This is a genomic window from Actinomadura sp. 3N508, assembly GCF_044326375.1.
Classification (GTDB): domain Bacteria; phylum Actinomycetota; class Actinomycetes; order Streptosporangiales; family Streptosporangiaceae; genus Spirillospora.
In genome coordinates this window covers 504861-616975 of the sequence record NZ_JBIRAX010000005.1, presented here as the reverse complement: position 1 = coordinate 616975, position 112115 = coordinate 504861, and the positions used below count along the sequence as shown (strand labels likewise).

The 112115-nt window shown below is 73.0% G+C and carries 108 protein-coding genes, 1 tRNA gene and 1 riboswitch (1 of these 110 only partly in view); of the genes, 51 read left to right on the top strand and 58 right to left on the bottom strand.

Going from position 1 to position 112115, the window contains the following annotated elements; translation table 11 throughout:
- A protein-coding gene (locus ACH34S_RS21600; RefSeq protein WP_395954499.1) for an FAD-dependent oxidoreductase crosses the window boundary here: on the top strand, positions 1-1207 show its 3' portion. The gene continues 110 nt to the left of window position 1, outside the view; only the last 1207 of its 1317 coding nucleotides appear in the window; its start codon lies beyond the left edge, outside the window; its stop codon occupies positions 1205-1207.
- A gap of 1 nt (position 1208) precedes the next feature.
- Here ACH34S_RS21600 and ACH34S_RS21595 read toward each other — a convergent pair whose 3' ends face one another.
- Complete coding sequence (locus ACH34S_RS21595; protein ID WP_395954498.1) at positions 1209-2642, bottom strand: DHA2 family efflux MFS transporter permease subunit; 1434 nt, start codon at positions 2640-2642, stop codon at positions 1209-1211.
- 106 nt (positions 2643-2748) lie between these two features.
- On the opposite strand from ACH34S_RS21595, the gene ACH34S_RS21590 reads away from it, so the two are divergent.
- Positions 2749-2994 carry a hypothetical protein gene (locus tag ACH34S_RS21590; RefSeq protein WP_395954497.1) on the top strand — a complete coding sequence of 82 codons (246 nt, stop codon included), beginning with the start codon at positions 2749-2751 and terminating at the stop codon, positions 2992-2994.
- Here the strand turns inward: ACH34S_RS21590 and ACH34S_RS21585 are convergent.
- From ACH34S_RS21585 to moaA, 3 genes are read right to left on the bottom strand one after another with little or no spacing between them, the layout of a single operon-like run.
- Positions 2991-3287, bottom strand: coding sequence for a DUF6457 domain-containing protein (locus tag ACH34S_RS21585; protein WP_395954495.1), 297 nt, complete (start codon positions 3285-3287; stop codon positions 2991-2993). The genes ACH34S_RS21590 and ACH34S_RS21585 overlap by 4 nt on opposite strands.
- A gap of 49 nt (positions 3288-3336) precedes the next feature.
- The gene (locus tag ACH34S_RS21580; RefSeq protein WP_395954494.1) at positions 3337-3891 is read right to left on the bottom strand and encodes a molybdenum cofactor guanylyltransferase; all 555 of its coding nucleotides are present in this window, start codon (positions 3889-3891) and stop codon (positions 3337-3339) included.
- A gap of 7 nt (positions 3892-3898) precedes the next feature.
- Positions 3899-4888: a GTP 3',8-cyclase MoaA gene (gene moaA, locus ACH34S_RS21575; protein WP_395954493.1), complete on the bottom strand. Its 990-nt coding sequence runs from the start codon at positions 4886-4888 to the stop codon at positions 3899-3901.
- Between the two features lie 109 nt (positions 4889-4997).
- Here moaA and ACH34S_RS21570 point away from each other — a divergent pair, with 109 nt between their 5' ends.
- The gene (locus ACH34S_RS21570) at positions 4998-5804 is read left to right on the top strand and encodes a lysophospholipase (protein WP_395954492.1); all 807 of its coding nucleotides are present in this window, start codon (positions 4998-5000) and stop codon (positions 5802-5804) included.
- Positions 5805-5922: 118 nt separating this feature from the next.
- On the top strand, positions 5923-6699 hold the full coding sequence (locus ACH34S_RS21565; protein WP_395954491.1) for a PIG-L deacetylase family protein: 777 nt from the start codon (positions 5923-5925) through the stop codon (positions 6697-6699).
- Positions 6700-6702: 3 nt separating this feature from the next.
- On the opposite strand, the gene ACH34S_RS21560 is transcribed toward ACH34S_RS21565, so the two are convergent.
- The 3 genes from ACH34S_RS21560 to ACH34S_RS21550 all read right to left on the bottom strand — a co-directional run bounded on the left by ACH34S_RS21560 (position 6703) and on the right by ACH34S_RS21550 (position 10371).
- Positions 6703-7896: an RtcB family protein gene (locus tag ACH34S_RS21560; RefSeq protein ID WP_395954490.1), complete on the bottom strand. Its 1194-nt coding sequence runs from the start codon at positions 7894-7896 to the stop codon at positions 6703-6705.
- Between the two features lie 89 nt (positions 7897-7985).
- Positions 7986-9710 carry a SelB C-terminal domain-containing protein gene (locus tag ACH34S_RS21555; protein ID WP_395954489.1) on the bottom strand — a complete coding sequence of 575 codons (1725 nt, stop codon included), beginning with the start codon at positions 9708-9710 and terminating at the stop codon, positions 7986-7988.
- A gap of 139 nt (positions 9711-9849) precedes the next feature.
- A complete protein-coding gene (locus ACH34S_RS21550) occupies positions 9850-10371 on the bottom strand; it encodes a MarR family winged helix-turn-helix transcriptional regulator (RefSeq protein ID WP_395954488.1) in 522 nt (173 codons plus the stop codon).
- A 58-nt stretch (positions 10372-10429) separates the two neighbouring features.
- Between ACH34S_RS21550 and ACH34S_RS21545 the strand changes: the two genes are divergently transcribed.
- Complete coding sequence (locus tag ACH34S_RS21545; protein ID WP_395954487.1) at positions 10430-11860, top strand: MFS transporter; 1431 nt, start codon at positions 10430-10432, stop codon at positions 11858-11860.
- A gap of 179 nt (positions 11861-12039) precedes the next feature.
- Positions 12040-13923, top strand: coding sequence for a propionyl-CoA synthetase (locus tag ACH34S_RS21540; protein ID WP_395954486.1), 1884 nt, complete (start codon positions 12040-12042; stop codon positions 13921-13923).
- Between the two features lies 1 nt (position 13924).
- Here the strand turns inward: ACH34S_RS21540 and ACH34S_RS21535 are convergent, their stop codons facing one another.
- Together ACH34S_RS21535 and selD are read right to left on the bottom strand one after the other, a co-directional pair.
- Complete coding sequence (locus ACH34S_RS21535; protein ID WP_395954485.1) at positions 13925-14227, bottom strand: GlsB/YeaQ/YmgE family stress response membrane protein; 303 nt, start codon at positions 14225-14227, stop codon at positions 13925-13927.
- 159 nt (positions 14228-14386) lie between these two features.
- Entirely contained in the window at positions 14387-15379 is a 993-nt protein-coding gene (gene selD, locus ACH34S_RS21530; RefSeq protein ID WP_395954484.1) for a selenide, water dikinase SelD, read from the bottom strand.
- Between the two features lie 176 nt (positions 15380-15555).
- On the opposite strand from selD, the gene ACH34S_RS21525 reads away from it, so the two are divergent.
- The 7 genes from ACH34S_RS21525 (at position 15556) to ACH34S_RS21495 (ending at position 21846) form a co-directional block, all read left to right on the top strand.
- Entirely contained in the window at positions 15556-17451 is a 1896-nt protein-coding gene (locus ACH34S_RS21525) for an AMP-dependent synthetase/ligase (protein ID WP_395954483.1), read from the top strand.
- A gap of 10 nt (positions 17452-17461) precedes the next feature.
- A tRNA-Sec gene (locus tag ACH34S_RS21520) sits at positions 17462-17554 on the top strand.
- Between the two features lie 45 nt (positions 17555-17599).
- Positions 17600-17779 carry a DUF3099 domain-containing protein gene (locus ACH34S_RS21515; protein WP_395954482.1) on the top strand — a complete coding sequence of 60 codons (180 nt, stop codon included), beginning with the start codon at positions 17600-17602 and terminating at the stop codon, positions 17777-17779.
- 32 nt (positions 17780-17811) lie between these two features.
- Entirely contained in the window at positions 17812-18624 is an 813-nt protein-coding gene (gene fdhD, locus ACH34S_RS21510) for a formate dehydrogenase accessory sulfurtransferase FdhD (RefSeq protein WP_395954481.1), read from the top strand.
- A gap of 68 nt (positions 18625-18692) precedes the next feature.
- Positions 18693-19529, top strand: a complete 837-nt coding sequence (locus ACH34S_RS21505; protein ID WP_395954480.1) for a M24 family metallopeptidase — start codon at positions 18693-18695, stop codon at positions 19527-19529.
- A complete protein-coding gene (locus ACH34S_RS21500; RefSeq protein WP_395954479.1) occupies positions 19526-21286 on the top strand; it encodes an SDR family oxidoreductase in 1761 nt (586 codons plus the stop codon). Before ACH34S_RS21505 ends, ACH34S_RS21500 begins: the two co-directional genes overlap by 4 nt.
- 125 nt (positions 21287-21411) lie before the next feature.
- Positions 21412-21846 (top strand): CBS domain-containing protein, encoded by a 435-nt coding sequence (locus ACH34S_RS21495; RefSeq protein ID WP_395954478.1) that lies wholly within the window; start codon positions 21412-21414, stop codon positions 21844-21846.
- A 63-nt stretch (positions 21847-21909) separates the two neighbouring features.
- On the opposite strand, the gene ACH34S_RS21490 is transcribed toward ACH34S_RS21495, so the two are convergent.
- Positions 21910-23394 carry a PLP-dependent aminotransferase family protein gene (locus ACH34S_RS21490; RefSeq protein WP_395954477.1) on the bottom strand — a complete coding sequence of 495 codons (1485 nt, stop codon included), beginning with the start codon at positions 23392-23394 and terminating at the stop codon, positions 21910-21912.
- 94 nt (positions 23395-23488) lie between these two features.
- On the opposite strand from ACH34S_RS21490, the gene ACH34S_RS21485 reads away from it, so the two are divergent.
- The gene (locus tag ACH34S_RS21485) at positions 23489-24130 is read left to right on the top strand and encodes a YitT family protein (protein WP_395954476.1); all 642 of its coding nucleotides are present in this window, start codon (positions 23489-23491) and stop codon (positions 24128-24130) included.
- Positions 24131-24184: 54 nt separating this feature from the next.
- On the opposite strand, the gene ACH34S_RS21480 is transcribed toward ACH34S_RS21485, so the two are convergent.
- The 3 genes from ACH34S_RS21480 to ACH34S_RS21470 all read right to left on the bottom strand — a co-directional run bounded on the left by ACH34S_RS21480 (position 24185) and on the right by ACH34S_RS21470 (position 27081).
- Positions 24185-25075: a hypothetical protein gene (locus ACH34S_RS21480; RefSeq protein ID WP_395954475.1), complete on the bottom strand. Its 891-nt coding sequence runs from the start codon at positions 25073-25075 to the stop codon at positions 24185-24187.
- Positions 25072-26205: an LD-carboxypeptidase gene (locus ACH34S_RS21475; RefSeq protein ID WP_395954474.1), complete on the bottom strand. Its 1134-nt coding sequence runs from the start codon at positions 26203-26205 to the stop codon at positions 25072-25074. Before ACH34S_RS21475 ends, ACH34S_RS21480 begins: the two co-directional genes overlap by 4 nt.
- A gap of 99 nt (positions 26206-26304) precedes the next feature.
- A complete protein-coding gene (locus ACH34S_RS21470) occupies positions 26305-27081 on the bottom strand; it encodes an SIR2 family NAD-dependent protein deacylase (protein ID WP_395954473.1) in 777 nt (258 codons plus the stop codon).
- 84 nt (positions 27082-27165) lie between these two features.
- On the opposite strand from ACH34S_RS21470, the gene ACH34S_RS21465 reads away from it, so the two are divergent.
- Complete coding sequence (locus ACH34S_RS21465; RefSeq protein WP_395954472.1) at positions 27166-28128, top strand: sulfotransferase family protein; 963 nt, start codon at positions 27166-27168, stop codon at positions 28126-28128.
- Between the two features lie 10 nt (positions 28129-28138).
- Here ACH34S_RS21465 and ACH34S_RS21460 read toward each other — a convergent pair whose 3' ends face one another.
- Positions 28139-30121, bottom strand: a complete 1983-nt coding sequence (locus tag ACH34S_RS21460; RefSeq protein ID WP_395954471.1) for an ABC transporter ATP-binding protein — start codon at positions 30119-30121, stop codon at positions 28139-28141.
- A gap of 278 nt (positions 30122-30399) precedes the next feature.
- On the opposite strand from ACH34S_RS21460, the gene ACH34S_RS21455 reads away from it, so the two are divergent.
- Positions 30400-32343: a Xaa-Pro dipeptidyl-peptidase gene (locus tag ACH34S_RS21455; RefSeq protein ID WP_395954470.1), complete on the top strand. Its 1944-nt coding sequence runs from the start codon at positions 30400-30402 to the stop codon at positions 32341-32343.
- A gap of 96 nt (positions 32344-32439) precedes the next feature.
- On the opposite strand, the gene ACH34S_RS21450 is transcribed toward ACH34S_RS21455, so the two are convergent.
- The 3 genes from ACH34S_RS21450 to ACH34S_RS21440 all read right to left on the bottom strand — a co-directional run bounded on the left by ACH34S_RS21450 (position 32440) and on the right by ACH34S_RS21440 (position 35334).
- Positions 32440-33261, bottom strand: coding sequence for an enoyl-CoA hydratase/isomerase family protein (locus ACH34S_RS21450; protein WP_395954469.1), 822 nt, complete (start codon positions 33259-33261; stop codon positions 32440-32442).
- Positions 33262-33406: 145 nt separating this feature from the next.
- Positions 33407-33619: a helix-turn-helix domain-containing protein gene (locus ACH34S_RS21445; protein WP_021596738.1), complete on the bottom strand. Its 213-nt coding sequence runs from the start codon at positions 33617-33619 to the stop codon at positions 33407-33409.
- A 116-nt stretch (positions 33620-33735) separates the two neighbouring features.
- Positions 33736-35334 (bottom strand): ABC-F family ATP-binding cassette domain-containing protein, encoded by a 1599-nt coding sequence (locus ACH34S_RS21440; RefSeq protein ID WP_395954468.1) that lies wholly within the window; start codon positions 35332-35334, stop codon positions 33736-33738.
- Positions 35335-35660: 326 nt separating this feature from the next.
- On the opposite strand from ACH34S_RS21440, the gene ACH34S_RS21435 reads away from it, so the two are divergent.
- Complete coding sequence (locus ACH34S_RS21435) at positions 35661-36464, top strand: VOC family protein (protein WP_395954467.1); 804 nt, start codon at positions 35661-35663, stop codon at positions 36462-36464.
- A gap of 45 nt (positions 36465-36509) precedes the next feature.
- Here the strand turns inward: ACH34S_RS21435 and ACH34S_RS21430 are convergent, their stop codons facing one another.
- Genes ACH34S_RS21430 through ACH34S_RS21420 form a run of 3 tightly spaced genes read right to left on the bottom strand, consistent with a single transcriptional unit; the run spans position 36510 to position 38568 of the window.
- A complete protein-coding gene (locus tag ACH34S_RS21430; RefSeq protein WP_395954466.1) occupies positions 36510-37274 on the bottom strand; it encodes an AIM24 family protein in 765 nt (254 codons plus the stop codon).
- Positions 37275-37276: 2 nt separating this feature from the next.
- Positions 37277-37930: an AIM24 family protein gene (locus ACH34S_RS21425; protein ID WP_395954465.1), complete on the bottom strand. Its 654-nt coding sequence runs from the start codon at positions 37928-37930 to the stop codon at positions 37277-37279.
- The gene (locus tag ACH34S_RS21420; RefSeq protein WP_395954464.1) at positions 37930-38568 is read right to left on the bottom strand and encodes an AIM24 family protein; all 639 of its coding nucleotides are present in this window, start codon (positions 38566-38568) and stop codon (positions 37930-37932) included. The genes ACH34S_RS21425 and ACH34S_RS21420 overlap by 1 nt, the downstream gene beginning before the upstream one ends.
- Positions 38569-38728: 160 nt before the next feature.
- Here ACH34S_RS21420 and ACH34S_RS21415 point away from each other — a divergent pair, with 160 nt between their 5' ends.
- Positions 38729-39124 (top strand): ABC transporter permease, encoded by a 396-nt coding sequence (locus tag ACH34S_RS21415; RefSeq protein WP_395954463.1) that lies wholly within the window; start codon positions 38729-38731, stop codon positions 39122-39124.
- A gap of 201 nt (positions 39125-39325) precedes the next feature.
- Positions 39326-40465, top strand: coding sequence for an EAL domain-containing protein (locus ACH34S_RS21410; RefSeq protein ID WP_395954462.1), 1140 nt, complete (start codon positions 39326-39328; stop codon positions 40463-40465).
- A gap of 16 nt (positions 40466-40481) precedes the next feature.
- On the opposite strand, the gene ACH34S_RS21405 is transcribed toward ACH34S_RS21410, so the two are convergent.
- A complete protein-coding gene (locus tag ACH34S_RS21405; RefSeq protein ID WP_395954461.1) occupies positions 40482-41159 on the bottom strand; it encodes a response regulator in 678 nt (225 codons plus the stop codon).
- On the bottom strand, positions 41156-42337 hold the full coding sequence (locus ACH34S_RS21400; protein ID WP_395954460.1) for a sensor histidine kinase: 1182 nt from the start codon (positions 42335-42337) through the stop codon (positions 41156-41158). The genes ACH34S_RS21405 and ACH34S_RS21400 overlap by 4 nt, the downstream gene beginning before the upstream one ends.
- Positions 42338-42487: 150 nt before the next feature.
- Between ACH34S_RS21400 and ACH34S_RS21395 the strand changes: the two genes are divergently transcribed.
- Positions 42488-43096 carry a hypothetical protein gene (locus ACH34S_RS21395; protein WP_395954459.1) on the top strand — a complete coding sequence of 203 codons (609 nt, stop codon included), beginning with the start codon at positions 42488-42490 and terminating at the stop codon, positions 43094-43096.
- A 45-nt stretch (positions 43097-43141) separates the two neighbouring features.
- Here the strand turns inward: ACH34S_RS21395 and ACH34S_RS21390 are convergent, their stop codons facing one another.
- The 13 genes from ACH34S_RS21390 to ACH34S_RS21330 form a co-directional block, all read right to left on the bottom strand.
- Entirely contained in the window at positions 43142-43468 is a 327-nt protein-coding gene (locus ACH34S_RS21390) for a metal-sulfur cluster assembly factor (protein WP_395954458.1), read from the bottom strand.
- A gap of 73 nt (positions 43469-43541) precedes the next feature.
- Positions 43542-44000, bottom strand: coding sequence for a Fe-S cluster assembly sulfur transfer protein SufU (gene sufU / locus ACH34S_RS21385; protein WP_395954457.1), 459 nt, complete (start codon positions 43998-44000; stop codon positions 43542-43544).
- 54 nt (positions 44001-44054) lie between these two features.
- The gene (locus ACH34S_RS21380; protein ID WP_395954456.1) at positions 44055-45317 is read right to left on the bottom strand and encodes a cysteine desulfurase; all 1263 of its coding nucleotides are present in this window, start codon (positions 45315-45317) and stop codon (positions 44055-44057) included.
- Positions 45314-46078 (bottom strand): Fe-S cluster assembly ATPase SufC, encoded by a 765-nt coding sequence (gene sufC, locus ACH34S_RS21375; RefSeq protein ID WP_395954455.1) that lies wholly within the window; start codon positions 46076-46078, stop codon positions 45314-45316. The genes ACH34S_RS21380 and sufC overlap by 4 nt, the downstream gene beginning before the upstream one ends.
- 30 nt (positions 46079-46108) lie before the next feature.
- On the bottom strand, positions 46109-46426 hold the full coding sequence (locus ACH34S_RS21370) for a non-heme iron oxygenase ferredoxin subunit (RefSeq protein WP_395954454.1): 318 nt from the start codon (positions 46424-46426) through the stop codon (positions 46109-46111).
- Positions 46423-47556: a Fe-S cluster assembly protein SufD gene (sufD, locus tag ACH34S_RS21365; RefSeq protein WP_395954453.1), complete on the bottom strand. Its 1134-nt coding sequence runs from the start codon at positions 47554-47556 to the stop codon at positions 46423-46425. The genes ACH34S_RS21370 and sufD overlap by 4 nt, the downstream gene beginning before the upstream one ends.
- Entirely contained in the window at positions 47556-48968 is a 1413-nt protein-coding gene (gene sufB, locus ACH34S_RS21360; protein WP_395954452.1) for a Fe-S cluster assembly protein SufB, read from the bottom strand. Before sufB ends, sufD begins: the two co-directional genes overlap by 1 nt.
- Positions 48965-49753, bottom strand: coding sequence for a helix-turn-helix transcriptional regulator (locus tag ACH34S_RS21355; RefSeq protein WP_395954451.1), 789 nt, complete (start codon positions 49751-49753; stop codon positions 48965-48967). The genes sufB and ACH34S_RS21355 overlap by 4 nt, the downstream gene beginning before the upstream one ends.
- A gap of 84 nt (positions 49754-49837) precedes the next feature.
- Entirely contained in the window at positions 49838-50749 is a 912-nt protein-coding gene (locus ACH34S_RS21350; RefSeq protein ID WP_395954450.1) for a universal stress protein, read from the bottom strand.
- Positions 50746-52206, bottom strand: a complete 1461-nt coding sequence (locus tag ACH34S_RS21345) for an amino acid permease (protein ID WP_395954449.1) — start codon at positions 52204-52206, stop codon at positions 50746-50748. Before ACH34S_RS21345 ends, ACH34S_RS21350 begins: the two co-directional genes overlap by 4 nt.
- Positions 52203-53138 (bottom strand): carbamate kinase, encoded by a 936-nt coding sequence (arcC, locus tag ACH34S_RS21340; RefSeq protein ID WP_395954448.1) that lies wholly within the window; start codon positions 53136-53138, stop codon positions 52203-52205. The genes ACH34S_RS21345 and arcC overlap by 4 nt, the downstream gene beginning before the upstream one ends.
- 41 nt (positions 53139-53179) lie before the next feature.
- Entirely contained in the window at positions 53180-54181 is a 1002-nt protein-coding gene (gene argF, locus ACH34S_RS21335; RefSeq protein ID WP_395954447.1) for an ornithine carbamoyltransferase, read from the bottom strand.
- Between the two features lie 24 nt (positions 54182-54205).
- Positions 54206-55450 carry an arginine deiminase gene (locus tag ACH34S_RS21330; RefSeq protein WP_395954446.1) on the bottom strand — a complete coding sequence of 415 codons (1245 nt, stop codon included), beginning with the start codon at positions 55448-55450 and terminating at the stop codon, positions 54206-54208.
- A gap of 334 nt (positions 55451-55784) precedes the next feature.
- Between ACH34S_RS21330 and ACH34S_RS21325 the strand changes: the two genes are divergently transcribed.
- The 5 genes from ACH34S_RS21325 (at position 55785) to polX (ending at position 61159) form a co-directional block, all read left to right on the top strand.
- Entirely contained in the window at positions 55785-56723 is a 939-nt protein-coding gene (locus ACH34S_RS21325) for an ABC transporter ATP-binding protein (protein WP_395954445.1), read from the top strand.
- A 2-nt stretch (positions 56724-56725) separates the two neighbouring features.
- On the top strand, positions 56726-57484 hold the full coding sequence (locus tag ACH34S_RS21320; protein WP_395954551.1) for an ABC transporter permease: 759 nt from the start codon (positions 56726-56728) through the stop codon (positions 57482-57484).
- 3 nt (positions 57485-57487) lie between these two features.
- On the top strand, positions 57488-58426 hold the full coding sequence (locus tag ACH34S_RS21315; RefSeq protein ID WP_395954444.1) for an EamA family transporter: 939 nt from the start codon (positions 57488-57490) through the stop codon (positions 58424-58426).
- Between the two features lie 119 nt (positions 58427-58545).
- Positions 58546-59382: a proteasome subunit beta gene (gene prcB / locus ACH34S_RS21310; protein WP_395954443.1), complete on the top strand. Its 837-nt coding sequence runs from the start codon at positions 58546-58548 to the stop codon at positions 59380-59382.
- Between the two features lie 49 nt (positions 59383-59431).
- Positions 59432-61159, top strand: coding sequence for a DNA polymerase/3'-5' exonuclease PolX (polX, locus tag ACH34S_RS21305; RefSeq protein WP_395954442.1), 1728 nt, complete (start codon positions 59432-59434; stop codon positions 61157-61159).
- Here polX and ACH34S_RS21300 read toward each other — a convergent pair.
- The 3 genes from ACH34S_RS21300 to ACH34S_RS21290 all read right to left on the bottom strand — a co-directional run bounded on the left by ACH34S_RS21300 (position 61147) and on the right by ACH34S_RS21290 (position 64521).
- The gene (locus tag ACH34S_RS21300; RefSeq protein ID WP_395954441.1) at positions 61147-62142 is read right to left on the bottom strand and encodes a heme A synthase; all 996 of its coding nucleotides are present in this window, start codon (positions 62140-62142) and stop codon (positions 61147-61149) included. The genes polX and ACH34S_RS21300 overlap by 13 nt on opposite strands.
- 48 nt (positions 62143-62190) lie before the next feature.
- Entirely contained in the window at positions 62191-63435 is a 1245-nt protein-coding gene (locus tag ACH34S_RS21295; RefSeq protein WP_395954440.1) for a PrsW family intramembrane metalloprotease, read from the bottom strand.
- Positions 63436-63507: 72 nt separating this feature from the next.
- On the bottom strand, positions 63508-64521 hold the full coding sequence (locus ACH34S_RS21290; RefSeq protein WP_395954439.1) for a heme o synthase: 1014 nt from the start codon (positions 64519-64521) through the stop codon (positions 63508-63510).
- Positions 64522-65009: 488 nt separating this feature from the next.
- Here ACH34S_RS21290 and tkt point away from each other — a divergent pair, with 488 nt between their 5' ends.
- The 10 genes from tkt to ACH34S_RS21240 all read left to right on the top strand — a co-directional run bounded on the left by tkt (position 65010) and on the right by ACH34S_RS21240 (position 78554).
- The gene (gene tkt / locus ACH34S_RS21285; RefSeq protein ID WP_395954550.1) at positions 65010-67061 is read left to right on the top strand and encodes a transketolase; all 2052 of its coding nucleotides are present in this window, start codon (positions 65010-65012) and stop codon (positions 67059-67061) included.
- A gap of 86 nt (positions 67062-67147) precedes the next feature.
- Positions 67148-68263 (top strand): transaldolase, encoded by a 1116-nt coding sequence (tal, locus tag ACH34S_RS21280; RefSeq protein WP_395954438.1) that lies wholly within the window; start codon positions 67148-67150, stop codon positions 68261-68263.
- Positions 68260-69927 (top strand): glucose-6-phosphate isomerase, encoded by a 1668-nt coding sequence (locus tag ACH34S_RS21275; protein WP_395954437.1) that lies wholly within the window; start codon positions 68260-68262, stop codon positions 69925-69927. Before tal ends, ACH34S_RS21275 begins: the two co-directional genes overlap by 4 nt.
- Positions 69928-70073: 146 nt before the next feature.
- On the top strand, positions 70074-71759 hold the full coding sequence (locus tag ACH34S_RS21270; RefSeq protein ID WP_395954436.1) for a phosphoheptose isomerase: 1686 nt from the start codon (positions 70074-70076) through the stop codon (positions 71757-71759).
- Positions 71756-73393, top strand: coding sequence for a glucose-6-phosphate isomerase (locus ACH34S_RS21265; protein ID WP_395954435.1), 1638 nt, complete (start codon positions 71756-71758; stop codon positions 73391-73393). Before ACH34S_RS21270 ends, ACH34S_RS21265 begins: the two co-directional genes overlap by 4 nt.
- A 33-nt stretch (positions 73394-73426) precedes the next feature.
- Complete coding sequence (gene zwf, locus ACH34S_RS21260) at positions 73427-74965, top strand: glucose-6-phosphate dehydrogenase (RefSeq protein WP_395954434.1); 1539 nt, start codon at positions 73427-73429, stop codon at positions 74963-74965.
- 88 nt (positions 74966-75053) lie between these two features.
- Entirely contained in the window at positions 75054-76085 is a 1032-nt protein-coding gene (locus ACH34S_RS21255; protein WP_395954433.1) for a glucose-6-phosphate dehydrogenase assembly protein OpcA, read from the top strand.
- Complete coding sequence (gene pgl / locus ACH34S_RS21250) at positions 76082-76861, top strand: 6-phosphogluconolactonase (protein WP_395954432.1); 780 nt, start codon at positions 76082-76084, stop codon at positions 76859-76861. Before ACH34S_RS21255 ends, pgl begins: the two co-directional genes overlap by 4 nt.
- Positions 76862-76975: 114 nt before the next feature.
- Positions 76976-78175 (top strand): Ig-like domain-containing protein, encoded by a 1200-nt coding sequence (locus ACH34S_RS21245; RefSeq protein WP_395954431.1) that lies wholly within the window; start codon positions 76976-76978, stop codon positions 78173-78175.
- A 43-nt stretch (positions 78176-78218) separates the two neighbouring features.
- Positions 78219-78554, top strand: coding sequence for a cupin domain-containing protein (locus ACH34S_RS21240; protein ID WP_395954430.1), 336 nt, complete (start codon positions 78219-78221; stop codon positions 78552-78554).
- A 2-nt stretch (positions 78555-78556) separates the two neighbouring features.
- Here ACH34S_RS21240 and ACH34S_RS21235 read toward each other — a convergent pair whose 3' ends face one another.
- Both ACH34S_RS21235 and ACH34S_RS21230 read right to left on the bottom strand, forming a co-directional pair.
- Positions 78557-79198, bottom strand: a complete 642-nt coding sequence (locus ACH34S_RS21235; protein ID WP_395954429.1) for a helix-turn-helix transcriptional regulator — start codon at positions 79196-79198, stop codon at positions 78557-78559.
- Between the two features lie 5 nt (positions 79199-79203).
- Complete coding sequence (locus ACH34S_RS21230) at positions 79204-79326, bottom strand: hypothetical protein (RefSeq protein ID WP_395954428.1); 123 nt, start codon at positions 79324-79326, stop codon at positions 79204-79206.
- Positions 79327-79401: 75 nt separating this feature from the next.
- On the opposite strand from ACH34S_RS21230, the gene ACH34S_RS21225 reads away from it, so the two are divergent.
- The 4 genes from ACH34S_RS21225 (at position 79402) to ACH34S_RS21210 (ending at position 82498) form a co-directional block, all read left to right on the top strand.
- Positions 79402-80079, top strand: coding sequence for a DUF2249 domain-containing protein (locus ACH34S_RS21225; RefSeq protein WP_395954427.1), 678 nt, complete (start codon positions 79402-79404; stop codon positions 80077-80079).
- Positions 80080-80174: 95 nt separating this feature from the next.
- Positions 80175-81338, top strand: a complete 1164-nt coding sequence (locus ACH34S_RS21220) for a sensor histidine kinase (protein WP_395954426.1) — start codon at positions 80175-80177, stop codon at positions 81336-81338.
- Positions 81339-81378: 40 nt separating this feature from the next.
- On the top strand, positions 81379-81807 hold the full coding sequence (locus ACH34S_RS21215; RefSeq protein WP_395954425.1) for a pyridoxamine 5'-phosphate oxidase family protein: 429 nt from the start codon (positions 81379-81381) through the stop codon (positions 81805-81807).
- A gap of 25 nt (positions 81808-81832) precedes the next feature.
- Positions 81833-82498, top strand: a complete 666-nt coding sequence (locus ACH34S_RS21210; RefSeq protein ID WP_395954424.1) for a response regulator — start codon at positions 81833-81835, stop codon at positions 82496-82498.
- Here the strand turns inward: ACH34S_RS21210 and ACH34S_RS21205 are convergent.
- Positions 82495-83997, bottom strand: coding sequence for an MDR family MFS transporter (locus ACH34S_RS21205; protein WP_395954423.1), 1503 nt, complete (start codon positions 83995-83997; stop codon positions 82495-82497). The two genes, ACH34S_RS21210 and ACH34S_RS21205, sit on opposite strands and share 4 nt — an antisense overlap.
- Before the next feature lie 83 nt (positions 83998-84080).
- Between ACH34S_RS21205 and ACH34S_RS21200 the strand changes: the two genes are divergently transcribed.
- The 3 genes from ACH34S_RS21200 (at position 84081) to ACH34S_RS21190 (ending at position 86214) form a co-directional block, all read left to right on the top strand.
- Positions 84081-84536 carry a MarR family winged helix-turn-helix transcriptional regulator gene (locus ACH34S_RS21200; protein WP_395954422.1) on the top strand — a complete coding sequence of 152 codons (456 nt, stop codon included), beginning with the start codon at positions 84081-84083 and terminating at the stop codon, positions 84534-84536.
- Between the two features lie 32 nt (positions 84537-84568).
- Complete coding sequence (locus tag ACH34S_RS21195; protein WP_395954421.1) at positions 84569-85570, top strand: sigma-70 family RNA polymerase sigma factor; 1002 nt, start codon at positions 84569-84571, stop codon at positions 85568-85570.
- Positions 85571-85635: 65 nt separating this feature from the next.
- The gene (locus tag ACH34S_RS21190) at positions 85636-86214 is read left to right on the top strand and encodes a dihydrofolate reductase family protein (RefSeq protein ID WP_395954420.1); all 579 of its coding nucleotides are present in this window, start codon (positions 85636-85638) and stop codon (positions 86212-86214) included.
- Positions 86215-86228: 14 nt separating this feature from the next.
- Here the strand turns inward: ACH34S_RS21190 and ACH34S_RS21185 are convergent, their stop codons facing one another.
- Positions 86229-86600 carry a VOC family protein gene (locus ACH34S_RS21185; RefSeq protein ID WP_395954419.1) on the bottom strand — a complete coding sequence of 124 codons (372 nt, stop codon included), beginning with the start codon at positions 86598-86600 and terminating at the stop codon, positions 86229-86231.
- A gap of 101 nt (positions 86601-86701) precedes the next feature.
- Between ACH34S_RS21185 and ACH34S_RS21180 the strand changes: the two genes are divergently transcribed.
- From ACH34S_RS21180 to ACH34S_RS21165, 4 genes are all read left to right on the top strand, one after another.
- Positions 86702-87496: an SDR family NAD(P)-dependent oxidoreductase gene (locus tag ACH34S_RS21180; RefSeq protein WP_395954418.1), complete on the top strand. Its 795-nt coding sequence runs from the start codon at positions 86702-86704 to the stop codon at positions 87494-87496.
- Positions 87497-87533: 37 nt separating this feature from the next.
- Positions 87534-88340, top strand: a complete 807-nt coding sequence (locus tag ACH34S_RS21175; protein ID WP_395954417.1) for a class I SAM-dependent methyltransferase — start codon at positions 87534-87536, stop codon at positions 88338-88340.
- Between the two features lie 62 nt (positions 88341-88402).
- Complete coding sequence (locus tag ACH34S_RS21170) at positions 88403-89158, top strand: aspartate/glutamate racemase family protein (RefSeq protein WP_395954416.1); 756 nt, start codon at positions 88403-88405, stop codon at positions 89156-89158.
- A 27-nt stretch (positions 89159-89185) separates the two neighbouring features.
- On the top strand, positions 89186-89944 hold the full coding sequence (locus ACH34S_RS21165; RefSeq protein WP_395954415.1) for an isocitrate lyase/phosphoenolpyruvate mutase family protein: 759 nt from the start codon (positions 89186-89188) through the stop codon (positions 89942-89944).
- Here ACH34S_RS21165 and ACH34S_RS21160 read toward each other — a convergent pair.
- Positions 89941-90543 (bottom strand): GNAT family N-acetyltransferase, encoded by a 603-nt coding sequence (locus ACH34S_RS21160; protein ID WP_395954414.1) that lies wholly within the window; start codon positions 90541-90543, stop codon positions 89941-89943. The two genes, ACH34S_RS21165 and ACH34S_RS21160, sit on opposite strands and share 4 nt — an antisense overlap.
- On the bottom strand, positions 90536-91285 hold the full coding sequence (locus ACH34S_RS21155; RefSeq protein ID WP_395954413.1) for a carboxymuconolactone decarboxylase family protein: 750 nt from the start codon (positions 91283-91285) through the stop codon (positions 90536-90538). Before ACH34S_RS21155 ends, ACH34S_RS21160 begins: the two co-directional genes overlap by 8 nt.
- 131 nt (positions 91286-91416) lie before the next feature.
- On the opposite strand from ACH34S_RS21155, the gene ACH34S_RS21150 reads away from it, so the two are divergent.
- Positions 91417-92199, top strand: a complete 783-nt coding sequence (locus ACH34S_RS21150; RefSeq protein WP_395954412.1) for a class I SAM-dependent methyltransferase — start codon at positions 91417-91419, stop codon at positions 92197-92199.
- A 12-nt stretch (positions 92200-92211) separates the two neighbouring features.
- On the opposite strand, the gene glyA is transcribed toward ACH34S_RS21150, so the two are convergent.
- The 7 genes from glyA to gap all read right to left on the bottom strand — a co-directional run bounded on the left by glyA (position 92212) and on the right by gap (position 97877).
- Positions 92212-93483, bottom strand: coding sequence for a serine hydroxymethyltransferase (gene glyA, locus ACH34S_RS21145; RefSeq protein ID WP_395954411.1), 1272 nt, complete (start codon positions 93481-93483; stop codon positions 92212-92214).
- Positions 93484-93536: 53 nt separating this feature from the next.
- Positions 93537-93622: riboswitch (ZMP/ZTP riboswitch) on the bottom strand.
- A gap of 51 nt (positions 93623-93673) precedes the next feature.
- The gene (locus ACH34S_RS21140) at positions 93674-93823 is read right to left on the bottom strand and encodes a hypothetical protein (protein ID WP_395954410.1); all 150 of its coding nucleotides are present in this window, start codon (positions 93821-93823) and stop codon (positions 93674-93676) included.
- A gap of 111 nt (positions 93824-93934) precedes the next feature.
- Positions 93935-94306, bottom strand: a complete 372-nt coding sequence (locus ACH34S_RS21135) for an RNA polymerase-binding protein RbpA (protein WP_132170676.1) — start codon at positions 94304-94306, stop codon at positions 93935-93937.
- An 82-nt stretch (positions 94307-94388) separates the two neighbouring features.
- Positions 94389-94625 (bottom strand): preprotein translocase subunit SecG, encoded by a 237-nt coding sequence (secG, locus tag ACH34S_RS21130; protein WP_138643046.1) that lies wholly within the window; start codon positions 94623-94625, stop codon positions 94389-94391.
- Positions 94626-94773: 148 nt separating this feature from the next.
- Complete coding sequence (tpiA, locus tag ACH34S_RS21125) at positions 94774-95586, bottom strand: triose-phosphate isomerase (protein ID WP_395954409.1); 813 nt, start codon at positions 95584-95586, stop codon at positions 94774-94776.
- A gap of 3 nt (positions 95587-95589) precedes the next feature.
- The gene (locus ACH34S_RS21120; RefSeq protein ID WP_395954408.1) at positions 95590-96777 is read right to left on the bottom strand and encodes a phosphoglycerate kinase; all 1188 of its coding nucleotides are present in this window, start codon (positions 96775-96777) and stop codon (positions 95590-95592) included.
- Between the two features lie 95 nt (positions 96778-96872).
- Positions 96873-97877, bottom strand: a complete 1005-nt coding sequence (gene gap / locus ACH34S_RS21115; RefSeq protein WP_395954407.1) for a type I glyceraldehyde-3-phosphate dehydrogenase — start codon at positions 97875-97877, stop codon at positions 96873-96875.
- Between the two features lie 178 nt (positions 97878-98055).
- Between gap and ACH34S_RS21110 the strand changes: the two genes are divergently transcribed.
- The 3 genes from ACH34S_RS21110 to ACH34S_RS21100 are packed head-to-tail and all read left to right on the top strand — an operon-like array spanning position 98056 to position 101301.
- The gene (locus ACH34S_RS21110) at positions 98056-98823 is read left to right on the top strand and encodes a hypothetical protein (protein WP_395954406.1); all 768 of its coding nucleotides are present in this window, start codon (positions 98056-98058) and stop codon (positions 98821-98823) included.
- Positions 98820-100088 (top strand): hypothetical protein, encoded by a 1269-nt coding sequence (locus ACH34S_RS21105; protein WP_395954405.1) that lies wholly within the window; start codon positions 98820-98822, stop codon positions 100086-100088. The genes ACH34S_RS21110 and ACH34S_RS21105 overlap by 4 nt, the downstream gene beginning before the upstream one ends.
- Positions 100078-101301 (top strand): hypothetical protein, encoded by a 1224-nt coding sequence (locus ACH34S_RS21100; RefSeq protein ID WP_395954404.1) that lies wholly within the window; start codon positions 100078-100080, stop codon positions 101299-101301. The genes ACH34S_RS21105 and ACH34S_RS21100 overlap by 11 nt, the downstream gene beginning before the upstream one ends.
- A 16-nt stretch (positions 101302-101317) precedes the next feature.
- Here the strand turns inward: ACH34S_RS21100 and whiA are convergent, their stop codons facing one another.
- The 4 genes from whiA to uvrC form a co-directional block, all read right to left on the bottom strand.
- Positions 101318-102298, bottom strand: coding sequence for a DNA-binding protein WhiA (whiA, locus tag ACH34S_RS21095; RefSeq protein WP_395954403.1), 981 nt, complete (start codon positions 102296-102298; stop codon positions 101318-101320).
- A gap of 63 nt (positions 102299-102361) precedes the next feature.
- Positions 102362-103315 carry a uridine diphosphate-N-acetylglucosamine-binding protein YvcK gene (gene yvcK, locus ACH34S_RS21090; RefSeq protein ID WP_395954402.1) on the bottom strand — a complete coding sequence of 318 codons (954 nt, stop codon included), beginning with the start codon at positions 103313-103315 and terminating at the stop codon, positions 102362-102364.
- Positions 103316-103416: 101 nt separating this feature from the next.
- The gene (gene rapZ / locus ACH34S_RS21085) at positions 103417-104295 is read right to left on the bottom strand and encodes an RNase adapter RapZ (RefSeq protein WP_395954401.1); all 879 of its coding nucleotides are present in this window, start codon (positions 104293-104295) and stop codon (positions 103417-103419) included.
- Positions 104292-106292, bottom strand: a complete 2001-nt coding sequence (gene uvrC, locus ACH34S_RS21080; RefSeq protein ID WP_395954400.1) for an excinuclease ABC subunit UvrC — start codon at positions 106290-106292, stop codon at positions 104292-104294. The genes rapZ and uvrC overlap by 4 nt, the downstream gene beginning before the upstream one ends.
- A gap of 171 nt (positions 106293-106463) precedes the next feature.
- On the opposite strand from uvrC, the gene ACH34S_RS21075 reads away from it, so the two are divergent.
- Positions 106464-107657, top strand: a complete 1194-nt coding sequence (locus ACH34S_RS21075; RefSeq protein WP_395954399.1) for a mechanosensitive ion channel family protein — start codon at positions 106464-106466, stop codon at positions 107655-107657.
- Here ACH34S_RS21075 and ACH34S_RS21070 read toward each other — a convergent pair.
- The 3 genes from ACH34S_RS21070 to uvrA all read right to left on the bottom strand — a co-directional run bounded on the left by ACH34S_RS21070 (position 107644) and on the right by uvrA (position 111987).
- Positions 107644-108171, bottom strand: a complete 528-nt coding sequence (locus ACH34S_RS21070) for a Rieske (2Fe-2S) protein (RefSeq protein ID WP_395954398.1) — start codon at positions 108169-108171, stop codon at positions 107644-107646. The two genes, ACH34S_RS21075 and ACH34S_RS21070, sit on opposite strands and share 14 nt — an antisense overlap.
- Before the next feature lie 102 nt (positions 108172-108273).
- On the bottom strand, positions 108274-108678 hold the full coding sequence (locus ACH34S_RS21065) for a Rieske (2Fe-2S) protein (protein WP_395954397.1): 405 nt from the start codon (positions 108676-108678) through the stop codon (positions 108274-108276).
- A gap of 471 nt (positions 108679-109149) precedes the next feature.
- Positions 109150-111987: an excinuclease ABC subunit UvrA gene (uvrA, locus tag ACH34S_RS21060; protein WP_395954396.1), complete on the bottom strand. Its 2838-nt coding sequence runs from the start codon at positions 111985-111987 to the stop codon at positions 109150-109152.
- Positions 111988-112115: the final 128 nt, after the last annotated feature.

Below are 112115 nucleotides of genomic sequence, written 5' to 3'. Positions count from 1 at the left end.
CGAGCGGCGTCCCGACCCGCGCGTCGCGGGCGCCGAACGCGGACGCTCGATCAACCTGGCGATCTCCGCGCGCGGCCTTGCGGCGCTGGAGCAGGTGGGGCTGCGCGACCAGTCGCTCAAGCAGGCGCTGCCCATGCACGGCCGGATGGTGCACCCGCTGGCGGGCGGCCAGAACTTCCAGCCGTACAGCGCGGACGGCGAGCGCGCGATCAACTCCGTCAGCCGGGCCGAGCTGAACCGGTCGCTGCTGGACACCGCCGAGGCCACGCCCGGCGTCACGCTGCGGTTCTCCCAGCGCGTCACCGGCGTGGACGCCGACGCCGGGACGATCCTCCTGGAGGACGCCGGCGCCGAGCCCGCCGACGTCGTCCTCGCCGGGGACGGCGCCTACAGCGCGGTCCGCAAATCACTGGCGCTGGACGGCGACGACGCCGACTTCCTGGAGCACGGCTACAAGGAGCTGACCGTCCCGCCGAAGGACGGCGGGTTCGCGCTCGACCCGGACGCGCTGCACATCTGGCCGCGCGGCACCTCCATGATGATCGCGCTGCCGAACCTCGACCGGTCGTTCACCTGCACGCTGTTCTGGCCCAAGGACGACTTCGCCGCGCTCGACACCCCGGAGAAGGTCACCGCCTACTTCGAGCGCCACTATCCGGACGTCGCGGGCCTCATGCCCGACCTGGCGGACGACTACGCGCACAACCCGGTCGGGTCGCTGGTGACCGTCCGGTGCTGGCCGTGGACGCGGTACGGCGACGGCGCGGTCGTGGCGCTGCTCGGCGACGCGGCGCACGCGATCGTCCCGTTCTTCGGGCAGGGCGCCAACTGCGCGTTCGAGGACTGCATCGAGATCGACCGGTGCCTGACCGAGACGGGCGGCGACTGGGGCCGCGCGCTGTCGCTCTACCAGGAGCGCCGCAAGGCCAACACCGACGCGATCGCCGAGATGGCCCTCGACAACTTCATCGAGATGCGCGACCGCGTGTCGTCGCCGGTCTACCGGGCGAAGCAGGCGGCGACGCACGCGCTGGAGCGGCGGCTGGCGGGACGCTACGTGTCCCGCTACGAGCTGGTGTCGTTCTCGACGATGCCGTACGCGGAGATCCCGGCCCGGATCAGGCGCCAGAACCGCGTCCTGGCCGCGTCCGTGCTCGGCGGCCTGGCCGCCGCGGCTGTGGCGGCCCGAGCCCTCCGCCGCCGGTAGCTCAGCCGGAGCGGCGGACGGCGCGGCGGCCCGCGGCGAGGTCGGCGGCGGCCGCCGCCAGCGCCGCCAGCACGAGCGCCAGGATGACGATCAGGCCGTGCCGGAACGCGGCCGCCCAGTCCCCGCCCGTCCCGGTGACGGTGGCGAAGAACACCGACCCGGTGGCGGCGATGCCCGTCGCGGTCCCGACCCGCTGGCCCGTCTGCAGGACGCCCGCCGCGCTGCCGCCCTCGGTGTGCCGCACCTGCGACAGGGTGATCGTCTGGTTCGGCGCGATGACCAGGCCGCTGCCGAGGCCCGCGATCAGCAGCGGCAGCGCCGTCCACCAGGCCACCCCGGAGCCCGGGTGCACCTCGACCGCCACCCACGCCGCGCCGAGGCCCGCCAGGACGACGCCGAGCCCGGCGGCGACGAGCATGCGCCCGTACCGCGCCACGACCTGGCCGCCCGCGGCGGAGGCGATGCCCGACCCGAGCGCGAACGGGGTGATCGCGAGCCCCGCGCCGAGCGCGCTGTAGCCGAGACCGTTCTGCAGGTACAGCGTGAAGATGAAGAAGATCGCCGTGAACCCGGCGAAGTACAGCAGCGCGATCGCCGAGCCCAGCGCGTACGAGCGGAGCCGGAACAGGCCGAGGTCCACCATCGGCGTCCCCGCGCGGCGCTCCCACGCGGTGAACGCGGCGATCAGCGCCGCGCCCGCGAGCACGAGGAGCCATTTCAGGTCGCTCTTCCACTGCTGCGCCTGGACGAGCGGCAGCAGCACGCACACGACGCCCACGCCGAGCAGCAGGACGCCGAGCGGGTCCAGGCCCTGCCGCTCCCCGTAGATCGGCGCGGGCAGGAGCCGCCACGCGAGCACCAGCGCCACCACGCCGACCGGGACGTTGACGTAGAACACCCAGCGCCAGCCCTCGTCCGGCCCGGCGATCGCGATCAGCCCGCCGCCGAGCAGCGGCCCGACGGCCGTGGCGATGCCGATGACGGCGCCGAGCGCGCCGAACGCGCGGCCCCGCTCCGCGCCCTGGAACAGCTGCTGGATCAGCCCGGCGACCTGCGGGTTCAGGATGCCGCCCGCGACGCCCTGCACGAGCCGCGCCACGACGAGGAACATGATCGTCGGCGCGATCCCGGCGGCGGCGCTCGCCAGCGTGAACAGCGCGAGCCCGGACAGGAACACGGCGCGGCGGCTGCGGGCGTCGCCGAGCCGCCCGGCCGGGACGAGCACGAGCCCGAACGTCAGCGCGTACCCCGACAGGATCCACTGCAGCTCCGCCTCGGACGCGGCGAGCCCCTCCCGGATCGACGGCAGCGCCACGTTGACGATGCTGACGTCCAGCAGCGTCATGAACGCCGCGACGAGGCAGACCGAGAGCGCCTTCCAGCGGCGCCGCCGCTCCGCCGCCCGCTCGCCGGCGTCCGTGGGCTCCGTCCGCACGGCAGGGTCCTATCCGGAGATCACCGGGCGAAACGCGGGCCCGCCCCGGAAGGCGAAGGGGCAGGCGGGCGGCGGCGGGTGCGGCGGGCTGTGCCAGAGTTGCCGGATGACCGACTCCGCTCCGGGATCCGGCCCCGACGAACTGCAGTGCTCCGCCAAGGGCTGCCGCGCCGACGCCGTGTGGGCGCTGCGCTGGAACAACCCCAAGATCCACACCCCGGACCGGCGGAAGATCTGGTTCGCGTGCGACGAGCACCGCGAGAGCCTGTCGGCGTTCCTCGACCGCCGCGACTTCCTGAAGGACGTCGTCCCCGTCGCCGACCGCGACGCGCCCCCGGAGAACGCGGGCTAGGCGTCGTCGAGGACGGTCTCGCCCGCCTGCTCCGGAACATCCGACGCGGACGCGGGGGCCTCGCCGGTTTTCCAGTTCTCGGCCATCTCGGTGAGGCGGGCGGCGGCGTCCCGCGCGGGCGCGCCGCGCCCGACCGCGAGGCCGAGCAGGTACGCCGTGACCGGCGCGCCGGGCCGCGCGACGCCGTGCGCGACGTCGCGGGCGAGGTCCAGGACCAGGCCCTGGTCGATCTCGCAGCGTTCCAGGCCCAGTTCGCGGCAGGCCGCGTCGATCCAGTCCTCCAGCACCGGCATGGGTCCCCCTTCTGGCGTCGTCCAGCCGAACCTGCCCACTCTCACACGATCAAAGCAGGTGCTCGGCGGCGGCCAGATCTTCGGGGGTGTCGCAGTCGTACCAGGCCGGACGCGTGCCGGCGGGCAGCGTGACCAGGACGGGGTCGAGGGGGCCGAGGAGACCGCGCAGCGACGCGCCCGTGTAGGCGGTGAGGGCGTCCCGCAGTGCCGCGGCCCGCCAGCAGCCGGCGAGCCATTGCTCGCGGCCCTCGTCGTCGAGCAGCACCGCTCCGGCGCGCTCCCCCGCCGCGTCCAGCAGCCGGGCGACGTGGCCTGGACGCAGGAACGGCAGATCGGCCGCCAGCAGCGCCAGCCACGGCGACCGCACCCGCGCCAGCCCGGCCCGCAGCGCCGGGACCGGCCCCGCGCCCGGCGGGTCCTCCCGGACGACGACCGCCCCAGGCAGGACGTCCCGCGGCGGCCCCACCACGATCAGCCGGGACGCCCCGGACGCGGCGCCCGCCGCCCATTCCAGCAGCGTCCGGCCGCCCAGGGCCGCGGCGGGCTTGTCGGCGCCGAACCGCCGGGCCCGGCCCCCCGCCAGCAGCACCGCGTCGAAGGGCACGGGACGCTCAGCCGCCGATGGCCGACATCGGCCGGGCGGGCTGCAGGAAGGAGGGGTCGTCGATGCCGTGCCCGGCGCGCTTGGCCCGGACCGCCGCGCGCCACCGCTCGGCCAGCTCGGCGTCATCGGCCCCGGCGCGCAGCGCGTCCCGCAGGTTGGACTCCTCGGTGGCGAACAGGCAGTTGCGGACCTGCCCGTCGGCGGTGAGCCGGACCCGGTCGCAGGCGCCGCAGAACGGCCTGGACACCGAGCCGATCACGCCGACCGTGTCCGGGCCGCCGTCGACGGTGAACGACTCGGCGGGGGCGCTGCCGCGGTCGTGCTTCACGTCCGGGGCGATGGCGAACGCCGCGGACAGCCGCTCCAGGATCTCGTCGGCGGTGATCATGTCGTGGCGGGTCCAGCCGTGCTGGGCGTCCAGGGGCATCTGCTCGATGAACCGGAGCCGGTAGCCGTGTTCAAGGCAGTACCGCAGCAGCGGGACGGCCTCGTGGTCGTTGATCCCCCGCATCAGCACGGCGTTGATCTTGACGGGTTCCAGGCCCGCCGCCTGCGCCGCCGCGAGCCCGGCCAGGACGTCGTCCAGCCGGTCGCGGTGCGCGAGCCGCTTGAACGTCTCCGGGTCGAGGGTGTCGAGGGAGACGTTCACCCGGTCGAGGCCGGCCTCGGCCAGCGGCCCCGCGAGCCGGTCGAGCCCGATGCCGTTCGTCGTCAGCGAGATCTGCGGCCGCGGCGCCAGCTCCGCGGTGCGCCGCACGATCTCGGGCAGCCCGCGCCGGAGCAGCGGCTCGCCGCCGGTGTAGCGGACCTCGGTGACGCCCAGGTCCCGGACGGCGAGCCCGACCAGGCGCACGACCTCGTCGTCGGTGAGCAGCTCCGGCTTGGGCAGCCAGTCCAGGCCCTCGGGCGGCATGCAGTACGAGCAGCGCAGGTTGCATCGGTCGGTGAGGGAGACCCGCAGGTCCGTCGCGGTTCGGCCGAAGGTGTCGACCAGCACGGGCGCCCCTTCCTGCTGATTACGGTCGATCTAACCAGCCTATTGCGGTGGTTGACGATCCGGCCCCCACGAGAGACGGTAACCATCCGTCCGGCATCTGGGAGGCTGCGTGACCACGGTACGGAACTGGGAGTTCGCGGGGACGCGGGGCTCCGTCACGGCCAGAATCTGGGCGGACGGAGACCCCTGGTACATCGCCGTCCTCGTGCACGGATACGGCGAGCATCTCGGCCGCTACGACCATGTCGCGGAGGTCCTCGCCCGGCACGGCGCCGCCGTCTGCGGCCCCGACCACATGGGCCACGGCCGCTCGGCCGGCGAGCGCGCGCTGGTCGAGGACTACGACGAGGTGGTCGCCGACCTGCACACGGTCGTCGAGGCGGCGCGCGGCGACCATCCGGGGCTGCCCGTCGTCATGATCGGGCACTCGATGGGCGGGCTGATCGCGTCCCGGTACGCCCAGCTGCACGGCGGCGTGCTCGCCGCGCTGGTGCTGTCCGGGCCGGTGCTCGGCCGCTGGCACGTCGTGGACGAGCTGCTCCCCCTCGACGAGATGCCCGACGAGCCGATCGACACCTCCACGCTGTCGCGCGACCCGGCCGTCGGGAAGGCCTACACCGAGGACCCGCTCGTCTGGCACGGCCCGTTCAGGAAGGCCACCGTCCGGGCCCTCGACACCGCGCTCCGGCGCGTCAACGAGCACGGCGGCCTCGGCGACCTGCCGATCTTCTACATGCACGGCGCCGCGGACGAGCTCGTCCGGCCGCGCGACACGCGGACCGGGATCGACGCCGTCCGCGGCACCGACTTCACCGAGCGCCTCTACCCCGGCGCCCGGCACGAGATCTTCAACGAGACCAACCAGGAGGAGGTGCTCGCCGACGTCACGGCCTTCATCGACGGCGTCCTCACCTGACCGGCCCCGACGCTCCCGGCTCCCGCCCCCCCCGCGCCAACGCCCGCCAGTGCCCGCCGCCGCGCGCCGCGCGCCGCCGCGTGCGATCGTCACCGTCCGGCCCCCCGAAGGGACGCCCATGCCCACCGACCCCGTACCCGCGAACCCCACCGGCAGGCCCATCGTCTTCTACGCCCCCCACCAGGACGACGAGACCTTATGGATGGGACAGGTGATCGCGCGCCATGCCCTCGCCGGACGGGCGGTGCACGTCGTCCTGGTGTCCAACGGGGCCTCGTCGGGGGCGCGGGCGATGATCAACGGGGACGCGGACAGCGGCTGGTGGGGCGGCTACCACTACCCGCCGCGCGAGGGATACGTCCCGCTGAGCCTCGGGGATTTCACCGCGGCCCGCACCCGCGAGCTCGTCGCGGCGTGCGCGCAGCTCGGCGTGCCCGCCGAGCGCGTCCACCTGGGCAGGGCCGACGCGCCCGCCCCGACGACGGCGGACCTGCCGGGCACCGTCACCACCGCCTGGGCGACCCAGGTGCTGCAGTCGTGGGCGGCGCGCTTCGCCCCGCAGTGGCCGGGCGCCGGGCACTACACGACCTGGTGGGGCGACGATCACTCCGACCACGCGGCGCTCGGGACCGCGCTGCGGACCCTCAACACGCAGTCCCCGGCCGCGTTCGGCGATGCGCGGTGGCTGGTCAAGCCCGAGCAGAGAACCGCCGCCGGTGCCGGCGCCTACGGGCTGCCGCCCGCCTCGGCCGCCGCGATCGTGCAGATGGCCCGGCGCGCCGGGTGGTGCTACCGGGCGTGGCAGCCCCGCGCCGGGTGCTACGCGATCGGGTACCACTCGGTGTCGTTCGCCGGGCCGGAGGGCGGCACCCCGAACTACATCGTGGGCGGGTGACCCTCAGCCCTTGACGCAGATGAGCTGGCGGAGGTGGGCGACGACCTCGACGAGGTCGGACTGCTCCTCCATGACCGCCTCCAGGTCCTTGTAGGCGCCGGGGATCTCGTCGATGACGCCGGTGTCCTTGCGGCACTCGACGCCCCGCGTCTGCTCGATCAGGTCGTCCACGGTGAAGTTCTTGCGGGCCTTGTTGCGGCTCATCTTGCGGCCCGCGCCGTGCGAGGCGGAGTTGAACGCGGTCTCGTTGCCGAGGCCGCGGACGATGTAGGTGCCGGTCGCCATCGAGCCCGGGATGATCCCGAGGTCGCCGGCGCCCGCGCGGATCGCGCCCTTGCGGGTGACGAGCAGCTCCACGCCGCCGTACTCCTCCTCCGCCACGTAGTTGTGGTGGCAGGAGATGGCCTGGTCCCACCTGCAGCGCTGCTCGCCGAACCGCTTGGTCACGACGTCCTGCGCGAGCGCCATCATGACGGCGCGATTGCGGCGCGCGTAGTCCTGCGCCCAGAAGAGGTCGTGGCGGTAGGCGTCCATCTTGGCGGTGCCGGTGAGGAACACGGCGAGGTCGTTGTCCGGCAGGTCCTGGTTGTGCGGCAGCCTGCGGGCGGCCTCGATGTGCTGCTCGGCCAGCTCGTTGCCGATGTTGCGCGACCCCGAGTGCAGGACGAGCCAGATCGCGCCGCCGTCGTCCGCGCACAGCTCCAGGAAGTGGTTGCCGCCGCCGAGCGTGCCCATCTGCTGGCGGGCGCGGCCGAAGCGGGACCGCACCGCCGGGTGCAGGTCGTCGAAGGCCTGCCAGAAGTCGTACCAGCCGCGCTCCTTGAGGTTCGGGAGCCCGGACGGGTCGACGGCCTGCCTGTGCGCGCCGCGGCCGACCGGGATCGCCTTCTCCAGCTTCGAGCGCAGCCCGGCCAGGTCGTCGGGCATGTCCTCGACGGTGAGGGACGACTTCGCGGCGGTCATCCCGCAGCCGATGTCGACGCCGACGGCCGCCGGGGACACCGCGTCCTTCATCGCGATGACCGAGCCGACGGTGGCGCCCTTGCCGTAGTGGACGTCGGGCATCACCGCGAGGCCCTCCACCCACGGCAGCGCGGACACGTTGCGGAGCTGGTCGAGGGCGAGGTCCTCGACGGCGCTGGGATCGGTCCACATCCGGATGGGAACGCGGCCGCCCTTGATGGTCTGGTACGGCATTCCTTCTCCTTGCTCGACGGGAACCGAACCATGATCTATAAGGCCAGAGCAGGGGCCTGCGGTTCAAACGGTTTTCCCCGCGTGGAGCGTCAGGAACGGCGGCGCTCGGTGAATCCGAGGCCGTCGAGGTGGCGCAGCAGCGCGACGGCGACGCGGCGGCTCGTGCCGAGCGCGTCGCCGGCCTGGCCCGGCGTGAACGGCTGCGGCAGCCCGGACAGGACGTGCAGCGCCTCCCGGTCGGCGCCCGGCAGCAGGACGATCTCGTCGCCGTCCCCGTCTCCGTCGGCGGTGATGCGCACGACGGCGCCCGCGCGTTCGGCGGCGGCGAGCGCGTCGCCGGTGAGGCCCAGCTCGGCCAGCCGGTCCGCGGCGGGCGCGGCGAACGGGGCGCCCGCCAGCTCCGCCTTGAGGCGTTCGACGGCCGCGGCCCAGACCGGCCGCGCGGCGGCGGGGCCGTAGACGCGTCCGTTCTCCACCCGCAGCGGCGGGCGGACAAGCGCCTCCACGAGCTGCCGGGCGGGCAGCCCCAGCCGCAGCCGGACGGTCTCCAGCAGGATGCCCGGCGCGTGCGGGTTCTCGGCCGCGTGCCGCTTCGTCTCCTCGGCGAGCCGCTCGAACAGCGACTCCCAGTGCGCCGGGTCGGCGAGCCATTCGCCGTCCAGCGCGACCGCGCCGTCCGGCGGGGCGCAGCCCATCACCGACAGTTCGGCGCGGCGGAGCACGCCGTGGCGGCGCAGCACGATCGCGCCGTCCGGCCGGTCGGGCCAGGACGCCAGCTCCCGCGCGCGGGCCGCGCCCGCACCGCGCCGGACGAGGGTCGGCGGCCGCAGGTCCAGGACGCTCACCCCGGCGATCGACCGGCGTTCCGGGTCGCGCAGGATCCCGGTGTCGCCGAGATGCAGCGCGAGCCGGCTGTTCAGGGTGAGGCGGGCGGTGTCGGGGCCGAGCGGGCGCAGCCGCACCGGGACGGCCGCGGACCCGAGGTGCAGCGTCATCCGCCGCGCCAGCCGCCCGGACGCCTCCCCGAAGCGGGTGCGGACGTCGACGCAGGTCGTGTGGGTCCAGGCCCCGGCGGCGACGAGCGCCATCCCGGCGCCGACGCGGCCGGCCTCGCGCAGGGTCAGCACGACGCGGGAGACGCCGCCGACGGTCTCGTGCGGCTCGCCCGCGCAGCCGATCGTCCGGACGCGGACGCGCTCGCCCGCGGGCATCAGCAGCAGCTCGTCGCCGACCGTGATGGTCCCGGCGGTGAGGGTGCCGGTGACGACGCTCTGCCGGCCCGCGGTGAAGGCGTGGTCGATCCAGAGCCGCACGGGCGCGTCCGGGTCGGGGACTGGCAGCCGCCCGGCGAGCCGGTCCAGCGCGGCGGCGAGCTCGTCCATCCCCGCGCCGGTGCGGGCGCTGACGGCGACGGTCTCGACGCCGCGCAGCGGGGTGCCCGCGAGCCGCTCGCGGGCCTGCCGGAGCGCGAGCTTGGGGGCGGCGACGTCGGAGCGGGTGACGGCGAGGACGCCGAACCGGACGCCGAGCGCGCCGAGGGCGTCCAGGTGCTCCTGCGACTGCGGCATCCAGCCCTCGTCGGCGGCGACCGACAGCAGCACGGCGGGGGCGGGCGCGGCGCCGGCGAGCATCGCCGGGACGTCGCGTTCGCCGCCGGGGACGTCCACGAACGCGACGCGCCGCCCCGAGGGCAGCTCCGTCCAAGCGCCGGGCTCTTCCGGTTTCTTGGCGCTGCCGGCGTCCCCGCCGGTGAGGGCGCGCACGAGCGCGGACTTGCCGTGCCCACCGTGGCCGGCGGTGGTGACGACCTGCATCAGCGGCCTTTCCAGGCACGGGCGCAGGGCACCGTGCGGGGGAAATCAACGCGGGGGTAGTGCAGACGAAGGTCCACGGAAGGCAACCTTATGGACGCCCGGGGCCTCCGCAAAACCAGATCCCGCACAGAGGGCGGATTCAGCTCCCAGCGGCCTCCGCATGGCCGGGATCCGCGTGGCCGGAATGGGCCTCGAAGTCGTCCATCATGCGGTGCACGAGCCCGGCGAGCCGCTCGCGGTCGCCGGGCGACCAGGCCGCGAGGGCCTCGGAGATCCAGCGGCGCCCGGACGCGCGGATCGACTCGACCGCGCGCAGCCCGGGGCCGCTGAGCCCGACCCGCCGGCAGCGGCCGTCGTCGGGGTCGGGCAGCAGCTCGACGTAGCCGGCCCGCTCGAGCCGCTGAACCTGCCGGGTGACGTGCGGCGCCTCGACGGCGAGCCGTGCGGCCAGCTCGCCCGGCCGCATCGGGCCGTGCTCGGCGAGGGCGCGCAGCAGCGGGACGGCGGCGCGGTCGACCGGGACGCCCGCGGCGATCACCGTGCGGTCGTGCTGCCGGAACCGGGTGAGCAGGTGCGCGACCCGGCTCAGCGCCCGCTCGATCTCCGCGACGTCGTCCGGCTCCGCGGCGTCCGTGATGTCCTGCGGGACCGGTGCCGACATGCCGCTCACCCTACCCCTCTACAATTCATTAACTTAGTTAAGCAAACAGGAGGTTGGCATGACGGGGGTCCGGGCCACGGCGCGCGAGACGGCAGGAAGTCCCGCCGCCGATCCGCCGCGGACCGGCCGCACGCTGCTCGCGCTGGCGGCCGCCGGGATGGTCGTGTCGGTGCAGCAGACCCTGGTGCTCCCGCTGCTGCCCCAGCTCGGCCGCACGTTCGACGCGCCGATCACCGACGTGACGTGGGTGTTCACCGCGTCGCTGCTGGCCGGGGCGGTCGCCACGCCGCTGCTGACGCGGTTCGGCGACATGTACGGCAAGAAGCGGATGATCCTGCTCGCGCTGAGCCTGCTGCTGCTCGGCTCGGTGATCTGCGCGCTGTCGGGGTCGCTGCCCGTGCTCATCGCCGGGCGCGCCGTGCAGGGCGTCTCGTCGTCGCTGATCCCGCTGGCCATCGGCATGATCAGGGACACCTTCCCGCGCGAGCGGATCATCACCGCGATCGGGATCGTCAGCGCCACCATGGGCGTGGGCGGCAGCGCCGGGATGATCGTGACCGGGCTGATCGCCGACCGGACCGCCAGCCACCATCCGGTGTTCTGGATCGCCGCCGCGATCGCCGGCGCCGCGCTGGTGCTGGTGGCCGTGGCGGCCAGGGACGTCGGCGGCCGGAGCGGCGGGCGGCCCGACTACGCGGGCGCGGCGCTGCTCGCCGGGATGCTGTTCTGCCTGCTGCTCGCCATCAGCGAGGGCAACGCGTGGGGCTGGACGTCGGGCGGCGTCCTCGGCCTGTTCGCGGTGGCGGCGGCGCTGTGCGCGGCGTGGGTGGCGACCGAGCTGCGGGTCCGGGCGCCGCTGGTGCGGCTGGCGCTGCTGGTCGGGCCGCGGTCGCTGTCGGCCAACCTCGTGTCCGCGCTGCTCGGCTTCTCCATGTTCGCCGCGTTCACCCTGATCTCGGGCTTCGTGCAGGCGCGGCCGGGCGTCGTCGGGTACGGCCTGGACGGGTCGGTGCTGGACGTCGGCCTCTACATGCTCCCGAACACGGTCACGATGCTGATCTGCTCCACGATGGCGGGCCGGGTCGCCGCCCGGCTCGGCCCCGCCTTCACCCTCGCGCTCGGGGCCGGGTTCGTCGCGCTGTGCTACGTCTGGCTGGCCGTGTCGAACTCGCACGTGTACGACGTCCTCGCGTTCAGCTCCCTGCAGGGCGCCGGGTTCGGGATCGCGTACGCGGCCCTCGGGACGCTCGCCGTCCAGCACGTCCCGATGGACCAGAGCGGCATCGCCAGCGGGATCAACTCGCTCGTCCGCGTCGCGGGCGGCAGCATCGCGGGCGCGATCACCGCGTCGATCCTGGCCGGGCAGGTCATTCCCGGCACTGTGGAGCCCACGCTCGGCGCCTACGAGCTGTGCTTCTGGGTCGTCGCCGCGGGCGCCGTCCTGGCCGCCGCCATCGCCTTCGTGCACGGCCTGCGCCACCCCGACTGAGGCGCCGCGTAGGCCCGGCGCGGAGGGCTCCTCCGCCGGACGCGGGGCGGCGCGGGGCCTTGACGAACCGGGCCCGCGCCATGCCCTATAGGGGTGCGGCCCGGATCGGAGCACGGGGCCGATCGCCGGACAGGGCCGAACCGCCGAGCGGGGCCAGGGACCCGCACCGGGAGGACGACATGGGCGCCTACGCGGCCGCGTACGAACGCAGCATCGCCGATCCGACCCGCTTCTGGGGCCTGGCGGCGCGGGACGTCCGCTGGCTCGTCCCGCCGGACCGGGTGCTGGACGACGGCGCGCCCCCGTTCTACCGCTGGTTCACCGGCGGCGAGCTGAACACCTGCGACAACGCGCTCGACCGGCATGTCGAGGAGGGCCGCGGCGACCAGCCCGCGCTGATCTACGACAGCCCCGTCACCGGCACCGTCCGCACCTACACCTACCGCGAGCTGACCGACCTCGTCGCCCGGTTCGCCGGGGCGCTGCGCGCGCAGGGCGTCGACCGCAGCGACCGTGTCGTGATCTACCTGCCGATGATCCCCGAGGCGGTCATCGCGATGCTCGCCTGCGCGCGGCTCGGCGCGGTGCACTCGGTCGTGTTCGGCGGGTTCGCGGCGCGGGAGCTGGCCGTCCGCATCGACGACGCCCGGCCCAAGGCGGTCGTGTCGGCGTCCTGCGGCATCGAGGGCGGGCGCGTCGTCCCCTACAAGCCGCTGCTGGACCGGGCGCTCGACCTCGCCAAGCACAAGGTGGAGCGGTGCGTGATCCGGCAGCGCGAGCAGTTGCACGCCGACCTCGCCCGGCCGCGCGACGTCGAGTGGGACGAGGCCGTCGCCACCGCCGCGCCCGCCGAGTGCGTGCCCGTCGCCGCCACCGACCCGCTCTACATCCTGTACACGTCGGGGACGACGGGGCGGCCGAAGGGCGTCGTCCGCGACAACGGCGGGCACGCGGTGGCGCTGCGCTGGTCGATGGAGAACGTGTTCGGCGTCGGGCCCGGTGACGTGTTCTGGGCGGCGTCCGACGTCGGCTGGGTCGTCGGGCACTCCTACATCGTGTACGCGCCGCTGCTGACCGGCTGCACGACCGTCCTGTACGAGGGCAAGCCCGTCGGGACGCCGGACGCGGGCGCGTTCTGGCGCGTCGCCGCGCAGCACCGGGTGAAGGCCCTGTTCACCGCGCCGACCGCGATCCGCGCGATCAAGAAGGAGGACCCGGAGGGCGCGCTGCTCGCCGGGCACGACCTGTCGGCGCTCGACACGCTGTTCCTGGCCGGGGAGCGCCTTGACCCCGACACCTACCGGTGGGCGTCGCGCGTCCTGGACCGTCCGGTCATCGACCACTGGTGGCAGACCGAGACGGGCTGGCCGATCGTGGCGAACCTGCGCGGCCTGGAGCCGATGCCGGTCAAGCCCGGTTCCCCGTCCGTGCCGGTCCCCGGCTACGACGTGCGCGTCCTCGGCCCGGACGGCGTGACGGTCCCGGACGGCGAGGACGGCGACATCGCCATCCGCCTCCCCCTGCCGCCCGGCACGCTTCCCACCCTCTGGCAGGACGACGAGCGCTTCGTGGAGTCGTACCTGACCACCTACCCGGGGCACTACCTCACCGGCGACGGCGGCCACGTCGACGAGGACGGCTACGTCTGGGTGATGGGCCGCACCGACGACGTGATCAACGTGGCCGGGCACCGGCTGTCGACCGGGACGATGGAGGAGGTCATCGCCGCCCACCCGGCCGTCGCGGAGTGCGCGGTCATCGGCGTCCACGACGCCCTCAAGGGCCAGGTGCCGCGCGGGCTGGTCGTGCTGAAGAGCGGCGTCCTCGCCGAGCCCGGCGAGGTGTGCGCGGAGCTGGTCGCCATGGTCCGCGACCAGATCGGGCCGGTCGCCGCACTCAAGGAGATCACGGTCGTCGCCGCGCTGCCCAAGACCCGCTCGGGCAAGATCCTGCGGGGCGTGATGCGCGGCCTGGCGGACGGCCGGGAGGTCTCCGTCCCCTCCACGATCGAGGACCCGGACGTCCTGGACGACCTGCGGCCCGTCCTGCGCAAGGCCCCCTGACTCAGGGCGGTTTCGGCCGGCCGGGCGGCTTGGGCCGGTGGACGATCCGCTTGGGCCAGCACACCGCCACCAGGAACACGCCCAGCACGGCGATCGAGATCTGGAAGACCGTCCCCCAGAGGCTCCAGGCCCCCGACACCACGCCGAACAGGTTGGCGAGGGCCGTCCCCGCGAACGCCGCGACGATGCCGACCGAGATCGTGCACCACACCGGCATGCTCTCCCTGCCGGGCGCGACCAGCCGTCCCAGCACCCCGACGACCGCGCCCAGGACAACGGCCGCGGCAAGGCCCCCGAAAGTCATAGCCCCCGTCCTCCAGCCCCACCCGCCGCCGTTCCAACGACGAGCTAAGCTCGACCCCCCTTGTGCCAGGCCCTGGCGAAGGCCCGGTCACGCGGGGCCCTACCCGAACCAAGGACGCCGACACGAAACCCCCGAAACCGCCAGCTCGCGGCAACCTGGTCAGCGGACGACGAGCGTGCGGCGGCCGCGGGCGACCAGCTCGCCGATGACCGTGCCGCCGGGGATCTCCCCCGCGACCAGCAGGCCGCCGGAGATCTGCGCGTCCGCCAGCAGCAGCCGCTCCTCCTCGGCGATCCGGCGGAACTCGGTGTGCGGCGACACCCAGGACAGGTTGCGGCGCGTCCCGCCGGGGACGAACCCGTGCCGCACCGCGGACCGGGCGCCGTCCAGGTACCGGACGGCGGATGCGTCCACGACGGCCGTGACGCCGCTCGCCCGCGCGAGCTTGTAGAGGTGCCCGAGGAGCCCGAACCCGGTGACGTCCGTCGCGCAGGAGATGCCGCGTTCCAAAGCGGCGAGGCCCGCCTCCGCGTTCAGCGCCGTCATCGTCTCGACGGCCTGCGGGAACACCTGCCCGGTCGCCTTGTGGCGGGCGTTGAGGACGCCGACGCCCAGCGGCTTGGTCAGCGACAGCGGGACGCCGGGGCGGCCGGTGTCCAGCCGCAGCAGCCGGTCCGGGTCGGCGATGCCGGTCACGGCCATCCCGTACTTCGGCTCGGGGTCGTCGACGCTGTGCCCGCCGGCGATCGCGCAGCCCGCGAGCGCGGCCACGTCCCGCCCGCCGCGCAGCACCTCGCGGGCCAGCTCGGCGGGCAGCAGGTCGCGGGGCCAGCCGAGCAGGTTGAGCGCCATCAGCGGCTCCCCGCCGATCGCGTAGACGTCGGAGAGCGCGTTGGCGGCGGCGATGCGTCCCCAGTCGTAGGCGTCGTCGACGACGGGGGTGGAGAAGTCGGCGGTGGACACCACGGCGCGGCCGCCGTCGATCCGCAGCACGGCGGCGTCGTCGCCGTCCGCTCCCCCGGCGAGGAGGTCCTCGCCGCCGCCGGTGAGGCCGGCCACGACCCGCTCCAGCTCGGCGGGCGGGATCTTGCTCGCGCAGCCGCCGCCGTGTGCGTACTGCGTGAGGCGGGCGACGGGGGCGAGGCGTGTCACTGGAAGATTTAACGCACAACTACCGCATATGATCAACAAACGGACAGTGCGGGTACGGTCACCGAGGGCGGAGATCCCCGCCCGACCTGCACGGAAATGCGCACACCCCTTGTCCGGACACGGCCTGGCATGATGCGATTCCCTTCTGCAAGTCATCACTTACTTCAAGGGGCGACATGGGGATCCAGGAAGAGAGCGCCGAGCGGAGCTCGTCATCTGATTGGCGGCGGGTGGGGGCTGGAGGACGGGGTTCCGACCTCGATCGGGCGGTCGCCGGGCAGACGATCTGCACGAGCCTCGCCGAGACCGCGGAGCGGCACGGCGCCAGGCCCGCCTACTCCGACCGGGTCGACGGCGAATGGACCACCCTCACCTGGGCGGACACGCGCACCCGTGCGCTGGAGATCGCCGCCGGGTTCGCCGCCCTCGGCCTGGCGCCCGGCGACGTCGTCGCGCTGATGATGCCGAACCGCTCCGAGCACGTCCTGGCCGACCTCGGCGCCGTCCACGCAGGCGGAACCCCCACCACCGTGTACGCGACGCTGGCGCCCGACCAGATCGCGTTCGTCGCCGGGCACTGCGCCGCGAAGTACGCCGTCCTGGACGGCAAGGACCAGCTCGACCGCTGGCTGCCCGTCCTGGACCGCCTCCCCGCCCTCCGCACGATCATCGTCGTGGACGCCGCCGCCTGCCCGCCCGGCGACCGCTTCCTCACCTGGGACGCCTTCACCGGGCTCGGCCGCGCCGAGCTGGCCGCCGACCCCGCCGAGATCGACCGCCGCTGGCAGACCGTGTCACCGGACGACACCGTCACGCTCCTCTACACCTCCGGCACGACCGGGGACCCGAAGGGCGTCCTGATCACGCACTCGATGGTGCTGCACGAGGCGGAGATGCTGCAGCGCAGCTCGGCCCGCACCGAGCACCCGGCCGGGATCTCCTACCTGCCGTTCGCGCACATCGCCGACCGCGTCCTCAGCTGCTACCTGCCCATCCGGCTCGCCGCCCACATCCACTTCTGCCCGGACCCGGCCCAGCTCGCCGGCATGCTCGGCCAGGTACGGCCGCACTCGTTCTTCGGCGTCCCCCGGGTCTGGGAGAAGATCATGGCCGGCATCCAGGCGGTGCTGGCCGCCGAACAGGACGAGACCAGGAAGCAGGCCGTCGCCAACGCCCTCGAAGCCGGCCGCGCCTACGTGACGGCCCAGGAGTACGGCAACACCCCCACCCCCGAGATCACCGCCGCCTTCGAGGCGGCCGACGCGGCCGTCCTGACTCCCATGCGCGCCCTCCTCGGCCTGGACCGCGTCACTTCCGCGTCCAGCGCCGCCGCCCCGCTGCCCCTGGAGGTCGCCCGCTTCTTCGCGGGGCTCGGCATGAAGATCTTCGACGCCTACGGGATGACCGAGACCACCGGCGCGATCACCGCCAACCTCTCCGACTGCTTCAAGCTCGGCACCGTCGGCCGCCCCCTCGAAGGCGTCGAACTCCGCCTCGCCGACGACGGCGAGATCCTCGTCCGCGGCGCGACGTGCACCCCCGGCTACCTGAGCCGCCCGGACGCGACCGCCGACCTCATCGACCCCGACGGGTGGATCCGCACCGGCGACGTCGGCCGCCTGGACGCCGACGGCTTCCTCACGGTCATCGACCGCAAGAAAGAACTGATCATCACCGCCGGCGGCGAGAACATCGCCCCGTCCCTGATCGAGAACCACCTCAAAGAGCACCCGCTCATAGGCCAGGCCCTCGCCTACGGCGACCGCCGCCCCCACGTAGTCGCGCTGATCACCCTGGACGGCGAGGTGGCCCCCGCCTGGGCGGCCACCCGGGGCATCGAAGCCACCGACCTGGCCGCACTGGCCGGACACCCCACCATCCTGGAAGAGATCACCAAGGCCGTCGAGGCCGCCAACGCCCGCCTGGCCCGCGTCCAGCAGGTCAAGACATGGCGCCTGCTCCCCGCCGAATGGACCGCCGAGAGCGAGGAGCTGACCCCGACCCTCAAGCTGAAGCGCCGCGTGGTCCACACCAAGTACGCCTCCGCCATCGCCGCCCTGTACACCCACTAAGATCACCGGCGGAGGCGTGTGAGCGCCTGGTGGCCTCCCCGGCCTTCAAAGCCGACGGTCCCGAGCACCTCGGGACGGCGGGTTCGATTCCCGTACGCCTCCGCTCTCCTCCCCCGGCCCCTGCGGGCGGGGCGCGTAGCGTGGGTGCATGAGGCGCCGCAGGGTGGTCTACGGGATCATGATGGGGACGTGCCTCGCGCTGTTCGTGCTGGCCTGGGCGGTGGTCCGGGTGTACTCGACGCCCGCCGCGGTCGCGATGTCGGTGGTGGCGATGGTGATCCCGCCGTTCGCGGCGATGGTGGCGAACTGGAACATCGACCGCCGCTGACCCGGCGGGGTTCGGCGGGTACGGTGACCGTTATGGGGCGGATCACCGTGCGCAGGCCCGTGTTGCGGCTGAGCACGTCCGGGACGCGGGGGCGCAGGCCCGACACGCTGGCGGTGGAGGAGCCGCTGGAGATCCGTGTCGCGGGCAAGCCGCTGACGATCACGATGCGGACGCCGGGGCACGACTTCGATCTCGTCGCCGGGTTCCTCGCCGCCGAGGGCGTGATCTCGGGCGCGGATGATCTGGCGACGATGCGGTACTGCGCCGACACCGAGGAGCAGAACACTCTGGACGTGGTCCTCGCACCCGGCGTCGCGCCGCCGGACGACTCGATGACCAGGGCGTTCACGACGACGAGCGCCTGCGGGGTGTGCGGGAAGTCGAGCATCGAGGCGCTGCGCGCCGACCGGCCCTACGAGGTGGCCGGCGACCCGCTGCGGATCACGCCGGGCCTGCTCGCGGAGCTGCCGGGACGGCTGCGGGAGGCGCAGCGGGTCTTCGACCGGACGGGCGGCCTGCATGCGGCCGGGCTGTTCGACGCGGGCGGCGGGCTGCTCGCGCTGCGGGAGGACGTCGGGCGGCACAACGCGGTCGACAAGGTGATCGGCTGGGCGCTGCGCCAGGGGCGGCTGCCGCTCACCGGGACCGTGCTGATGGTGAGCGGGCGCGCGTCGTTCGAGCTGACGCAGAAGGCGATGACCGCCGGTGTGCCGGTGCTGGCGGCCGTTTCGGCGCCATCGTCGCTGGCGGTGGAGCTGGCCGAGGACGCGGGCATGACGCTCGTCGGGTTCCTGCGGGGAGAGACCATGAACGTCTACACGGGAGCCGAGCGCTTCGACCTGTGAGCGGCCAGGTGGCCGGCCTCACGCCCGGGCCTCTTGACCTGGCTCCCGTTCGGCGCTTTATTAACTCTGTGTCCAATAATGTGGCGCTCGCCCGCGTGCACGACGCCGCGGAGCTCGAGCGATTCCGTGCCGTCCAGCGCCTGTGCTACCGGTGCGCCGACGAGATCGCCGCGACGCTCGAACCGGGCGTGACCGAGCGGGAGGCGTGCCGGCGGATGCGGCGGTGGCTGCGCGAGCGCGGCGTGGACGACTGGCTGCACACCCCGTTCGCCTGGTTCGGCGACCGGACGGCGTTCCGCGGCTTCAAGCTCCCGACGCAGTTCCTCCCCAGCCGGACGCGGCTGGAGGAGGGGATGCCCTACATCCTCGACATGGCCCCGGTGCGAGGCGGCTACTCCGCCGACATCGGGTACGGCGGCGTCCTCGGCGAGAACCGGATCTGGGAGCGCCTGGACGCCGATCTCGCCGCCTACCGGACGCTCATCCTCGAGCTTGTCCGCGAGCGCCGCACGTTCGCCGAGATCTACGCCGAGGTGGACGCGCTCATCGACCGGCAGGGCTACCAGAACCGGCACCGCAAGTACCCGGGACGGGTCATCGGCCACCAGGTCGGGATCATCGGCGGGATCCTTCCGAAGCGCGTCGGGTTCCCGTTCGGCGTGCGGTTCCTGCAGACCATCGGGCGCGAGCTCGTCAAGGAGCGTCTCGAAGGGCGCTCGCCGCTGTGGAACGGGGCCGCGCAGTCGCAGCATCCGCCGACGCCTGGCCTGTGGGCGGTGGAGCCGCATATCGGGTTCCGGGGCGTGGGCGTGAAGTTCGAGGAGATCCTCGTGGTCACCGAGGACGACGCGTACTGGCTCGACGAGGACCTCCCGCACGTGCGCCGCTGGGAGGCGCTGTCATGACGGGCGTCAGCGGGCGGCGCGTGCGCGGTGACGGGGTTGATCTGGCCGTCTACGAGCAGGGCGACCGGGCGCGGCCCACCGTGCTGCTCGTGCATGGGTATCCGGACACGCACGCCGTCTGGGACGAAGTGGCCGGACGGCTCGCCGAGCGGTTCCACGTCGTCCGGTACGACGTGCGCGGCGCGGGTGCGTCGTCCAGGCCGTTCGGGCGCAGGCACTACGCGTTCGAGCACCTGATGGCCGACATGCGGGCCGTGCTGGACGCCACCGCGCAAGGCCGCCCGGTGCATCTCGTGGGGCACGACTGGGGGTCGATCCAGTCGTGGGAGGCGGTCTGCACGATGCCGGAGCGCTTCGCGTCCTTCACCTCGATCTCCGGGCCGTGCCTGGACCACGTCGCGCACTGGACGCGGCGGACGCTGGCCCGCCCGACGCCGTCCAACCTGAAGCGGGCGGCGGGGCAGGCCGTGCGGTCCTGGTACATCTACTTCTTCCAGACGCCGGTGCTGCCGGAGCTGGTGTGGCTCGCCGGGATGTCCCGGCCGTTCACGCGGGCGCTGGAGGCGGGCGAGGGCGTCGCGGCGCGGGACGGGCATCCGGCCCGGACGATGGGGCGCGACGGCGCGGCAGGCGTCGGGCTGTACCGGGCGAACATGGTGCGGCGGCTGACGCGGCCGCGCGACCGGCGCACGGACGTGCCGACGCAGGTCATCGTCCCGACCAGGGACCTGTTCGTCTCGCCGCATCTGGTCGGCGGGCTGGCGGGGCGCGTCCCGAACCTGTCGCTGCGGCCGGTCGCCGCCGGGCACTGGGTGCCGCGCAGCCACCCGGACGCCGTCGCCCGCTGGATCGCCGAGCACGTCACCGGCGTCGAGGGCGGGCCCCTGACCGCCACCGAGTCGCGTGGGCTGCGGCGCGCTAGGGTCGTGCCGGGCAGGCGCCCGTTCGACGGGTCGCTCGTGGTCGTGACCGGCGCGGGCAGCGGGATCGGGCGGGCCACCGCGCTGGCGTTCGCCGAGCGAGGCGCCGAGGTGATCGCCGCCGATCTCGACCTGGCCACCGCCCAGCGGACCGCGGAACTCGCCGGTCTGCTGGGCCCGGAGGGCCACGCGTTCAAGGTGGACGTGTCCGACCCCGCGGCGATGGAGGACTTCGCCAAGTCCGTCCTGCACGACCACGGGGTGCCGGACGTCGTCGTCAACAACGCCGGGATCGGCATGGCCGGATCGTTCCTCGACCACACCGCCGACGACTGGCGGAAGGTCCTGGACGTCAACCTGTGGGGCGTCATCCACGGATCGCGGCTCTTCGCCGAGCAGATGGTGGAGCGCGGGCAGGGCGGCCACATCGTGAACACCTCGTCGGCGGCGGCGTTCACACCGTCCCGGGCCCTGTCCGCCTACGCGACGAGCAAGGCGGCCGTGCTGATGCTGTCGGAGTGCCTGCGCGCCGAGCTGAAGGGCAAGGGCATCGGGGTCAGCGCCGTCTGCCCCGGCATCGTCGACACCAACATCACCCGGACGTCCCGGTTCGTCGGCCAGGACGGGGAAGGCGAGGCGCGCAGCCAGGAGCGGGCCGCGCGGGCCTACGCACGGCGGAACTTCGGCCCGGACGGCGTGGCTGAGGAGATCGTCGCGGCCGTCCTGCGGGACAGGGCCGTCGTCCCGGTCACGCCGGAGGCACGCCTCGGCTACGCGGCGTCGCGCGCGGCCCCCGGCCTCATGCGCCTTCTGGCCCGGCTCGACGTGGGCCGATGAACGGTTTACCCGCGCGGGGTTCCCCCAAGGTCCGGAACATGCGACCTTGGCAGGACAGGCCCAGCGGCCCCGCCCCGTTGCGACAGGGGTCCGCACGGGCCCGGAACGGCACCGGAGCGTGAGGCATGCGGATTCGCGACATCCTGCGGAGGAAGGGAGACGCGGTGGCCACGGTTCGTCCCGAGGCCACCGTGCGGCAGCTGCTCGCCGTCCTGGCGGAGCACAACATCGGGGCGGTGGTGGTCTCGCCGGACGGCGCGTCCATCGCCGGGATCGTGTCCGAACGAGACGTGGTACGGCGGATGCACGAGCGCGGCGCGGTGCTGCTCGACCGTCCCGTCTCCGACATCATGACCTCGGAGGTCCGCAGCTGCGGCCCCGCCGACAAGGTCGAGGACCTGCGCCGCACCATGACCGAGCACCGGATCCGGCACGTGCCCGTCGTCGAGGACGGGCGGCTGGCCGGGATCGTCAGCATCGGCGACGTGGTCAAGAGCGCCATCGACGAGCTGGAGAGCGAGCGGGAGCACCTGGTCGGCTACATCCAGAACGTGCAGTAGCCCATCGGGCGCGGCGGGCCGCCGGACGGATCGTCCGGCGGCCCGTTCACACGTGGCCGGCCTTCACACGTAGGCGGGCAGCTGGCGCGCGGCGGGGGCCGCCTCCGCCTCGCGGAAGGCCAGCGCGAGCCGCTCCACGGCCGGGCGCAGCGTCTCCGGCGGCAGGACGAACGGCAGCCGGACGTAGTCCTCCAGGACGCCGTCCACGCCGAACACCGGGCCGCCGACGACCCGGACGCCGAGCCGCTCGGCCGCCTCCGCCAGCCGCGTCGCGACCGGCGCGCCGATCCGCGCCCACAGCGACATGCCGCCCGCGGGCAGCCCGAACTCCCACCCGGGCAGCAGCTCGCGCAGCGCCGCGGCGAGCGCGTCCCGGTTCCGGCACAGGCTCTCCGCGCGCTCGGCCCGGACCTCCTCCACCCGCAGCAGCAGTTCCCGGACGATCAGCTGCTCCAGCACCGGGCTCGCCATGTCCGACGGCTCGCGGGCGATGGTCAGCCGGCGGGCCAGCGGCGCGGTGGTGCGGATCCAGCCGATGCGCAGCCCGCCCCACATCAGCTTGGACGCCGACCCGATCGTGACGACCCGGCCGCCGGAGTCGTAGGCGGCGAGCGGCGGCTCGCGCGGCGCGTCCACGTCGAGGGCGAGGTCGGCGAACGTCTCGTCGGTGACGAGGAACGCGTCGGCGCGGCGCGCGGCGTCGACGAGCGCGGCGCGCTCGGCGGCGGGCATGAGGTGCCCGGTCGGGTTCTGGAAGTCGGGGATCGTGTAGGCCATCCGGACGGCGGCCTGCCGCATCGCGCCCGCGATGAGCTCGACGTCCCAGCCCTCGTTGACGCCGACCGGGACGAGCCGCGTCCCGCGGGCCCGCAGCGCGCCGAGCGCGTGCGGGTAGGTCGGGCGCTCCACCATCACGGCGTCGCCGGGCTCGGCCAGGACCTGCGCGAGCAGGGTGAACGCGTGCTGGGCCCCGGTGGTGACGACGATCTGGTCCGGGCGGGTCGGGACGCCGCGCGCCGCGTAGCCGTCCGCGATGACCTGCCGCAGGCCCGCCAGGCCCGCGGGCTCGTAGCCGGGGCCCGAGCTGTAGCGGGGCAGCTCGTCGACGGCGGCGGCGACGGCCTCGTCGAAGATCGCCGGGGCGCCGGGGGTGGCGCAGCCGAGGTCGATGAACGACGGGTCGTCGGGCACCGGATCGGCCATCCCGAACCGGCCGCCGCGCCGGGCGCCGTCCGCCGCCGCCGCGACGTGCGGCTCGGCCGAGGTCATCCGGACCGGGGGCAGGACCGTCCAGGTGCCCGCGCCCTGCCGGCTCTCGACGTAGCCCTCGTCGCGGAGCCGGTCGTAGGCGGCGGTGACGGTGGTGCGGCTGAGGCCGAGCGCGGCGGCGAGGTCGCGTTCCGCCGGGAGCCTGGTGCGCAGGGCGAGCCGCCCGTCCAGGACGAGGCCGCGCACCGACCGGGCGAGCGCCGCGTAGACGGGCCGCTCCCCCGAGACGCCGCCCAGCAGCCGGGCCAGGTGCGGGCCGCTCACATACCGTGTGTTCACACAAGCCACTTTCCCATATTGGCCCTGTAAGTACCAGGCCACTCTGCGCCAGAGTGGTCGAGACGATGCCACTGATGGGTTTTGGAGCGGGGTAATGGCCTTGATGGTGCGCCGGTTGGTGCAGCTGTACGTCGGATTGGCCTTGTACGGGCTGGGGATCGCCCTACAGGTGTCGTCCGGTCTCGGGAACGACCCGTGGGACGTCTTCCACCAGGGCCTGTCCCGGCGCTTCGGCCTGTCGATCGGCGTCTGGATCATCATCGTGGGCGTGGTGGTCATGCTCGCGTGGATCCCGCTGCGGCAGCGGCCCGGCATCGGGACGATCAGCAACGTCGTCCTGGTCGGCGTGTTCGCGGACCTGTTCCTGTGGCTGCTGCCCGAGCCGGGCGCGCTCGCCGCGCGCTGGGCGTACCTGGTCACCGCCGTGCTGGTCGGCGGGTTCGCGACCGGCTGCTACATCGGCGCGGGACTCGGCCCCGGCCCGCGCGACGGGCTGATGACCGGGATCGCCGCGCGCGGCCGGTCCATCCGCGTGGTGCGGACGGCGATCGAGCTGACCGTGCTCGCCGCCGGCTGGCTGCTCGGCGGTACCGTCGGCATCGGGACGCTCCTCTACGCGCTGGCGATTGGCCCGCTGACGCACGTGTTCCTGCCCGCCCTGACGATCAGGCAGCCCGCCCGGGACGCGGACCCGGCCGCGGAGCCCGATCCGAAGCCTGAACCCGCCCGCGCCTAGCGGCAGTAAGGCCGCTCTTGGGCGAGCCGGGGGTGATCACAAGCCGCGGGCGGCTCAGCGTTCGGCGGCGAGTGTGGCCAGGACGGTGGAGAACTCCTGGGGCAGGACCAGCTGGTCGCCCTCGTAGCGGGTTTCGAGGTAGGTCATCTCACCGGTGCGCCACCAGTACAGGTGCGGGCTGAGCGAGCCCGGCCCCTCCTCGTAGGCGCGGTGGGCCTGGGCCTGCAGTTCCGTCGCGGCGGCCACGGCCGTGTTGTAGCGGGCCCTCGGGTGGCCTTCGGCGAGGCGGAGCGGGTAGGTGACGATGAGGCTGCGGTTGGGGGCGATGACCAGCGCGCCGTGCGGGCCGATCTGCAGGTACTCCTCCAGCCACGCCAGGTGGGTGGCGACGTAGAACGTCCAGCCGTGCAGGACGGAGACGCGGACGCCGCCGAGGTCCTGCTCGTCGACCTGGAGCGGTCCGTCGCCGCGGACGTTCGCCCGGCCGAGCATGAACAGCGCGTCGCCGGACACCGGCCAGCCGTTCATCTCGTCCTTGCTGAGCGTCCGGACGGACGTCGGCGTGTCGACGACCACGACCTCGATCAGGCCAGGCGCGAACGGGCGGGCGGCCAGCCCGCCGTTGTCGGCCTCGTCCGGGTAGATGCGGGTGCGCAGCAGATGCTGGGCGAGGTCGAAGTCGCTGAGGTCGAGCGGCTCCTCCATCGAGGTGACGATGGTGGTGACGTAGTCGGACACGACGGCCGGCCAGTCCGTGCGGGGCACGAGCCGGGCGAGCTGCCGCACGTCCCGCATGTTGACGGGCAGGCGCGTCGGGCCCTCCAGCATCATGATCTCGCCGGGGCCTGGGCGGCAGCTGTAGCCGAGGCTCTCGGCGACGAGTACGAGCAGCGAGTTGAGGGTGCCGTCGTCCCATGGACGGGAACGTGCGTGGCGGCCGCTCATCGCGCACCTCCTGGGGGCGCTACAAGGGTGAGCGCGCCGGCATGCGGCACGGCGGGGTCCGGACCTGGATCAAGAGAACTGGTGTCGTGCAGGGTGGTATCGAGCAAGGCGGGGGCACCGAGCTCCAGGGTACGCTGCCGCGGGCCGTGGCCCGCCGCGACGCCCGCGAGGACGGGGACGCCGAGCGGCCCGAGCCGCGCGGCGAACACCGAGTCGAGCTCGGCGGGGTCGCCGCAGTCGCGCCAGGAGCCGAGCGCGATCCCGGCGGCGCCGTCGAACCAGCCCGCCTGGAGGAGCTGGACGAGCATCCGGTCGACCCGGTAGGGCGCCTCGGTGACGTCCTCCAGGAAGACGATGCGCCCGGCGGCGGGCGGCGGCGCGTACGGGGTGCCGAGCAGGGCGGTCAGGAGCGACAGGGTGCCGCCGGTCAGCGGGCCCTCCGCGCGTCCGGGACGCAGCGCGTGCGTGCCGGACAGCGTGACGGGGCCGCCGAACAGGGCGGCGCGGAGGCCGTCGAGCGTTTCGTCGGGCATGCCCTCCGATACGGCCGGGGCGAGGTCCGCGATCAGTCCGGCGGGCATGGGGCCGAAGGAGGTCGTGACGCCGAGGCGCGTCCCGAAGGCGGCGTGCAGGGCGGTGACGTCGCTGGAGCCGTGCAGGATCTTCGGCCCGCGGCCGCCCGCGGCGGACGCCTCCGTCGCGGCGGCGAGGGCGTCCCAGTCGAGATGGTCCAGGACGCGGGTGGCGCCGTAGCCGCCCCGGGCGCAGATCACCGCGCGGACGCGCAAATCGCACCAGGCGTGCTGGAGGTCGGCGGCCCGGTCGGCGTCACTCCCGGCCAAACAGTGCCAACCATCTCGGAGCGGTCCATAATCACCCAAGTTGACACGGTCGAGGGCATGCTTGCCCACCACCGCGTCAAGACCGAGATCGCGGAGCGCCGCGCAGCCCGCCTCCAGGCGGGCGGGGTCGGCGGGGCCGCTGGGCGCGATCACGACGACCCGGTCACCGGGCCGCAATCGCCCGTACCTGCGGGTCTTCCGGGACCGGGCCGGGCCGCCCGGCAGGCCGGCGCCGGGCGCGTCCGACGGCTCCGCGGCCGCCTCCGCGCGGGCACCCCCGCTGTTCAACCCGATCCCTCCTCGCACCGCGACGGATAGAGCTTGTCAGGATCCGGACGCCGGTGGAAGAGGCGACCGGTCACGACCCCCCAACAGATCATCTCCCGGTCATCTTCCCGTACCGAGCGCGATTCGGGCGAGGCGTGGGAGCGACTCGCCGATCGGCTGCCGCAGCACCGCGTCGGCCAGGTCATCGTAGGGCGTCTCCTCCGCGTTGATGATCACCAGCCGGGCGCCGTGGTCGACCGCCTCCAGGCACAGCCCGGCGGCGGGCTGGACGGTCAGCGACGTGCCGACCGCCAGGAACAGGTCGCAGGACCGGGCCGCGGTGATCGCCGCGTCGAGGACGTCCCGGTCGAGCGGCTGCCCGAAGGAGATCGTCGCGGACTTCTGGATGCCGCCGCAGGCGGCGCAGGGCGGATCGTCCTCGCCGGCGTCGATGCGCGCGAGGATCTCGGGCATCGGGGTGCGCAGGTCGCAGGACAGGCAGACGGCCTCGCGCATGGAGCCGTGGATCTCGATGATCTTGCCGGCGGAGGTGCCGGCGCGCTGGTGCAGCCCGTCGATGTTCTGGGTGATCAGGGCGCGGAGGCGGCCGGCCCGCTCCAGCTCGACGAGGGCGGCGTGGGCGGCGTTGGGCTCGGAGTCCCAGACCGGGCTGTCGCGGCGGGAGCGCCACGTGCGGCGGCGCACCTCCCGGACGGTGACGTAGGCGTCGATCGTGGCCGTCTCCGCCGCCTCCGGGTCCATCGTCCAGACGCCCTGGGGGCCCCGGAAGTCGGGGATCCCGCTGTCGGTCGAGATTCCGGCGCCGGTCAGCACGGTGATCGCCGCGGCGCCGGGAAGAAACTCGGCGAGCGTCTGGGGAGCGTCCACCCGCAACATGTTAGGCCCCGAACGGATATCCGCCGAGCTCACGGAGCGTCACGGACGGACCGGTCTTCAAAAGGTGACAAACTTGGGCCTGGTATGAGGTCGACACCGCACATCCTGGTGGTCAACGGCACCAAGGTCCGCCGCCCGGTGTTCATCCTGGGCGCTCCGCACTCCGGTGCGGAGCTGCTGGCGCGTGCGGTGAAACGCTCGCCCGGGTTCCATCTGACCACCGGCCGTCATGGCGTGCTGCGCGTCACGTACGCGTTCGCGCGGCAGCCGTCGATCGCGACCGAGCGCGGGAAGGGCGCGGCACGGGTCCTGCGCGACGCGTGCGCCGAGGCGTGGCTCGTGTCGGCCCGGGCCTGCGCGCAGTGCCCGGACGAGTGCCGCGCGCTGGCCGGCCTCGCGCCACGGCGGCCGGGGCGGTCCGGACCCGCCGAGCGTCCCGGCGGCGAACAGGCGGAGCCGTGCGTGGAGCCGTCGGGGATCGTGCGGTTCGCCGACGCCTCGCCCGATCTGATCTACAGCGCCGACGTGCTGCTCGACGCCTTCCCGGACGCGCAGCTCGTGCAGCTCATCCGGGACGGCCGCGACGTGGTCGCCGAAATGCTCGACGACGAGCGCTGCCTGGCCTGGTTCAAGCCCGGCCTCGCGAACCTCGACACCGTGTTCCCGAACCCGTTCTTCGGCGTCGAGGACCACACCGAGCGGAGCCGGTGGCCGCGCGCCGCGCTCGCCGTCAAGTGCGCGCTGCGCTGGCGCGGGTCGGTGCGGCTCAGCGCGCGGCTGCGGCAGCAGGTCCCGGAGGAGCAGCTGCTGACCGTCCGGTACGAGGAACTGGCGGCCAGGCCACGCCGCGTCGGCGCGGCCCTGTCGGAGTACCTGGACGCGCCGATCTCCAGGACGGCCCTGTCCGGCCTGGTCCGCCCCGGGGACGACGACGCCGGGGTCGGGTCGTGGCGGGAGCGGCTGACGGCGCGGCAGGCCGCCCAGGTCGAGAAGGTCGCCGGGACGGAGCTGCGGCGGCTCGGCTACCGCCTCGGCTCGGACCTCTGAACCCGAACCGTCACTCGGCGCCGAGCGGCTCGGTCTGGCGCTCCTCGTCGCGCTGGTGGGAGAACTGCGTGCGGTACAGCTCGGCGTACAGGCCGCCCTGGAGCAGCAGTTCCTCGTGCCGACCGCGCTCGGCGACGCGGCCGTCGTCGATCACCAGGATCTGGTCGGCCTCCCGGATCGTGGACAGCCGGTGCGCGATCACCAGGGACGTCCGCCCGGCGAGGGCCGTCCGCAGCGCCCGCTGGACGGCCGCCTCGGACTCGGAGTCCAGGTGCGCGGTCGCCTCGTCCAGGACGACCACCGACGGCGCCTTGAGCAGCAGCCGCGCGATCGCGAGCCGCTGCTTCTCCCCGCCCGACAGCCGGTAGCCGCGGTCGCCGACGACGGTGTCGAGGCCCTCGGACATCGCGGCGACGAGCCCGCCGATCTGCGCGGCGTCCAGCGCGGCGAGGATCTCGGTGTCGGTCGCCTCCGGCCGGGCGTAGCGCATGTTCTCGCGGATCGTGTCGTGGAACAGGTGCGCGTCCTGGCTGACCACGCCGATCTCGGCGCGCAGCGATTCGAGGGTGACGTCGCGGACGTCCACGCCCCCGATCCGCACCGCGCCCGCGGACACGTCGTACAGCCGCGACACCAGGTGCGTGATCGTCGACTTCCCGGCGCCGGACGGCCCGACCAGCGCGACGAGCCGTCCGGGCGCGGCGGTGAAGTCGATGTCGTGCAGGACCTCGCGGCCGGGCGCGGTGTCGGTGCGGGCGATCGACTCCAGCGACGCCAGCGACACCTCCTCCGCCGACGGGTAGGCGAACCCGACGTGGTCGAACTCGATCGACGGCGCCTCGTGGGCCTTCACCAGCGACGCGCCCTTCACCAGCGACGGCCCCTTCACCAGCGATGGGGCAGCGGCGGGCTTGCGGGCATCGCCGAGGGGGCGGGCGTCGTCGCGGTCGCGGATCAGCGGCTTGAGGTCGAGGACCTCGAACACGCGGTCGAAGCTGACGAGCGCGGTCATCACGTCCACGTGGACGTTCGACAGCGCGGTGAGCGGCCCGTACATGCGGGTCAGCAGGGTGGCGAGCGCGACGAGCGTGCCGATCTCGAAGGTGCCGTCCACGACCAGGAAGCCGCCGACCCCGTAGACCATCGCGGTGGCGAGGGCCGCGACGAGCGTCAGCGCGGTGAAGAACACCCGCCCGTACATGGCCGCGACGACGCCGACGTCGCGGACGCGCGCGGCGCGCCCGCGGAAGTTCTCCTCCTCCTCGGAGGGACGCCCGTACAGCTTGGCCAGCATCGCGCCCGCGACGTTGAACCGCTCGGTCATCAGCGAGCCCATCTCGGCGTCCAGCACCATCTGCTCGCGGCTGACGCGCTGCAGCCGCTTGCCGACCCACTTGGCCGGCAGGATGAAGATCGGGAGCAGCAGCAGCGCGATCAGCGTGACCTGCCACGACAGGATCATCATGGTCACCAGCACCATGAGCAGGCTGAGCACGTTGGACACCACCGACGACAGGGTGGTGGTGATCGCGCGCTGCGCGCCGATGACGTCGTTGTTGAGGCGGCTGACGAGCGATCCGGTCTGGGCGCGCATGAAGAACGCGACGGGCTGCCGCTGGACGTGCGCGAAGACCTGGCTGCGCAGGTCGTAGATGAGCCCCTCGCCGATGCGCGCCGAGTACCAGCGCTGGGCGAGGCCGAGGACGGCCTCCACCAGCGCGAGCCCGGCGACGGCGATGGCGAGCCAGACGACGAGGTCCTCCCGGCCGGGCAGGATGCCTCGGTCGATGATCGCCTTCAGCAGCAGCGGGTTGGCGACGACGATCAGCGCGGCCAGCGAGTTCAGGGTGAGGAACAGCACGAGCTCGCGGACGTAGGGCCGGGCGTAGCCCGCGATCCGCCCGACGGTGCCGGGCTTGAGCTTCTGCTGGGTGACCGAGCCGTCCCTGCGGAACGAGGCCATCACCTGCCAACCGTTGCCCGGCATTCCCATCAAGCGCCTCCGAGGTCCGCCCGTACCCGATCACGCCACTGTGATCAAGCATGTGTAATCAAGTAAGCATCGCAGGATCCAGTTGCGACAACGCCTGCCCGGTCGGCGGCCTTCCCGCGTCCGCTCACGGCGTAACCACCCGGTCGCGCGAGGGACGCCGCCGTGGTGACGCCTTGGGGGCGGCCGGATGCGGGCAGAACAGCTTATGGACTTCACCGCTGCACTGCGGGTTAATGATCTTTACGTTTTTCTGGCTCGCACTCCCCCAGGAGCCCCCTGTGAACCATCGCCTCCCGCTCGGCGGCACCGGCGTGATCACCTTCACGGCCGCGCTGCTCGCCCTCACCGCGCTCCCAGCGGGGGCGGCCGGACCCACGAAGTCCGCGCCGCCCGCGTCCGCTCCGGCGGCGAAGACCTCGGTGCAGAACGGCGAGACCAAGCCGATCTACTCCCGCGCCGACGCCGTCACCCAGACCGTGGACATCGAGACGACCGTCGACAGCGACCGCGACGGTGTCCGCGACCGCGTCCGGATGCGGATCATGCGCCCGAAGGAGACCGACACGGCCGGGCTCAAGGTCCCGACGATCCTGGAGGCCAGCCCGTACTGGGCCGGCACCCACGACGTCCCGATGCACCCGGTCGACATCGACGACGCGCGCAAGAAGGGCCTCGCCGCCCCGTTCCGCGGCCTCGCCGAGATCTTCCCCGGCTACTACGACAACTACTTCCTGCCCCGCGGCTACGCCATCGCGAACCTGGACAGCATCGGGACGGGCGGCTCAACCGGGTGCCCGACGTCCGGCGACCGGGCCGAGCAGGCGGGCGCCAAGGCCGCCGTGGACTGGCTGAACGGCCGCGCCCGCGGCTGGGCGCCGGACGGCTCCCCCGCGAAGGCGTCCTGGTCCACCGGCAACGTCGGCATGATCGGCCAGTCCTACAACGGGACGCTGCCGAACATGGCCGCCGCGACCGGCGTCGAGGGCCTGAAGGCGATCGTCCCGATCGCCGGCATCTCCAGCTGGTACGACTACTACCGCGCGGGCGGCGGCGTCGTCGCGCCCTACACCTTCCAGGGCGAGGACCTCGACATCCTCGCCAAGGTCGTGCTGACCCGCCAGAACCCCGAGGTCTGCGCGAAGGTCATCGAGGACATCGCGGCGACGCAGGACCGCGAGACCGGCGACTACGGCAAGGTGTGGGCGCAGCGCGACTACGTCGACCAGGCGCGGAACGTGAACGCCGCCGTCATGGTCGTGCACGGGCTCAACGACTGGAACGTCAAGGTCAAGAACTCCGTGCAGTGGTGGAACGCCCTGAAGGAGGCGGGCGTCCCGCGCAAGCTGTGGCTGCACCAGGCCAACCACGCCACGCCGTTCCGCTGGCGCGTCGAGGAGTGGCTGCGGCAGATCCACCACTGGTTCGACCGCTACCTGTACGGCATCAAGAACGGCATCGAGCGCGAGCCGCGGGTGGACGTCGAGCACCCGGACGGCACGTGGGAGACGGCCCGTGACTGGCCCGTGCCCGGCACCCGCACCGTCCCGCTCAGCCTGAACGCCGCGCGATCGGGGCAGGACGGGCAGCCGGGAACCCTCGGCCTGTTCCCGCGGCCCGGCAGGACGCAGACGTTCGTGGACGCGGGCAAGACCCGCACGGCCGACCAGCTCCTCGGCAACGAGAACGAGGCGGACCCGAACCGGCTCGCCTACCTGACGGGGCCGCTGGCCAAGCCAGTCCGGGTGAACGGCATCCCGTCCCTGTCCGTGCAGGCCGCGCTCGACGGCCGGTCGCCGTACCTGACCGCGCTGCTGGTCGACTACGGCACCGACACCCGCCCGACGGGCGCCCGGGTCAACACCGCCGAGCAGGTCTGCTTCGGGCAGACCGTCGAAGGCGACGTCGGCTGCACGATCCGGCAGACGCTGAAGACGGAGACGGCCCCCTACAAGATCATCACGCGGGGCTGGCTGGACGTGCGGAACCGGCACAGTTTCAGCCGCAGCGAGCCGATCAAGCCCGGGAAGACCTACACGTTCCGGTGGGACCTCGAACCCACCGACTACGTGGTGAAGCCCGGTCACCGGCTCGGCGTGATCCTGCTGTCCACCGACTACGACTACACGCTGCGCTACCCGGCCGGCACCGAGGTCGACGTGCGGCCGGGCGTCAGCAGGATCCTGCTTCCGCTGGCGCGCGGCGGACGCGAGTCGCTCCAGTAGCCGCGCAGGGAAGCGGTACCGCCTGAAACGAGCCGGCGGGCCGGGGGCACACTCCCCCGGCCCGCCGTTTCGTTCTCGTCTGAGGGGCGTCCCGGGTCACCTGGCGGACAGGTCGCGGAGGCGGCCGATCTGCTCGCGGCGCTCGGCGGCGCTCTGCTGGTCGAGGGTGTTCCCGGCGGCCTGCCACAGCAGCCGCTTCGTCGCGGCGGAGGCGCCCGCGTCGACGGCGAGCAGCGCGTCCACCAGCTCGCGGACGGCGCCGTCGAGGCCGTCGCGCGGGACGAGGGTCTCGGCGAGCCCGATCCTGGCGGCCTCGTCGGCGTGCACGGTCCGGGCGGTGAGGCACAGCTCCAGCGCCCGTCCGATGCCGGCGATCTCCACCAGCGGCTTGGTGCCGGTCAGGTCGGGGACGAGCCCGAGCGCGGGCTCCTTCATGCAGAACTTCGCGTCGTCGGCGATCACGCGGATGTCGCAGGACAGCGCAAGCTGGAACCCGGCGCCGATGGCGTGGCCGTGGACGGCCGCGACCGTGACGAGGTCGGGACGCCGCAGCCAGGTGTAGCCCTCCTGGAGCTCGGCGATGAAGCGGTCGGCGGCGTCGGGATCGGAGCCGTCGGGGAGCCCGCCGCCTTCGCCGGAGAACATGCCGAGGTCGATGCCCGCGGAAAAGGACGGGCCCGCGCCCCGCAGGACGACGACGCGCACTTCGGCGGGCAGGGCGCGGCCGATGGCGGCGAGCCCCCGCCATGTCGCGAAGGTCATGGCGTTCCGGCGCTCGGGCCGGTTGAGTGTGACGGTGGCGACGGGGCCGTCCACCTCCAGGAGGAGCCCCGCCGCGTCAAGATCCGGCACCGAAAGACCGGTTTCGGGCGGGCCGTTGACGGCTTCCCGCCGGCCGTTCGTGCTCGCGTCCCCCATGCGTCTTTCCTCTCGATGAGCGTGCGGGGCCCGCCCCGCCGTCCACGGGGCGGGCCCGGAAACCCGTCCGCCGCCGCGACCGAACCCTACTCGGTAGGCCGCGGCGACGGGTCGGGCCGTGCGCTCATCCGGGGGCGTTGTCCGGTCAGGACTTCTTGCCCCGGGTCGCGCCACCGCGACCGCGCAGGTTGACGCCGGACTCGGTCAGAATCCGGTGGATGAAACCGTACGAGCGGCCGGTGGCGGCTGCCAGGGCGCGGATGCTCTCGCCGGAGTCGTACCTCTTCTTCAGGTCCGCCGCCAGCTTGTCGCGCTCGGCACCGGTCACGCGGGTGCCCTTCTTGAGGGTCTCGGCCACGAGTACCTCCCGTAGTGATGTGGTGACCGCTGCGTTATCCCCCGCCATGATCAGTCATTCCCGGCTGTTCGGCTACCCACTCGGCCAGAAAAGATCTGCGGAAGTCACTTCGCAGGTCACGCGAGCGCCACCAGATCGGCAAAGTCGTCACTCCAGATGTCTTCCACCCCATCCGGCAGCAAAATCACTCTTTCCGGCGCCAGCGCGTCCACCGCGCCCTCGTCGTGGGTGACCAGGACGATGGCGCCGGCGAAGGTGCGCAGGGCCCCGAGGATCTCCGCGCGGCTGGCCGGGTCGAGGTTGTTGGTGGGCTCGTCCAGCAGCAGGACGTTCGCGCTGGACACCACCAGCATCGCCAGCGCCAGCCGGGTCTTCTCGCCGCCGGACAGGACGCCCGCGGGCTTGTCGACGTCGTCGCCAGAGAACAGGAACGAGCCGAGGATCTTGCGGACCTCGACGGGCGCCATGCCGGGCGCTGCCGACTGCATGTTCTCCAGGACGGACCGGTCGACGTCCAGGGTCTCGTGCTCCTGGGCGTAGTAGCCGATCCGCAGGCCGTGGCCGGGGACGACCGTCCCGGTGTCGGGCTCGTCAACGCCCGCCAGCAGGCGAAGCAGGGTCGTCTTGCCCGCGCCGTTCAGGCCGAGGACGACGACGCGGCTGCCCCGGTCGACGGCGAGGTCCACGTCGGTGAATATCTCCAAAGATCCGTACGATTTCGACAAACCCTCCGCGGTGAGCGGAGTCTTACCGCACGGGGCCGGGTCCGGGAAGCGGATCTTGGCGACCTTGTCGGCCTGCCGCTCGCCCTCCACGCCCGCGAGGAGCTGCCTGGCGCGCCGGTCCATCTGCTGGGCCGCCTTGGCCTTGGTGGCCTTGGCGCGCATCTTGTCGGCCTGCGACAGCAGCGCGGACGCCTGCCGCTGCGCGTTGGCCGACTCGCGCTTGCGGCGCCGCTCGTCGGTCTCGCGCTGGTCGAGGTACTTCTTCCAGCCGACGTTGTAGATGTCGATCACGCAGCGGTTGGCGTCGAGGTGGAACACCCGGTTGACGACCGCGTCCAGCAGCTCCACGTCGTGGCTGATCACCACGAGCCCGCCCTGGTGGGACTTCAGGAAGTCGCGGAGCCAGACGATCGAGTCGGCGTCGAGGTGGTTGGTGGGCTCGTCCAGCAGGAGGGTGTCGGCGCCGGAGAACAGGATGCGGGCCAGCTCCACGCGGCGCCGCTGGCCGCCGGAGAGCGTGCCGAGCGGCTGGGTCATCACCCGGTCGGGCAGGCCGAGGCTGGAGGCGATCGACGCCGCCTCCGACTCCGCCGCGTACCCGCCGAGCACGTGCAGCCGCTCCTCGATGCGCCCGTAGCGGCGGACGGCCTTGTCGCGGTCGGCGCCCGTCGCGGCGGCCATCGCGTCCTCGGCGGCGCGCAGCTTGCGGATCACCTCGTCCAGGCCGCGGGCCGACAGGATGCGGTCGCGCGCCAGCTCGTTGAGGTCGACGTCGCGGGGGTCCTGCGGCAGGTAGCCGACGGTGCCGGACGAGGTCACCGCGCCCTGCGCGGGCAGCGCGTCCCCGGCCAGCACCTTGGTGAGGGTGGTCTTGCCCGCGCCGTTGCGCCCGACGAAACCGACCCGGTCGCCGGGGTTCACCCGGAACGTGGCGGCCTCGATCAGCAGCCGGGACCCGGCGCGCAGCTCGATGTCTTTCGCGATGATCACAGTGACAGGGCTCCCCTGACGGACGGCTCGGTGGACAGGCACGAATAAGCGCGCCTCTCAGCCGGCGTTGCGGCTGGGGCGCGCTCGAGGCGGCCTGTCAGTTCGGGAGCGGAACCATCCGCCAAGTGTACGCGACGGGGGCCGGGCGAAGCTCGCCGGTTGATCGGTGGCGGGTGGGGGCTGGAGAACGGCAGGCCGGACCCGGTCATGCCGATCGGGGCGCGTGCGATGTGTGAACGGCGCGGACGAGGCCAGGATGAGGATCACGGGCGTGCGGCGGAGAGCACAGGGGCCCGGGGGTCCCGCCACGAAGGAGCGTGAGACGTATGACCAAGGTCACCGGCAATTCACCCGAGGGCACGCCCACCTGGCTCGACATCGGCGTCCCCGACCTCGACCGGGCCAAGGCGTTCTACGGGGCGCTGTTCGGCTGGGAATTCGAGGACGCGGGCCCCGAAGCGGGGCACTACCACACGTGCACGGTGCAGGGTGAGCCCGTCGCGGGGATGATGCTGAACCCCGAGGAAGAGCCCGACGTGTACTGGTGGAGCGTCTACTTCGCCACCGACGACTGCGACGGCGCGGTGAAGCGCGCCACGGACGCGGGCGGGGAGGTCGTCGTCCCGGCCATGGACGTGATGGACATGGGCCGCATGGCGATCCTCAAGGACCCGCGGGGCGGCCAGTTCGGCCTGTGGCAGGGCCGCAGCCACACCGGCTCCAGGATCGTGAACGAGCACGGGTCGTTCGTCTGGAACGACCTGTTCGTCCCCGGCGACGCCGGGCCCGCCCGCGAGTTCTACAGGGCGCTGTTCGGCTACCAGGTCGAGCCGATGCAGGACGCCGAGGGCCTCGACTACACCACCATCGCCCGGCCCGACGGCCGGTTCATGGGCGGCGTGCTCGGCGGGGAGGGCCTCGTCCTCGGCGGCGGCGCGGAGGAGGTCGCCTCGTGGCTCACCTACTTCGCGGTCGAGGACGCCGACGCGGCGGTGCGGCAGGTCGAGGCCGGTGGCGGCACGGTGGAGGAGTCGCCGGCCGACACCCCGTACGGGCGGATCGCGACCGTCCGCGACCCGTTCGGCGTGCCGTTCCGCGTGATGAAGCCCGCGCCCGACCCGGAGTCGTGAGAGGCGGCGGGCGGGGGCCCGGACGGCGTCCGGGCCCCCGCCCGCTCAGCTGCGCTCGGCGGACAGGCGCTGGGTGATGGTGCGCTGGAGCCGCTGCAGCCCCGACGTGCCGACCAGCCCGATCTGACCTTCGAGGTCGCGCAGCAGGACGTCCTCGTTCATCACGACCTCGGACGACTGCATCAGCACGGTGCCCTGCCCGGTGAAGTCGAACTGGTGCTCCTCGCCGGACTGCCCGCCGATCCCGAACACCATCCGGGCGGCGCCGAACGCCCCGCGCATGTACGAGTGGTCGTAGTGGTGGCACGGGGACGGGCAGTCGGCCCAGCCGAGCAGCGCCTGCGGGTCGATCCTGATCGGCGGCTCGACGAAGTGGACCGGCCCGTTGGAGGCGGCCACGAACCGGCCGGTGCCGATCAGCGTCAGGAACCCGGGGATGATCGACTGCTTGAGCTCCAGGCCCGGCTCGAAGGCGAGCAGGTTCCCGGCCCGGACGGTGAGGTTCCCGTTCTCCAGGTCGAAGGAGTTGACGTCGAACCCGCGGTCGGCGAGGACGAGCTTCCCCTGCCCCTGCGCGACGATCCAGTCCTGCGCGTACAGCGGCGAGTTGAAGGTGTGCGCGACGAGGGAGTCGAGCGCGCCCGCCGACAGCGCCTCGAACCTGATCTGCCCGTAGTAGGCGATCATCTTGCCCTTCTGCGCGAACCACTGCCCGTTGAGGTCGACGCTGAAGGCGTAGGGGTTGACGTTGTCGTTGGACGGGAGCGTGACCGGGTTCCAGGTCTGCGTCTGCGTGCCGTACGTGCTCACGGTCAGATCTTCCTCTCGCTGGCCTGGACGTAGACGACGCCGAGACCGCTCAGCTCCAGCTGGAACGCCTCGCCGGAGCCGCGTCCGACGAGGTCGCGCAGCCCCACCGCCGTGGTGAGCTTGTTCTGCACCTGGCCGCGGTGCGCCACGTACGCCTGCGGGTCGACGTGCACGGGACGGTTCTGGCTGATCGGCAGCTCCATCACCCCGCCGTGCGACAGCACCGCGCACGAGCCGTGGCCCATGAGCGTCGAGGTGAACAGGCCCTGCCCGGTGACCGCGCCGCGGACGATGCCGCGCACGCCGCCCTGCTCGCCCATGAACATGGTCCCGACCTGCAACGACGCGTCGTGCACGAGCAGCCGGTCGGCCTCCACGTAGAGGGTGTCGGCGCCTTGCAGGTCGATGACGGTGACGTGCAGGCCGGCGTGCCCGAACAGGACGCTGCCCTGCCCGGTGACGTGCATCATCGCGCTGCGCTCGCCGGCGACGGCGCGGCCGATGGTGCCGCCGATGCCCTGCCCGGCCGTCGTGGACGGCGCGAACGACACGGGGCCGGTGTAGGCGAGCATCGCGCCGCGCTTGCTGTAGACCTCCTGGCCCGGCCCGACCGGCACCTGGAGCATCTTGGAGTTGATCGACTGGTATCCGGGCATCAGATCTCCAAGATTCCGCCGCGCTCGGACGGCTGGACGTACACCAGGCCGTGCCCCTGGTACCGGAACTGCACGCTCTCCCCCGAGCCCTGGCCGATCACCGTCCGCCAGTTGACGTCGGTGACCACGTCCTGCTGGAGCTGCCCGTGGTGGCAGACGTAGGCGTGCGGGTCGACGCACAGCGGCGTCTGCGGCGTCACCTCCAGCACGATCGCGGGCCCTTGGGACAGGATCGCGACCGTCCCGTGCCCTTCCACCTTGGTGGTGGCGAGCCCCTGCCCGGTGCCCATCCCCCGCAGCCCGACGAAATGGACGCCGGTCTGCAGGTTCCCGTCGAGGGCGAGGAGGCTCTCCGACTCGACGTACAGGGTGTCGCCGGCCAGCGGGACGAGGGTCACCTCCGTCGCCTCGCTCGCCAGGTACACCGTCCCCTGCCCGGTGATCTCCATGAGGGTCATGCCCTCACCGGCGATCCTGCGCTTCAGTGCGCCGCGCAGGCCCTCGCCGCCCGTCATGCCCTGGCGTTTGAACGTCATCTGGCCCTCGTAGGCGACCATGGAGCCGTTCAGCGCCCTGATGGTCTCGCCGCCGAGGTCGACGGCGAGCATCTTGGAGCCGTTCATTCGAAATTGCGCCACGAAGCGAGAACATACAGCTGTTCGCGGGGGCCGTGGGGGGTCGTCCCCCCACAGAAAAGCGCGTCCGTTCCCGCTGGGGACGCGGGGGGCGTCCCGCACAATCGACGGGCCCGGCGCGTTGACGGTTCGCCGCGCGCGCGGATCGGGAAGGATGAGCATCATGTGGATCGCTCCCGAACGCCGCAGCCTCAGCAGGTGGGCCGTGCCCGGGCTCGTCCTCGGCGCCGGCGTGGTGGTCGCGGCCGTGCTGGCCGCCGACGGGCGGTCGGGGACGGCCCTCGTCGCGCTCGGCGCGCTGGCCGGCTACGCCGCCTACCTCGCCTACCGGCGCAACGAGCCGGCGCTGCCGATCAGCGAGGGCTTCGGCTCCGGCACCCGGGCCCGCGCGCATCTGCGGGCCGCGGCGATGACCGGTGACGTGCTGACGGTCGCGGTGGTCGGGGGGCTGATCGTCCAGGCGCTGCGCGGCGCCGACATCACCGCCTACGTCTGGCTCGCGGCCGTCGCCGGGGTGACCTATCTGCTGTCGGCGTTCGCCGGCGGCCGCGGCCTCTGAGCCCGCACGGCCCGCGCCGGATCGGGCCCCGGCCCGCTGGTCCCCGAACGGCGTACCGAACGGTGCTCTGCAGCCGAACCAGTGACGGCCGCTGAACCGAGCGTGGCGGCGGAGGAGAAATGTACTCTGAACTGCGAATGTTGGGTTAACTTCGGCTGACACATCTGGTTTCGTCGCGAAGTACAGCGACATGATGCGGTTGTGTCCGCAGTCGATGCACTTGATGCCCTCCTCCCCGCACGGGCGGTGTTCCATCCGGTCGTCGACCTCGGCACCGGAACCGTCGTCGCGGTCGAGGCCCACGCACCCCCGGCCGGCTCGTCCGGCCCCCTGCGACCCGATCCGGCGGCCGAGGACGTACGCCGCGCGATCGAGGCCGCCCGCGCCGCCACCGGGCTCCGCACGCCGCTGCCGCTGCAGATCGGGCTGCGCACCGAGACCCTCGCCCGCGGCGACGACCTCCTCGCCGACCTGCACCGCGGGCTCGCCGACACCGGCCGCCGCCCGCAGGAGATCATCATCTGCGTGTCGGGCGGGTTCCCGCCCGCGGCGCGCCCGCCCGTCACCGCCGCCCTCTCCGGGCTGCGCAGGACCGGCTACCTCGTCGGCCTCGCCGGTCTCGGCGCCGCGCACGCGCCGCTGGACCTGCTCGTGGACGGCGCGTCCTACCTGCTGAAACTCGACCCCGAGCTGGCGCGCCGGTCGGTGTCGGAGCCGCGCCGCGCGGCGCTGGTGGGGAGCCTGGTCGAGCTGGCGCACCGGCTGGAGACGCACGTCCTGGCGCCGCAGATGGCGACCCGCGAGCAGGTGCTGCACATGCGCGACGCGGGGGTGCGGCTCGTCCAGGGACCCGCGCTGGCGCCGCCGGAGTGGCGGCCGGGGATGCCGGTCCACATCCCGGTCGCGGCCGCCGAGGAGCCCGCCCGGCCCGAACCGGGGCTCGGGCTCGGGCCGCGGGTCTCGGAATTCACCCTCCCGGCGGTGACAATGCCGCACACGGCGACCGCGGGCGAGGTGCTCAACGCGCTGAACGCCGAGAGCGGCATCACCAGCATCATCCTGGTCGACGAACGGCAGCGGCCCCGCTGCACGGTGGACCGGACGCGGTTCCTGCTGCGCCTGTCCGGCGCGTACGGGCACGCGCTGCACGCCCGCCGCCCGGCCGCGCGCCTCGCCGACGCGCCCCGGCCCGTGCCGCGCACCGTCCCGGCGGTCGCGGCGCTGCGGGCCGCCGGGCGGGAGGACGAGCGCGTCTACGACGACCTGGTCGTGGTGGACGAGGTCGGCCGCTGCCTCGGCATCGTCCGCGTCGCCGACCTGATCCGCAGCCTGTCGCGCTGAGATCGCCGCTGCCGGGTCAGAACGCCCCGGGTGATCCTTTGTGCGGATCGGTCCCGGTACGGCCGGAGGCGGCCGTCTCCTGGGCGAGGATGGCCGCCTGGACGCGGCTGGCCAGCCCCAGCTTCCCGAGGATGCGGCTGACATGGGTCTTGGTGGTGGTCTCCGCCATGTCCAGCCGGGCCGCGATCTGCCCGTTCGACAGCCCCTCCCCCAGGCACGCGAACACCTCCCGCTCCCGCGGCGTCAGCTCCGCGAGCCCCGGCACGGCCCGCTCCGCCGCGGGCCGGGCGGCGAACGCGCCGATCAGCCGCCGGGTGACCTTCGGCGCGATGATCCCCTCACCGGCCGCGACCGTCCGCACGGCGTCCACCAGCTTGTCGGCGTCGACGTCCTTGAGCAGGAATCCGGCCGCGCCCGCCCGCAGCGCGCCGAACACGTACTCGTCCATGTCGAACGTGGTCAGCACCAGCACGTCCGTGATGCCGGCGATCTCCCGGGTGGCGCCGATACCGTCCAGCCGGGGCATGCGGACGTCCATCAGCACCACGTCCGGGCGCAGCTCCCGGGCCAGCTCCACCGCCCGGACCCCGTCGGCCGCCTCGCCGACCACCCGGATCCCGGGCGCCGCGCCGAGGATGAGCACCAGGCCCGCCCGCACCGCCGCCTGATCGTCCGCGACCAGAACCTCGATCATGACGTCTCCGTGAACTGCTGGTCGAGCGGCAGCTCGGCGTGCACGCGCCAGCGCCCGCCGTCGGGCCCCGCGTCGAACTCTCCGGCCAGCATCACCGCGCGCTCGCGCATCCCCACCAGCCCGCTGCCCGTGCCCGGGAGCCGCGCCGCGTCTTCCCCGAGCGGGCTCAGCACGTCGATCACCACGCTTCTCCGCGTGTACTCCACACGGACGTCGGTGCTGCCGGGACCGGCGTGCTTGAGCGCGTTCGTCAGCGCCTCCTGCACGATCCGGTACGCCGCCAGCTCCACCGCGGCGGGCAGCTCCGGCGGCTCCCCCGCGATCTCCAGCCGCGCCGACAGGTCGGACCGCTCCGTGTGCCGGACGAGCCGTCCGAGCTCCGCCAGCCGCGGCCGCGCCGCCGGGTCCTCCGCGCCGCCGTCGCCGTCGCCGTCCCGCAGCAGCCCGATCATCCGGCGCATCTCCGCGAGGCCCTGGACGCTGTTCTCCCGGATGACCTCCATGGCCCGCTCGATCCCCTCCCGGTCGAGGTTCGGCACCTTCAGCACGGCCGAGGAGTGCAGCGCCACGGCGCTCAGATGGTTGGCGATCACGTCGTGCAGCTCGCGGGCCATCCGGGCCCGCTCGGCGGTCACCGCGGCCCGCCGGTCCAGCTCAGCCAGCCGCGCCACCTGCTCGGCGCGCTGCCGCTCCGCCTCCGCCCGGAACCGGTGCTCCCGGACGGCCATCGCCGTCAGCACCGGCGCGACCCACACCACCCCGGCGACCGACCCGCTCACCACGCCGAGGGCGAGGTCGCCCATCCCGATCCCGGCGGCGGCCGCGACGGCCAGCGACGCCGCCAGGGTCGTGCCGAGCAGCCACTCCGCCGTCCGACGCCGCCCGTAGAGGCTCGCCGCGTACAGCGCGTCACCGTAGATCATCGCGGTGGCGAGGCTCGGCCCCATCACCACGTCGGCGAAGTTGAACGGCGTCGCCACCGCCAGCGCGGTCAGCGGCGCCGTCCGCCGCATCAGCAGCGCCGACGACAGCCCGAGCAGCGGGACGAGCCGCACCCACGGAGACGGATCCCAGTCCTCGGACCATGTCGAGTAGCCGTGCACCGAGAGCAGCAGCAGACCGCCCGCGAGCGCCGCCACGGCGACGAGCGCGTCCTTACGGGTGGTGAGCCTGTGCACCCGTCCATCTCAGCATCCCCGCGCGCGTGCGTCGTCCACCGCCTTGACGAGCCCGCGTACATCCTTCGGACGACCCCCGAAACCCCCATCCCGGAGGACGATCGCGGCCCCTTCACCAGGGACGATGGAAGCGTCGAGAAAGGACCTCACGTGCTCATCGCGATCATCGCCGGCTGCGAGATCGGCTTCTGGGTCGTCCTCGCCGCCGGTCTCGTCGCCCGCTACCCGCTGCGGCTCCGCCGGACCGGCGCGGCGCTGCTGCTGTGCGTCCCGCTGGTCGATCTGGTCCTGCTGGTCGCGACGGCGATCGACCTGCGCGGCGGGGCGACCGCGGGCTTCGCCCACGGCCTCGCCGCCGCCTACATCGGGTACTCGGTCGCGTTCGGGCACAGCATGGTCCGGTGGGCCGACGAGCGCTTCGCGCACCGCTTCGCGGGCGGCCCGCCGCCCCGCGGCAAGCCGAAGTACGGCGGGGCCCGCGTCCGCTACGAGTGGCGCGAGTTCGGGAAGGCGGTCATCGCCACCGCCATCGCGTGCGGCCTGCTCCTCGCGATGATCGCCTGGGTCGGCGACCCCGGCCGCACCGCGGCCCTCGACGGCTGGCTCGGCCGCCTCGGCATCGTCCTGGCGATCTGGTCCCTCTGGCCGATCACCCACACCCTCTGGCCGGCCAAGCCCAAGCCCGCCGCCCCGCCCGCCGACCCCGCAGCGGTCGCGGGCGGCGACCCGGGCTCCCCGCCCGGCCGTACGCACACGTGAGGCCGCGGCCCCGGCAGGGGGACGCGGCCTTCGCGGGTGGTGCGGTCAGACGTTGAAGCCGAGGGCGCGGAGCTGGTCGCGGCCCTCGTCGGTGATCTTGTCGGGGCCCCACGGCGGGAGCCACACCCAGTTGATCTTGACGTCCTTGACCATGCCCTCCAGGGCGCTGTGCGCCTGGTCCTCGATCACGTCGGTGAGCGGGCAGGCGGCGCTGGTGAGGGTCATGTCGAGGGTCGCGACCTCGTCGGCGATGTTGACGCCGTACACCAGGCCGAGGTCGACGACGTTGATGCCGAGCTCGGGGTCGACGACGTCCTTGAGCGCCTCAAGGATGTCCTCCTCCGGAACGGCCGTGCCGGTGGTTTCGGTCATGATGCTCTACCTTTCTGGGTGGCGCCCCCCAGACCCCCGGGCGTTCGGCCCGAAGATCCTCGCTTCGCTGCGGTCATCGGGCCTCTCCGAGTGCGCGGGCTGTCGCGTCCTTCCACGCCATCCAGGCGAGCAGGGCGCATTTTATGCGGGCGGGGTATTTGGAGACGCCGGCGAAGGCGATGGCGTCCTCCAGGACGTCCTCGTCGGGCTCGACGTCCTGGCCGCGCGACTGCATCAGCGTGAGGAACTCCTCGCCGACCGCCATCGCCTCCTTGACGGACTTCCCGATGACCAGGTCGGACATCACCGACGCGCTGGCCTGGCTGATGGAGCAGCCCATCGCGTCGTAGGACACGTCGGCGACCGTGGCGTCCTGGCCCTCGCCGTCCAGATGGACGCGCAGCGTCACCTCGTCCCCGCAGGTCGGGTTGACGTGGTGCGCCTCGCCCTCGAACGGCTCACGCAGCCCCTTGTGGTGGGGGTTGCGGTAATGGTCCAGGATGACCTCCTGGTACATCGCCTCCAGGTGCATGGGGTCCTCTCCGTGGCTCTCTCGCTACAACAGGGCGGGTCGCAGGGGTGTTCCTCAGGACGTGCCGAAGAACTTCTGGGCCTGCCTGACCCCGTCGGCGAGGGCGTCGATGTCGCCGAGGGTGTTGTAGAGGTAGAACGTCGCGCGGGTCGTCGCCGGGATGGCGAAGCGGCGGCAGATCGGCCACGCGCAGTGGTGGCCGACGCGGACCGCGACGCCGAGGTCGTCGAGGACCTGGCCGACGTCGTGCGGGTGGATGCCGTCCACGGTGAACGACACGGCTCCGCCGCGGGCCTCGGTGGTGCCGGGGCCGATGATGCGGACGCCGGGGATCTCGGTGAGCCGCTCCAGCGAGTAGCCGACGAGGGCCTCCTCGTGGGCGTGGACGCGGTCCATCCCGATCTCGGCGAGGTACTCGCAGGCGGCGCCGAGGCCGATGGCCTGCGCGGTCATCGGCACGCCCGCCTCGAACCGCTGCGGCGGCGGCATGAAGGTCGTCTCCTCCATGCGGACGATCTCGATCATGGAGCCGCCGGTGATGAACGGCGGCATCACTTCGAGCAGCTCGCTCCGCCCCCACAGCACGCCGATGCCGGTCGGGCCGAGCATCTTGTGGCCGGAGAAGGCGAGGAAGTCGACGCCGAGCCGGGCGACGTCCACGGGCTGGTGCGGCACCGACTGGGCCGCGTCCAGCAGGACGAGCGCGCCGACGGCGTGGGCCCGGGCCGCGATCCGCTCGATCGGCGGGACGGTGCCGAGCACGTTCGACTGGTGCGTCAGCGCGACGATCTTCGTGCGCTCGTTGACCAGGTCATCGAGCTGCTCCAGGTCGAGGCGGCCGTCGTCGGTGATGCCGAACCAGCGCAGGGTCGCGCCCGTCCGCCGGCAGAGCTGCTGCCACGGGACGAGGTTGGCGTGGTGCTCCATCTCCGACACCACGACCTCGTCGCCGGGGCCGACCACGAACCGCTCGGCCTCCGGGCCGCCGGTGGCGGCGTTGCTCATCGCGTACGCGACCAGGTTGATCGCCTCGGTGGCGTTCTTGGTGAACACGACCTCGGCGGTCGACGCGCCGATGAACCGGGCGATGGACGCGCGGGCCTTCTCGTAGCCCTCCGTCGCCTCCTCGGCGAGCTGGTGCGCGCCGCGGTGCGGCGCCGCGTTGTGCTTCTCGTAGAACTCGCGCTCCGCCTCCAGGACCCGGACGGGCTTCTGCGACGTCGCACCCGAATCGAGGTACACCAGAGGGCGCCCGCCGCGCACCGTGCGCTGCAGCAGCGGGAAGTCCTTCTTCAGCTCCTCCGGCAGCAGTTTCATAGCGCGGCGCCCGCCTTCGCGTACTTCTCGTAGCCCTGCTCCTCCAGCTCGTCGGCCAGCTCGGGGCCGCCCTCGGCGACGACGCGGCCGCCGGCGAACACGTGCACGAAGTCGGGCTTCACGTAGCGGAGGATGCGCGTGTAGTGGGTGATCAGCAGGACGCCGGTCTCGCCGGACGCGAACCGGTTCACGCCCTCCGCGACGACCTTGAGGGCGTCGACATCGAGGCCGGAGTCGGTCTCGTCCAGGACCGCGACCTTCGGCTGGAGCATCTCCAGCTGCAGGATCTCGTGCCGCTTCTTCTCACCGCCGGAGAAGCCCTCGTTCAGGCTGCGCTGCGCGAACGCCGGGTCGATGGACAGGTTCTCCATCGCCTGCTTCATGTCCTTGGAGAACTCGCGGAGCTTCGGGGCCTCCCCGCGGACCGCGGTGACGGCCGAGCGCAGGAAGTTGGAGACCGACACGCCGGGCACCTCGACCGGGTACTGCATCGCCAGGAACAGCCCGGCGCGGGCGCGCTCGTCGACCGACATGCCGAGGACGTCCTCGCCGTCGAGCGTGACGGTCCCGGACGTGACCTCGTACTTGGGGTGCCCGGCGACCGCGTAGGCGAGGGTGGACTTGCCGGAGCCGTTCGGCCCCATGATCGCGTGGGTCTCCCCGGCCTGCACGGTCAGGTCGACCCCGCGCAGGATCTCCTTCGCCCCGTCGGAGCCGTCGCCGACGGAGACGTGGAGGTCGCGGATCTCTAGCGTGGCCATGGTGCGTGATGTCCCTTTGTCGTGGGGTCGTCAGTCGTCGGCGGCGAGCGAGACGTAGACGTCGCCGTCCTCGACCTTGACCTTGTATGTGGCGACCGGCTGCGTGGCCGGAGGATTGGTGGGCTTGCCGGTGCGCAGGTCGAAACAGGACCCGTGCAGCCAGCACTCGATGGTGCCGTCGTAGATCTCGCCTTCGGACAGCGAGACCTCGGCGTGGGAGCAGATGTCGTTGAGGGCGTACACGTCCTCACCGCTGCGCGCGATGGCGACGGGCGTGTCGTCGACCTCGACGGCGAGCGCCCCGTCCGGAGGGACCTCGTCCAGCGCGCACACCTTCACGTACGTCATCGAGCCCCCCGGTCGAGCTCGGCCTCGATGGCCTCCTGCACCTTCTCCCGGACCTCGGCGACCTCGATGCGCTCGATCAGCTGCCCGAGGTAGCCCCGGACGACCATGCGGCGCGCCTCGTCGAAGGTGATGCCGCGGGCCCGGAGGTAGAACAGGTGCTCGTCGTCGAGGCGCCCGGACGCCGAGGCGTGCCCGGCGCCGGCGACCTCGCCGGTGAGGATCTCCAGGTTCGGGACGGAGTCGACCCGCGTCCCGTCGGTGAGGACGAGGTTGCGGTTCAGCTCGTAGGTGTCGGTGCCCTCCGCCTCCGCGCGGATGATCACGTCGCCGATCCAGACGGCGTGGGCGTCCTGGTCCTGCAGGGCGCCGCGGTAGTCGACGCGGCTGCGGCAGTTCGGGACGGTGTGGTCGACCAGGAGGCGGTGCTCCAGGTGCTGGCCGCCGTCCACGAAGTACACGCCGTACAGCTCGGCGTCGCCGCCGGGCCCCTCGTAGGCGACGGACGGCGAGATCCGCACCACGTCGCCGCCGAGCGAGACGTTGTGCGAGACGAACCGGGCGTCGCGGCCGAGGCGGGCGTGCTGGTGGGACACGTGGACGCTGCCGTCCGCCCAGTCCTGCAGGCTGATCACCGAGAGGCGGGCGCCGTCGCCGACGACGAACTCGACGTTGTCGGCGTAGGTCGCCGGGCCGCGGTGCGTCAGCACGACGGTGGCCTGCGCGAACGGCTCCACGATCACGGTGGTGTGGCCGTAGGCGGCGGCCGAGGCGTCCTCGCCGCGCAGCCGCAGCACGGTCGGCGCCGACGCGACGGCCTCCTTCGGCACGGTCACGACGGTGGCCTGCGTGAACGAGTTCCACGCCTGCGCGCTGACCCGGTCGGACGGGACGTGGGCCTTGCCGAGCCGGGCGTCGTCGCGGCCGACGGTCTCGACGGTCACCTCCGGCGCCGCCTCCACCTCGACCAGGACCTTGCCGTCGGCGTCGGCCGTGCCGTTGTGCAGGCCGCGGAGGCGGCGCAGCGGCGTGAACCGCCACTCCTCCTCGCGGCCGGTCGGGACGTCGAAGTCGCCGACGTCGTACGACGCCTTGTCGTGCAGCGTCGAGAGAGGCTTGACATCGAGCCCCATCAGCCGACGGCTCCTTCCATCTGCAGCTCGATGAGCCGGTTCAGCTCAAGGGCGTACTCCATCGGCAGCTCGCGCGCGATCGGCTCGACGAACCCGCGCACGATCATCGCCATCGCCTCGTCCTCGGTGAGGCCGCGGCTCATCAGGTAGAACAGCTGCTGCTCCGACACCTTGGAGACGGTGGCCTCGTGGCCCATCTCGACGTCGTCCTCGCGGACGTCGACGTAGGGGTAGGTGTCGGACCGGCTGATCTGGTCGACGAGCAGCGCGTCGCACTTCACGGTGGACTTGCTGTGCTCGGCGCCCTCCTGGATCTGCACCAGCCCGCGGTAGGACGTGCGGCCCCCGCCGCGCGCCACCGACTTGGAGATGATGCTGGAGGAGGTGTTCGGCGCGGCGTGCACCATCTTGGCGCCCGCGTCCTGGTGCTGGTCCTCGCCCGCGAAGGCGATCGACAGGGTCTCGCCCTTGGCGTGCTCGCCGAGCAGGTACACGGCCGGGTACTTCATGGTGACCTTGGAGCCGATGTTGCCGTCGACCCACTCCATCGTCGCGCCCTCGTAGGCGACGGCGCGCTTGGTCACCAGGTTGTAGACGTTGTTGGACCAGTTCTGGATGGTCGTGTAGCGGACGCGGGCGTCCTTCTTCACGACGATCTCCACCACGGCGGAGTGCAGCGAGTCCGACTTGTAGATCGGAGCGGTACAACCCTCGACGTAGTGGACGTAGGAGCCCTCGTCGGCGATGATCAGCGTCCGCTCGAACTGGCCCATGTTCTCGGTGTTGATCCGGAAGTAGGCCTGGAGCGGGATCTCGACGTGCACGCCCGGCGGGACGTAGATGAACGAGCCGCCCGACCAGACCGAGGTGTTGAGCGCGGCGAACTTGTTGTCGCCGACGGGGATCACCGAGCCGAAGTACTCCTGGAAGATCTCCGGGTGCTCGCGCAGGCCGGTGTCGGTGTCGAGGAAGATGACGCCCTTCTCCTCAAGATCTTCACGGATCTTGTGGTAGACGACCTCCGACTCGTACTGCGCCGCGACGCCCGCGACGAGGCGCTGCTTCTCCGCCTCGGGGATGCCGAGCTTGTCGTAGGTGTTCTTGATGTCCTCGGGGAGCTCCTCCCAGGAGCCCGCCTGCTGCTCGGTGGAGCGGACGAAGTACTTGATGTTGTCGAAGTCGATGGCCGACAGGTCGGAGCCCCAGGTGGGCATCGGCTTCTTGTCGAACAGCCGCAGCCCCTTGAGGCGCAGGGCGAGCATCCAGTCGGGCTCGTCCTTCTTGCCCGAGATGTCGCGGACGACGTCCTCGTTCAGGCCGCGCCGCGCCGAGGCCCCGGCCTCGTCGGAGTCGGCCCAGCCGAACTTGTACTTGTCGAGCCCCTCCAGTTCGGGGTGGGCTGCCGTAGTCATATGGGGGTCCCTCCGGACTCCTCGTCATCTGTCGGTGTGCGTTCCTCGTCGCCGCCGCAGAGCGAGCGGGGGCTGACGTGGGTGGTGCATATGCCGTCGCCGTGGGCGATCGTGGCCAGCCGCTGGACGGGTGTGCCCAGCAGGCGGCTGAACGCCTCGGTCTCGGCCTCGCACAGCGCCGGGAACTCCGCGGCGACGTGCGCGACGGGGCAGTGATGCTGGCACAGCTGCTCGCCGCCGCCCGGCTGGGGCGCCTTCGCCGCGGCGGCCGCGTAGCCGTCGCCCGACAGCGCCTCGGCGAGCGTGCGGACCCGCTGGTGGGGCGGGGCCTGCTGCACGACGGGCCGGTAGCGCTGCTCCAGATCGGCGATCTGGCGCCGGGCGAACTCGGCGACCGCGTGGTCGCCTGCCGTCTCGGCGATGAACCGCAGCGCGCTGGTCGCCAGGTCGTCGTAGGCGTGCACGAACGCGTTGCGGCCGGCGTCGGTGATCGCGAACCACTTGGCTGGACGTCCCCGGCCACGCCTGGCCTGCGGCGTCCGTGCCTTGCGGACCTCGATCATGCCGTCGGCCAGCAGCGCGTCCAGGTGCCGGCGGATCGCGGCGGGCGTGAGGCCGACGCGCTCCCCCAGCGTGGACGCCGTGACCGGGCCGTGCTCGAGGATGAGCCGGGCCACCCGCGCGCGTGTGTCACGCTCGGTGTGGCCTGGCGCGTGGGCGGGCACGGACGGCACGCCGAGGGGCCGCGCGGTGGCGGCCTCTGCGCTGGTCCGGTCCTCGCTCACGTTTTTCACAACATCAGTGTGCCGTAATTACTTCCCCGCAAACACCGGTTTCCCGATGTCGTGCCTCACGCAGGTAAGCCTTACCTAATCTGCGGGTCCGCGACCGGAGCCGGGGGCGGCGCCGCGCGGCATGAGGAGCACCGGGCAGGACGCGGCGCGGACGATCTTGCGGGCGCCCTCCCCGAGGAAGACCTTGCGCAGCGGCCCGCCATGGCTGGACAGGCAGGCCAGCACCTCGCCCGGCAGCATATCGACGGAGCCGAGGGTCTTGGCGACGCCCGTGCCGACGGCGGTCAGCCGCTCCACGGGCGAGCCGCCGCCGAAGCGCGCGGCGGCGTCGCGCAGATCGTCGTCGGCCTGGGCCGCCTGGCGGTCCAGGACGCCGCCGCTGTCGGTGAACTTCGCCGCGATGCCGGGCGGGCGCAGCACGAGCGTGAGGAGCCGCATCGGCACCTCCAGCGCGGCGGCGATCTCGGCGGCGGCGGCCAGCGGGCCGTCGGCGTCCCGCTGGCGCCAGTACGCGACGGTCATCCGCTCGAACCGGCCCGGCGGGTCGTCGGCGTAGCCGCGCGGGGCGAGCAGGACGGGGACGGGCGAGCCGTGCAGGAGCTGGTCGGCGGTGCTGCCGATGGCGATGCGGCCGCGCCGCCCGCGCGGCGCCGAGCCGATCACGATCAGGTCGGCGCCGACCGCCCTGGCGACCTCGATGAGCCCGCGCCCGCTGCCCCGGTGGGAGTGGACGCGCAGCGTGACGTCCGACTCCGGGACGTCCGAGGCGGCGAGGATCTCGGCGGCCTCGGTGAGGGCGGCCTGCGACTCGCCCTGGAGGTAGGCGACCCATTCGGCGTCGACGGAGCCCGGGCCGCGCGCGGGCCACGGCGGCGGATGGACGTTGGCTACCACCAGCCGCGCATCCGCCGCCCGGACGACCAGCGCCGCCAGCGCGAGCGCGTCGGTGCCGCGGTCGTCGGAGGAGTAGCCGGCCAGGATCCTCATGGCGTGCCCCTTCCCGCGGGTCCGTCCGCCAGTCGCGAGTGGCGGCGGCCGTACAGGAAGTACGCGGCCAGGCCGATGAGGCTCCACAGCAGGAACACCAGCCACGTCACCCCGCCCAGGCCGACCATGAGGTAGACGCAGAACCCGACGCCGAGGAGCGGGGTCAGCGGGTAGAACGGGGTCCGGAAGCTGCGCGGCAGGTCGGGGCGGGTGCGGCGCAGGACGATGACCCCCAGGCTGACCAGCGCGAACGCGAACAGGGTGCCGATGCTGGTGGCGTCCACGAGGCGGCCGAGGGGGATCGCGGCGGCGAGGATCGAGATGAACGCCGCCACGATCAGGGTGTTGGCGACCGGGACGCGGCGCCCGGGGCTGACCTTCTGGAACACGGGCGGGACGAGCCCGTCGCGCGACATCGCGAACAGGATGCGGGTCTGCCCGTACATGACGGTGAGCACGACGCTCGCGATGGCGATCACCGCGCCGAGCGAGAGGATCATCGACGGCCAGGTCTCGCCGGTCGCCTCGTCCAGCACCGCCGCCAGCGACGCCTCGGAGCCGCTGATGTCGAACCGCTCCCAGTGCATGGCGCCGACCGCGGCCAGGCCGACCAGCACGTAGATCGTGGTCACGATGACCAGCGACAGGATGATCGCGAGCGGCAGGTCGCGGCGCGGGTTCTTGGCCTCCTCGCCCGCGGTGGAGGCGGCGTCGAAGCCGATGTAGGAGAAGAACACCTTGGACCCGGCCGCGCTGATCCCGGCGAAGCCCATCGGCGCGAACGAGCTCAGGTTCCCCGAGTCGAACGCGGTGAACGCGACCGCGCAGAAGAACAGCAGCACGCCGATCTTCAGGAACACCATGATCGTGTTGGCGGTGGCGCTCTCGGACGTCCCGCGCAGCAGCAGGAACGTCGCGAGCATCACCACGACGACGGCGGGGAGGTTGACGATCCCGCCCTCGCCGGGCGGCCCGGCCACCTCCTCCGGGATCGTGAACCCGGCGGCGTCGTCGAAGAACGCGCTGAGGTAGGAGCCCCAGCCGACCGCGACGGCCGACACCGACACGGCGTACTCCAGCAGCAGGCACCAGCCGCACACCCACGCGACCAGTTCCCCGAGCGTGGCGTAGGAGTAGGAGTAGGACGAGCCGGAGACGGGGATCGTCCCGGCCAGCTCGGCGTAGGAGAGCGCCGAGAACAGCGCGGTGACGGCGGCGAGGACGAACGACAGCACGACCGCGGGCCCGGCCAGCGGCACCGCCTCGCCGAGGACGACGAAGATCCCGGTGCCGAGCGTCGCGCCGACGCTGAAGAGGGTGAGCTGGAGGAGGCTCATCGTCCGCTTCAGCTCGCCGCCCTCGCCCTGCCCGCCCTCGGCGACGATCCGGTCGACGGGCTTGGTCCGCAGCAGGCTCCGCGCGAACGAGACCGGCGCGGTCTCCGTGCCGGTCTTCACAGCGTGCTCGCCAGCGGCCAGGTCGCGTTGGGGGTGACGATCGTCCCGGCATCGCCGTCGAGGATCCGCACGCACTCGTCGAGCCGCCCGATCGCGGCCATGTCCCCGGTGCGTTCGACGAAGCTCGCCACCGCCTCGACCTTCGGGCCCATCGACCCGGCGGGGAAGTCCTCGGCGCGCAGCTCGTGGGGGGTGGTGTGGACGATCTCCTCCTGCTCGGGGGTGCCGTAGTGGCGCATGACGCGCGGCACGTCGGTGAGGATGAGCAGGGCGTCGGCGTCCATGCTCTCGGCCAGGACGGACGCGGTCAGATCCTTGTCGATCACCGCCTCGGCGCCCTCCAGCCGCCCGACGTCGTTGCGGAACACCGGGATGCCGCCGCCGCCCGCGCAGACCACGACCGTCCCGAGCCGGACCAGCTCCCTGATCAGCCGGGTCTCGATCACCCGCTGCGGGCGCGGGGACGGCACGACGCGGCGCCAGCCGTCGCCGTCCTGGCGGACCGTCCAGCCGTACTCGGCGGCGAGCTTCTCCGCCTCGTCGCGGTCGTAGACCTGGCCGACGAACTTGGTCGGGTTCTCGAACGCCGGGTCCACCGCCGACACCAGCGTCTGGTTGATCATCGCCATGACCTGGCGGCCGGGCAGCGCGTTCTGCAGCGCCTGCAGCATCCAGTAGCCGATCATGCCCTGCGTCTCGGCGCCGATCGTGTCGAGCGGGTAGGGGCGGGTCAGGTTCGGGTCGTTGACGCTCTCCAGCGCCAGCACCCCGACCTGCGGCCCGTTCCCGTGCGTGACGATCAGCTCGTGCCGCTCGGCGAGCGGCGCCAGCGCCCGCACGGCCCGGTCGACGTTGCGGCGCTGCAACCCGGCGTCCGGTGTCTCACCGCGCTTGACCAGCGCGTTCCCTCCGAGCGCGACGACCACGCGCATCGTGTCCCTCCCCCTCGTCTCCGGCCCGCGCCCCCGGCGCCTCAGCCGAGCGTCGCGACCATGACCGCCTTGATGGTGTGCATCCGGTTCTCCGCCTCGTCGAACACGATCGAGGCGGCGGACTCGAACACGTCCTCGGTGACCTCCAGGCCCTCCATGCCGGTCTTTCGGTAGAGCTCCTCGCCCACGGCGGTCTCCCGGTTGTGGAGGGCGGGGAGGCAGTGCATGAACTTCGCGTCCGGGTTGCCGGTCGCCCGCATGACCTCGGCGTTGACCTGGTATGGGCGCAGCAGCGCGATGCGCTCGTCCCACTTCTCGGCGGGCTCGCCCATCGACACCCACACGTCGGTGATCACGAAGTCGGCTCCGCGCACGCCCTCCTGGACGTCCTCGGTGAGGGTGATCTCCGCGCCGGTGGTGGCGGCGACCGCCCTGGACGGCTTGACGACCGTCTCCTCGTCCGGCCAGAGCGCGCGCGGCGCGACGATCCGGACGTTCATCCCCAGCAGCGCACCGGCCGCGACGTACGAGTGGCCCATGTTGTTGCGGGCGTCGCCCAGATAGGCGTACGTGACGTCCCGCAGAGGCTTGTGGGTGTGCTCGCGCATGGTGAGCATGTCGGCGAGCATCTGCGTCGGGTGCCAATCGTCGGTCAGGCCGTTCCACACCGGGACGCCCGCGTACTCGGCCAGTTCCTCGACGAGTTTCTGGCTGGAACCCCGGTATTCGATGCCGTCGAACATCCGTCCGAGGACGCGCGCGGTGTCCTTCATCGACTCCTTGTGCCCGATCTGGGTGCCGCTCGGGTCGAGGTAGGTCACGTGGGCGCCCTGGTCGTGCGCGGCGACCTCGAAGGCGCAGCGGGTCCTGGTGGAGGTCTTCTCGAAGATCAGCGCGATGTTCCTGCCGGTCAGCGCCGGGTTCTCCGCCCTGCTGTACTTGGCGGCCTTCAGCTGGGCGGCGAGGTCGAGCAGGAACCCGAACTCGCCGGGCGTGCAGTCGAGCTCCTTGAGGAGGCTGCGCCCGCGAAGGTTGAACCCCATGACTCTCCTTGCCGGTCGTGGGCGTCAGGCGTCCCGCTCGATCGGGCAGGACATGCAGCGCGGGCCGCCGCGCCCGCGGCCGAGCTCGCTGCCGCGGATCGTGATGACCTCGATCCCGTTGCGGCGCAGATGGTTGATGCCCGTCGCGTTGCGCTCGTAGGCGACGACGACGCCGGGCGACACGGCCAGGACGTTTGAGCCGTCGTCCCACTGCTCGCGCTCGGCGGCGAACACGTCCTGCGTCGGGACGAGGACCTTGATCGCGTCCAGGCCGAGGGCCGCCGCGATCGCCCGGTCCATGTCCTCCGGCGGATGGTCGGTGATCTTGAGTTCCTTCTCGGTGTCACCGGGCTCGATGGTGTGCGACGGCAGCATCCCCATCCCCGCGTACTTGGTGAACACGCCGTGGTCCACCATGGTCATCACGGTGTCGAGGTGCATGAACGCCCGCTTCTGCGGCATCCGCAGCGCGACGATCCGCCCGCACGAACCGGCGGCGAACAGCGACTGGGCGAGCATCTCGACGGCCTGCGGCTGCGTCCGCTCGCTCATCCCGACCAGGACGGCTCCGTTCCCGATGACCAGGACGTCGCCGCCCTCCAGCGTCGCCGGGGCCATCTCCATGCCCTTGTTCCAGACGTGGAAGCCGCCCTCGGTGCCGGGCCTGCCGTAGCCGTCGGCGAACAGCGGATGCCACCGGTAGACGGCCTCCATGTTCACCGTCTCCCGCATCCGCGCCTTCTTGCGCATCGTGTTGATCGACACGCCGTCGTAGATCCAGCAGGACGTGTCGCGGGTGAACAGGTGGTTGGGCAGCGGCGGCAGGATGAACCCGTCCAGCGGGATGGAGTGGAACGCGATCGACGCGGGCTCGGGCATCCGCTCCAGCATCTCCCGCTTGGTGATCCCGCCGACGAGGAACGCGCTCAGCTCGGCGGCGTCCATGGCGTCGAAGCAGTTGCGGATCGCGTCGACGGCGAGCGGCCCGAACCAGTGCGGGTCGACGACGGCGTCGAGGATGTGCACGCGGGCCTCGGGGTTCTCGATCGTCTCGCGCAGCAGGTCGAGGACGAGGTAGGTCCGGACGCCCTGCGCGTGCAGCACGTCCTCGAACTCCTCGTGCTCCTCCACGGCGCGCTTGACCCACAGCACGTCGTCGAACAGCAGGTCGGCGGCGTTGGACGGGGTGAGCCGCTTCAGCGACAGCTCGGGCCGGTGCAGCAGCACCCCCCGCAGCCGTCCGACCTCCGAGTCGACATGGAACCCCATCCCCACCTCCTCGGGACCCGGCGCCGATGACGAGCCCCAGCCGCCGGTCCCAGGCCCCCGCCCCGGCGACAGGCGGTCAATTCCCCGCCGCACGTGGCGGAAACTAGATCCGTCTCCACGCCGACACCAGCCGTCACCGCAACCACGCGACAACCTCGAACGTCGCGATCGCGACCGAAGGCGGTCTCGAGCGGAGTGAGAAACTGATCGCGCAGCGAGCCGCCAGGCGAGACGGAGCGATGCAGCGATCGCACGCGGAGCCCGACGATGGAGACCCGCCAGGGCCGAAGGAGGAGGGCACCGCCATGAATACAGCCGACCTAAACTCGTGGGCATGACACCCCCCGGAGACGGCGCCGTCGAGCTGCACATGCTCGTGAAGCGCTATGGCCCGGCCGGCGGCGCGCCGCCCGCCGTGGACGGCCTGTCGCTCACCGCCGCCCGGGGCGCGGTCACCTCGCTGCTCGGCCCGAACGGCGCGGGCAAGACCACCACGATCGAGATCTGCGAGGGGTTCCGGCGGGCCGACTCGGGAACGGCCCGCGTCCTCGGCCTCGATCCGGTCGCCGACGCGCGGGCGCTGAAGCCGCGGGTCGGGGTGATGCCGCAGTCGGGCGGGGTGCCCGGAACGGCCCGCGCGGGCGAGTTCCTGCGGCTCGCCGCCTCGTTCCACGCCGCGCCGCTGGACGCGTCCGCGCTGCTGGAGCGGCTCGGGCTCGCCGGGCACGCCCGCGCGCAGGTCCGCCGCATGTCGGGCGGCCAGCAGCAGCGGCTGTCGCTGGCCGTCGCCGTCGTCGGGCGCCCGGAGCTGGTCTTCCTCGACGAGCCCACCACCGGCCTCGACCCGCAGGCCCGGCACGCCACCTGGACGCTGATCGAGGAGCTCCGCGCCGCCGGGGTCTCTGTCGTCCTCACCACGCACAACATGGAGGAGGCCGAGCGCCTCTCCGACCACGTCGTCATCGTCGACCACGGCAAGGTCGTCGCCGAGGGCGCCCCCGAGGAGCTGACCGGCGCGGAGCGGCAGCTGCGCTTCCGCGCCCGGCCCGGCCTCGGGCTGGAGGAGCTGCTGTCGGCGCTGCCCGCCGGTAGCGCCGCCAAGGAGTCGCCCGCCGGGCACTACCTGATCGAGGCGGACGTGAACCCCGAGCTGCTCGCCACCGTCACCGCCTGGTGCGCCTCCCACGGTGTCATGACCGAAGACCTGCGGATCGAGCGCCGCACCCTGGAGGACGTCTTCCTCGAACTGACCGGACGGGAGCTCCGCTCGTGACCATGGATCTGTCCCCCGCGCCCGGCGCCGCGCCGCTGCCGCGGATGATCCTCTCCCAGACCGGGTTCGAGGTGCGCGCGGTGCTGCGCAACGGCGAGCAGCTGCTGCTGACGCTGATCATCCCGGTGGTGCTGCTGGTGCTGTTCAGCGCCACGTCCCTCCTCGACCTCGGGCCCGGCCGCCGGATCGACTTCCTCGCGCCGGGCGTGCTCGCGCTCGCGGTGATGTCGACGGCGTTCACCGGGCAGGCGATCGGGACGGGCTTCGAGCGCCGCTACGGCGTCCTGAAGCGGCTCGGCGCGACGCCGCTGCCGCGCGGCGGGCTCATCGCCGCCAAGACCCTCGCCGTGCTCGCCGTCGAGGCGGTGCAGGCCGCCGTGATCTGCGCGGTGGCGCTGGCGCTCGGCTGGCACCCGGCCGGCGACCCCGGCTCGGTGATCGTCCTGCTGCTGCTCGGGACGGCCGCGTTCAGCGGCTTCGGGCTCCTCATGGCCGGGACGCTGCGCGCCGAGGCCACCCTCGCCGCCGCCAACCTCGTCTACATCCTGCTCCTGGCCGCCGGCGGCGTGATCTTCCCGCTGGACGACTTCCCCAGCGGCGTGCAGAGCGCGCTGGAGCTGCTGCCGATCTCGGCGCTGGCCGAGGGCCTGCGGGAGGTCCTCCAGGACGGTACCGCCCTCCCCGCCACCCCCCTCCTCGTCCTCGCGGTGTGGGCCGCGGCGGGCCTCGTCCTGGCCGCAAGGTTCTTCAAATGGGAGTAGCGGATGGCACTCGCTGAGGCGCCCGGGTCGTTCGGCGGGGCGACGCGGGCGGCCGGGCGCGGCCGCATGCTGTCGCTCGGGTCGGTGCCGCCGCCCGCGCTGATCCTGCTCGGCATCATCTCGCTGCAGGTCGGGGCCGGGATGGCCAAGCACCTGTTCGACCGGCTGCCGCCGAGCGCGGTGGTGACGATCCGGTTGCTGACCTCCGCGATCGTGCTGGGCATCCTGACCCGCAAGGCGCTGCGGACGATCCTGCGCGACCACTCCCGCTCCAGCCTCGCCATCGCCGCGTGCTTCGGGCTAGCGCTGGCGCTGATGAACTTCTCGATCTACCAGTCGTTCGCGCGGATCCCGCTGGGCGTGGCCGTGACGATCGAGTTCCTCGGGCCGCTGGCGGTGTCGATCGTCGCGTCCCGGCGTCCCAGGGACGCGCTGTGGGTCGTGCTGGCCGGGGCGGGCGTGGTCCTGCTAGCCAGGGGCGGCGCCGCCGACCTCGATCCGGTCGGGGTCGCGTTCGCGCTGCTCGCCGGGGCGTGCTGGGCCGCCTACATCCTGCTGACCGCCGCCACCGGGCAGCGGTTCCCCGGCTCCAGCGGGCTGGCGTTCGCCAGCGTCATCGGGTCGATCGCGATCCTGCCGCTGGGCGTCGCGTCCGGCGGGTCGGCCCTGCTCGACCCGTGGCTGCTGCTGATCGGCCTCGGTGTCGGGCTGCTGTCGTCGGTGATCCCGTACTCGCTGGAGCTGGAGGCGCTGCGGCGGATGCCCGCCCGCGTCTTCGGGATCCTGATGAGCCTGGAGCCCGCCGTGGCCGCGCTGGTCGGGATGGCGCTGCTCGGCGAGATCCTCACCGGGCGCCAGTGGATCGCGATCTGCTGCGTCATAGTCGCCTGCGCGGGTGCCACCCGCAGCCAGAAAGACCCGCCGGAAGCGCCCGAAGCCTGAGCGCAGCGAACCGGGGGGCGTGGGGGGTCGTCCCCCCACAAGGCAAAGGCGTAAGTGGCGGGGGGCTGTGGCAGCGTGGAAGGATCGGATCAAGGATCGTCCAGCGGAGAGGAGCCGCCGTGATCGGCCGGACCGAGGACCAGGGGATCCCGCCCGAGTTCTTCGAGGCGGGGTCGGCGTCGTTCGTCGACTTCCTGCGCGTCCACTCCCCCGACCTGCTGCCCGTCAACCGGGTGCCGGACGGGGACGTCCCCGAGCTGCCGCACGGCACCACGGTCCTCGCGCTGACGTTCCCGGGCGGGGTCATGATGGCGGGCGACCGGCGCGCCACCCAGGGCAACCGCATCGCCTACCGCCGCCTCGACAAGGTGCAGCGCGGCGACGAGTACTCCGCCGTCGCGTTCGCCGGGACGGTCGGGCTCGCGCTGGAGATGGTCCGGCTGTTCCAGGTGGAGCTGGAACACTACGAGAAGATGGAGACCGTCCCGCTGTCGCTCCCGGGCAAGGCCCGCCGCCTCGGCGCCGTCATCCAGGCCAACCTCGCCCAGGCGCTCCAGGGCCTCGCGGTCGTCCCGCTGTTCACCGGCTACGACCCCGACACCGGCGAGGGCCGGATCTACACCTACGACATCACCGGCGCCCCGCAGGAGGCCCGCGAGTTCCACGCCGACGGCTCCGGCTCCCCCTACGCGCTCGGCTCGCTGAAGAAGCTCTACCGGAACGATCTGTCGCTGGAGGACGCGGCGACCGTGTGCGTCCAGGCCCTGTACGACGCGGCCGACGACGACACCGCCACCGGCGGCCCTGACATGACGCGGCGCATCTACCCGACGATCGCGGTCGTCACCGAGGACGGGTTCAGGCTGCTGCCGGAGGAGCAGGTCTCCGCGATCGCCGAAGAGGTCCTGCGCGCCCGGATGGACGACCCGAACGGCCCCGTCGCACCGCTGCGCTGAGGCCCCGTCCGATCAGGGAACGTCCGACCCGGCTTCTAGACTCGAAGGCATGGCACGGGCGAACGACGAGGCTGCGGCCCTCATCCAGGAACTGGCCGACCTGCTGTCCATCACCGGCGGCGACGCGTTCAAGATCAGGGCGTACGAGAAGGCGGCGCGGGCGATCGCCGGCCATCCCAACGACATCTCCGGCCTCGACCTGGCCGGGCTCCGCAAGATCCCTACCGTGGGCGAGGCGATCGCGAAGAAGGTCCTCGACTACAACGAGACCGGCACGATCCGGCAGGTCGAGGAGCTGCGCACGCAGATCCCCGCCGGGGTCAGGGCGCTGACCGCCATCCCCACGCTCGGCCCGAAGAAGGCGCTCGCCGTGTACGAGGAGCTCGGCATCTCCTCGGTCGACGAGCTGGCCGCCGCGATCAAGGAGGGGCGGCTGAAGGGCCTGAAGGGCTTCGGCGCGAAGACGGAGGAGAACATCCTCCGCGGCATCGAGCTGATGCGAAGTGCCGGTGAGCGCGTCCTGGTCGACGCCGCCGCGAGCATCGCGGACGAGGTCGTCGCGGCCCTGTCCGGGCTGCCGCAGGTGGAGCGCTGCGAGCACGCCGGGTCGCTGCGCCGGATGCGGGAGACGATCGGCGACGTGGACGTCCTCGCCGCGTCCCGCGACCCGCACCCGATCATGGAGGCGTTCACGGCGCTGCCGTTCGTCGCGGAGGTCATCGCGAGCGGCGACAAGAAGACCTCGATCCGCACCGCCAAGGGGCTGCAGGTCGACCTGCGGGTCGTCCCGCCGGAGTCGTGGGGCGCCGCGCTGCAGTACTTCACCGGGTCGCAGGCGCACAACATCCGCACCCGCGAGATCGCCGTGAAGGCGGGCCTCAAGCTGTCGGAGTACGGGCTGTTCGACGCCGAGTCGGACGAGCTGATCGTGTCGGAGACGGAGGAGGAGGTCTACGAGCGGCTCGGCCTGCCGTGGGTGCATCCGACGCTCCGGGAGGACACCGGCGAGATCGAGGCCGCCCTCGCCGGGGAGCTGCCCCGGCTCGTCACCGTCGGCGACCTGCGCGGCGACCTGCACAGCCACACCGACCTGACCGACGGCGTCGCCTCCCTGGAGGACATGGTCGCCGCCGCGCACGCCCGCGGCCTGGAGTACTACGCGATCACCGACCACGCGCCCGACCTGGTGATGCAGCGGATGACCGACGAGAAGATGCTCGCCCAGCGCGGCCAGGTCGCCGAGCTGCAGAAGCGGTACCGCGACCTGACGCTCCTGCACGGCACCGAGCTCAACATCGACCCGGACGGCGGCGTCGACTGGGACGCCGACTTCCTGTCCGCCTTCGACGTGTGCGTGGCGTCCGTCCACTCCCATTTCACGCAGGACCAGGCGGCGATGACGCGCCGTCTCGTCCGCGCGTGCGAGAACCCGCACGTCCACGTCATCGGGCATCCGACCGCCCGGAGCATCGGCCGCCGCCCGCCGGTCGACGCCGACTGGGACGAGGTGTTCCGCGCCGCGGCCCGCACCGGCACCGCGATGGAGATCGACTCCTTCCCCGACCGGCTCGACCTGCCCGCCGACCTGGTCCGCCGCGCGAAACGGCTCGGCGTGAAGTTCTCCGTCGACACCGACGCGCACTCCCTCGGCCACCACCGCAACATCCGCTACGGGGTCGGCACCGCGCAGCGCGGCTGGCTGACGCCCGACGACGTCATCAACACCTGGCCGCTGGAGAGGCTCCGCGAGTTCCTGCGGAAGGGTCAGGCGGGCTGAGCCTCGGCCACCGGGGCGGGAGCCGCCGCCGGTTCGGCCGCCGCGGGGTCGGGCCCGCGGTCCCGGAGCGCGAAGCACAGCCGGAACGCCGCGAGCCACATCAGCACCGAGCCGAGCATGTGCAGCAGCACCAGGCCCTCCGGGACGCCCAGGAAGTATTGGACGTAGCCGACGACGCCCTGCGCGACGATGAGCCCGGCGAGCTCGTGCCCGCGGCGGCGCGCCGCGGCGGGAGCCCCGGTGCGGTGCAGCACGATCACCATGAGCACCACCAGGGCGGTGGTGACCCACGCGAGGACGCTGTGGATGCGGGCGACGTCGGTGATGTCGAAGCCGTAGCGGCGGGCGTCGGCGTCGCCCGCGTGCGGGCCGGTGCCGGTGACGACGGTGCCCGCGACCATGACGGCGGCGCAGGACACCAGCAGCGCGGTGGCGAGACGGCGCGTCCGGGGCCCGGCGAGCGGGCGGGGCGGCCCGTCGCCCTCGCCGGACCGGATCCACAGGGTCACGCAGAAGACGAGCAGCGCGGGCGACACCAGGAAGTGCAGCGACACGGCCGCCGGGTGCAGTTCGGTCAGGACGACGATCCCGCCGATCAGCGCCTGCGCGAACACGCTCATCGGCTGTGCCAGCGCCCACCACACCAGGCGCTCGCGGCGCGGGCGCAGCCGCAGCGCCGCGACGAACACCAGCGCGCCGACGGCCAGCACCACGAAGGTGATCATCCGGTTGCCGAACTCGATCGACATGTTGAGCACGTGGTGCTCGGGGTTGTGCGTCGGGACGAGGCTGTCGCCGGAGCAGCGCGGCCAGTCGGGGCAGCCGAGCCCGGACTTGGTGACCCGGACGGCGCCGCCGCTGACGACGATGGCCACGTTGCCGATGACGCCGAGCAGCGCGAGCAGCCGCAGCGACCCGGGTGTCGGACGCCACACGGCGTCCCAGGCCCGGTTCAGGAGATTGGAGGAGGGTCGCTCTGCCACGGCACCAATCGTATGGGCGGACGCCCGTGCCCCTGATCCGCCCCCCGGTCAGGTCCTGTAGGGGCCGGGCGGCGGGCCGGGCGGGCCCGGCGGCGGCCCGGGCGGCGGCTGCGTGAATCCGGACGGCCCCTGGCCCGCCCACGGCGGGCCCGCCGCCCCGAAGCGCGGCGGCGTCCGCAGGAACGCCTGCCTGGCCAGCGACATCAGGCCGAGCAGCGAGTCGCGGCGGGCGACGAACCAGCGCTGGTCGGCGACGCCCCGGTCGGCGCGCTTGTGCAGCAGCGCCAGCTCCGTCGCCGCGAGCTGGTAGTCGGTCATCGCGCGGGCCGCGGTCTTGCCGCCGACCTTGCGGGCCCAGCGGCGCGCGACGCGGCGGGCGGGCATGGAGCGCAGCATCCGCACGTCCTGCGGGGTGACCAGGCCCGTCCCCGCGTACATCGGCAGGTACGCCTCGATCCGGCGGACCGTCCCCCGGCGCTCCACGAACACGATGACGATCAGCGCTACGAGGACGCAGAAGTCCAGCGCGTAGACGACGCCGAGGCCGCCGAGCCCCAGCGACGCGCCGCCGTTCCACAGCCCGTGCAGGATCATCGCGCCGAGCAGGCCCGCGACCGGCGCGACGAACTGGCCCCGCCGGTGCGTGGCGGCGTAGGCGACGCCGAGCCCGGTCATCGAGGTGAACAGCGGGTGGCTGAGCGGCGCGATCAGCCCGCGCAGCACGAACACCGCCGTGAGCTGCTGCGCGCCGCCCTCGTCGTAGGCGCGCATGTAGTAGGTGATGTTCTCCATCATGGCGAAGCCGAGGCCGACCATGGCGGCGTAGATGATCCCGTCCGCGAAGCCGTCGATCTCGTTGCGGCGGAACCAGAGCAGGCCGAACAGGACGGCGCCCTTCAGCGTCTCCTCGATGAGCGGCGCGCCGAACGTGGCGCTGACGAAGTGGCCCTCGGTCTCCCCGAAGATCGGGACGGTCACGTACAGCAGCCCGGCGGTGTTGAGGACGAGCGCGCCGAGCACGGCGATGCCCGCGCCCCACAGGAAGGAGAAGACGAGCGCGCGCGGCGGCTCGGGCTCAAGCCGGTCGAGGGTGAGCGCGAGCGCGATCAGCATCGGGATCGGGACGATGGCGAGGAGCACCCCCACCCAGAACCCCGCCCCGCCGAGCGCGGCGGTGAGGCCGAGCGCGATGAGGACGCACACGCCCGAGACGGTCATCCCGAGGATCATTCCGAGCGGCGGCCGGCCCGGAATCCGCCCTTCGAGCACCGCCTTGGGGTCCACATGCGTCATGTGGCGAAAGCGTAACGGCCGGTACGGGCGGACGGAGACCCGCCCGCGGCGGGCGGCGCCGCCGGGGAGCGGCTAGTACAGGATCGGGTCGACGGCCACGGCCGTGAACAGCAGCGCCAGATAGACGTTCGACAGGTGGAAGAACCGCATCGGCCGGAGGTGGACGCCGGTCACCCCGGCCCGCACCGCGCGGAGCAGCCGGTGGCCCTCTGCGAGGAACACCAGCCCGAGCACGACGGCGACGGCGCCGTAAACCGGGCCCATCCCGGCGACCGGCCACAGCAGCAGCGAGCACGCCACGGTGGCGTAGGTGTAGACGAGGCTCTCGGTGACGACGCGGCGTTCGGTCGCGACGACCGGCAGCATCGGGACCTTGGCGACCGCGTAGTCGTCGCGGTAGCGCATCGCGAGCGTCCAGGTGTGCGGCGGCGTCCAGAGGAACACGACGCCGAACAGCACGAACGGCGTCCAGGCGACGCCGCCGGTGACCGCCGCCCACCCGATGAGGACGGGCATGCACCCGGCGATGCCGCCCCACACGACGTTCTGCGACGTCCGCCGCTTGAGCAGCAGCGAGTACACGAAGACGTAGAACAGGATCGCGAACAGCGACCCGGCGGCGGCGACCGGATTGACGGCGACGAGGAACCCAGCCGTGGACAGCGCCGCGAGCCCGACCCCGAAGATCAGCGCGCGGGCGGGGGTGACCTGGTGGCGGGCCAGCGGGCGGCGCCGGGTGCGGCGCATCTTGGCGTCGATGTCGCGGTCGATGTAGCAGTTGATGGCGTTGGCGGCGCCGGCGGACATGGTGCCGAACGCCAGCGTCAGCAGCACGGTGGACAGCTCCGGGACGCCGCCGGACGCCAGGAACATCACCGGGATGGTGGTGATCAGCAGCAGCTCGATCACGCGCGGCTTCGTCAGCGCGACGTAGGCGCGCACGCTCGCGCCGAACGTCCGCCGCGCGGGCGGGGCCAGGTCGAGGGCCGGGTCTGCGGTCACCGGCACGAGCGAGGACGCAGGCGCCCCCGGCACCTGGTCGTCGAGGTCGACCTCGACTTCGCGCTTGTTACTGAGCACCGTCACAATCGGGTCCACGTCCAACTAGGGATGAGAAAGTCGCGTACCACCAAGGCGGCGCCCCCGCGATCCGGGCCGGCCTCGGCTGGATGCAACTTCCGGCTTCTTCCTGCCGCGGCCGCTGTCGTCAACCGCGCCATCACTGTAGTGCGCCCCCTCCGGGGGTCACGCACCGGGTCACCTGATCACCCTCGCCAGGGGGCCCGCGCGTGTTAGGCGCCGGTACGTCCGGGCAGGGGTGCTTGGCGATAGGCTCGCGAAGGGCGAGTCATGATCTTCGCCGGTCACGGACGGGGCGTCGCACGGGGCCGGCGGGAAGAGGCGCCGCACCGCCGGACGTTACCGCCGTTAGGGACGGGCACGCGCGGGCGGCGCACACAGCACATCCGTACACCGGTTCGAGAGGAGCCCGGCGTTCCGTGAGCAGGGCAGACAGCACGTTTGAGTGGTCCGACCAAGACCGGCGGGCGGTGGACGCGGTCCGCGCCCTGGCGATGGACGCGGTCGAGGAGGCGGGCTCCGGCCACCCGGGGACGGCGATGAGCCTCGCGCCCGCCGCCTACCTTCTCTTCCAGCGCTTCCTCCGGCACGACCCGACGGACCCGCACTGGCCCGGACGGGACAGGTTCGTGTTGTCCTGCGGCCACTCCAGCCTGACCCTCTACATCCAGCTGTACCTGTCGGGCTACCCGATGACGCTGGACGACCTGAAGGCCCTGCGCAAGTGGGGCAGCCTCACCCCCGGCCACCCGGAGTTCGGGCACACCGCGGGCGTGGAGACGACGACGGGCCCCCTCGGGCAGGGCATCGCGAACGCCGTCGGGATGGCGATGGCGGCGCGCCGCGAGCGCGGCCTGTTCGACCCGGACGCGGCGCAGGGCGAGTCGCCGTTCGACCACACGGTCTGGGCGTTCGCGTCCGACGGCGACGTCCAGGAGGGCATCAGCCACGAGGCGAGCGCGCTCGCCGCGCACCAGCGGCTCGGGAACCTGGTCCTGCTGTGGGACGACAACCGCATCTCGATCGAGGACGACACCGCGATCGCGATGTCGGAGGACGTGCGGGCCCGGTACGCCGCCTACGGGTGGGACGTCCACCAGGTCGACTGGACGGAGAACGGCGACTACGAGGAGAACGTCGCCGCGCTGGCCGCCGCGTTCGCCGCGGCGAAGGCGGAGACGTCCCGGCCGTCGTTCATCGCGCTGCGGACGATCATCGGCTGGCCCGCGCCGAACAAGAAGAACACCGGCAAGGCGCACGGTTCGGCGCTCGGCGCGGACGAGGTCGCGGCGACCAAGCGCATCCTCGGCCTGGACCCGGCGGAGAGCTTCCACGTCGCGCAGGACGTCCTGGCGCACGCCCGCGGGGTGTGCGAGCGGGGCCGCGCCGCCCACGCCGAATGGAACACGACGTTCGAGGCGTGGCGGGCGGCGAACCCGGAGCGGGCCGCCGAGTACGACCGGATCGCTGCGCGCACGCTGCCGTCCGACTGGGAGACCGCGCTGCCGGCGTTCGAGGCGGGGAAGGACATCGCGACGCGCGCCGCGTCCGGGCAGATCCTCGCCTCGCTGGCGCCGGTGCTGCCGGAGCTGTGGGGCGGCTCGGCCGACCTCGCCGACAGCAACAACACGACGATGAAGGGCGAGCCGTCGTTCATCCCCGAGGAGTTCCAGACCAAGGAGTTCCCCGGCGGCCGCTACGGCCGCACGCTGCACTTCGGCGTCCGCGAGCACGCGATGGCCGCGATCTGCAACGGCATCGCGCTGCACGGCGGCACCCGCCCCTACGGCGGCACGTTCCTGGTGTTCAGCGACTACATGCGCCCGGCGGTGCGGCTGGCGGCGCTGATGAAGCTGCCGGTCACGTTCGTGTGGACGCACGACTCGATCGGGCTCGGCGAGGACGGCCCGACGCACCAGCCCGTCGAGCACCTGTGGGCGCTGCGGGCGATCCCGGGCCTGGACGTCGTCCGTCCCGGTGACGCCAACGAGACCGCGGTGGCGTGGCGGACGATCCTCACCCACACCGACCGCCCGGCCGGTCTCGCGCTGACGCGGCAGAAGCTGCCGACGCTCGACCGGGGCGGCGCGCTGGCGTCCGCCGAGGGCACCGCGAAGGGCGGCTACGTGCTCGCCGACGCCGACGGCGGGCAGCCCGATGTGATCATCATCGCGACCGGCAGCGAGGTGCAGCTCGCGCTGGAGGCCCGCGACACGCTCCAGGCCGAGGGCACCCCGACCCGCGTCGTGTCGATGCCGTGCGTGGAGTGGTTCGAGGCGCAGACCGACGCCTACCGGCAGGAGGTCCTGCCGCCCGGCGTCCGCGCCCGCGTGTCGGTCGAGGCGGGCGTCGCGCTCGGCTGGCGCACCTTCATCGGGGACGCCGGCGAGGCGGTGAGCCTGGAGCACTTCGGCGCGTCCGCCGACTACAAGACGCTGTTCCTCCAGTTCGGCATCACCGCCGAGCGGGTCGTCGCGGCGGCGAAGGCCAGCCTGATCAGGGCGGGCGTCGGGCACGCGGGGCGCGGCGAGACCACCGGCAACTAGGGAGCCTCGATGACCGCAGCGAAGCGAGGATCTTCGGGGCTCCGCCCCGGGGGTCTGGGGGTCGCCCCCCAGAAAGGTAGGAGACGATGAGCGACATTCTGAAGGCGCTCTCGGACGAGGGCGTGTCGATCTGGCTGGACGACATCAGCCGCGACCGGCTCAAGTCGGGCAACCTGGCCGAGCTGGTCAAGGACCGCAACGTCGTCGGGGTCACGTCCAACCCGACGATCTTCGCGAAGGCGCTGAGCAAGGGCACGGCCTACGACGACCAGGTCCGCGACCTGGCGGTGCTCGGCATGGACGTCGAGGAGGCGTCCCGCGCGATCATCACCCGCGACATCCGCTGGGGCTGTGACGTGCTGCGCCCGGTGTACGACCGGACGGACGGCCTCGACGGCCGGGTGTCGATCGAGGTCGACCCGCGGCTGGCCCGCGACACCCGCGCGACGGTCGCCGAGGCGCGGGTGCTGTGGTGGCTGGTGGACCGGCCCAACCTGTTCATCAAGATCCCGGCGACGGAGGCGGGCCTGCCCGCGATCACGGCGACGCTGGCGCAGGGCATCAGCGTGAACGTGACGCTGATCTTCTCGCTGGAGCGCTACGGCAAGGTGATCGACGCGTTCTTCGCCGGGCTGGAGCAGGCCCGCGAGAACGGCCACGACCTGTCGAAGATCGCGTCGGTGGCGTCGTTCTTCGTCAGCCGGGTCGACACCGAGATCGACAAGCGGCTGAAGAAGATCGGCACGGACGCGGCGAAAGCGCTGGAGTCCAAGGCGGGCCTCGCCAACGCGCGGCTCGCGTACGCGCTGTACGAGGAGAAGTTCGGCACCGGCCGGTGGAAGGCGCTGAAGGACGCGGGGGCGCGCCCGCAGCGTCCGCTGTGGGCCTCGACCGGCGTGAAGGACCCCGACCTCGCCGACACGCTGTACGTCGACGAGCTCGTCGCGCCCGGCACGGTCAACACGATGCCGGAGGCGACGCTGGAGGCGGTCGCCGACCACGGGCAGCTGCGCGGCGACACCGTCCGCGGCTCCTACGACGACGCCCGCGCGCACATGGCGGCGCTGAAGGACGCCGGGGTCGACTACGACGACGTCGTGAAGGTGCTCGAAGAGGAGGGCGTCGAGAAGTTCGCGGCCTCCTGGAAGGAGCTGCTCGACTCCATCACCGGCGAGCTGGAAGCCAAGAGGGCCGGCGCGTGACCTCGGTGGTGACCGCCGGGGGGATCTCGGTCACCATCCGCGGCGCCGTCGTCGACGAGAGCGAGACGGTCCTGGACCGTCTCGTCTCCGACGGCGTCCCCGGCTCGCTGACGTCCGGGAACGCCAACCTGTGGGGGCCCGACGCGGCCCCGCTCGCCGCCCGCCGGCTCGGCTGGCTGGACCTGCCGGAGGCCTCGCGGTCGCTGGCGGCCCGGCTGGCCGACCCGGCGGCCGAGGCCCGCGAGGCCGGTCTCGACCGGGTCGTCCTGCTCGGCGCGGGCGGTTCCGCGCTCGCCGCCGACGCGATGTTCCGCACCGCCGGCGGCTCTGGAGAGACGGAACTGATCGTCCTGGACACGTCCGACCCGCATGAGGTGTCGGGCGTGCTATCCGGCGACCTGGCGCGGACGCTCGTCGTCGTGGCCGGTGAGAGCGCCGAGACGGAGGCGCTGCGCCGCGTCTTCGGGCGGGCGTTCTCCGAGGCCGGGCTCGGCGGCGCCGAGCTGGCCCGCCGGTTCGTGATCGTGGCCGAGGAGGGATCCGCGCTCGAACAGGCCGCCCAGGACGGGGGCCATCACCTCGTCCACGCGGAGGCCGACGTCGACGCGCGTTTCGGTGCGCTCGGCGCGCGGGGCCTCGTCGCCGCCGCGCTCGCCGGGGTGGACGTGACCGTCCTGCTGGACGAGGCGTCCCGGCTGGCGCGGGCGCTCCGGCAGCCGTACGACAACCCGGCGCTGGCGCTGGGCGCGGCGCTCGCCTCGTCGGCGCTCGGCGCCCGCGACAAGCTGGTCATCGCCGACTACGGCTCGGGCCTCGAAGGCTTCGCCGGGTGGGCCGAGCAGTTGGTCGCCGGGGCGATGGGCAAGGACGGCAAGGGCCTGCTGCCGGTCGTGGTGGAGAGCGTCGACGCGCCGGGCTTCGAGCTGTCCGACGACCTGCGCCGCGTCATCCTGGGCCGCCGCCCCGACGAGCCCGGCCCGGGCCGGGAGGCGGGTGTGAGCGTCGCCGGTCCGCTGGGCGCGCAGTTCCTGCTGTGGGAGTACGCGGTCGCGGCGGCGTGCCGGGTGATCGGCGTGGATCCGTTCGCCGAGCCCGACGTCGCCCAGTCGGTGGAGAGCACGGCGGCGCTGCTGCGCTCCGAGGAGGGCGCGGCGCCCACGGTCGTGGCGCGGCCGCCGGAGCTGGTGGCGGGCGCGGTGGAGGTCCACGCCCCCGAGGGCGTGCTGCGCGGCGCGCAGACCTTGACCGAGGCCCTCGACGCGGTTCTGGAGGACGTCCCGGACGGCGGCTACCTCGCCGCGGTCGCCTACCTTGACCGGGCCGGGGACGCGGCGGCGGCCGGGCTGCGGCCGCTGCTGGCCGCCCGGTGCGCGAAGGTGCGGCGGCGTCCGGCGCCCGTCACGTTCGGGTGGGGTCCGCGCGCCCTGCACACGGCCGGCCAGTACCACAAGGGCGGCCCGCGGAACGGCGCGTTCCTGCAGCTCACCGGGGCCGTCACGGGCGACGTCCCGGTCCCCGGCCGGCCCTACAGCCTCGGGGAGCTGCAGCTCGCCCAGGCGTTCGGGGGCCTGCGGGTCCTCCGGTCGCTCGGCCGTCCCGCCGTCCGCCTGCATCTGCGCGACCGCGCGGACGGCCTCGCCCAGCTCGCCGAGGCCCTCGCCTGACCCGGCGGACCGGCCCGGCGACCTGACCCGCCGCCCTTACTCCGGCCTGACCCGGCCACCGGTCCAGGCGCCGCCGCCAAGAAGATCGATGGAGAAGGTCGCGAATGCCCTTTCTCTCCTGAAACGATGGGGGGAGGGAGGGTGCAGTGTCCGGATTCGACGTACTGACGCGCGGCGACGTGCTGGACTCGGCGCTGCGGGCGAGGGACTACCTCGTGAGCTGCGGCGTCCCCGGCGCGCTGGCCGCGAAGGACCCGCGGCTGTGGGGCCGGCGCGCGGTCGACCACAGCCGGCTCGGCTGGCTCGACCTGCCGTTCGCCTCCCGCGGGCTGCTGAGCCAGGTGGACGGCCTGGTGTCGGAGGCGCGCTACTCGGGTCTCGACCACATCGTGCTGATCGGCGTCGGCGCGGAGAGCCTCGCCGCGCAGGCGATCATGGAGGCGCACGCGCCGCCCGGCGGCACCGGTCGGGAGGCGAACGGGACGGGCCGCCCGGCGGGCGAGCTGACCGTCCTTGACGGCAGCGACACCGCCGCGCTCGCGTTCGCGCTGGAGCGCCTCGACCGGACGCTGGTCGTGCTGGCCAGCAAGGCGGGCGTGTCGCTCGAAGGCGACGCCTACCGCAGGATCTTCGCGGCCGCGTTCCGCGAGCGGGGCCTGTCGGAGCGGGAGATCGCGAGCCGGTTCCTCGTCATCACCGACCACGGCAGCCCGCTGCACGACTTCGCCCGCCAGTGCGGCTACCGGATCGGCCTGACCGACCCGTACCTGCCGGGGCACTACGGGGCGCTGTCGGCGTACGGGCTGGTCCCGGCCGTCCTCGCGGGCGCCGACGCGGAGCGGCTGCTGGAGGAGGCGGCGTCGCTGGCGCCCTCGCTCGGCAAGGACGAGGACAACCCGGGCCTGCTGCTCGGCGCGATCCTGGGCGGCTGCGCGCAGCAGGGCCAGGGCGGCCTCGCCCGCGACAAGGTGCTGCTGCGCGAGCCCGGCGGGACGGGCGCGCTGAGCGCCTGGATCTCCCAGCTCCTCGCCGTCGGCACCGGCAAGCACGGCAAGGGCGTGCTGGCGCTGGAGGCGCTCGGCGGGCGCGGCGCGTTCCCCGACGTGCACGGCGTGTCGATCAACCCGCGGTCGGCGGCCGACGAGGAGTCCGACACCTCGGTGTGGGCGCCGCTCGGCGCGCAGTTCCTGATGTGGGAGTACGCGACGGCGGTCGCCGGGTGGCTGCTCGGCGTGAACCCGTTCGAGGCGGGCGGCACGGTCGTCCAGGAGGCCGAGGACGACGCCGCGTCGCTGCTGCGCGCGGCGGGCGACGGGCCGCTGTCCGGGGAGCGGCCGGTGTACGTCGAGGACGGCATCGAGGTGCACGCCGACTTCCCATGGCCGCCGGGCGCCGAGCTGCAGACCGTCCTCGGCGGGCTGGTCGCGTCGGTGCCGTCCGACGGTTACCTGTCGGTCATGACGTACCTGGGCGACTTCTCCGGGCGTTATCTGGCGCCGTCGCTGGCGCGCGCGTCGGGGCGTCCCGTCGCCTACGGGCCCGGGCCCGCCTACCCGCACGCCACCGGGCCGGTGCACAAGGACGGCCGCGGCAACGGCGCGTTCCTCATCATCACCGGAGACCCGGCGCCGGGCGACACGCTCGCCACGCAGCCCGTCCCCGGCCGCCCCTACAGCCTCGCGAAGCTGCAGATCGCGCGGGCGCTCGGCGAGCTGCGTGCGCTGCGCAGGCGGCGGCTCCCGGTGATCCGGCTGCATCTGCAGGACCCGGTGGACGGCGCCGGCAGGCTCACCGAGGCGGTACGGGCGGTGGCGGGAGCGCGCAGGCCGTGAGCTTCACCGGCGTCGTCTCGGGGGAGACGGCCATCACCGCCCGAGGACCGCTCCGGGCGGCCGCCGAGCGGGTGCTGGGCAGGCTCTGGATCGACGAGGTGCCCGTCCGGCTCGCCTCGGAGGACCCGACGCTGTGGCCGTCCGCCGCGACCGCCGTGGCGGAGGGCCGCGCGCTGTGCTGGCCAAGCCAGCCGGGGCCGGGACGCGCCGCCCTGGAGCGCGCGGCGGAGCTGCGCCTGCGGGCCCGCGCGGACGGGCTGACCGAGGTCGCGCTGCTCGGGCACGGCGCCCCCGCCCGCGCCGCCGAACTGATCGTCGCCGCGCACCGCCTGGCCGGGGCGGAGGCGGACGATGAGCCGCGCTCCCCCATCATGCCGCTCACCGTCCTCGACGGGCCGGAGCCCGGCCCGCTGCTGCGCCTCGCCGACGACCCGGAGCGGCTCGGCCGGACGCTGATCGTCGTGACGGGCGACGACCCCGCCTCCGACGCGCTCCGCCAGGTCCTGGAGGGAATGCTCAAGGACGTGCTGGACCTGCCGCCCGCCGAGGTCGCGCGGCGGTTCGTCACCGTCGCCGAGCCGCGCGCCGCGGCCGCCAAGCACGCCGCCGAGGCGGGCCATCCGCTGATCGAGGCGCCCGCGCCGACCCCGTTCGGCGCCCTGTCCCCCTACGCGCTGGTGCCCGCGGCCCTCGCGGGCGCCGACGTCCCGGCGCTGCTCGACGACGCCACCGCCGTCCTGCCGTCGCTCACCCGGCCGGAGAACAACCCGGGGCTCGTCCTCGGCGCGATCCTCGGCGGCGCGGTTCGCGCCGGGCGCCGCACGGCCGTGCTCGGCGGCTACCCGGCGGCGCTGCCGGGCCTCGCGCGGTGGGTCGCGTTACTGCTGGAGGAGACGGCGGGCGGGCGGCTGACGCCGGTCGTCCAGGACGGCGGCCTCCCGCTGCGGCCCGCCGACGACCTGTTCCTCGTGACGTTCGACGGCCGCCCCCGCCAGGACGACGCCACCGTCACCGGCCCGCTCGCCGCCCAGCTCGTCGTCTGGGAGTACGCGGCGGCCGTCGCGTCCTACCTGATGGAGCTGGACCCGCTCGCACCGCGGCACGGCGCGGCCACGCTCTCGCTCGACGACGGGACCGGCGCGCCGCTGCTCACCGACGGCGCCCCCGGCCGGTCCGTGGAGGTGTTCACGACCGTCCCGGAGCTGATGACCGCGCCGGACCTGCCCGCGCTGATGGACGCGCTCGCCGCCCGAGTCGGCGCCGAGGAGCATCTCGCGATCGTCGCCTACCTGGACCCGGACGAGGCGGCCGGGCAGGGCGCGCAGGTGCGCCGGCTGGCCGCGCTGCTCGCCGTCCGGTCGCGCCGCCCGGTGACCGTGGACTGGGGCGCGGGTCACCCCGCCATCTGGAATGATCACCGTGATGGTGGCGTATATCTGATGGTGACCGGGAACGTCGTCCGCGACGTGCCGGTCCCGGGACGCCACCACCGGCTCGGGATGCTGCAGCTCGCGAGGGCGCTCGGCGACGCCCGCGACGCGCGCGCCGCCGGCCGCCCGGTGGTGCGGCTGCACCTGCAGGACCGCCGGGCGGGGCTCGCCCGGCTCCTCGACTCCGCCAGAGAAGGGGACTGACCGAGCAGTGCGACCACCGACGAAGGGGACCTTGTGACCGACCCACTGATCAGCCCGGCCAACCCGCTCCGCGACCCCCGGGACAAGCGACTCCCGCGCGTGGCCGGACCGTGCGTGCTCGTGCTGTTCGGCGTCACCGGTGACCTGTCGCGCAAGAAGCTGCTCCCCGCGATCTACGACCTGGCCAACCGGGGGCTGCTGCCGCCGGGCTTCTCCCTCGTCGGCTTCGCCCGCCGCGACTGGGAGCACGAGGACTTCCGCGAGATCGCCCACGAGTCCGTCAAGGCCCACGCCCGCACCCCGTTCCGCGAGGACGTCTGGACGCACCTGTCGGAGGGCATGCACTTCGTCCCCGGCACGTTCGACGACCCGGGGGCGTTCGACGCGCTGTCGATGGCCGTCAAGGAGCTGGACGACACCCGCGGCACGGGCGGCAACTACGCGTTCTACCTGTCGATCCCCCCGAAGTTCTTCCCGAAGGTCGTCGAGCAGCTGCGGCGCAGCGGGCTCGCCGACCGCAGGGAGGGGTCGTGGCGGCGGGTCGTCATCGAGAAGCCGTTCGGCCGCGACCTGAAGACCGCCGTCGAGCTGAACGACACCGTGCACCGCGTCTTCCCCGAGGAGTCGATCTTCCGGATCGACCACTACCTCGGCAAGGAGACCGTGCAGAACATCCTGGCGCTGCGGTTCGCCAACACGATGTTCGAGCCGATCTGGAACCGCTCGTTCGTCGACCACGTGCAGATCACGATGGCCGAGGACATCGGCATCGGCGGCCGGGCCGGGTACTACGACGGCATCGGCGCGGCCCGCGACGTCATCCAGAACCACCTGCTGCAGCTGCTGGCGCTGACGGCGATGGAGGAGCCGACGTCGTTCAGCGCGGAGGCCGTCCGGGCCGAGAAGGCGAAGATCCTGTCGTCGGTGCGGGTGCCCGGCGATCTGGAGGCGTCCACGGCGCGGGGGCAGTACGCGGCGGGCTGGCAGGGCGGCGTGAACGTCCGCGGCTACCTGGAGGAGGACGGCATCCCCGCCGACTCCCGCACCGAGACCTACGCGGCCGTCAAGCTGGAGATCGACAACCGGCGCTGGGCGGGCGTCCCGTTCTACCTGCGCACCGGCAAGCGGCTCAGCCGCCGGGTGACGGAGGTCGCGATGGTGTTCCAGCAGGCGCCGCACCTGCCGTTCTCGGAGACCGACACCGAGGAGCTCGGGCAGAACGCCCTGGTCATGCGGGTGCAGCCGGACGAGGGCATCACGGTCAGGTTCGGCTCGAAGGTGCCCGGCACGTCGATGGAGATCCGCGACGTCAACATGGACTTCGCGTACGGGGAGTCGTTCACCGAGACCTCGCCGGAGGCGTACGAGCGGCTGCTGCTGGACGTGCTGATCGGCGACCCGCCGCTGTTCCCGCGCCAGGAGGAGGTCGAGCTGTCCTGGCGGATCCTCGACCCGATCGAGGACTTCTGGGCCGGCCGGGGCGGCCTCGACCAGTACAAGTCCGGCGGCTACGGGCCCGACAGCGCCGACGAGCTGATGGCGCGCGACGGCCGCACGTGGCGGCGGCTCTAGCCGGGACCGCTCCACAGGCGCGAACGGCCTTGGACGCGAACGGCTTCGACGAACGAACGGGGCGCGAGATGAACGAACGGGGCGTTAGATGAACATCGACCTCACGGGGACCACCACCCGGCAGATCCAGGACGCGCTGACCCAGTCGCGGCACCTGATGGGCGGCCCCGCCGTCGGCATGGTCCTCACCCTGATCATCGTGACCGACGAGTCCGCGCAGTACGACGCGGTCCGCGCGGCGACGGAGGCGGCCCGCGAGCATCCGTGCCGGGTGCTGACGGTGATCTCCCGCGACCCGCGCGGCGGCTCGTCCCGCCTCGACGCCGAGATCCGGATGGGCGAGACCGGGCCCGGCGAGACGGTCCTGCTGCGCATGTACGGGCCGCTGGCCGAGCACGCCGACTCGGTCGTCGTGCCGCTGCTGATGCCCGACACCCCGGTGGTGACGTGGTGGCCGGGCGGCAAGGTGCCGAAGGTCCCGGCGAAGGACCCCCTCGGGCAGCTGGCGCAGCGGCGGGTGACCGACTCCTACGCCGCCCGTGACCGGCTCGGCACCCTCGCGCAGCTCGCGAGCGGCTACCGGCCGGGCGACACCGACTTCACCTGGACGCGGCTGACGAACTGGCGGTCGCTGCTGGCCGCCGCGCTCGACCAGGAGCACGACGAGATCGTGTCCGGCGAGGTGGCGGCAGAGCCGGACAGCCCGAGCGCGGAGCTGCTGGCGGCGTGGCTGTCGATCCGGCTCGGCGTCCCGATGGACCGGGCGGTGTCGGAGGGCCCGGGCATCACCGGCGTCCGGCTGGTGACGACCGGCGGCGACATCGTGATCCACCGCCCGGACGGGCGGGTCGCGACGCTGTGCCGGCCCGGCCAGCCCGACCGGCAGGTGGCGCTGATGCGCCGCCCGATGTCGGATCTGCTGGCCGAGGAGCTGCGCCGGCTCGACCCCGACGAGGTGTACCGCGAGGCCGCGAGCCGGTTCGCCAAGGACCTCGCGGGCGGGACGACGGGTGAGGGCACCGCGAGCGACCCGCTGTCGGCGACCGCGGACGCGGCGCAGACCGGGCCCGCGATCGAGCAGGCGGCCGAGCAGGGCCGCGACCACGCGGAGGACGCGTGATCCCCCTGTCGGTACTGGTGCACCGTGACCAGGACGTCCTCGCCGAGGCCGTGGCGGCCAGGCTCGTGACGCGGCTCGTGGACGCGCAGGCGGCCCGCGGCTCGGCGTCGGTGGTGCTGACCGGCGGCGGCGTCGGCACGGCGGTGCTCGCCGCGCTGGCCGCGTCCGGCGCCCGCGACGCGGTCGACTGGGGCCGCGTGGACGTGTGGTGGGGCGACGAGCGGTTCTGCCCCACAGGTGACCCGGAGCGCAACGAGACCGGCGCCCGCGCGGCGCTGCTCGACCACGTCCCGGTCGACCCGGCGCGGGTGCACCCGATGCCCGCGGCCGACGGCCCGGACGGCGACGACCCCGAGGCGGCCGCCGGGCGCTACGCCGCCGAGCTGCGCGCCGCCGCCCGTCCCGGGGAGGCCGTGGCGCCGTTCGACGTGCTGATGCTCGGCGTGGGCCCGGACGCGCACGTGGCGTCGCTGTTCCCGGAGATGCCCGCGCTGCGCGACGAGCGTCCGGTGGTGGCGGTGCGGGACGCGCCGAAGCCGCCGCCGACCCGGATCTCGCTGACGCTCCCGTCGCTGCGGGCGGCGGAGGAGGTGTGGCTGCTGGCGGCGGGCGGGTCGAAGGCGGAGGCCGTCCGGCTCGGCCTGACGGAGCCGTCGCCCGTCCGGGCGCCGGTCGCGGGGGCGCGGGGCCGGCAGGGCACGCTGTTCTTCCTGGACAGGGCCGCCGCCGCCCGCCTCCCCCATGGCGCGGAGGGCCTGGCGTCCCCCTGGCCCTGACCGATCCTTGCCCACGACCAGGCGAAACCCGGCCGTTCTCCAGGCTTTCGCATGCCTTGCGTAAAACCGTGCATACCCTGACAAAGGGACCCGTCGAGCGTGAGGAGGGCTCTGGTGCTGAAGGCCCGGACCGGAACGGCGATCGTGGCGATCGCGGGGGCGGCGGCCATCGCCGTGGCCGGCTGCTCGTCCGGGGGCGGCGGCGGAGACGGCGGCGGCAAGGCGGCCGAGGACGCCGTGAAGCTCGCCATCACGCCCGCGACCGGCGCCCAGCAGGTCGAACCCGACAAGCCCGTCACCGTCACCGCCGACAACGGGAAGCTGACGAGCGTCACCCTCACCTACGGCAAGAAGAACACCAAGGCGCAGGGGACGCTCGCCGCCGACGGTTCGTCGTGGAAGTCGTCGTGGACGCTGCGTCCGTCCATGACGTACACGGTGACCGCGAAGGGCACCGGCGAGGGCGGCAAGGAGAGCACGGCGACGTCCACGTTCACGACGCTGACGCCGCAGAAGAAGCTGGAGAGCGGCATGTCGCCGCTGGACGGCGAGAAGGTCGGCGTCGGCATGCCGGTGCAGCTGCTGCTGTCCAGGCCGGTGAGCACGAAGGCCGGGAAGGTCGCCGTGGAGAAGGCCCTGGAGGTCAAGGCGTCCGAGCCGGTGGAGGGCGCCTGGCACTGGGTCAGCGACAAGGAGGTCGACTTCCGGCCCCGCGAGTACTGGCGGCCCGGGCAGAAGGTGAAGGTCGTCGCGCACCTGGCGGGCCTGAAGGCCGGCGAGGGCATGTACGGCATGAAGGACCGCAGCGTGTCGTTCACCGTCGGGCCGGAGCACATCACCACCATCGACGCGAAGAAGCACCGCGCGACGGTCACCGACGGCGGCCGGACGGTCCGGTCGATGAAGGTCAGCCTCGGCAAGCCGGGCCACGAGAGCTACAGCGGCACGATGATCGTCCAGGAGAAGGCGGGCCGGATCGTCATGGACTCCGCGACCACCGGGAACCCCGGCGAGTACCGGATCAAGACGAACTGGAACGTCCGGCTGACCTACAGCGGGACGTTCGTCCACTCCGCGCCGTGGTCGACCGACTCCCAGGGCAACGACAACGTCAGCCACGGCTGCGTGAACGTCTCCCCCTCCGATGCCAAGTTCTTCTACGACTTCTCCCAGCGCGGCGACATCGTGAAGGTGACCGGCACCTCGCGGCAGCTGCGGTTCGGCAACGGCCCGACGCCGTGGGCGAAGTCCTGGCAGGACTGGCTGGCGGGCGCCGCGACCGGCGAGCCCGTCAAGTCCGCGCCCCTCGGGTGACCCCCTGCGCGTCCTTTCCGGACGGGTGGGCACACTGGGTGCCATGCAGAAGCTCTCGCTGGACGCACAGGTACGGGACCACTTGAAGCGCGCCGCGGACGGCTCCACCGGACGCAGCGCCGCGACCGTCTACGGCGGGCACGAGCACGTCCTGCGGCAGACGCTGATCGCGCTGACGGCGGGCACGGTGCTGGCGGAGCACGAGAACCCGGGCGAGGCGACGGTCATGGTCCTGCACGGCCGGGTGCGGCTGGCGAGCGGCGAGCACTCCTGGGACGGCATCTCCGGCGACCTCCTCATCGTCCCGGACGCGCGGCACAGCCTGGAGGCGCTGGAGGACGCCGCCGTCCTCCTCACCGTCGCCAAGCTCGGCGGCTGACGCTAGCCGCCTGCCCGGCGCAGATGCGCGACGCACGCGCCGGGCTCGGCGAACGGCTCCAGCCGGTCGGCGGCAAGCGGCGCGCCGAGCTCGGCCAGCGCGCCCTGCATGAGGCCGAGGTGGACGTCGCAGACGAGCGGCCCGAACTCCTCCGCGAGTTCGAGGAAGGGGCAGTGCCGCAGCCGGACGACGTCGCCGCGCGTCTCGGGGTCGAAGTCGAGGTCGTCCAGGAGCGCGGTGAGCCGTCCGGACGCCTCTTCGGCGGTCGCCCGCCGCGGCGGCGGGGGCCGGTCGACGAGGTAGCGGCCCCAGTCGCGGCCGGCCCGGGTCGCGCCGTCGCGGGCGGCGCCGGGTTCGCCGGCCGCGAGGCGGCTGAGCAGGATCCGCGCGAGCAGCCGGTAGCCGCGGGCGCCGCCGCGGTCCATGCCGGGGCGCGGGGCGTAGACGGTGCGGGGGCGTCCGGGGCCGGAGGGCCGCTCCGCCGTCCGCTCGACGGCGCCGTCGGCGGCGAGGGCGTCCAGGTGGAAGCGCGCGGTGTTGGGATGGACGCCGAGCCGATCGGCGACGTCGGCGACGCCGAGCGGCCCTGCGGCGGAACGCAGCGTTTCGAGAACCTCGCGTCTGCGGGGACGGTCGGGCGCCATGCCGGTCAGCCCTCCCCTGCCGGAGGAACGGCGGCGATCAGCGGGTGATCGACGTCGAGGGCGCCGAGCCTGGCCGCGCGGGCCTGGTCCTTCACGTCCACGCACGGTTCGGCGATCACATAGGTCACGGCGCACTCCCTGGACCCCGGATTATTTTTACAAATAGTACCTGTAATAATCAGGTGAAACCGAGGAGGGGTGCCATGCCCGACGTGTTCATCCAGGGGACCGGCACGGATCCGGCGGTGTCGGCCGCGGCCGCCGTCCGCCACATCCACGACCGGCTGCGGGGCCGGCTGGCCTCGCTCGCCGACCACGAGCCGGGCATCGCGGAGGGGTTCTGCGCCGGGGAGCTGCGCCGCCATCTCGCCGCCGCCGACGAGGCCCTCTACGCCCCGGCGGCGGGCGCGCCCGAGACCCGGCTGCTGGTCCGCGCGCTGCGGGCCGCGGCGGCCGAGATAGACCGGCGCATCGGCGCGCTCGGCACGGCCGCCGACCCCGCCGCGGCGGCCCGGACGCTCGCGGCCCTCCTGTCCGTCCATTTCACCGTGGAAGAGACCGTCCTGCTGCCGGCGCTCGCCGAGCTGCCCGGCGCCGACCTCGGCCTGATGACCGCCGACCTGCGGACCCTGCTGGACGGCGGCCGCCTCGACCGGCCCGCGGAGATCGACGTCCGCGAGGTCCCGCGCGGGCAGCGGCATCCGCGGATCTTCGCGCGCTTCTCCCGGCTCGCGCCCGGCGAGTCGTTCGCGCTGGTCAACAACCACGATCCCAAGCATCTGCGGCGCGAGTTCGAGGCCGCGCACCCGGACGCGTTCAGCTGGGAGTACGAGGAGTCGGGCCCGGACCTGTGGCGCGTCCGCATCGGCCGGACGGCCTGACCCCGCCCGCCCAGGCGCTACGCCCGATACCAAAGTCGATGGTGCGGCGACCTGCGGCCACTGCGGCGCCGCCCGGCGGCGGCTAGCGTGATGGCGTGATTCTCCGCAGGTCCGCGCGCGAGTGGAGCCGTGACGTCGCCGTCGCGGCGGCCGCCCTGATGATCGGGCTGCTGGTGCTGGCGGGCGCGCGGGAGGAGGCCCCGGCGCCGCCCGGCCTGGCCCACGACGTGCGGGAGGCAGTGTTCGGCGGTGCAGGCATCCTGGTGCTGGTGCTGTTCCGGCGCCGGTGGCCGGTCTGGGTCTCGCTGTTCCTGACGTTCTACCAGGTCACCAACTCCGTCTCGTGGGGCGCCACGGCGCTGAGCCTGTTCAGCGTCGCGGTGCACCGCCGCTGGCAGCCCGCCGTGGCGCTCACCGTGCTGAACTCGGCGATCGTCCTGGGCCTGTTCCAGCTGGCGAACAACTCGATGTCGAGCCCGCGGGAGCGCTGGGAGGCGTCCCTGGTGTTCGTCCTCGGCTACACGGTGCTGGCCGCCGTCGGGATGCTGGTGCGGTCGCGGCGGCAGCTGATCGTGTCGCTGCACGAGCGGGCCCGGTCCGCGGAGTCGGAGCAGCGGCTGCGGGTCGAGGAGGCGCGGCTGCTGGAGCGCGAGCGGATCGCGCGCGAGATGCACGACGTGCTCGCGCACCGGATCTCGCTGCTGGCCGTGCACGCGGGGGCGCTGGAGTTCCGCCCGGACACGCCCGCCGCGCAGCGCGAGGCGGCCGGGATCATCCGGCAGAGCGCCTACGAGGCGATGGAGGACCTGCGCGAGGTGATCGGCGTGCTGCGGCGCGACACGCCCGGCGCCGACCCGGAACGGCCGCAGCCGACGCTCGCGGACGTGTCCGGGCTCGTCGAGGAGTCGCAGCGGGCCGGGGGGCGGGTCACGCTGGAGGAGAACGTCCCCGACCCGGGGCGCGTCCCGTCGCGCGTGGGGCGGCACGCGTACCGGATCGTCCAGGAGGGGCTGACGAACGCCCGCAAGCACGCGCCGGGCGCCGCCGTCCGGGTCACTCTCGACGCCGGGACCGACCTGGACATCGAGGTCGTCAACGGCGTCCCGCCGAGCTCGCCGGGCCCGCCCGCGCTCGCCATGCCCGGCGCGGGCGCGGGGCTCGTCGGCCTCGCCGAGCGGGTGGCGCTGCTCGGCGGCACCCTGGAGCACGGCCGCACCGGCGACGGCCGGTTCCGCCTGCACGCCCGCCTCCCGCTGTAGATCGCGAATGGCGCGCGGCGAGCCGGGAAGGGACACGTCCATGGCAGCGAACTCCTCTGACCGGCCCGTCCTCGAAGAGCTCGACCGCGCCGAATGCCTGCGGCTCATCGCCGAGGGCTCGGTCGGCCGCGTCGCGTTCGACGACGGCGAGGGGCCCACGGTCGTCCCCGTGAACTACGCCCTGGACGGCGACGCGGTGATCTTCCGCACGTCCGCCGGGGGGCGCCTGAACCGGAGCCTGCTGACGGCCGTGCCCGGCGGGGAGGTCCGGGCGGCGTTCGAGGTCGACCGGTTCGACGAGTCGAGCCGCGAGGGCTGGAGCGTGCTGCTGCGCGGCGGCGCGCATCCCCTGTCGGACGAGGAGCTCGAGCGGACCGCGCTCGTCGAGCCGTGGCCCGGCGGGGAGCGCGACGCGTGGTTCAGGCTGCCTGCGCTGGAGGTCAGCGGGCGGCGCGTGCACCGGTCCTGAGGCGCCGGGGCAATAGGGTGGCGGGATGGACTCCCCACCCGTTCGCGTCCTGATCGTGGACGACGACGCGCTCGTCCGGGCCGGCCTGTCGATGATGCTGTCGAACGACCCGGAACTCGCCGTGGTGGGGGACGTCGCCGACGGCGCCGAGGTGGTCGGCGCCGTCAACCAGCACCGGCCCGACGTCGTCCTGATGGACATCCGGATGCCCCGGCTGGACGGGCTCGCCGCGACCGAGCTGCTGCGCTCCCGCCGCGATCCGCCGGAGATCATCATCCTGACGACGTTCGACACCGACGACCACATCATGCGGGCGATGCGGGCGGGCGCGAGCGGGTTCCTGCTGAAGCACACCCCGCCGCCGGAGATCATCCGGGCGATCCGGCAGGTCGCGGCGGGCGAGCCGATGATGTCGCCGGGCGTGCTGCGCAAGATGATGTCCTATGTCGCGGGCTCCGGCGCCGACCCGCGCCAGGCCCGCGCCCGGGAGCTGCTGGAGCGGCTGAGCGACGGCGAGCGGGCCGTCGCCGCCCTCGTCGGGCAGGGCCGCACCAACAGCGAGATCGGCGCGGAGCTGTCGCTCAGCGTCGCGACCGTGAAGGCGTACGTGTCGCGGCTGCTGACGAAGCTGGAGCTGAACAACCGGGTGCAGATCGCGCTGCTCGTCCACGACGCCGCCCTCGACGGCTAGCCCTTCGGCCCCGGGCCGCGCGGTGCGAGCGGGACGTCCGGCAGCAGCAGCGCCGCAGCCAGTCCCACCGCGAGGACGGGCAGCCCGGCCAGGAACAGGTCGGAGAAGGCGGCGGCGAACGCCTCGGCGACGCCGTCCCGCACCGGCCCGGGCAGCGTGTCCAGCACCTCGGGACGGACGGCGTCGCGGAACGCGGGGACGCTCCCGGCCGGGACGCGGCGCCCGACCTCCTCGGCGAACCGGCTCGACACGATCGCGCCGAACACCGCCATCCCGGCCGCGGTGCCGAGCATCCGCGTCGCGAAGACCCCGGCGCTCGCCGCGCCGAGGTCGCGGCGCGGCGCCGCGTTCTGCGCGATGAGCATGACCACCTGCTGCGACAGCCCCGCGCCGAACCCGAGGACCGCCATGTAGGCGCAGGCGGTGAGCAGGCCGGTGCCGGTGTCCATGGTCGCGAGCAGCGCGACGCCGAGCGCGCTGAGCGCCATGCTCGCGGCGGGCAGCCGGTGGTAGCGGCCGGTCCGGGCGATGTGCCGCCCGGCGCCCATGGACGCGATCAGCAGGCCGATCATCATCGGCAGGAGCAGCAGCCCCGACTCCGTCGCCCCCGCTCCCCCGACGACCTGGAAGAACATCGGCAGGTAGATCGCGAGCCCGAACCCGGTCGCGCCGCCCACGGCCGCGACGGCGCAGGCCACGGCGAACGAGCGGTCGCGGAACAGCCGCGGCGGGATCACCGGTTCGGCCGCCGTCCGCTCGGCGAGGAGCCACAGGCCGAACAGCGCCGCCGAGCCCGCCGCCAGCGCGAGGACGGCCGGCGAGCCCCACGCGTACCGCGTCCCCGCCCAGCTGGTGAACAGCGTGAAGCAGGTGACCGCCGCGCCGAGCAGCACGATGCCCGTGTAGTCGACCCGCGGCTTGCCCTCCGGTTTCGGCAGCCGCAGGAACAGCACGGTCGTGGCGATGGCGGCCAGGCCGAGCGGCAGGTTGACGTAGAACACCCACCGCCAGGACGCGTGGTCGGTGAGGAACCCGCCGACCAGCGGCCCGGCGATGCTCGACACCGCGAAGATCAGCGCCGAGTAGCCCTGGTACTTGGCGCGCTCCCTGGGCTCGAACAGGTCGCCGGTCAGCGCGAACATCGAGCTCATCAGGCAGCCCGCGGCGGCGCCCTGCACGACGCGGAACGCGATCAGCCAGTCCATGGACGGCGCCGCCCCGCACGCCGCCGACCCGGCCAGGAACCCGGCGAGCCCGACCAGCAGGACGGGACGGCGGCCGAACAGGTCGCCGAGCCGTCCCGACAGCGGCACGGTGACGCTGGTGGCCAGCACGTACGCGGTCGACACCCAGGCCATCCGGCCGAGCCCGCCGAGGTCCCCGACGAGCGCGGGCAGCGCGGTGCCGAGCACCGTCGCGTCCAGCGAGGACATGAGCCCGGCGAGCATCAGCCCGCCGAAGACCACCAGCCGGTGCCGGGGCGGCATCGTCGAAACCATCTGCACTCCTCATTCATATGCTCTGAGCATTTAAATGCTTAACACATGCATATGAGCTGCGCAACCTAGCTAGACTGGCCGGCATGAGCGAGGAGGCACTGGACGCCGTCGAACGGAGCATGGTCAAGCTGCGGCGCGGGATGTCGCGGCAGCGGCTGGGCCGGGCCGCGATCCGGGACCACAACCTCCCCGTGGACGTCCAGGTCCTGCACGTCGTCGACGTCATCGACGAGGGCCCCGACGACGCGGGCCAGGAGATGAGCGTCGGCCTGGTCGCCGCCCGCCTGGGCGTCGACGCCTCGCGCGGCAGCCGCATCGTCGCCGAGGCCGTCAAGTCCGGCTACGTCCGCCGCGTCGCCTCCCAGGAGGACGGCCGCCGCATCCACCTGGAGCTCACCGCCGAGGGCCGCGCCGTCGTGGACGCCACCCGCCGCACCCGCCAGGAGCACTTCGCCAAGGCCATGAGCGACTGGACGGACGCCGAACGTACCGAGTTCGCCCGCCTCCTCGCCCGCTTCGTCCACACCTACGACGGCTGACCACGGCCCCCGTCACCGGCTAGGCTCCCCGTGTGGACGAGGCCGAACTCCTGACCCGGGCACGCGCCGGAGACGAAGCGGCGTTCGACGTCCTGGTCGGCCGGTACCGGACCGAGCTCAAGGCGCACTGCTACCGCATGCTCGGCTCCCTCCAGGACGCCGAGGACGGCCTCCAGGAATCGCTGCTCGCCGCCTGGCGCGGCCTCCCCGGGTTCGAGGGGCGCAGCTCGCTGCGCACCTGGCTGTACCGGGTCAGCACCAACGCCTGCCTGCGGCTCGCCTCGAAGCGTCCGCGGCGCGTCCTGTCCCCCGACCACGGGCCGCCGCGCCGCGACGTCCGCGACCTCGGTGAGCCGGTCACCGGCCCGGTCTTCCTGGAGCCGTGGCCGGACGACGTCGCCGCCGACGAGCCCGGCCCGGAGGCGTCGTTCGCGCAGCGCGAGAACGTCGAGCTCGCGTTCGTCGCCGCGTTGCAGCATCTGCCCGCGACGCAGCGCGCCGTGCTGATCCTGCGCGAGGTCCTGGAGTTCTCCGCCGCCGAGGTGGCCTCGTTCCTGGACCTCACCCCGGCGGCCGTGAACAGCGCCCTGCAGCGCGCGCGGAAGGCCGTCCAGGAGCGGGTGCCCGGGCCCAGCCAGCAGACCGAGCTGGCCGCGCTCGGCGCGGACGGGCGGCGCGAGCTGATCGACGCGTTCGTCACCGCCTGGGAACGGGCCGACGTGGACGCCCTCGTCACCCTGCTCGCCGACGACGTCCGGTTCACGATGCCGCCGCTGCCCGCCTGGTTCGACGGCCGCGACGACGTCGCCCGCTTCTTCGCCGAGCGGGTCTTCGAGACGCCCTGGCGCCTCGTCCCCCTCCAGGTGAACGGCCAGCCAGGATTCGCGTGCTACCAGCGGAACCCCGACGGCCGCTTCCGGATGGGCGCGATCAACGTCCTCAGCCTCCGCGACGGCCGGATCACCCGGATCTCCGCCTTCCTCGACCCCGCGCTGTACCCGCTGTTCGGCCTCCCGGAAGAAATCCCGGCCTGACCGATGAATCCGCGGCACGCCGTGTCTCTCCCCCTGTGAAACACCTGAACCACATGGAGAAACCGATGCGCAAGCTGATCGTCACCAACATCGTCTCGCTGGACGGCTACTACGAGGGCCCCGGCAACGACGTCATGGGCCTTCCCTTCGCCGAGGGCTTCAGCGAGTACAACGCCGAACGCCTCCGCGCCGCCGACACGCTCCTGCTGGGACGCAGCAGCTACGAGGGCTTCAAGAGCTACTGGCCGCCCATCGCCGACGACGCCTCCCAGCCGCCCGTCGAACGCGAGATCTCCCGGCTCAACGACGCCATCGGCAAGGTCGTCGTCTCCGACACCCTCACCCCGGCCCGGACGGCGCCCTGGGACAACACCGAGATCGTCCGGCGCGCCGACGCCCACGCCCGGATCGCCGAGCTCAAGAAGGCAGAGGGCAAGGAGATCCTGATGTTCGGCAGCCGCACGCTGTGGAACGATCTGCTGGCCGCCGGGCTGGTCGACGAGCTGCACCTGATGTTCGGCCCGGCCGTCCTCGGGGCCGGGACCCCGGTGTTCGGGGGCCGCGGGCCCGTCCCGCTCCGCCTCCTGGAGGCCCGCCCGCTGCCGGGCGACCAGCTGGTCCTCACCCGCCACGCCCCGGCCTGACCGGCGCGGGCGGATCAGTCGAGGCGGCGCCTCAGCAGGCAGAACTCGTTGCCCTCGGGGTCGGCGAGGACGACCCAGCTCTCCTCGCCGGTCTGCCCGACGTCGGCGTGCCGCGCCCCGGCGGCCAGCAGCCGCTCCAGCTCGGCGTCCTGGTCGCGGTCGGTGGGGTTGACGTCGATGTGCAGCGGCAGCTTGCCCCTCCTGGGGTCGTCGCTGCGGCTGAGGAGCAGCGTCGGCTGGAGCCCGCCGAAGCCCTCCTTCGGGCCGACCTCGACGTCGCCGTCCTCCCGGTGCAGCACCACGAAGCCCAGCACCTCGCACCAGAACGCCGCCAGCGCCTCCGGGTCGCGGCAGTCGAGCACCAGCTCACTGATCCGACACGCCACCGCCGGCCTCCTTCGCCAAGATCAACAGTACCTGTGCACCCTAACAGCGGCCTGCCGCGCCCCCCGGGGGGCGTCGGTGGTCCCGGCTAGGGTCGGGGGCCATGGATCTGGAGCTTGGCGGACGGAAGGCGCTGGTCACGGCGAGCAGCGGCGGAATCGGCGCGGCGGTGGCGCTGCGGCTGGCGGCCGAGGGATGCGCGGTGCTGGTGCACGGCCGGCACGCGGAACGCGCGGAGACGGTCGCCGGACAGGTGCGGTCATCGGGCGGCAGCGCGGAGGTCGTGCTCGGTGACCTCACCGACGAGGCCGCGGCCGGCGAGGTCGCGGCGCGGGCCGCCGCCTGGGGCGTGGACGTGCTGGTCAATAACGCCGGCCCCGTCGCCGAGCACGACTGGGACGACGCCGGCCCCGAGGCGTGGCAGGCGGCGTGGAACGGAAACGTGCTGTCGGCCGTCCGCGTGATCCGGGCCGTGCTGCCGGGCATGCGCGAGCGCGGCTGGGGCCGGGTCGTCAACCTCGGCAGCCGGGCGGCGACCACTCCCCTGCCCAACCTGGTCGAGTACTCGGCGGCCAAGGCGGCGGTCGTCAACCTCACCACGAGCCTGGCCCGGCACCTCACCGGCACGGGCGTCACCGCCAACACCGTCAGCCCCGGCGTGATCGTCACCGCGGGGATGCGCAGGCTGTTCGAGGACGGCGCCGCCCGCCGCGGCCGGCCGCGGACCTGGGAGGAGCTGGAGCCGCGGGTGACGGCCGAGTACGCGCCCAACCCGGCCGGCCGGCTCGGCACCGCGGACGACATCGCCGCCACCGTGGCGTTCCTGGCCAGCCCGCTCGCCGGCTACATCAACGGGATCGACCTCCGCGTGGACGGCGGCCTCGTCCCCGTACCCTGAGATGGCCGAGTGGGCACGTGCCCACTAAGGTGGGCGCATGCCCACTCAACCCTCCGGGAACGAGCCCCATCGGCACCGGGAGATGGCGGAGTCGTTCGGCGCCGACGCCGAACGCTACGACCGCGCCCGCCCCCGCTACCCCGCCGAGCTGATCGAGCGGATCGTCGCCGCCGCGCCCGGCCCGGACGTCCTCGACGTCGGCTGCGGCACCGGGATCGCCGCCCGGCAGCTCCGGGCCGCCGGCGCCGAGGTCCTGGGAGTCGAGCCCGACGCGCGCATGGCCGATCTGGCGCGCCGCCACGGGATCGCCGCCGACGTCGCGACGTTCGAGGACTGGGACCCGGCCGGCCGGGAGTTCGACGCGGTCGTCGCCGCCCAGGCCTGGCACTGGATCGACCCGGACGCCGGAGCCGCCAAGGCCGCGCGGATCCTGCGGCCCGGCGGCCTGCTGTCGGTGTTCTGGAACGCGCAGCAGCTTCCGTCCGAGGTCGCGGAGGCCCTCGCCGACGTCTGCCGGCGGGTGATCCCCGATTCACCGATCGACTTCGGCACGTTCACGAGGCCCGCCGCCGACCTGTACTCCCCCGGCCTGGACAAGGCCGCCGCCGGGATGCACCGGGCGGGCGCGTTCGGCGAACCGGACCGCCGGCGCTTCCGCTGGGAGCGGTCGTACACCCGCGACGAGTGGCTGGACCAGCTGCCCACCTTCGGCGCCTTCACACGGCTCCCGCCGGACAGGCTCGCGGAGGTGCGGGACGGGGTCGCCCCCGTCCTCGACCGGCTCGGCGGCGGCCTCCTCGTGGCCTACACCACCCTCGCGATCAGCGCGGTCAGGAGGGGCTGACCGCACGTCCTGGACGATGATGGACGCGTGACCACGCCGTACCGCACCGGACAGGACAGAGCATGAAGCACCTCGGCATCCTCGCCCACAGCATGGAAGGCGCCGCGCTGTGCCTGCGCGCCTTCTGCCAGGAGGGATTCCGCGAACTGGGCCCGGACGACCACCCGGACGTGACGCTCGACCTCATCGCGCTGGCGCGGAGCATGCCCGCCTGGGACGCCGGAGACCACGAGCCGATCCGCGCGACGCTCGCCGAGAGCGTGCGGCGGCTCGCGGCGGCGGGCGCCGACTTCTTCGTCTGCCCGGACAACACCGCGCACATGGCGCTCGAACGTCCCGGCACCGGCCTGCCGCTGCCCGGCCTGCACATCGCGCAGGTGGTCGCCGAGCAGGCCGCCCGGGACGGGCGGACCCGCGTCGGCGTCCTCGGCACCCGCTACACCATGGACGGCCCGCTCTACCCGCGTGAGCTGGCGGCGCGCGGCATCGCCGCCGAGGTCCCGGACGCCGCCGACCGCGACACCGTGCACCGGATCATCTTCGCGGAGCTGGTCAACGGTGTCTTCACCGACGAGTCCCGCCGCGCGTACGCGGAGGTCATCGGGCGGCTCGCCGAACGCGGCTGCGACGCCGTCGCGCTGGTGTGCACGGAGATCCCGCTGCTGGTCACGCCCGAGGTGTCGCCGCTGCCCACGCTCGACTCCACCCGGCTGCTCGCGCGCGCCGCCTTCGAGGTGGCCACCGGGACCCGCCCCTTCCCGTCCTGGCGCGGCGGCCCGGCCGTTTCGATCCCGGCCGGCGGGAACGGTTCCACCTGACGTTCGGCCCGGGACGGAGGCCCATCGGTGAGTTTCCATGATCTGCATCACGGTGATCGTCCGCTGCTGCTGCCGAACGCGTGGGACTTCGCGAGCGGCGCCGCGCTGGTCAGGGCCGGGTTCCCCGCGATCGGGACGACGAGCCTCGGCGTCGCGGCGGCCGCCGGGAAGCCCGACGCGGCGGGCGGCACCCGCGCCGAGACCATCGCGCTGGCCAGCGTCCTGGCCCGCCTTCCCGTGCCGGTGACCGTCGACATCGAGGGCGGGTTCTCCACCCGGGCCACGGACGTCGCCGAACTCGTCACCGAGCTGGCCTCGTTCGGGATCGCCGGGATCAACCTGGAGGACGGACGCCCCGACGGGACGCTCGCGCCGCTCGACCACCAGACCGCCCTCATCGCCGCCGTGAAGCAGGCCGCGCCCCAGGTGTTCCTCAACGCCCGCACCGACACGTTCTGGCTGGGCGACCCGGACCGGGACGAGACGCTGCGCCGGGCCAGCGCGTTCGCCGCCGCAGGCGCGGACGGGATCTTCGTCCCCGGGATCGTGGACGACGCCGACATCCGCGCCGTCCTCGACGCCGCGGACGTGCCGCTGAACGTGCTGTTCATGCCCGGCAAGACCGAGTACGAGCGGCTGGCCCGGCTCGGCGTCCACCGCGTGAGCACCGGCTCGCTGCTGTTCCGCAAGGCGCTGCAAACGACGGTGGCCACGGCCCTCGCCGTCACCGGAGAGGTCCGCGACCACCCCGTGCCCTCGTACGGGGACGTTCAAGACCTCGTCTAGGGGACGGCGTCGACGATGCGGCGGGATCCGATCCAGCGGGAGCGGTCGGCGGCGTAGTAGGCGGCGCCGTCGGGTCCGGCGGGGCCGTCCGGGCGGCGGCGCATCCCAAGCTGCAGCGCGATCTCCGCCGACGCCGGGCTCGCCGTGTCGATCTCGGCGGTGACCCGGTGCACGCCGACCACGCCGAACGCGTAGTCGAGGACCGCGCGGGACGCCTCGGCGGCCAGGCCCCGGCCCCAGTGGTCCGGTTCGAGGCTGTAGAGGATCTCCACGTCCACGCCGTGGCCGAGCGGGCCGTCGTGGTGGCTGAGCCCCGCCACGCCGATCAGCGGGTCACCGGCGGCGGGCGCGCGGACGTCGGTGCCGTCGATCCCGCCGGACCAGCGGGCGGGGCGCAGCGCCCACAGCCCGTAGCCCTCGGTGGCGAAGTCCCGCTCGCTGGAGTCGATGATCTCCGACACCTGGACGGCGGAGATCAGCCGGTCGTGGAAGAGGTGCCGCCGGACGAGCGGGCCCGTCCAGTGCGTCAGCAGCGCGCCGTGGTCCGTCATGGACACGGGGTGCAGGACGAGCCGCACCGTGCGCAGGACCTCACTCATGCCCGTCCTCCGTGGCCCGGCCACCGGCGGCGGGCCATTCGGGCGCAGGCTCGCCGTCCGGGACTCCGACCCGGAACACGCGCAGCTGCAGCGCCAGCGCCCGGTAGTACCCGACGAGCGTGACCAGCTCCACGACGGCGACCCGGCCGAGCGTCGTCGCCGCCTCGGTGAACACGGCGTCGGCGAGGTCGCCGTCGGCGACGAGCTGCCGGGTCGCCTCGTACACGACGCGCTCGCGGACGTCGGCGAGCATCGGCGCGCGGCCCTCGCGCAGCGCGTCCATCTCGCCGTCGGCGAGCCCGGCGCGGCGCCCGATCCGCTCGTGCGCGTACCACTCGAAGTCCGAGCGCAGGTGCGCGGCGACGACCAGCGTCGCGATCTCCCGCTCGCGCTTGGTGAACGCGGTGCGGAACCGCAGCGCGGCGCCGAGGTCCTGCAGCGGCAGCCCGACGGACGGGCTGTAGAGCATCGCGTTGAAGGGCCCGAGAAGGCGCCCGGACTCGTCGGCCAGGCCGAACGGCGGTTCCGCCGCCGGTCCGGCCGCCGGGGAGTCCGGGTCGTCGTCCTCCGGGGACGGGGTCGTGCGTGCGGAGCCGGTGCCGCGGGGGCCGCCGGTCACCGCCTCGTAGACGGCCAGCTGCTCGTCGCTGAGCGTGCCGGGGAGCAGCAGCGGGAGCCGGGTCGTGGCCGGACCGCGGGATGGTCGGTCGTTGACGTGCTCACCGCTCACGGGGTCGATCACTTACCGCACGCTAGGCGGTCGGCCCGGGCGGCTCAAGTCCCCGTCCGGAATGTGAAACCCTTGCCGCACGATGATCTGTCGCTCGCGTGACACCTGTCCCGGCGCGGCGTCCGGCCTGGCAGGATGGCCCGGTGAGCGGCATCTACGACGACCCGTGGGCGTATGAGCTGGCTTGCTCGTTCCGCGACGTGCGCGCCGAGGTGGACGCGCTGCTCGCCTGGTGCGCCGAGCACGGCGCGCCGCCCGCGACGGTGCTGGAGCTGGCCGCCGGGCCGGGCGAGCACGCCCGGGAGTTCGCCCGCCGCGGCCTCGCCGCCACCGCGCTCGACCTGAACGCGGAGATGTGCGCCTACGCGGCCCGCGCGGCGGCGCGCGATGGTGTCGAGGTGACGGTCGTCCAAGACGACATGACGCGGTTCGACCTGGGCCGCCGGTTCGATCTCGTCGTGACGATGCTGGATTCGACGTCCCACCTGATGACGCTGGACGCGCTGGTCGCGCACCTGCGCCGGGTGACCGCGCACCTGTCGCCCGGCGGCCTGTACATCGTGGAGATGTCGCATCCGCGCGACCGGCTCACCGACGACCCGAGCGTCAGCACGGGCTGGACGGTCGAGCGCGGCGGCGTCCACGCCAGCGTGCGGTGGGGCGAGCCCGGCGACCGGCTCGACCCGGTCACCCAGATCGCCGACGACCACGTCACGATGACCATCACCGGGGACGGCGCCACGCGGGTGCTGCGCGACGTCGTCCCGTACCGGTTCTGGACGGCGACCGAGCTGGACGCCGCGATCCGCCTCGCGGGCGGCCTGGACGTCCTGGCCCGGCACGGCGACTTCGGGGCCGGCGCGGACGCGGTGGCCCTCACCGACCCCGCCGCCTGGCGCATGATCACGATCCTGCGCGGGGCCTAGGCGCCCGGCCGGTCAGGGCGTGGGCGTCCAGCCGGGGATCGGGTAGGACGCGAGCATCTCGCGGACCTGCCCGGCGACCCGCTCCACGGCGCTCTCGTCCTGCTTGGACGCGGCCTGCACGACCTCGTCCAGCCAGGCCGCGATCCGCGGCATGTGCTCCTCGGTGAGCCCGCGGGTGGTGATCGCGGCGGTGCCGACGCGGAGCCCGGACGGGTCGAACGGCTTGCGCGTGTCGAACGGGACGGCGTTGTAGTTCAGCTCGATCCCGGCCCGGTCGAGCGCCTGCGCGGCGGGCTTGCCCCCGATGCCCTTGCTGGTCAGGTCGATGAGGATGAGGTGGTTGTCGGTGCCGCCGGAGATCAGGTCGTAGCCGCGCTCCAGCAGCGCGGCGGCGAGGGCCTTGGCGTTCGCGACGATCTGGTGCGCGTACGTCGCGAAGCCGGGCTGCGACGCCTCCTTCAGCGCGACGGCGATGGCAGCGGTGGTGTGGTCGTGCGGGCCGCCCTGCAGCCCGGGGAACACGGCCTTGTCGACCGCCTTGGCGTGCTCGGCCGCCGAGAGGATCATCGCGCCGCGGGGGCCGCGCAGCGTCTTGTGCGTGGTCGTGGTGATCACGCCGGCGTGGCCGACCGGGGACGGGTGCGCGCCGCCCGCGATCAGGCCCGCGATGTGCGCGATGTCGGCGGCCAGCACCGCGCCGGCCTCGCGGGCGATCTCGGCGAACGCGGGGAAGTCGATGGTCCGCGGGATCGCGGTGCCGCCGCACCAGATGAGCTTGGGCCGCTCCCTCAGCGCCAGGTCGCGGACCTGGTCCATGTCGACGCGTCCGGTGTCGGCGCGCACGTCGTAGCGGACGGGCCGGAACCACTTGCCGGTCGCCGACACCGACCACCCGTGGGTGAGGTGCCCGCCCATCGGCAGCGACAGGCCCATCACCGGGTCGCCGGGGTCGAGGAACGCCATGTAGACGGCGAGGTTGGCGGGCGACCCCGAGTACGGCTGGACGTTGGCGTGCTCGGCGCCGAACAGCTCCTTCGCGCGCTCGATCGCCAGCGTCTCGATCGGGTCGACGAACTGCTGGCCCTCGTAGTACCGCTTGCCCGCGTACCCCTCGGAGTACTTGTTGGTCAGGACGGTCCCGGCGGCCTCCAGGACGGCGGGCGAGACGTAGTTCTCCGAGGCGATGAGCCGGAGCTTCTCGAACTGGCGGCGGGCCTCGTCCTCGACCAGCCCGGCGATCTCGGGGTCCTGGTCGTGCAGGTGGGGAACGGCCGGTTGGTGCATGGGATGCCTCCGCGCTGTCCGCGCCAGGGTTCGGGCACCCCGGCGGATGGGGACCCGTACACCCAGGCGCGCGGTGTGCGGACTGCTTCGCTCCCCGGTGGTCGAGTCCACCTTGACTGCGCCAGTCACGTGCCCGCCATCATACCGACACGCCCCTCGCCCGCGCGGGGATCGGTGCCGGACGGGCGTTTCAGCGGCGGCGGGCCGCCAGGCCGTCGAGGATGCAGTCGAGCGCGAGCGCGAGCGCGAACCGCCGTTCCGACTCGCTCTCCGCGTCGCTCCCGGTGCCGCTGTACCGGGAGCGCGGCGGGAAGCCGCTGCTGGCGTGCGCCCGGGTCACCGCGCGGCGGATCGGGGCCCGGCGCGTCCTCGCCCCCGGGGCGGCGAAAAGCGCGCGGCCCGGCCCCCGCACAAGGGGGCCGGGCCACGCGGTGCTCAGGGGCGCGGGCCGTCAGCGGCTCGCGGACTCCAGGGCCTGCTTCACGGCGGCGCGCTTCTGGCGCAGCTTGGCCAGCGCCTCTTCGAGGATGGCCTCGCCGTCCTCGTCGCTGCGGCGCTCCTTCACGTACGCCAGGTGAGTCTTGTACGGCTCGGTCTTCGGCGGGGCCGGCGGGTTGTCCGAGTCCTGCCCCGCGGGGAACCCGCAGCGCGGGCAGTCCCAGGTCTCGGGAACCGCGACGTCCGTCGCGAAGCTGGGACGGGTCTCGTGCCGGTTGGCGCAGTAGAAGGTCACCCATACGCGGGGGGCGGCGTCGCCACGTTCCGCCTCTCCCATTGGACCGGCCCCGACACGGCTGCCCCGGATCGCGTTGCCACTACCCACGGAGTACTCCTCGCTTGGTCTTCCGCCGCCGCCCGTGACCTCCTGGGACGGCGCGGCGTTCGCATTTGGTGGAACGGGTTGCTCAGGCGTCGCCCTTGAACAGGAGCCCCAGGGCGACGATCGAGGCGAACCAGAGGACGCCGACGGCGATCGTCAGCCGGTCGAGGTTGCGCTCGACCACGGACGACCCGCCCAGGGACGACGAGATGCCGCCGCCGAACATGTCGGACAGTCCGCCGCCCTTGCCCTTGTGCATGAGGACGAGGACGACCATCAGCAGGCTCGTGACGATGAGCACGATGGAGGATGCGATGATCACGATTCAGCGCCTTGTCTGTAGTTCAGGACGGTCTGTAGTTCAGACGGTGGGTCCGGCCGGGCGGTTTACCCGTCAGCTACGAAGGGTACGACGAACATCCCGCTGGTTCGGCAAGAACCCCCGGTTCACGCGTAATTGATCAGTTTGATCAGACGGGAAGATCCCGGTACCGGCAGATTTTGACGAACTCTCCCGGGTCCAGGCTGGCACCACCGACCAAGGCGCCGTCCACGTCGGCCTGCGCCATCAGCTTGGCGATGTTGCCGCCCTTCACCGAGCCGCCGTACAGGATACGCACCTCGTCGGCCACTCCGCCGTCGTAGAGCTCGGCGAGCCGCGTCCTGATGGCCGCGCAGACCTCCTGCGCGTCCTGCGGGGTGGCGACCTCGCCGGTGCCGATCGCCCAGACCGGCTCGTAGGCGATCACGGTGCGCCGCACCTGGTCGGCGATGATCTTCTCCAGGCCGCCGTCCAGCTGCTCGATCACGTGCGCGACGTGCCCGCCGGCCTTGCGGACCTCCAGGCCCTCCCCGACGCACAGGATCGGCGTGAGGTCGGCGGAGAGCGCGGCCTTGGCCTTGGCGTTGACGAGCGCGTCGTCCTCGGCGTGGTACTGGCGGCGCTCGGAGTGCCCGACGAGCGCGTAGGTGCAGCGCAGCTTGGCGAGCATTGCCGCGGAGATGTCGCCGGTGTAGGCGCCCGAGGTGTGCGGCGAGACGTCCTGCGCGCCGTACTCGATCGGGTACTTGTCGGCGTCGATGAGCGTCTGCACCGAGCGGATCGCGGTGAACGGCGGGATCACGGCGACGTCGACGGCGGCGTAGTCGGCGTCCTTGAGCGCGAACGCCATCTTCTGGACGAGCGCTATCGCCTCAAGGTGGTTGTTGTTCATCTTCCAGTTGCCCGCCATCAGCGGTTTGCGGGCGTCGGGCTTGCCGGAAGAGGGAGTCGCGGGGGCCATCGGTCAGTCCTCCAGGGCCTGCAGGCCGGGCAGCGTCTTGCCTTCGAGGTATTCGAGGCTGGCGCCGCCGCCGGTCGAGATGTGGGAGAAGGCGGCCTCGTCGAAGCCGAGCCGCCGGACGGCCGCGGCGGAGTCGCCGCCGCCGACCACGGTGAACGCGCCGGAGTCGATGAGGCCCTGCGCGACGGCACGGGTGCCGCTCGCGTACGGCTCCATCTCGAACACGCCCATGGGGCCGTTCCAGAAGATCGTGCGGGCGTCGGCGAGGCGCGCGGCGAACAGCTTGCCGGACTCGGGGCCGATGTCCAGGCCGAGCCGGTCGGCCGGGATCGCGCCGGCGGCGACCACGTCGTGCTCGGCGTCGGCGGAGAACGCGGTGGCGGCGACGATGTCGACCGGGAGCACGAACTCGACACCGGATTCTTCGGCGCGGCGCAGGTACTCGCGGACGGTGCCGAGCTGGTCCTCTTCGAGGAGGCTCTTGCCGACCTCGTGGCCCTGGGCCTTGAGGAACGTGAAGACCATGCCGCCGCCGATCAGGATGCGGTCGGCCTTGCCGAGCAGGTTGTCGATCACGCCGAGCTTGTCGGACACCTTCGAGCCGCCCAAGGCGACGGCGTAGGGGCGCTCGACGTCCTCGGTGAGCCGCTTCAGCACCTCGACCTCGGCGACGATCAGCCCGCCCGCGGCGTGCGGGAGCCGTTCCGGCACGTCGTACACCGACGCGTGCTTGCGGTGGACGGCGCCGAACCCGTCCCCGACGTAGATCTCGGCGAGGGCGGCGAGCCGGTCGGCGAACGCGCCGCGCTCGGCGTCGTCCTTGCTGGTCTCGCCCGGCTCGAAGCGCAGGTTCTCCAGGAGCGCGATGCCGCCGTCCGGGAGGGCGCCGGCGGTGGCGCGGGCGGAGTCGCCGACGACGTCGGTGGCGAACGCGACGTCCACGCGGAGCAGCTCGCCGAGCCGCGCCGCGACGGGAGCGAGGGAGAACTCGGGCTTGACCTCGCCCTTGGGGCGGCCGAGGTGGGCGCAGACGATGACCTTGGCGCCCCTGGTCCGCAGCGCCTCGATCGTCGGCAGGCTCGCCCGGATCCGCCCGTCGTCGGTGATCGCGCCGTCCTCCAGGGGGACGTTCAGATCGGCCCGGACGAGGACGCGGCGGCCTTCGACGTCCAGGTCGTCAATGGTGCGCATCGGGATGCGGTGTCCTTCCGTACATGGACACGCCGTGGCCGCACTGCCGGTCGTGGGCGGCCACGGCGCGAAGGGCTGCGGGTCGCAGTCGCGGGTTACAGCTGCGAGCCGACGAGCTTGACGAGGTCGACGAGCCGGTTGGAGTAGCCCCACTCGTTGTCGTACCAGCCGACGACCTTGACCTGGTCGCCGATGACCTTGGTCAGCCCGGAGTCGAAGATGCAGGACGCCGGGTCGGTGACGATGTCGCTGGAGACGATCGGGTCCTCGGTGTAGGTGAGGTAGCCCTTCAGCGCGCCCTCCGCGGCGGTGCGGAACGCCTCGTTGACCTCCTCGACCGTGACCTCGCGGGACAGCGTGACGGTCAGGTCGGTGGCGGAGCCGGTCGGCACCGGGACGCGCAGCGCGTAGCCGTCCAGCTTGCCCTGCAGCTCGGGCAGCACCAGGCCGATGGCCTTGGCGGCGCCGGTGGAGGTCGGGACGACGTTCAGCGCGGCGGCGCGGGCGCGGCGCAGGTCCTTGTGCGGGGCGTCCTGGAGGTTCTGGTCCTGGGTGTAGGCGTGGATCGTCGTCATCAGGCCCTTTTCGATGACGAAGCTGTCGTGCAGCACCTTCGCCAGCGGGGCCAGGCAGTTGGTGGTGCAGGACGCGTTGGAGATCACCGTGTGGCTGGCCGGGTCGTACTTGTCGTCGTTCACGCCGAGGACGAGCGTGACGTCCTCGTTCTTCGCCGGCGCGGAGATGATCACCTTCTTGGCGCCGTTGTCGGCGTGCACCTTGGCCTTGGTCGCATCGGTGAAGAAGCCGGTGGACTCGATGACGACGTCGGCGCCGACGTCGCTCCACTTCAGGTTGGCGGGGTCGCGCTCGGCGAACGCCTTGATCGCCTTGCCGCCCACGACGATCTCGTCGGCGGTGGCGCGCACCTCCTCGGGGAAGCGGCCGAGGATGCTGTCGTACTTGAGCAGCTGGGCGAGCGTGGCGTTGTCGGTCAGGTCGTTGACCGCCACGATCTCGATGTCGGCGCCGGACGCCTTCACGGCCCGGTAGAAGTTCCGGCCGATCCGGCCGAACCCGTTGATGCCTACGCGGATTGTCACGGAACGGCTCCTCGCACGTCTAAGCGCCCGGTGGTCAGCCGGACTGTCAGCTACGTCTTTTCGGGGATCTCCCCCAGCCTCGACCCTATCCAATGACCAGCGGGTAGCCCGACACCGGATGGCCTGGGAGATCCGGCGGTTGAGGGCGTTTCGCCGGTCATCAGTAGAATCCCGCTCCATGCGCCCCGCCCGGTTGCTCGTCCTCGTCCTGTGCGGGGTTCTGACCTGCCTGTTCGCGGGCCGGGCCGGGCCCGCCGCCGCGGCGCCGCTGGAACGTGCCGGCCAGCTGTCCCGCGCCGACCACCTCGCGGCGGCGCTGCGCCGCGACCCGGTGTACGTCACCGACCACGCGCCGCGGTCGCTGCCCCCGGACGCCGCCGCGCGGATCAGGGCGTCGGTCGCCCGGCTCGGCGTGCCCGCCTACGTGGCGGTGACGCCGACCCTCGGCCTCGGGGAGGAGAACCGGGCCGACGCGCTCACGGTGCTGCTCCGCGACCGGCTGGGCAAGGACGGGGTCTACGTCGTCGTCGACCCGTCCGGCGGGCACGGCGAGGCCCGGCAGTTCGGCGGCTCCCGGCGCCTTCCGGTGGACGACGCCTGGTGGGCCGCGAAGTTCGAGCTGCCCTATGACGTCAGCGCAGTCGACATGATCGGGCGGTTCGTGGACATCGCCCTGTCGGGCCAGGCCAGGGAGCGGCGCGATCATCCGCGGCCGCGGCCGAAGTCGGCGACCCGCAAGGCGCTGGACGCCGACGACAAGGCCGACCGGCGGGCCGACCGGGTCGAGATGGCCGCGTTCGGCGGCGGGGCGGCGCTCACCGGGCTGCCGCTTCTCGGGCTGCTGGTCGCCCGCCGCGTCCGCAGGGCGAACCGGAGCGGCCCGAGCCGCGGCAGGCGCACGGGCGAGAGCAAGGGCACGCGGGGCGGCGGCAGGGGGCGGAAATGAGGAGCGCGCGCGTCGCGGCGCTGCTCGTCGTCCTGATCATGGGCGTGGGGCCGGTCGCCGCCGCCGCGGACGATCCGCCGCACGCCGGCCGGCGCCTCGACCGCGTCGCCGCCGCGCTGGCGAAGGACCCGCTGTTCGTCGACCCCGATGTCAGCGGCGCCCTCGACGCGGCCGAGCGCGGGCGGGTGCGCCAGGCCGTCCAGCAGACCGCGGAGCAGATCGGCACCGCCGTCTACGTCGTCGTGATCCCGAACCCGAACGACTCGGAGTCGCAGGGACGCGACGAGGCGTTCCTGTTCGCCCTGCACGACCGGTCACGCCGCGACGGGCTGTACCTGATGGTCAATTCGCGCGGCGGCCTGGAGTCCGAGGCGTTCCAGGTGCCGCGCGACTACGACTTCTCTCCGCTGGACGAGGACGAGCCGGGTTCCTCGCGTCCGGCCGACTATGACCGCCCGTTCGAGGGGCTCGCGGAGCGTCTCGTCCAGCGGCTGAACGGGTACGCCGTCGCGCCGTCGGCGTCACCGTCCACGCCGCGGCTGTACTCCAGCCCCGATCCGTTCGGGGAGGAGAACAAGCTGACGCCCAGCGACCCCGAGGTCCAGGGCCCGCTCCTCACCGGGCTCCTGCTGGTCGGGCCGCTCACGGCCGGGCTGCTGTACTGGGCGGGCATCGGCGTCCTCGCCCTGGTCCGCGGGGGACGGCCGGGCAGGGGACGGTCCGGTGCGAGCGAGGTCGAGAAGCACCCCTGGGCGCCCCGGAGGCCCGGGATGCGGTGGCTGCGGCGCAACGCGTCCAGGGAGCTGAGGCGGCTCCGCGACCTGCTCGGCACGGCCGAGGCGGACCGCGGGCGCGACTTCGCCGTGTCGGCCTACGACGCCGCGCAGATTCTCTACGACGACGCCAAGGACGACAAGGAGCGCGCCATCGATCTCGCCGGCGCGATCGTCCTGGCCCGCCGGGGCCGCGCCGCGCTGACCCGGAACGTCGCCTCCCCGCCCGTCCCGTGCCTGGTGAACCCGCTGCACGGCGACTCGACAGGGCGCGGGTACGTCCCGAAGCTGGACGGCGACGGCGTCCTGCCGAAGCCGTGCCCGCTCTGCGGCGCCTGCCAGGCGCGCCGCGGCGGGCTGCGCAGGCACCACCTGATGGAGATCGGGGGCCGCCCGCACACCGCGATCCCCGGCGTGTGGCGCGATACGGCGTGGGGCGCGAACGGCAAGAAGTTCCTTCCTCGTGTGATGAGGTACCTCGGTGTTGAGTGAACCGTCCCCCGGCGAACGGCTGGCCGCGGCGCTGCGCCGCTCCCCCGTGTACGTCGACCCGTCGATCGCGTCCGCGCTGCCGGACGCGGAGCGGCGCGGCCTCATCGCCAAGTTCAAGCAGGCGCCGGCGCCGATCTACGTGGTGCTCGTCCCGCTGGTCACGGGCGGCACCTGGGCGGACGCCGAGCAGCTCGTCACCGTCGTGCACGACCGGCTCGGCCGCGACGGGATCTTCATCACGCTCCGCGAGGACAGCCAGGACCTGACCGCCCGCGAGTGGGGCGGCGACCACCAGGCGCGCGACGCCGCCTGGGCGGTCACGCTCGACCGCACCATGCGCGACGCGACGCTCGCGGCCCGGCTGTCCCGCGTCACCGACCTGATCATCGCGGGCACCGGCAAGCAGGAGTACGACCGGGTCTCCGCCGAGATCGACCGGCGCAGCAAGGAGCGGCGCGAGGCCGCGAACCGGACCGGCGAGCCCCGGGCAGGCCGAACAGACGACGACGGCCTCGCCCTTCCCCTCGGCGCGGGTGCGGCGGGCCTCGCGGTCGTCGGGATGGGCGGGTTCCTGCTGTGGCGGCGGCGCCGGATGGCGTCCGTCCGGCGGGAGGGCGGCGGCCTGCTGATGCCCCGGACGGTCTTCGCCACCGCGCGGCGCGCGAACGAGGACCAGCTGCGCGAGCAGGCGTCCCGCGAGGTCATCGCGTTCGGCGAGCTGCTCGACGAGAGCACCGTGCCCACCACCGGCGAGCGGGCCCGCACCCTGATGACCGGCGCGCTGGACGCCTACCAGGCCGCGGGCAAGACCCTCGACGCCGCCCGGGGCGTCCCGGACCTCGCCGGTGTCCTGGTGCTGCTCGACCAGGGCCGCGACGCCTTCGCCTCCGCGCAGGCCGTCGCGAACGGCGAGCCGGAGATCCCGCCGATGCCGCTGTGCTTCTTCAACCCGCTGCACGGGGACGCGGCCACCAGGATCGAATGGCGGCCGATCGGGTCGCGCAAGAGCCTGCGGGTCAGCAGCTGCCGGCCGTGCGCCCGCGCGGTGCGCGGCAAGGAGACGCCGGACGTCCTGATGGACCGCAGGAACGGCCGCGACGTCCCCTACTACGAGGCCGACCCGGCCGAAAGCGTCTGGGCGGAGACCGGCTACGGGCAGCTCCGCGACGATCTCGTCCACCGCGTCCTGCGCGGCGACGCCACCCCGCGCTGAACTCGGCGCCGAGGGGTCAGGGGGCGAGCATCTCGGCGGTCAGGTTGGCGTCCGTGCCGGGGATGCCCTGGTCGCCGGCGCGCTTGTCGGCCATGGCGAGCAGGCGGCGGATGCGGCCGGCGATGGCGTCCTTGGTGAGCGGCGGGTCGGCGAGCTGGCCGAGCTCCTCCAGCGACGCCTGCTTGTGCTCCAGCCGCAGCCGGCCGGCCTTCACCAGGTGCTCGGGCGCCTCGTCGCCGAGGATCTCCAGCGCGCGGGCGACGCGGGCGCCGGCGGCGACGGCGGCGCGGGCGGAGCGGCGCAGGTTCGCGTCGTCGAAGTTCGCGAGCCGGTTGGCGGTGGCTCGGACCTCGCGGCGCATCCGGCGCTCCTCCCAGGCGAGGACGCTGTCGTGCGCGCCGAGCCGGGTGAGCAGCGCGCTGATCGCGTCGCCGTCGCGGACGACGACCCGGTCGACGCCGCGGACCTCGCGCGCCTTCGCGTGGATCTTCAGCCGGCGGGCGGCGCCGACCAGCGCGAGCGCCGCCTCCGGGCCCGGGCACGTCACCTCCATCGACATGGACCGGCCCGGCTCGGTCAGCGAGCCGTGCGCGAGGAACGCGCCACGCCACGCCGACTCGGCGTCGCACGCCGCGCCCGCGACGACGTGCCGCGGCAGCCCGCGGACGGGCCGCCCGTTGTTGTCGATCAGCCCGGTCTGCCGGGCGAGCGACTCGCCTTCCCGGAAGACGCGGACGACGTAGCGGTTGCCTTTACGCAACCCGCTCGGCGCGAGCACGACGACCTCGGAGGTGTGCCCGAAGACCTCCGCGATGTCCTTGATCAGCCGTCGTGCCGCGACCCCGGTGTCGATCTCGGCCTCGATCACGATGCGCCCGCTGACCAGGTGCAAGCCGCCCGCGAAGCGCAGCAGCGTCGAGACCTCGGCCTTGCGGCAGCACGGCTTCATGATCGTCAGCCTGCTCAGCTCGTCCTTGACCACACCGGTCATCGCCATGAGTTCGGACCCCTCCCCCTATCGGACTCCCAGCAGTCTCGCCGATCGCGGCGGTGCCGGACGTCACTCACTGAATATCTGTACGAAGGCTTGGGCCAGACGGGCCGGTTCATGGCGCGGGGACCCGTCGTCGGCCGCGACATCGGCGAGGACGAGTCGCCCGCCGATCTCCTGGACGGCCTTGTCGAGGGCCGCCGGGTCGTCCACCACCCCGCGGTCGGCGAGGACGACGTCCACGCTCAGCCCGGGTGCGTGCGCCCGCAGGACCTCCAGGTGGGTCTGCGGGGAGAAGTCGTCGGTCTCGCCGGGCTGCGGCGCCAGGTTCAGCGCGACGGCGCGGCGGGCGCGGGACCCGGCGAGCGCGCGGGCCAGCGCCGGGACCTTCAGGTGCGGCAGGACGCTGGTGAACCAGGAGCCGGGCCCGAACACGATCCAGTCGGCGTCGTCGACGGCGGCGAGCGCCTCCGGGCAGGCGGGCGGGTCGGCCGGGACGAGCGAGACGCCGAGCACGCTCCCGGGCGTCTTCGCGCACGCGACCTGCCCCTTCACGTGGGTGATCTCGTCGGGCCTGGACGGGTCGGCGCCGCGGACCTCCGCGACGATGTCCATCGGGACGGCCGCCATCGGCAGGACGCGGCCGTGCGCGCCGAGCAGCCGCCCCACCCAGTCGAGCCCGTCGACGGCGCCCTCCTGGCCGAGCAGCTCCCAAAGCGCGACGATGAGGAGGTTCCCGACCGCGTGGCCGCGCAGGTCGCCCTCGCTGCGGAACCGGTGCTGGACGACGTCGCGCCAGGTCTGGCCCCACTCGTCGTCGCCGCACAGCGCGGCGAGCGCCATGCGCAGATCGCCGGGCGGCAGGACGCCGAGCTCGCGGCGGAGCCGGCCGCTGGAGCCGCCGTCGTCGGCGACGGTGACGATCGCGGTCAGCCGGTCGGTGACGCGGCGCAGCGCCGACAGCGAGGCGTAGAGGCCGTGGCCGCCGCCGAGCGCGACGACCTTCGGGCCGTTGGGCTTCACCGTGGCGTCGACCTGCTCTCCTCGTCCGGGACCCGCCGGGCGCCGGTTCGTTTCCCGGGGGTTGTGGGGGTCGCCCCCCAACAAGGGGCCGGACGGGGATTCTACTCGCGGCCGAGGTCGCGGTGGGCGACCTGCACCTCGATGCCCTCGTCCCGCAGCCGGGCGGCGATCTGTTCCGCCATGGCCACACTACGGTGCTTGCCGCCGGTGCAGCCCACGGCCAGCGTCACGTAGTGCTTTCCCTCACGCTCGTAGCCGTCGGCGAGAAGCCGCAGCACCTCCGCGTAGGCGTACAGGAACTCCTTGGCGCCGCGCTGCCCGAGGACGTAGTCGCGGACGGCGGCGTCGCGGCCCGTCTTCGGCCGCAGCTCCGGCACCCAGTGCGGGTTCGGCAGGAACCGGCAGTCGACGACGAGGTCGGCGTCGACGGGCAGCCCGTACTTGTAGCCGAACGACACGACGGTCGCGCGGAGGCTGGTCTCGCCGGTGTCGTTGCCGAAGAACCCGATGATCTTGTTGCGCAGCTCGTGCACGTTGAGGCCGCTGGTGTCGATCACCAGGTCGGCCTCGGCGCGGACCTCGCGGACCAGCTCCCGCTCGCGGGCGATGCCGTCGACGAGGCGGCCGTCGCCCTGCAGCGGGTGCGGGCGGCGGACGCTCTCGAACCGGCGCACCAGGTCGGCGTCGTTCGCCTCCAGGAACACCACGCGCGGGTGGACGCCGCGCGCCTCCAGCTCGGCGATGGAGGAGTGCAGGTCTTCGGTGAACGCGCGGCTGCGGACGTCGACGACGACGGCGATGCGGGGCACGGCGTCCTTCACCCGGCCGCCGAGGTCGGCCATCGTGGCCAGCAGCCCGGGCGGCAGGTTGTCGACCACGAACCAGTCGAGGTCTTCCAGGGACTTGGCCGCGGTGCTGCGGCCCGCCCCGGACATGCCGGTGACGATCACGATGTCCGGGATCTTCGTCTCGCTGGTCATGACCCTCTCCCCGTGTGCTCCCCGTCGTTTCCGCCCGTGCCGTCACCGCGCGTCCCGTCGCCCCCGCGCGGGACCGCGGCGCCGTGCAGCGCCGCGACGATGCCCTCGGCGCTGCGCAGGCCGATCCCCGGGACCTCGGCGACCTGCTCGGGCGTCGCGTCCTTCAGCCGCTTCAGAGATCCGAAGTGTTTCAGCAGCGCCGCGCGGCGCGCCGGGCCCAGACCCGGAACGTTATCGAGTTCGCTCACCGTCATGGACTTGGACCGCCGCTGCCGGTGGAAGGTGATCGCGAACCGGTGCGCCTCGTCGCGGACCCGCTGGACGAGGAACATGCCCTCGCTGTTGCGCGGCAGGATCACCGGGTCGGCCTCGCCGGGCAGCCAGATCTCCTCCAGCCGCTTGGCGATGCCGCAGACGGCGATGTCGTCGACGCCGAGCTCGTCGAGCGCCCGCTGCGCGGCGGCGACCTGCGGCGGGCCACCGTCGACGAGCACCAGGTTGGGCGGGTAGGCGAACTTGCGCGGCCTGCCGGTCTCCGGGTCGATCGGCTGGTGCGCCCCTTCTTCGTCAGGGTCGCCGAGGTGATCGAGCTCGCCCAGCTTCTCGCTCTCGGCGAGGTACCGCTTGAAGCGGCGGGTGATGACCTCGTGGATGGAGCGGACGTCGTCCTGCCCCTCGACGGCCTTGATCGAGAACCGGCGGTACTCGCTCTTGCGGGCCAGGCCGTCCTCGAACACGACCATCGAGGCGACCACGTTGGTGCCTTGAAGGTTCGACACGTCGTAGCACTCGATGCGCAGGGGCGCGTCGTCAAGCTCCAGGGCGTCCTGGAGCTCTTGGAGCGCGCGGCTGCGGGTGGTGAGGTCTGACGCGCGGCGCGTCTTGTGCTGCTTGAGCGCCTCGTGCGCGTTGCGCGCGACGGTCTCCAGCAGGGACTTCTTGTCGCCGCGCTGCGGGACGCGGAGCCGGACGGGCCCGCCGCGCTGCTCGGTCAACAGCTCGGTCATCGCCTCCTCCTCCGGCGGCAGGGCCGGGACGAGCACCTCCCGCGGTACCGATTCGCTCTCGCTGTAGATCTGGATGAGGAAGTGCTCGACGAGGTCGGCGGTGGTGACGTCCTCGACCTTGTCGACGACCCAGCCGCGCTGCCCGCGGATCCGGCCGCCGCGCACGTAGAAGACCTGGACGGCCGCCTCAAGCTCGTCCTCCGCGAAGGCGATCATGTCGCAGTCGGTGGTGTCGGCGAGGACGACGGCCTGCTTCTCCAGCGCGCGCTCCAGGGCGCGGATGTCGTCGCGGAGGCGGGCCGCGCGCTCGTACTCCTGCGACACGGCGGCCTCGCGCATGTCGCGTTCGAGGCGCTTGATGAACCGGGTGGTGTGGCCCGCCATGAAGTCGCAGAAGTCTTCGGCGAGGAGGCGGTGCTCGTCGGGCGTGACGCGGCCGACGCACGGCGCCGAGCACTTGCCGATGTAGCCGAGCAGGCAGGGCCGGTCGAGCTGGTGCTGCCGCTTGAACACCCCCGCGCTGCACGTCCGCACGGGGAACACGCGCAGCAGCTGGTCGACCGTCTCCCGGATCGCCCACGCGTGGGAGTACGGCCCGAAGTAGCGCACGCCCTTGCGCTTGGCACCGCGCATCACCATCACCCTCGGGAACTCCTCGTTCAGGGTGACGGCGAGGTAGGGATACGACTTGTCGTCGCGGTAACGGACGTTGAACCGCGGGTCGAACTCCTTGATCCAGGAGTACTCGAGCTGGAGGGCCTCGACCTCGGTGGCGACGACCGTCCAGTCGACCTTCGCGGCCGTCTGCACCATGGTCTGCGTGCGCGGATGCAGCGCGGAGTAGTCGGCGAAGTAGGAGTTGAGGCGCTGCCGCAGGCTCTTGGCCTTGCCCACGTAGATCACGCGGCCGTGCTCGTCGCGGAACCGGTACACCCCGGGGGACTCGGGGATCGAGCCGGGGGCGGGTCGGTAGGTCGCCGGATCTGCCACGTTCGAAAGCCTAGTGGGCGGCACCGACACGCCGTGCTGCCGCGCGGCGGATCCGATGATGTCTCCGCAGGTGACAGAGATCTCGCCGGTCGTTTCACATGATCGCAAAACGCTGGGAAAGAGAACGTCGGAAGAGAGTGCCGAGTCCGGTGGGAGGAGGTCGGAGCGAACGTGTCCGCGTTCTGGGCCTGGATCGTCCTGGCGGCGGCGGTCGCCGCGGCCGTGATCGTCGTGGAGGCGGGGCGGCGGCTGCTGGCCGGACGCCTGTCGGCGCGCTGGCCGGGCGCCGGGCTGGCCGCCCGGCGGGTCGCCGCGCCCGCGTTCGCGTTCGCCGCCGTCGTGGGGTGCAGCACGGCGATGCCGTTCCGGCTGCTCGCCGACCCGGCGGAGGACGCGGTCCGGCAGGTGCTGCGGATCGCGGCGATCGGCACGACGACGTGGCTGGTGCTGCGCATCGGCTACGCGCTGAGCGACCCGCCGCTCGACCGGCTGATGCGGATCGAGGGCGAGCGCAACCGGCGGGCCAGGAAGGCCCGCACGCAGATGCTGCTGCTGCGCCGCATCGCGACCGTGCTGATCGTGGTCCTGGCGCTCGGCGCCGCGCTGTTCACCTTCCCGGGGGTGCGCGCGGTCGGCGCCGGGGTGCTGGCGTCGGCGGGCGTCGCCGGGCTGGTCGTCGGCATCGCGGCGCGGCCGGTGCTGGGCAACCTGCTCGCCGGGCTGCAGCTGGCGTTCAGCGACGCGCTGCGGCTGGACGACGTCGTCGTCGTGCAGGGCGAGTGGGGGCTGGTCGAGGAGCTGACCCTGTCCTACGTGTCGCTGCGGCTCTGGGACGACCGGCGGATGATCTTCCCGGTGTCGTACTTCACCGAGCAGCCGTTCGAGAACTGGACGCGGCACTCGTCCCGGCTGCTCGGCTCGGTGGACCTGCACGTCGACTGGTCGGTCCCGATCGAGGAGCTGCGGGCCGAGCTGTACGCGGCGCTGCGCGACAACCCGCTGTGGGACCGGCGCGAATGGATCCTGCAGGCGGTGGACGTCCAGCCGAACGGGCTGGTCACGATCCGCGCGATGATGAGCGCGGCGGACTCGGCCAGCACCTGGGACCTGCGCTGCGACGTGCGCGAGCATCTCATCTCCCACATCCGCCACCACTATCCCGAGGCGCTCCCCCGCATCCGCGTCGGGCTGCCGGAGCCCACCCGACCCGGGGACGACGCGGGCGGGGACGGTGACCTGGCCGGTGACTTGGCCCGTAGCCGGGATGGTGGCCGTGACGGCGGTGGGGACGGCGGCCGTGACGGCGGCCGGGCCGTCCCCGGCGAGGACGGCCCGGCGCACGCGAAGACGATCAGGCGAGCGTGATCTGCCCGCCCTGGACGTTGATCTTCTTCTCCGCCAGCGGCTTGTCGGCGGGCGGGTTCGCCACCGAACCGTCCGTGATCTTGAACTTGCTGCCGTGGCAGTGGCAGTTGATCGTGCCGCCGGACACCGAGCCGACGGCGCAGCCGCGGTGCGTGCAGGCGGACGAGAACGCCTTGAACTCGCCCTGCGCCGGCTGGCACACCACGACCTCGGCGTCCTTGAAGATCTTGCCGCCGCCGACCGGGATGTCGGCGGCCGCCGCGAGGGCCGTGCCCCCGCCGCCACCACCGCCACCACCGCCGGTCTGCTCGCCGCCACCCGAGCCGCCGCCCGTGCCGGTGTCCGCCGAGCCGCCCGCGTCGTCGTCGCCGGAGCCGCCGCAGGCCGCGGCCAGCCCGGCGACGCCCGCGAGGCCCGCTCCGATGAGCAGGTTTCTGCGGGTGCCTCCCCCGGCCGCCGCGTCCCCCGGCGCCTGCTCCGTCCCGTCCAGTCGCGTCTCGGACCCCTCTGGCATGCTCGCCCTCCGGTGACATCTCGATTCCGGTACGTCACCTGGGAGCACGTACGCGTCACCGAGATGGTTCAATTCCGAACCAGTTTCACCGGACGCCGATGATCAGGTGACGACGATCCCACCGCCCTTGACCTGCACCGGATACTCCTTCAGCGGCTTGTCGGCCGGGCCGCGCTGGACCGCCCCGTCCGCGATCTTGAACTCGCTGCCGTGGCAGTCGCACTTGATCAGGCCGTTGGCGACGCCGCCGACGGTGCAGCCCTGGTGCGTGCAGACCGCCGTGAACGCCTTGTAGACGCCCTGGCTCGGCTGCGTCACCACGATCTTCTCCGTCGTGTTGATCTTCCCGCCGCCGACCGGGACGTCGGCGACCTTGGCGATCTCCTTGCCCTTGAGCTCCTCGGCGGACTTCTCCTTGTCGCCGCCGCACCCGGCCAGCGCGGCGACTCCGGCGACTCCGGCCCCGCACAGCACCGTGCGGCGGCCGATCCCCTCAGCGTTGGTCATACGGTCCATGATCCTGGACGGCGGCCCGCGACCTGCGGCGACCCGCCCAGAGCCCTCCTGGACACGCCCACAGCCGGCACTCCGGCCTGCCGGGAGCCGGCACCTGGGCCTCGGCGGGCGCGCCGGATCGCTGTCCCGCCTTGCCGTCCGGGAGGCCCCTCCGCCTTGACCGGGAGGGGCCCGGCACCGGCGGACCGGACCCGCGGCGTCCCTGCCCGCGGGGATGTCCCCGCACGCCGCCGGCCCGGCCGGTCCCGCGTTCGGACGGAGCCCGCCCCGCCGCTCCCCCGTCAGCGGCGGCGAGATGGAGACCGCGGCCGCCCTCCGGTGCGCCTTCCCGCCCGTTTCCGGGCGGCCTTCTCCTCCTGCGGGACGCGCCTTTCAGCGCCTCACCCCACAACACGGCCGTGCCCACCCGGATGGTTCAGCGATCCCGGAGAAATTTCGGGCGTGTCCCGAACCGGTCGCCGGTCAGGAGAGGAGCTTGGCGAGGAACTGGCCGGTGTGGCTCGCCTCCACCGCCGCCACATCTTCGGGGGTGCCGGTGGCGACGACGGTGCCGCCGCGGGAGCCACCCTCGGGGCCCATGTCGATGATCCAGTCGGCGGTCTTGATGACGTCCAGGTTGTGCTCGATGACGATCACGGTGTTGCCCTTGTCGACCAGGCCGTTCAGGACGCCGAGGAGCCTGCGGATGTCCTCGAAGTGCAGGCCGGTGGTCGGCTCGTCCAGCACGTAGATCGTCCGGCCGGTGGAGCGCTTCTGCAGCTCCGACGCCAGCTTGACGCGCTGCGCCTCGCCGCCCGACAGGGTCGGGGCGGGCTGGCCGAGCCGGACGTATCCGAGCCCGACGTCGTTGAGCGTCTTCAGATGCCGGTGGATCGCGGTGACGGGCTCGAAGAACGTCGTGGCCTGCTCGATCGGCATGTCGAGCACCTCGGAGATCGTCTTGCCCTTGTAGTGGACCTCCAGCGTCTCCCGGTTGTAGCGGGCGCCGTGGCAGACCTCGCAGGGGACGTAGACGTCCGGCAGGAAGTTCATCTCGATCTTGATGGTGCCGTCGCCGGAGCAGTTCTCGCAGCGCCCGCCCTTGACGTTGAAGGAGAACCGGCCCGGCTGGTAGCCGCGCACCTTCGCCTCGGTGGTCTGCGCGAACAGCTTGCGGATGTGGTCGAACACGCCGGTGTAGGTCGCCGGGTTGGAGCGCGGGGTGCGCCCGATCGGCGACTGGTCGACGTGCACGACCTTGTCGAGCTGGTCGACGCCGTTGACGCGCTTGTGCTTGCCCGGGACGGTCTTCGCGCCGTTCAGCTTCTTCGCGAGCGCGTTGTAGAGGATGTCGTTGACCAGCGTCGACTTGCCGGAGCCGGACACGCCGGTCACGGCGGTGAAGACGCCGAGCGGGAACGACACGTCGACGTCGCGGAGGTTGTTCTGCTGGGCGCCCTTGACGGTGACCTCGCGGCCCCGGGTCCGCGGGCGGCGGATCTCCGGGACGCCGATCTCGCGGCGCCCGTCGAGGTACGCGCCGGTCAGCGAGCGCTCGGACTTCTTCAGCTCGTCCAGCGTGCCGGACACGACGATCTCGCCGCCGTGCTCGCCCGCGCGGGGGCCGATGTCGACGATCCAGTCTGCGGCCTCGATGGTGTCCTCGTCATGCTCGACGACGATCAGCGTGTTGCCCATGTCGCGGAGCCGGATCAGCGTCTCCAGCAGCCGGTGGTTGTCGCGCTGGTGCAGGCCGATGGACGGCTCGTCCAGCACGTACAGGACGCCGACCAGCCCGGACCCGATCTGCGTCGCGAGCCGGATGCGCTGCGCCTCGCCGCCCGCGAGCGTCGCGGACGCGCGGTCGAGGGTGAGGTAGTCGAGGCCGACGTCGAGCAGGAAGCCGAGCCGCGCGTTGATCTCCTTGAGGACGCGCTCGGCGATGTGCGTCTCGCGCTCGTTCAGCTCCATCGCGAGGAGGAACTTCGCGGCCTCGCCGATCGGCATCGCGGCGACCTCGGCGATCGACATCCCGCCCATGGTGACGGCGAGCACGACCGGCTTGAGCCGGGCGCCCTCGCACGTCGGGCACGGGATCTCCCGCATGTAGCCCTCGAGCTTCTCCCGGCTGGAGTCGCTCTCGGACTCGGCGTGGCGGCGGTGGATGTACGGGATCACGCCCTCGTAGGACGTGTAGTACGACCTCGTCCGGCCGTAGCGGTTCTTGTAGCGGACGTGGACCTGGGTCTCGTGCCCGTTCAGGATCGCCTTGCGCGCCTTGGCGGGCAGCCGGTCCCACGGCGTGTTCAGGTCGAAGCCCATGGCGTCGCCGAGCGCGGACAGCAGCCGCAGGAAGTAGTCGCTGACGTGCCCGTTCGACCAGGGCTGGATGGCGCCCTCGCCGAGGCTGAGCTCCTCGTCCGGGATGACGAGCTCGGGGTCGACCTCCATGCGGGTGCCGAGGCCGGTGCAGTCGGGGCAGGCGCCGTAGGGCGAGTTGAACGAGAACGACCGCGGCTCCAGCTCCTCGAACGACAGGTCGTCGTAGGGGCAGTAGAGGTGCTCGGAGTACATGCGGGTGCGGTGCTCGTCGCCTTCGGGCAGGTCGACGAAGTCGAGGACGATCGTGCCGCCCGCGAGGCCGAGCGCGGTCTCCACCGAGTCGGCGAGCCGCTGCCGGGCCGAGTCCTTCACGGAGAGCCGGTCGACCACGATGGAGATGTCGTGCTTCTCCTGCTTCTTCAGCTTGGGCGGCTCGTCGAGGCGGATCATCTCGCCGTCGACCAGGGCGCGGGAGTAGCCCTTGGACTGGAGCTCGCGGAACAGCTCCAGGTACTCGCCCTTGCGCCCGCGGATCACGGGCGCGAGCACCTGGAAGCGGGCGCCGGGCTCCAGCTCCAGGACCTTGTCGACGATCTGCTGCGGCGCCTGCCGGCTGATCGGGCGGCCGCACTCCGGGCAGTGCGGGTGCCCGATCCGCGCGTACAGAAGCCGCAGGTAGTCGTAGACCTCGGTGATCGTGCCGACCGTCGACCGGGGGTTCTTGCTGGTCGACTTCTGGTCGATCGACACCGCCGGGGACAGGCCCTCGATGAAGTCGACGTCGGGCTTGTCCATCTGCCCGAGGAACTGGCGGGCGTAGGCCGACAGCGACTCCACGTACCGGCGCTGGCCCTCCGCGAAGATCGTGTCGAACGCCAGGCTCGACTTCCCGGAGCCCGACAGACCGGTGAACACGATCAGGGAGTCCCGCGGGAGGTCGAGCGAGACGTCCTTCAGGTTGTGCTCGCGTGCTCCACGCACGATGAGTCGGTCATGCACGGCGTTCTTCCGGTTCCTGTTCTGGGGCGCGGCGATGGGGAGAGACATGTCGGTCTCAAGGCTAGCCAGGGGGTACGACAGAATCCCCCGAGGCTGTAACAGCGGCGGTCGCCGCCGCATTTCACGAT

What these genes read in the sequence shown, in the direction of transcription:
- ACH34S_RS21590 (WP_395954497.1), top strand. Translation starts at nt 2,749, where the DNA reads ATGACCGACTCCGCTCCGGGATCCGGCCCCGACGAACTGCAGTGCTCC.
- ACH34S_RS21585 (WP_395954495.1), bottom strand. Translation starts at nt 3,287, where the DNA reads ATGCCGGTGCTGGAGGACTGGATCGACGCGGCCTGCCGCGAACTGGGC.
- ACH34S_RS21565 (WP_395954491.1), top strand. Translation starts at nt 5,923, where the DNA reads ATGCCCACCGACCCCGTACCCGCGAACCCCACCGGCAGGCCCATCGTC.
- ACH34S_RS21560 (WP_395954490.1), bottom strand. Translation starts at nt 7,896, where the DNA reads ATGCCGTACCAGACCATCAAGGGCGGCCGCGTTCCCATCCGGATGTGG.
- ACH34S_RS21555 (WP_395954489.1), bottom strand. Translation starts at nt 9,710, where the DNA reads ATGCAGGTCGTCACCACCGCCGGCCACGGTGGGCACGGCAAGTCCGCG.
- ACH34S_RS21550 (WP_395954488.1), bottom strand. Translation starts at nt 10,371, where the DNA reads ATGTCGGCACCGGTCCCGCAGGACATCACGGACGCCGCGGAGCCGGAC.
- ACH34S_RS21545 (WP_395954487.1), top strand. Translation starts at nt 10,430, where the DNA reads ATGACGGGGGTCCGGGCCACGGCGCGCGAGACGGCAGGAAGTCCCGCC.
- ACH34S_RS21540 (WP_395954486.1), top strand. Translation starts at nt 12,040, where the DNA reads ATGGGCGCCTACGCGGCCGCGTACGAACGCAGCATCGCCGATCCGACC.
- ACH34S_RS21535 (WP_395954485.1), bottom strand. Translation starts at nt 14,227, where the DNA reads ATGACTTTCGGGGGCCTTGCCGCGGCCGTTGTCCTGGGCGCGGTCGTC.
- ACH34S_RS21525 (WP_395954483.1), top strand. Translation starts at nt 15,556, where the DNA reads ATGGGGATCCAGGAAGAGAGCGCCGAGCGGAGCTCGTCATCTGATTGG.
- ACH34S_RS21515 (WP_395954482.1), top strand. Translation starts at nt 17,600, where the DNA reads ATGAGGCGCCGCAGGGTGGTCTACGGGATCATGATGGGGACGTGCCTC.
- fdhD (WP_395954481.1), top strand. Translation starts at nt 17,812, where the DNA reads ATGGGGCGGATCACCGTGCGCAGGCCCGTGTTGCGGCTGAGCACGTCC.
- ACH34S_RS21500 (WP_395954479.1), top strand. Translation starts at nt 19,526, where the DNA reads ATGACGGGCGTCAGCGGGCGGCGCGTGCGCGGTGACGGGGTTGATCTG.
- ACH34S_RS21495 (WP_395954478.1), top strand. Translation starts at nt 21,412, where the DNA reads ATGCGGATTCGCGACATCCTGCGGAGGAAGGGAGACGCGGTGGCCACG.
- ACH34S_RS21485 (WP_395954476.1), top strand. Translation starts at nt 23,489, where the DNA reads ATGGCCTTGATGGTGCGCCGGTTGGTGCAGCTGTACGTCGGATTGGCC.
- ACH34S_RS21480 (WP_395954475.1), bottom strand. Translation starts at nt 25,075, where the DNA reads ATGAGCGGCCGCCACGCACGTTCCCGTCCATGGGACGACGGCACCCTC.
- ACH34S_RS21470 (WP_395954473.1), bottom strand. Translation starts at nt 27,081, where the DNA reads ATGTTGCGGGTGGACGCTCCCCAGACGCTCGCCGAGTTTCTTCCCGGC.
- ACH34S_RS21465 (WP_395954472.1), top strand. Translation starts at nt 27,166, where the DNA reads ATGAGGTCGACACCGCACATCCTGGTGGTCAACGGCACCAAGGTCCGC.
- ACH34S_RS21460 (WP_395954471.1), bottom strand. Translation starts at nt 30,121, where the DNA reads ATGGGAATGCCGGGCAACGGTTGGCAGGTGATGGCCTCGTTCCGCAGG.
- ACH34S_RS21450 (WP_395954469.1), bottom strand. Translation starts at nt 33,261, where the DNA reads ATGGGGGACGCGAGCACGAACGGCCGGCGGGAAGCCGTCAACGGCCCG.
- ACH34S_RS21435 (WP_395954467.1), top strand. Translation starts at nt 35,661, where the DNA reads ATGACCAAGGTCACCGGCAATTCACCCGAGGGCACGCCCACCTGGCTC.
- ACH34S_RS21425 (WP_395954465.1), bottom strand. Translation starts at nt 37,930, where the DNA reads ATGCCCGGATACCAGTCGATCAACTCCAAGATGCTCCAGGTGCCGGTC.
- ACH34S_RS21415 (WP_395954463.1), top strand. Translation starts at nt 38,729, where the DNA reads ATGTGGATCGCTCCCGAACGCCGCAGCCTCAGCAGGTGGGCCGTGCCC.
- ACH34S_RS21405 (WP_395954461.1), bottom strand. Translation starts at nt 41,159, where the DNA reads ATGATCGAGGTTCTGGTCGCGGACGATCAGGCGGCGGTGCGGGCGGGC.
- ACH34S_RS21390 (WP_395954458.1), bottom strand. Translation starts at nt 43,468, where the DNA reads ATGACCGAAACCACCGGCACGGCCGTTCCGGAGGAGGACATCCTTGAG.
- sufU (WP_395954457.1), bottom strand. Translation starts at nt 44,000, where the DNA reads ATGCACCTGGAGGCGATGTACCAGGAGGTCATCCTGGACCATTACCGC.
- ACH34S_RS21380 (WP_395954456.1), bottom strand. Translation starts at nt 45,317, where the DNA reads ATGAAACTGCTGCCGGAGGAGCTGAAGAAGGACTTCCCGCTGCTGCAG.
- sufC (WP_395954455.1), bottom strand. Translation starts at nt 46,078, where the DNA reads ATGGCCACGCTAGAGATCCGCGACCTCCACGTCTCCGTCGGCGACGGC.
- ACH34S_RS21370 (WP_395954454.1), bottom strand. Translation starts at nt 46,426, where the DNA reads ATGACGTACGTGAAGGTGTGCGCGCTGGACGAGGTCCCTCCGGACGGG.
- sufD (WP_395954453.1), bottom strand. Translation starts at nt 47,556, where the DNA reads ATGGGGCTCGATGTCAAGCCTCTCTCGACGCTGCACGACAAGGCGTCG.
- sufB (WP_395954452.1), bottom strand. Translation starts at nt 48,968, where the DNA reads ATGACTACGGCAGCCCACCCCGAACTGGAGGGGCTCGACAAGTACAAG.
- ACH34S_RS21350 (WP_395954450.1), bottom strand. Translation starts at nt 50,749, where the DNA reads ATGAGGATCCTGGCCGGCTACTCCTCCGACGACCGCGGCACCGACGCG.
- arcC (WP_395954448.1), bottom strand. Translation starts at nt 53,138, where the DNA reads ATGCGCGTGGTCGTCGCGCTCGGAGGGAACGCGCTGGTCAAGCGCGGT.
- argF (WP_395954447.1), bottom strand. Translation starts at nt 54,181, where the DNA reads ATGGGGTTCAACCTTCGCGGGCGCAGCCTCCTCAAGGAGCTCGACTGC.
- ACH34S_RS21330 (WP_395954446.1), bottom strand. Translation starts at nt 55,450, where the DNA reads ATGGGGTTCCATGTCGACTCGGAGGTCGGACGGCTGCGGGGGGTGCTG.
- ACH34S_RS21325 (WP_395954445.1), top strand. Translation starts at nt 55,785, where the DNA reads ATGACACCCCCCGGAGACGGCGCCGTCGAGCTGCACATGCTCGTGAAG.
- ACH34S_RS21320 (WP_395954551.1), top strand. Translation starts at nt 56,726, where the DNA reads ATGGATCTGTCCCCCGCGCCCGGCGCCGCGCCGCTGCCGCGGATGATC.
- ACH34S_RS21315 (WP_395954444.1), top strand. Translation starts at nt 57,488, where the DNA reads ATGGCACTCGCTGAGGCGCCCGGGTCGTTCGGCGGGGCGACGCGGGCG.
- polX (WP_395954442.1), top strand. Translation starts at nt 59,432, where the DNA reads ATGGCACGGGCGAACGACGAGGCTGCGGCCCTCATCCAGGAACTGGCC.
- ACH34S_RS21295 (WP_395954440.1), bottom strand. Translation starts at nt 63,435, where the DNA reads ATGACGCATGTGGACCCCAAGGCGGTGCTCGAAGGGCGGATTCCGGGC.
- tkt (WP_395954550.1), top strand. Translation starts at nt 65,010, where the DNA reads ATGGACGCGGTCGAGGAGGCGGGCTCCGGCCACCCGGGGACGGCGATG.
- tal (WP_395954438.1), top strand. Translation starts at nt 67,148, where the DNA reads ATGAGCGACATTCTGAAGGCGCTCTCGGACGAGGGCGTGTCGATCTGG.
- ACH34S_RS21255 (WP_395954433.1), top strand. Translation starts at nt 75,054, where the DNA reads ATGAACATCGACCTCACGGGGACCACCACCCGGCAGATCCAGGACGCG.
- ACH34S_RS21240 (WP_395954430.1), top strand. Translation starts at nt 78,219, where the DNA reads ATGCAGAAGCTCTCGCTGGACGCACAGGTACGGGACCACTTGAAGCGC.
- ACH34S_RS21235 (WP_395954429.1), bottom strand. Translation starts at nt 79,198, where the DNA reads ATGGCGCCCGACCGTCCCCGCAGACGCGAGGTTCTCGAAACGCTGCGT.
- ACH34S_RS21225 (WP_395954427.1), top strand. Translation starts at nt 79,402, where the DNA reads ATGCCCGACGTGTTCATCCAGGGGACCGGCACGGATCCGGCGGTGTCG.
- ACH34S_RS21215 (WP_395954425.1), top strand. Translation starts at nt 81,379, where the DNA reads ATGGCAGCGAACTCCTCTGACCGGCCCGTCCTCGAAGAGCTCGACCGC.
- ACH34S_RS21210 (WP_395954424.1), top strand. Translation starts at nt 81,833, where the DNA reads ATGGACTCCCCACCCGTTCGCGTCCTGATCGTGGACGACGACGCGCTC.
- ACH34S_RS21205 (WP_395954423.1), bottom strand. Translation starts at nt 83,997, where the DNA reads ATGGTTTCGACGATGCCGCCCCGGCACCGGCTGGTGGTCTTCGGCGGG.
- ACH34S_RS21200 (WP_395954422.1), top strand. Translation starts at nt 84,081, where the DNA reads ATGAGCGAGGAGGCACTGGACGCCGTCGAACGGAGCATGGTCAAGCTG.
- ACH34S_RS21190 (WP_395954420.1), top strand. Translation starts at nt 85,636, where the DNA reads ATGCGCAAGCTGATCGTCACCAACATCGTCTCGCTGGACGGCTACTAC.
- ACH34S_RS21180 (WP_395954418.1), top strand. Translation starts at nt 86,702, where the DNA reads ATGGATCTGGAGCTTGGCGGACGGAAGGCGCTGGTCACGGCGAGCAGC.
- ACH34S_RS21175 (WP_395954417.1), top strand. Translation starts at nt 87,534, where the DNA reads ATGCCCACTCAACCCTCCGGGAACGAGCCCCATCGGCACCGGGAGATG.
- ACH34S_RS21170 (WP_395954416.1), top strand. Translation starts at nt 88,403, where the DNA reads ATGAAGCACCTCGGCATCCTCGCCCACAGCATGGAAGGCGCCGCGCTG.
- ACH34S_RS21160 (WP_395954414.1), bottom strand. Translation starts at nt 90,543, where the DNA reads ATGAGTGAGGTCCTGCGCACGGTGCGGCTCGTCCTGCACCCCGTGTCC.
- glyA (WP_395954411.1), bottom strand. Translation starts at nt 93,483, where the DNA reads ATGCACCAACCGGCCGTTCCCCACCTGCACGACCAGGACCCCGAGATC.
- tpiA (WP_395954409.1), bottom strand. Translation starts at nt 95,586, where the DNA reads ATGGCCCCCGCGACTCCCTCTTCCGGCAAGCCCGACGCCCGCAAACCG.
- ACH34S_RS21120 (WP_395954408.1), bottom strand. Translation starts at nt 96,777, where the DNA reads ATGCGCACCATTGACGACCTGGACGTCGAAGGCCGCCGCGTCCTCGTC.
- ACH34S_RS21110 (WP_395954406.1), top strand. Translation starts at nt 98,056, where the DNA reads ATGCGCCCCGCCCGGTTGCTCGTCCTCGTCCTGTGCGGGGTTCTGACC.
- ACH34S_RS21105 (WP_395954405.1), top strand. Translation starts at nt 98,820, where the DNA reads ATGAGGAGCGCGCGCGTCGCGGCGCTGCTCGTCGTCCTGATCATGGGC.
- whiA (WP_395954403.1), bottom strand. Translation starts at nt 102,298, where the DNA reads ATGGCGATGACCGGTGTGGTCAAGGACGAGCTGAGCAGGCTGACGATC.
- rapZ (WP_395954401.1), bottom strand. Translation starts at nt 104,295, where the DNA reads ATGACCAGCGAGACGAAGATCCCGGACATCGTGATCGTCACCGGCATG.
- ACH34S_RS21070 (WP_395954398.1), bottom strand. Translation starts at nt 108,171, where the DNA reads ATGCCAGAGGGGTCCGAGACGCGACTGGACGGGACGGAGCAGGCGCCG.
- ACH34S_RS21065 (WP_395954397.1), bottom strand. Translation starts at nt 108,678, where the DNA reads ATGACCAACGCTGAGGGGATCGGCCGCCGCACGGTGCTGTGCGGGGCC.